Origin of the sequence: Bradyrhizobium sp. HKCCYLS3070, from assembly GCF_051167575.1 — a bacterium.
Lineage (GTDB): Bacteria > Pseudomonadota > Alphaproteobacteria > Rhizobiales > Xanthobacteraceae > Bradyrhizobium.
In genome coordinates, this window is the sequence record NZ_JBNPTI010000008.1 from 54,155 (window position 1) to 168,205 (window position 114,051).

The 114,051-nt window shown below is 65.0% G+C and carries 97 protein-coding genes and 1 tRNA gene (2 of these 98 only partly in view); 49 read left to right on the forward strand and 49 right to left on the reverse strand.

From position 1 onward, the window contains the following. Window positions 1–462, forward strand: partial view of a bifunctional nicotinamidase/pyrazinamidase gene (gene pncA / locus ACQR03_RS23185; protein ID WP_315752148.1) — the 3' portion only. 174 nt of this gene lie to the left of the window's left edge; the window shows 462 of its 636 coding nt (coding positions 175–636); its start codon lies off the left edge, out of view; its stop codon occupies window positions 460–462. 10 nt (window positions 463–472) lie between these two features. On the opposite strand, the gene ACQR03_RS23190 is transcribed toward pncA, so the two are convergent. The 9 genes from ACQR03_RS23190 to ACQR03_RS23230 form a co-directional block, all read right to left on the reverse strand. Continuing rightward, window positions 473–2,026 carry a hydantoinase/oxoprolinase family protein gene (locus ACQR03_RS23190; protein WP_316202488.1) on the reverse strand — a complete coding sequence of 518 codons (1,554 nt, stop codon included), beginning with the start codon at window positions 2,024–2,026 and terminating at the stop codon, window positions 473–475. A gap of 2 nt (window positions 2,027–2,028) precedes the next feature. Then, entirely contained in the window at window positions 2,029–3,132 is a 1,104-nt protein-coding gene (locus tag ACQR03_RS23195) for a DUF917 domain-containing protein (protein WP_315715492.1), read from the reverse strand. A 78-nt stretch (window positions 3,133–3,210) separates the two neighbouring features. Then, the gene (locus ACQR03_RS23200; protein ID WP_434841918.1) at window positions 3,211–4,299 is read right to left on the reverse strand and encodes an ABC transporter ATP-binding protein; all 1,089 of its coding nucleotides are present in this window, start codon (window positions 4,297–4,299) and stop codon (window positions 3,211–3,213) included. Beyond that, window positions 4,296–5,360, reverse strand: coding sequence for an extracellular solute-binding protein (locus ACQR03_RS23205; RefSeq protein WP_434841919.1), 1,065 nt, complete (start codon window positions 5,358–5,360; stop codon window positions 4,296–4,298). The genes ACQR03_RS23200 and ACQR03_RS23205 overlap by 4 nt, the downstream gene beginning before the upstream one ends. A 14-nt stretch (window positions 5,361–5,374) precedes the next feature. Beyond that, window positions 5,375–6,253, reverse strand: a complete 879-nt coding sequence (locus ACQR03_RS23210; protein WP_315752086.1) for an ABC transporter permease — start codon at window positions 6,251–6,253, stop codon at window positions 5,375–5,377. An 8-nt stretch (window positions 6,254–6,261) separates the two neighbouring features. Continuing rightward, a complete protein-coding gene (locus ACQR03_RS23215; protein WP_315715497.1) occupies window positions 6,262–7,137 on the reverse strand; it encodes an ABC transporter permease in 876 nt (291 codons plus the stop codon). Next, window positions 7,137–7,919 carry an IclR family transcriptional regulator gene (locus ACQR03_RS23220; protein WP_434841920.1) on the reverse strand — a complete coding sequence of 261 codons (783 nt, stop codon included), beginning with the start codon at window positions 7,917–7,919 and terminating at the stop codon, window positions 7,137–7,139. Before ACQR03_RS23220 ends, ACQR03_RS23215 begins: the two co-directional genes overlap by 1 nt. A 153-nt stretch (window positions 7,920–8,072) precedes the next feature. Continuing rightward, complete coding sequence (locus ACQR03_RS23225) at window positions 8,073–11,618, reverse strand: molybdopterin cofactor-binding domain-containing protein (protein ID WP_434841921.1); 3,546 nt, start codon at window positions 11,616–11,618, stop codon at window positions 8,073–8,075. Continuing rightward, the gene (locus ACQR03_RS23230; protein WP_316193384.1) at window positions 11,618–12,100 is read right to left on the reverse strand and encodes a (2Fe-2S)-binding protein; all 483 of its coding nucleotides are present in this window, start codon (window positions 12,098–12,100) and stop codon (window positions 11,618–11,620) included. Before ACQR03_RS23230 ends, ACQR03_RS23225 begins: the two co-directional genes overlap by 1 nt. Window positions 12,101–12,385: 285 nt before the next feature. Here ACQR03_RS23230 and ACQR03_RS23235 point away from each other — a divergent pair, with 285 nt between their 5' ends. The 8 genes from ACQR03_RS23235 to ACQR03_RS23270 all read left to right on the forward strand — a co-directional run bounded on the left by ACQR03_RS23235 (window position 12,386) and on the right by ACQR03_RS23270 (window position 20,661). Continuing rightward, the gene (locus ACQR03_RS23235; protein ID WP_316164238.1) at window positions 12,386–13,837 is read left to right on the forward strand and encodes a 6-hydroxynicotinate reductase; all 1,452 of its coding nucleotides are present in this window, start codon (window positions 12,386–12,388) and stop codon (window positions 13,835–13,837) included. Continuing rightward, window positions 13,834–14,721, forward strand: coding sequence for a UPF0280 family protein (locus tag ACQR03_RS23240; protein ID WP_434841922.1), 888 nt, complete (start codon window positions 13,834–13,836; stop codon window positions 14,719–14,721). Before ACQR03_RS23235 ends, ACQR03_RS23240 begins: the two co-directional genes overlap by 4 nt. Window positions 14,722–14,760: 39 nt before the next feature. Next, complete coding sequence (locus ACQR03_RS23245; protein WP_315715503.1) at window positions 14,761–15,345, forward strand: amino acid synthesis family protein; 585 nt, start codon at window positions 14,761–14,763, stop codon at window positions 15,343–15,345. A gap of 26 nt (window positions 15,346–15,371) precedes the next feature. Further along, window positions 15,372–16,574, forward strand: a complete 1,203-nt coding sequence (locus ACQR03_RS23250; protein ID WP_434841923.1) for an ABC transporter substrate-binding protein — start codon at window positions 15,372–15,374, stop codon at window positions 16,572–16,574. A gap of 182 nt (window positions 16,575–16,756) precedes the next feature. Beyond that, window positions 16,757–18,643, forward strand: a complete 1,887-nt coding sequence (locus ACQR03_RS23255; protein ID WP_434841924.1) for an ABC transporter permease — start codon at window positions 16,757–16,759, stop codon at window positions 18,641–18,643. Continuing rightward, complete coding sequence (locus ACQR03_RS23260; protein WP_315813534.1) at window positions 18,640–19,431, forward strand: ABC transporter ATP-binding protein; 792 nt, start codon at window positions 18,640–18,642, stop codon at window positions 19,429–19,431. The genes ACQR03_RS23255 and ACQR03_RS23260 overlap by 4 nt, the downstream gene beginning before the upstream one ends. Further along, window positions 19,428–20,132: an ABC transporter ATP-binding protein gene (locus tag ACQR03_RS23265; protein WP_315715507.1), complete on the forward strand. Its 705-nt coding sequence runs from the start codon at window positions 19,428–19,430 to the stop codon at window positions 20,130–20,132. The genes ACQR03_RS23260 and ACQR03_RS23265 overlap by 4 nt, the downstream gene beginning before the upstream one ends. Before the next feature lie 13 nt (window positions 20,133–20,145). After that, a complete protein-coding gene (locus ACQR03_RS23270) occupies window positions 20,146–20,661 on the forward strand; it encodes a MarR family winged helix-turn-helix transcriptional regulator (protein ID WP_316164241.1) in 516 nt (171 codons plus the stop codon). Between the two features lie 147 nt (window positions 20,662–20,808). On the opposite strand, the gene ACQR03_RS23275 is transcribed toward ACQR03_RS23270, so the two are convergent. Then, window positions 20,809–22,005: an amidohydrolase family protein gene (locus ACQR03_RS23275; RefSeq protein ID WP_434841968.1), complete on the reverse strand. Its 1,197-nt coding sequence runs from the start codon at window positions 22,003–22,005 to the stop codon at window positions 20,809–20,811. A gap of 331 nt (window positions 22,006–22,336) precedes the next feature. Here ACQR03_RS23275 and ACQR03_RS23280 point away from each other — a divergent pair, with 331 nt between their 5' ends. The 3 genes from ACQR03_RS23280 to ACQR03_RS23290 all read left to right on the forward strand — a co-directional run bounded on the left by ACQR03_RS23280 (window position 22,337) and on the right by ACQR03_RS23290 (window position 24,969). Then, window positions 22,337–23,218 (forward strand): aldose 1-epimerase family protein, encoded by an 882-nt coding sequence (locus ACQR03_RS23280; RefSeq protein WP_316174758.1) that lies wholly within the window; start codon window positions 22,337–22,339, stop codon window positions 23,216–23,218. Between the two features lie 317 nt (window positions 23,219–23,535). Beyond that, window positions 23,536–23,955, forward strand: coding sequence for a hypothetical protein (locus ACQR03_RS23285; protein WP_316193379.1), 420 nt, complete (start codon window positions 23,536–23,538; stop codon window positions 23,953–23,955). Window positions 23,956–24,147: 192 nt separating this feature from the next. Then, complete coding sequence (locus ACQR03_RS23290) at window positions 24,148–24,969, forward strand: aldo/keto reductase (protein ID WP_434841925.1); 822 nt, start codon at window positions 24,148–24,150, stop codon at window positions 24,967–24,969. A gap of 91 nt (window positions 24,970–25,060) precedes the next feature. Here ACQR03_RS23290 and ACQR03_RS23295 read toward each other — a convergent pair whose 3' ends face one another. After that, entirely contained in the window at window positions 25,061–25,288 is a 228-nt protein-coding gene (locus ACQR03_RS23295; RefSeq protein WP_315715512.1) for a hypothetical protein, read from the reverse strand. Window positions 25,289–25,432: 144 nt separating this feature from the next. Beyond that, the gene (locus ACQR03_RS23300) at window positions 25,433–25,879 is read right to left on the reverse strand and encodes a hypothetical protein (protein ID WP_315752075.1); all 447 of its coding nucleotides are present in this window, start codon (window positions 25,877–25,879) and stop codon (window positions 25,433–25,435) included. Between the two features lie 174 nt (window positions 25,880–26,053). On the opposite strand from ACQR03_RS23300, the gene ACQR03_RS23305 reads away from it, so the two are divergent. After that, on the forward strand, window positions 26,054–27,334 hold the full coding sequence (locus ACQR03_RS23305) for an amidohydrolase/deacetylase family metallohydrolase (RefSeq protein ID WP_315752074.1): 1,281 nt from the start codon (window positions 26,054–26,056) through the stop codon (window positions 27,332–27,334). Window positions 27,335–27,343: 9 nt separating this feature from the next. On the opposite strand, the gene ACQR03_RS23310 is transcribed toward ACQR03_RS23305, so the two are convergent. Beyond that, window positions 27,344–28,582 (reverse strand): PLP-dependent aminotransferase family protein, encoded by a 1,239-nt coding sequence (locus ACQR03_RS23310; protein WP_316193377.1) that lies wholly within the window; start codon window positions 28,580–28,582, stop codon window positions 27,344–27,346. 175 nt (window positions 28,583–28,757) lie between these two features. Here ACQR03_RS23310 and ribB point away from each other — a divergent pair, with 175 nt between their 5' ends. The 3 genes from ribB to ACQR03_RS23325 all read left to right on the forward strand — a co-directional run bounded on the left by ribB (window position 28,758) and on the right by ACQR03_RS23325 (window position 32,242). Then, complete coding sequence (gene ribB / locus ACQR03_RS23315; protein WP_315715516.1) at window positions 28,758–29,834, forward strand: 3,4-dihydroxy-2-butanone-4-phosphate synthase; 1,077 nt, start codon at window positions 28,758–28,760, stop codon at window positions 29,832–29,834. A gap of 64 nt (window positions 29,835–29,898) precedes the next feature. Further along, entirely contained in the window at window positions 29,899–31,113 is a 1,215-nt protein-coding gene (locus tag ACQR03_RS23320) for an acyl-CoA dehydrogenase (protein WP_315715517.1), read from the forward strand. Between the two features lie 211 nt (window positions 31,114–31,324). Next, window positions 31,325–32,242 carry an MBL fold metallo-hydrolase gene (locus tag ACQR03_RS23325; protein WP_316171894.1) on the forward strand — a complete coding sequence of 306 codons (918 nt, stop codon included), beginning with the start codon at window positions 31,325–31,327 and terminating at the stop codon, window positions 32,240–32,242. Between the two features lie 80 nt (window positions 32,243–32,322). Here the strand turns inward: ACQR03_RS23325 and ACQR03_RS23330 are convergent, their stop codons facing one another. The 4 genes from ACQR03_RS23330 to ACQR03_RS23345 all read right to left on the reverse strand — a co-directional run bounded on the left by ACQR03_RS23330 (window position 32,323) and on the right by ACQR03_RS23345 (window position 37,660). Then, entirely contained in the window at window positions 32,323–33,183 is an 861-nt protein-coding gene (locus tag ACQR03_RS23330) for a DUF1499 domain-containing protein (RefSeq protein WP_315715519.1), read from the reverse strand. A 133-nt stretch (window positions 33,184–33,316) separates the two neighbouring features. After that, a complete protein-coding gene (locus ACQR03_RS23335; protein WP_316171895.1) occupies window positions 33,317–34,534 on the reverse strand; it encodes an MFS transporter in 1,218 nt (405 codons plus the stop codon). 127 nt (window positions 34,535–34,661) lie between these two features. Then, a complete protein-coding gene (locus ACQR03_RS23340) occupies window positions 34,662–35,867 on the reverse strand; it encodes an ABC transporter substrate-binding protein (protein ID WP_315715521.1) in 1,206 nt (401 codons plus the stop codon). Window positions 35,868–36,031: 164 nt separating this feature from the next. Next, window positions 36,032–37,660 (reverse strand): fatty-acid--CoA ligase, encoded by a 1,629-nt coding sequence (locus tag ACQR03_RS23345; protein WP_315752068.1) that lies wholly within the window; start codon window positions 37,658–37,660, stop codon window positions 36,032–36,034. Window positions 37,661–37,810: 150 nt separating this feature from the next. Here ACQR03_RS23345 and ACQR03_RS23350 point away from each other — a divergent pair, with 150 nt between their 5' ends. After that, on the forward strand, window positions 37,811–39,079 hold the full coding sequence (locus ACQR03_RS23350; RefSeq protein ID WP_434841926.1) for an extensin family protein: 1,269 nt from the start codon (window positions 37,811–37,813) through the stop codon (window positions 39,077–39,079). 96 nt (window positions 39,080–39,175) lie between these two features. On the opposite strand, the gene ACQR03_RS23355 is transcribed toward ACQR03_RS23350, so the two are convergent. Beyond that, entirely contained in the window at window positions 39,176–39,856 is a 681-nt protein-coding gene (locus ACQR03_RS23355) for a L,D-transpeptidase (protein ID WP_011925214.1), read from the reverse strand. 343 nt (window positions 39,857–40,199) lie between these two features. Here ACQR03_RS23355 and ACQR03_RS23360 point away from each other — a divergent pair, with 343 nt between their 5' ends. After that, window positions 40,200–41,177: a magnesium transporter CorA family protein gene (locus ACQR03_RS23360; protein WP_316226605.1), complete on the forward strand. Its 978-nt coding sequence runs from the start codon at window positions 40,200–40,202 to the stop codon at window positions 41,175–41,177. A gap of 391 nt (window positions 41,178–41,568) precedes the next feature. Continuing rightward, complete coding sequence (locus ACQR03_RS23365) at window positions 41,569–41,787, forward strand: hypothetical protein (RefSeq protein ID WP_409998659.1); 219 nt, start codon at window positions 41,569–41,571, stop codon at window positions 41,785–41,787. A gap of 256 nt (window positions 41,788–42,043) precedes the next feature. Here the strand turns inward: ACQR03_RS23365 and ACQR03_RS23370 are convergent, their stop codons facing one another. Beyond that, the gene (locus tag ACQR03_RS23370) at window positions 42,044–42,796 is read right to left on the reverse strand and encodes an SDR family NAD(P)-dependent oxidoreductase (protein ID WP_315715526.1); all 753 of its coding nucleotides are present in this window, start codon (window positions 42,794–42,796) and stop codon (window positions 42,044–42,046) included. Window positions 42,797–42,935: 139 nt separating this feature from the next. After that, the gene (gene pdxH, locus ACQR03_RS23375; protein WP_315715527.1) at window positions 42,936–43,586 is read right to left on the reverse strand and encodes a pyridoxamine 5'-phosphate oxidase; all 651 of its coding nucleotides are present in this window, start codon (window positions 43,584–43,586) and stop codon (window positions 42,936–42,938) included. A 125-nt stretch (window positions 43,587–43,711) separates the two neighbouring features. On the opposite strand from pdxH, the gene ACQR03_RS23380 reads away from it, so the two are divergent. Continuing rightward, entirely contained in the window at window positions 43,712–44,116 is a 405-nt protein-coding gene (locus ACQR03_RS23380) for an RT0821/Lpp0805 family surface protein (protein WP_315715528.1), read from the forward strand. Between the two features lie 112 nt (window positions 44,117–44,228). Beyond that, a complete protein-coding gene (locus ACQR03_RS23385; protein WP_434841927.1) occupies window positions 44,229–45,191 on the forward strand; it encodes a DnaJ C-terminal domain-containing protein in 963 nt (320 codons plus the stop codon). A gap of 369 nt (window positions 45,192–45,560) precedes the next feature. On the opposite strand, the gene ACQR03_RS23390 is transcribed toward ACQR03_RS23385, so the two are convergent. Together ACQR03_RS23390 and ACQR03_RS23395 are read right to left on the reverse strand one after the other, a co-directional pair. Beyond that, window positions 45,561–46,334, reverse strand: a complete 774-nt coding sequence (locus ACQR03_RS23390) for an anti-sigma factor family protein (protein ID WP_315752063.1) — start codon at window positions 46,332–46,334, stop codon at window positions 45,561–45,563. 91 nt (window positions 46,335–46,425) lie between these two features. Further along, a complete protein-coding gene (locus ACQR03_RS23395; RefSeq protein WP_315752062.1) occupies window positions 46,426–46,914 on the reverse strand; it encodes a sigma-70 family RNA polymerase sigma factor in 489 nt (162 codons plus the stop codon). 206 nt (window positions 46,915–47,120) lie between these two features. Here ACQR03_RS23395 and fabI point away from each other — a divergent pair, with 206 nt between their 5' ends. The 4 genes from fabI to ACQR03_RS23415 all read left to right on the forward strand — a co-directional run bounded on the left by fabI (window position 47,121) and on the right by ACQR03_RS23415 (window position 51,012). Beyond that, on the forward strand, window positions 47,121–47,954 hold the full coding sequence (gene fabI, locus ACQR03_RS23400; RefSeq protein ID WP_315752061.1) for an enoyl-ACP reductase FabI: 834 nt from the start codon (window positions 47,121–47,123) through the stop codon (window positions 47,952–47,954). 12 nt (window positions 47,955–47,966) lie between these two features. Then, the gene (locus tag ACQR03_RS23405; RefSeq protein WP_315715533.1) at window positions 47,967–48,566 is read left to right on the forward strand and encodes a histidine phosphatase family protein; all 600 of its coding nucleotides are present in this window, start codon (window positions 47,967–47,969) and stop codon (window positions 48,564–48,566) included. Between the two features lie 111 nt (window positions 48,567–48,677). Then, window positions 48,678–49,763 (forward strand): chorismate synthase, encoded by a 1,086-nt coding sequence (gene aroC / locus ACQR03_RS23410; protein WP_315715534.1) that lies wholly within the window; start codon window positions 48,678–48,680, stop codon window positions 49,761–49,763. Window positions 49,764–49,821: 58 nt separating this feature from the next. Beyond that, window positions 49,822–51,012 (forward strand): adenylate/guanylate cyclase domain-containing protein, encoded by a 1,191-nt coding sequence (locus ACQR03_RS23415; protein ID WP_315828083.1) that lies wholly within the window; start codon window positions 49,822–49,824, stop codon window positions 51,010–51,012. 9 nt (window positions 51,013–51,021) lie between these two features. Here ACQR03_RS23415 and clpS read toward each other — a convergent pair whose 3' ends face one another. After that, the gene (clpS, locus tag ACQR03_RS23420; RefSeq protein ID WP_315715536.1) at window positions 51,022–51,327 is read right to left on the reverse strand and encodes an ATP-dependent Clp protease adapter ClpS; all 306 of its coding nucleotides are present in this window, start codon (window positions 51,325–51,327) and stop codon (window positions 51,022–51,024) included. A 226-nt stretch (window positions 51,328–51,553) separates the two neighbouring features. Between clpS and ACQR03_RS23425 the strand changes: the two genes are divergently transcribed. Beyond that, the gene (locus ACQR03_RS23425) at window positions 51,554–52,408 is read left to right on the forward strand and encodes a DUF1194 domain-containing protein (protein WP_434841928.1); all 855 of its coding nucleotides are present in this window, start codon (window positions 51,554–51,556) and stop codon (window positions 52,406–52,408) included. 64 nt (window positions 52,409–52,472) lie between these two features. On the opposite strand, the gene ACQR03_RS23430 is transcribed toward ACQR03_RS23425, so the two are convergent. Continuing rightward, window positions 52,473–53,315 carry a nucleotidyltransferase domain-containing protein gene (locus ACQR03_RS23430; protein ID WP_434841929.1) on the reverse strand — a complete coding sequence of 281 codons (843 nt, stop codon included), beginning with the start codon at window positions 53,313–53,315 and terminating at the stop codon, window positions 52,473–52,475. Window positions 53,316–53,514: 199 nt separating this feature from the next. Here ACQR03_RS23430 and ACQR03_RS23435 point away from each other — a divergent pair, with 199 nt between their 5' ends. Next, on the forward strand, window positions 53,515–54,087 hold the full coding sequence (locus tag ACQR03_RS23435; protein ID WP_316174744.1) for a septal ring lytic transglycosylase RlpA family protein: 573 nt from the start codon (window positions 53,515–53,517) through the stop codon (window positions 54,085–54,087). Between the two features lie 199 nt (window positions 54,088–54,286). Here ACQR03_RS23435 and ACQR03_RS23440 read toward each other — a convergent pair whose 3' ends face one another. The 7 genes from ACQR03_RS23440 to ACQR03_RS23470 all read right to left on the reverse strand — a co-directional run bounded on the left by ACQR03_RS23440 (window position 54,287) and on the right by ACQR03_RS23470 (window position 62,984). Then, the gene (locus ACQR03_RS23440) at window positions 54,287–55,522 is read right to left on the reverse strand and encodes a class I SAM-dependent RNA methyltransferase (protein WP_434841930.1); all 1,236 of its coding nucleotides are present in this window, start codon (window positions 55,520–55,522) and stop codon (window positions 54,287–54,289) included. Next, window positions 55,515–56,252: a TlyA family RNA methyltransferase gene (locus ACQR03_RS23445; RefSeq protein ID WP_434841931.1), complete on the reverse strand. Its 738-nt coding sequence runs from the start codon at window positions 56,250–56,252 to the stop codon at window positions 55,515–55,517. Before ACQR03_RS23445 ends, ACQR03_RS23440 begins: the two co-directional genes overlap by 8 nt. Window positions 56,253–56,435: 183 nt before the next feature. Beyond that, a complete protein-coding gene (locus tag ACQR03_RS23450; protein ID WP_315715542.1) occupies window positions 56,436–56,996 on the reverse strand; it encodes a nucleoside 2-deoxyribosyltransferase in 561 nt (186 codons plus the stop codon). 29 nt (window positions 56,997–57,025) lie between these two features. Further along, entirely contained in the window at window positions 57,026–58,951 is a 1,926-nt protein-coding gene (dxs, locus tag ACQR03_RS23455; protein WP_315715543.1) for a 1-deoxy-D-xylulose-5-phosphate synthase, read from the reverse strand. 963 nt (window positions 58,952–59,914) lie between these two features. Then, window positions 59,915–60,166 (reverse strand): exodeoxyribonuclease VII small subunit, encoded by a 252-nt coding sequence (locus ACQR03_RS23460; protein WP_315715544.1) that lies wholly within the window; start codon window positions 60,164–60,166, stop codon window positions 59,915–59,917. Window positions 60,167–60,266: 100 nt separating this feature from the next. Continuing rightward, on the reverse strand, window positions 60,267–61,196 hold the full coding sequence (locus ACQR03_RS23465; protein ID WP_315715545.1) for a histone deacetylase family protein: 930 nt from the start codon (window positions 61,194–61,196) through the stop codon (window positions 60,267–60,269). Between the two features lie 111 nt (window positions 61,197–61,307). Beyond that, window positions 61,308–62,984 carry a bifunctional metallophosphatase/5'-nucleotidase gene (locus ACQR03_RS23470; protein ID WP_434841932.1) on the reverse strand — a complete coding sequence of 559 codons (1,677 nt, stop codon included), beginning with the start codon at window positions 62,982–62,984 and terminating at the stop codon, window positions 61,308–61,310. Between the two features lie 107 nt (window positions 62,985–63,091). On the opposite strand from ACQR03_RS23470, the gene bla reads away from it, so the two are divergent. Beyond that, on the forward strand, window positions 63,092–63,979 hold the full coding sequence (gene bla / locus ACQR03_RS23475; protein WP_316164259.1) for a subclass B3 metallo-beta-lactamase: 888 nt from the start codon (window positions 63,092–63,094) through the stop codon (window positions 63,977–63,979). A gap of 12 nt (window positions 63,980–63,991) precedes the next feature. On the opposite strand, the gene solA is transcribed toward bla, so the two are convergent. Beyond that, window positions 63,992–65,185, reverse strand: coding sequence for an N-methyl-L-tryptophan oxidase (solA, locus tag ACQR03_RS23480; protein WP_434841933.1), 1,194 nt, complete (start codon window positions 65,183–65,185; stop codon window positions 63,992–63,994). A 21-nt stretch (window positions 65,186–65,206) separates the two neighbouring features. Then, on the reverse strand, window positions 65,207–65,971 hold the full coding sequence (locus ACQR03_RS23485; protein ID WP_316164261.1) for a crotonase/enoyl-CoA hydratase family protein: 765 nt from the start codon (window positions 65,969–65,971) through the stop codon (window positions 65,207–65,209). Window positions 65,972–66,226: 255 nt separating this feature from the next. Here ACQR03_RS23485 and ACQR03_RS23490 point away from each other — a divergent pair, with 255 nt between their 5' ends. Beyond that, window positions 66,227–67,036 carry a hypothetical protein gene (locus ACQR03_RS23490; RefSeq protein WP_316164262.1) on the forward strand — a complete coding sequence of 270 codons (810 nt, stop codon included), beginning with the start codon at window positions 66,227–66,229 and terminating at the stop codon, window positions 67,034–67,036. A 33-nt stretch (window positions 67,037–67,069) separates the two neighbouring features. On the opposite strand, the gene ACQR03_RS23495 is transcribed toward ACQR03_RS23490, so the two are convergent. After that, window positions 67,070–67,441, reverse strand: coding sequence for a hypothetical protein (locus ACQR03_RS23495; protein ID WP_316164263.1), 372 nt, complete (start codon window positions 67,439–67,441; stop codon window positions 67,070–67,072). Next, window positions 67,441–67,950, reverse strand: a complete 510-nt coding sequence (locus ACQR03_RS23500) for a hypothetical protein (RefSeq protein ID WP_316164264.1) — start codon at window positions 67,948–67,950, stop codon at window positions 67,441–67,443. Before ACQR03_RS23500 ends, ACQR03_RS23495 begins: the two co-directional genes overlap by 1 nt. Before the next feature lie 293 nt (window positions 67,951–68,243). On the opposite strand from ACQR03_RS23500, the gene ACQR03_RS23505 reads away from it, so the two are divergent. Then, window positions 68,244–69,512: a DUF892 family protein gene (locus ACQR03_RS23505; protein ID WP_315715553.1), complete on the forward strand. Its 1,269-nt coding sequence runs from the start codon at window positions 68,244–68,246 to the stop codon at window positions 69,510–69,512. 337 nt (window positions 69,513–69,849) lie between these two features. Here the strand turns inward: ACQR03_RS23505 and ACQR03_RS23510 are convergent, their stop codons facing one another. Further along, entirely contained in the window at window positions 69,850–70,107 is a 258-nt protein-coding gene (locus tag ACQR03_RS23510; protein ID WP_315715554.1) for a hypothetical protein, read from the reverse strand. Window positions 70,108–70,379: 272 nt separating this feature from the next. Further along, window positions 70,380–70,748 carry a hypothetical protein gene (locus ACQR03_RS23515; RefSeq protein ID WP_315715555.1) on the reverse strand — a complete coding sequence of 123 codons (369 nt, stop codon included), beginning with the start codon at window positions 70,746–70,748 and terminating at the stop codon, window positions 70,380–70,382. A gap of 270 nt (window positions 70,749–71,018) precedes the next feature. On the opposite strand from ACQR03_RS23515, the gene ACQR03_RS23520 reads away from it, so the two are divergent. Beyond that, a complete protein-coding gene (locus ACQR03_RS23520; protein ID WP_315715556.1) occupies window positions 71,019–71,711 on the forward strand; it encodes a phytanoyl-CoA dioxygenase family protein in 693 nt (230 codons plus the stop codon). Window positions 71,712–71,826: 115 nt separating this feature from the next. On the opposite strand, the gene ACQR03_RS23525 is transcribed toward ACQR03_RS23520, so the two are convergent. Together ACQR03_RS23525 and ACQR03_RS23530 are read right to left on the reverse strand one after the other, a co-directional pair. Further along, entirely contained in the window at window positions 71,827–72,120 is a 294-nt protein-coding gene (locus ACQR03_RS23525; protein WP_315715557.1) for an HdeA/HdeB family chaperone, read from the reverse strand. Window positions 72,121–73,163: 1,043 nt separating this feature from the next. After that, window positions 73,164–74,942: an acyl-CoA dehydrogenase gene (locus ACQR03_RS23530; protein WP_315828096.1), complete on the reverse strand. Its 1,779-nt coding sequence runs from the start codon at window positions 74,940–74,942 to the stop codon at window positions 73,164–73,166. A 289-nt stretch (window positions 74,943–75,231) separates the two neighbouring features. On the opposite strand from ACQR03_RS23530, the gene ACQR03_RS23535 reads away from it, so the two are divergent. Together ACQR03_RS23535 and ACQR03_RS23540 are read left to right on the forward strand one after the other, a co-directional pair. Beyond that, window positions 75,232–75,306, forward strand: a tRNA-Gln gene (locus ACQR03_RS23535). A gap of 936 nt (window positions 75,307–76,242) precedes the next feature. Further along, window positions 76,243–76,710, forward strand: a complete 468-nt coding sequence (locus ACQR03_RS23540; RefSeq protein ID WP_316195879.1) for a GNAT family N-acetyltransferase — start codon at window positions 76,243–76,245, stop codon at window positions 76,708–76,710. Window positions 76,711–76,901: 191 nt separating this feature from the next. On the opposite strand, the gene ACQR03_RS23545 is transcribed toward ACQR03_RS23540, so the two are convergent. Genes ACQR03_RS23545 through ACQR03_RS23560 form a run of 4 tightly spaced genes read right to left on the reverse strand, consistent with a single transcriptional unit; the run spans window position 76,902 to window position 81,298 of the window. Next, entirely contained in the window at window positions 76,902–78,089 is a 1,188-nt protein-coding gene (locus ACQR03_RS23545) for an amidohydrolase (protein ID WP_434841934.1), read from the reverse strand. Window positions 78,090–78,135: 46 nt separating this feature from the next. Further along, window positions 78,136–79,587, reverse strand: coding sequence for an amidase (locus ACQR03_RS23550; protein ID WP_315752042.1), 1,452 nt, complete (start codon window positions 79,585–79,587; stop codon window positions 78,136–78,138). Next, entirely contained in the window at window positions 79,584–80,492 is a 909-nt protein-coding gene (locus ACQR03_RS23555) for a DMT family transporter (RefSeq protein WP_315752041.1), read from the reverse strand. Before ACQR03_RS23555 ends, ACQR03_RS23550 begins: the two co-directional genes overlap by 4 nt. Beyond that, the gene (locus ACQR03_RS23560; RefSeq protein ID WP_315752040.1) at window positions 80,489–81,298 is read right to left on the reverse strand and encodes a HalD/BesD family halogenase; all 810 of its coding nucleotides are present in this window, start codon (window positions 81,296–81,298) and stop codon (window positions 80,489–80,491) included. The genes ACQR03_RS23555 and ACQR03_RS23560 overlap by 4 nt, the downstream gene beginning before the upstream one ends. Window positions 81,299–81,815: 517 nt before the next feature. Here ACQR03_RS23560 and hemA point away from each other — a divergent pair. Genes hemA through ACQR03_RS23585 form a run of 5 tightly spaced genes read left to right on the forward strand, consistent with a single transcriptional unit; the run spans window position 81,816 to window position 89,607 of the window. Next, entirely contained in the window at window positions 81,816–83,123 is a 1,308-nt protein-coding gene (hemA, locus tag ACQR03_RS23565) for a 5-aminolevulinate synthase (RefSeq protein ID WP_434841969.1), read from the forward strand. A gap of 57 nt (window positions 83,124–83,180) precedes the next feature. Then, window positions 83,181–84,719 carry a B12-binding domain-containing radical SAM protein gene (locus ACQR03_RS23570; RefSeq protein WP_315752039.1) on the forward strand — a complete coding sequence of 513 codons (1,539 nt, stop codon included), beginning with the start codon at window positions 83,181–83,183 and terminating at the stop codon, window positions 84,717–84,719. Next, window positions 84,716–86,221, forward strand: coding sequence for a hypothetical protein (locus ACQR03_RS23575; protein ID WP_315752038.1), 1,506 nt, complete (start codon window positions 84,716–84,718; stop codon window positions 86,219–86,221). The genes ACQR03_RS23570 and ACQR03_RS23575 overlap by 4 nt, the downstream gene beginning before the upstream one ends. Then, entirely contained in the window at window positions 86,221–88,629 is a 2,409-nt protein-coding gene (locus tag ACQR03_RS23580; protein WP_315752037.1) for a penicillin acylase family protein, read from the forward strand. Before ACQR03_RS23575 ends, ACQR03_RS23580 begins: the two co-directional genes overlap by 1 nt. 18 nt (window positions 88,630–88,647) lie before the next feature. Then, window positions 88,648–89,607, forward strand: a complete 960-nt coding sequence (locus tag ACQR03_RS23585) for a DMT family transporter (protein ID WP_315752036.1) — start codon at window positions 88,648–88,650, stop codon at window positions 89,605–89,607. 546 nt (window positions 89,608–90,153) lie between these two features. Here the strand turns inward: ACQR03_RS23585 and ACQR03_RS23590 are convergent. Together ACQR03_RS23590 and ACQR03_RS23595 are read right to left on the reverse strand one after the other, a co-directional pair. After that, the gene (locus tag ACQR03_RS23590; protein ID WP_434841935.1) at window positions 90,154–90,924 is read right to left on the reverse strand and encodes an acyl-homoserine-lactone synthase; all 771 of its coding nucleotides are present in this window, start codon (window positions 90,922–90,924) and stop codon (window positions 90,154–90,156) included. Between the two features lie 78 nt (window positions 90,925–91,002). Continuing rightward, window positions 91,003–91,737, reverse strand: a complete 735-nt coding sequence (locus ACQR03_RS23595) for a LuxR family transcriptional regulator (protein WP_315715569.1) — start codon at window positions 91,735–91,737, stop codon at window positions 91,003–91,005. A 1,188-nt stretch (window positions 91,738–92,925) separates the two neighbouring features. On the opposite strand from ACQR03_RS23595, the gene ACQR03_RS23600 reads away from it, so the two are divergent. After that, a complete protein-coding gene (locus ACQR03_RS23600; RefSeq protein WP_315715570.1) occupies window positions 92,926–93,909 on the forward strand; it encodes a SphA family protein in 984 nt (327 codons plus the stop codon). 89 nt (window positions 93,910–93,998) lie between these two features. Here the strand turns inward: ACQR03_RS23600 and ACQR03_RS23605 are convergent, their stop codons facing one another. Then, the gene (locus ACQR03_RS23605) at window positions 93,999–94,907 is read right to left on the reverse strand and encodes a LysR family transcriptional regulator (protein WP_315715571.1); all 909 of its coding nucleotides are present in this window, start codon (window positions 94,905–94,907) and stop codon (window positions 93,999–94,001) included. A 145-nt stretch (window positions 94,908–95,052) separates the two neighbouring features. On the opposite strand from ACQR03_RS23605, the gene ACQR03_RS23610 reads away from it, so the two are divergent. Genes ACQR03_RS23610 through ACQR03_RS23645 form a run of 8 tightly spaced genes read left to right on the forward strand, consistent with a single transcriptional unit; the run spans window position 95,053 to window position 102,425 of the window. Beyond that, window positions 95,053–96,210 (forward strand): alpha/beta hydrolase family protein, encoded by a 1,158-nt coding sequence (locus ACQR03_RS23610; protein WP_315715572.1) that lies wholly within the window; start codon window positions 95,053–95,055, stop codon window positions 96,208–96,210. Window positions 96,211–96,233: 23 nt separating this feature from the next. Further along, the gene (locus ACQR03_RS23615) at window positions 96,234–97,187 is read left to right on the forward strand and encodes a VOC family protein (RefSeq protein WP_315715573.1); all 954 of its coding nucleotides are present in this window, start codon (window positions 96,234–96,236) and stop codon (window positions 97,185–97,187) included. Then, a complete protein-coding gene (locus ACQR03_RS23620; protein WP_315715574.1) occupies window positions 97,171–97,530 on the forward strand; it encodes a Rieske (2Fe-2S) protein in 360 nt (119 codons plus the stop codon). The genes ACQR03_RS23615 and ACQR03_RS23620 overlap by 17 nt, the downstream gene beginning before the upstream one ends. A gap of 37 nt (window positions 97,531–97,567) precedes the next feature. Further along, complete coding sequence (locus ACQR03_RS23625) at window positions 97,568–98,698, forward strand: FAD-dependent oxidoreductase (protein WP_434841936.1); 1,131 nt, start codon at window positions 97,568–97,570, stop codon at window positions 98,696–98,698. A 49-nt stretch (window positions 98,699–98,747) separates the two neighbouring features. After that, complete coding sequence (locus ACQR03_RS23630; protein ID WP_315715801.1) at window positions 98,748–99,905, forward strand: MFS transporter; 1,158 nt, start codon at window positions 98,748–98,750, stop codon at window positions 99,903–99,905. 16 nt (window positions 99,906–99,921) lie between these two features. Continuing rightward, window positions 99,922–100,497: a cupin domain-containing protein gene (locus tag ACQR03_RS23635; RefSeq protein WP_315715576.1), complete on the forward strand. Its 576-nt coding sequence runs from the start codon at window positions 99,922–99,924 to the stop codon at window positions 100,495–100,497. Then, on the forward strand, window positions 100,497–101,498 hold the full coding sequence (locus tag ACQR03_RS23640) for a fumarylacetoacetate hydrolase family protein (protein ID WP_315715577.1): 1,002 nt from the start codon (window positions 100,497–100,499) through the stop codon (window positions 101,496–101,498). Before ACQR03_RS23635 ends, ACQR03_RS23640 begins: the two co-directional genes overlap by 1 nt. Window positions 101,499–101,501: 3 nt before the next feature. Further along, window positions 101,502–102,425 carry an NAD-dependent epimerase/dehydratase family protein gene (locus ACQR03_RS23645; RefSeq protein WP_434841937.1) on the forward strand — a complete coding sequence of 308 codons (924 nt, stop codon included), beginning with the start codon at window positions 101,502–101,504 and terminating at the stop codon, window positions 102,423–102,425. Between the two features lie 512 nt (window positions 102,426–102,937). Here ACQR03_RS23645 and ACQR03_RS23650 read toward each other — a convergent pair. The 3 genes from ACQR03_RS23650 to ACQR03_RS23660 form a co-directional block, all read right to left on the reverse strand. Continuing rightward, window positions 102,938–103,501, reverse strand: a complete 564-nt coding sequence (locus ACQR03_RS23650) for a DUF4399 domain-containing protein (RefSeq protein ID WP_316193436.1) — start codon at window positions 103,499–103,501, stop codon at window positions 102,938–102,940. Window positions 103,502–103,885: 384 nt separating this feature from the next. Beyond that, window positions 103,886–105,400 carry a formylglycine-generating enzyme family protein gene (locus ACQR03_RS23655; protein WP_434841938.1) on the reverse strand — a complete coding sequence of 505 codons (1,515 nt, stop codon included), beginning with the start codon at window positions 105,398–105,400 and terminating at the stop codon, window positions 103,886–103,888. 34 nt (window positions 105,401–105,434) lie between these two features. After that, window positions 105,435–110,471 (reverse strand): helicase, encoded by a 5,037-nt coding sequence (locus ACQR03_RS23660; protein WP_434841939.1) that lies wholly within the window; start codon window positions 110,469–110,471, stop codon window positions 105,435–105,437. A gap of 916 nt (window positions 110,472–111,387) precedes the next feature. Here ACQR03_RS23660 and ACQR03_RS23665 point away from each other — a divergent pair. Further along, window positions 111,388–113,226, forward strand: coding sequence for a hypothetical protein (locus ACQR03_RS23665; RefSeq protein ID WP_434841940.1), 1,839 nt, complete (start codon window positions 111,388–111,390; stop codon window positions 113,224–113,226). A gap of 137 nt (window positions 113,227–113,363) precedes the next feature. Further along, window positions 113,364–114,051: the 5' portion of a type II secretion system secretin GspD gene (gene gspD, locus ACQR03_RS23670; protein WP_434841941.1), read on the forward strand. Its footprint extends 1,670 nt past the window's final position; the window shows 688 of its 2,358 coding nt (coding positions 1–688); its start codon is at window positions 113,364–113,366; its stop codon lies off the right edge, out of view.

Below are 114,051 nucleotides of genomic sequence, written 5' to 3' on the forward strand. Positions count from 1 at the left end.
CCGGCGGGACACAGCTCGTTCGCCTCGAGCCACCCCGGCAAGGCGCCGTTCGAGAGCGTCACGATGCCCTACGGGCCGCAGACCTTGTGGCCGGACCACTGCATCCAGGGCACGCCGGGCGCCGCCTTCCATGCCGAGCTTGCGACCGACAAGGCGCAGCTCATCATCCGCAAGGGCTTTCGTGCCGCGATCGATTCCTACTCGGCGTTCTTCGAGAACGACAAGACCACGCCCACGGGCCTCGCCGGCTACCTGCGCGAGCGCGGCCTGAAGCGGGTTTTCCTGGTCGGTCTCGCCACCGATTTCTGCGTGCACTATTCGGCGGTCGATGCGCGGCGGCTCGGCTTCGCGGCCATCGTCATCGACAACGCCTGCCGCGGCATCGACCTCGGCGGCTCGATGGCGGCGGCCAAGGCGCAGGGCGCGGAGGCCGGGGTCGAGCGGATCGCCGAGCTGGCGTAGCGACGATGGACTACGCCGCCGCGCCGATGGTCGGCTCGGCGATGGCGCCGGCGACGCGGACGCGGACGCGCAGCGCGTTGCCGGGGAGGTAGGCGATCGGCATGTCCTCGACATCGACCGTCTTGAGCGTGTCGCGGTCGGCGCCGGCCTGCACCGCGCGCTCCTCGGCGATGGCCCGCGCCGCCGCGATGGCCTCGTCGCGGGTCAGGTCGCGGAAGACCTGGTCGGCCTCGCCGGAGACCTGGGCGATGGCGGCGCCGACCGCGTTGGCGCAGTCGCCATGGTCGACGCGCACGATGGTGGAGATGCCGGCAAGGCGCTCCGGCACCAGGAAGGCGCCGCCGCCCACCGCGAGCAGCGGCACGTCGCCGGCCTCGGTCTTCATGCGGTCGATGTCGCCCTCGAGCTTGCGGTGGGCGTCGGCGAGCGCGGCGTCGATCAGGCTTTTCGGCAGATGCGCGACGCGCGATCTGTCGCCGATGTCGATCAGCCCCGCCGCGACCGCGATGTCGGTCGCGGTCAGGCGGTTGCCGCCAAACACCAGCGCGTCGGATGTCAGCCGGTATCCGACGCTGAGCGGGCCGACGCGGACCGGATCCTGCTCGACATGGCTGCCGCCGCCGAGCCCGATCGAGAGCAAATCGGGCATGCGGAACAGGGTGCGGACGCCGCCGACCTCGACGACGGTGTTGGCCTCGCGCGGAAAGCCGTGGCGCAACTGGCCGATGTCGCTGGTGGTGCCGCCGACGTCGACGACCATGGCGTCGTCGAGGCCGGAGAGATACGCGGCGCCGCGCATCGAGTTGGTGGCGCCGGAGGCGAAGCTCATGACCGGGAAGGCGGTCGCGATCTCCGCCTGCATCACGGTGCCGTCGTTCTGCGTCAGGAACAGCGGCGCATCGATGCCGGACTCCGCGATCGCCTTGCGGAAGGCGGCGACCGTCGTGACCGCGAGGTCGTGGAGCGCGGCATTGAGCAGGGCGGCGTTCTCGCGCTCCAGCAGTCCGATGCGGCCGAGGTCGTGCGAGAGCGTGACGGCCACATCAGGGCAGATCTCGGCGAGGATTTCCCGCGCCGCGATCTCACAGCTCGGGTCGAGCGGCGAGAACGACGAGGCGACCGCGACCGCGCGCAGGCCCTTGGCCTTGATCGCGCGCGCGGCGGCTTTCAGGCCGCCGATGTCGAGCGGCATGAATGGGCGGCCATCATAATCGTGGCCGCCTTCGAGCATGAAGGTCTCGCCGCTGACCAGCGCGGCGAGATCGCCCGGCCAGTCGCAGAACGGCGGCAGCGAGGCGGAGGCGGGCATCCCGATGCGGATGGCGCCGATCTTCTGCAGGTGCCGCCGCTGCACCACCGCATTGATGAAATGCGTGGTGCCGATCACCACCGCGTCGACCGGCACGGCCGCCGCGGGATTTTCTCGCAGCGCCTTCAGCGCCGCGAGGATGCCGGAGGTGACGTCGGCGGTGGTCGCAGCCTTGACGGAGTGGACGACATGGTCGTCGGCAATCAGGACGGCGTCGGTGTTGGTGCCACCGACGTCAATGCCAATCCGCTTCATTCTCAGGGAGCTCCAGGGGTCGCAAACAGCGACCGGAAATCGAGGTCATAACCGAAGGCGCGGGGGCCGACGAATTCGAGCCCGCGCGGGCTGGTCAATACGGCGGGCGCGGGCAGCGCGATCACGGTGACGCGCTGGCCGTAGCGCGCCGTCTCGGTGCCGATGCCGTGGCCATTGACGCTGTCGAGCACGCAGATCAGGTCCGGCGACATCGCGATGGCTTCGCCATCGCGCCAAGCCACGATCCATTCGTTCTGGAACGACAGCTTGAGCCGGGTGCCGCGATCGTCGTCGCTGCCCTCCACGACGGCGCTGCCGCGCAGAAAGCCCTCGGTGGTGCGGCGCTCGACGTCGACGATCTTGCCGCTGAACAGCCGCTGGCCGCCCTCACAATCGAGGATCGCCGCGATCGGATCCTGGTGGCTCCGGTTGGCTGCCTCGACCGCACGGCCGATCGCAATCGCCTTGGTGGTGGTGAAATGGATGCCCCAGTCCTTGACCTCGCGGCCCGTGCGCGGCGCCTTGCTGGTCGAGGCGATCGAGCCCATCTCGACGCAGATCTTGCGGCTGGCGCGCTCCATCCACTTCCAGCTCGGCACCTTGGTCACGACGGCCTCGATGCCGCGCGGATCGTAGAGCGTGCAGGGATAGGGCTTGAGGTCGCCGATCGCGACCGACGTCATCTGCGCCTCGGGAAAGGCGCGGCCCATGCAGTCGGCGTCGACCACGGGGATGTTCAGATGCGCCGCCGCCATCAGCGCCTGCATGCCGTTGCCGCCGCCGATCTCGACCGACATCACGGCGCGAAATGTGATGCCGTTGATCTCCTCCTGCATGCGCACCGCACGCGCGATGCTGCGGCTGTCGGCCAGCCGTTCCTGCCCGACCAAGGGGGCGCCCATGTTGGAGACCACCGCGACCCAGTCGTCGTCGGCGAGGTCCAGCGGCGATATCATTTGCACGCGATGCCCCTCCGCATAGAGCCGGCGCAGGTTGAGCAGGCCGAGATAGGGGCTGCCGCCGCCGCCGGTGCCGAGGATCCAGGCGCCGACCGCGAGCGCCTCGATGTCGTCGAGGCTGATCGTCTTCATGCCGGCTGCGCTCACGGCACAAGCTCTTCGACGTCGCTCTGTGACTGCGGCGCACGGTACTGCTGCGGGAATAGGAATATAACGCTCACAATATCAATCCTCGAGAATGACGAGATCGGCCGGACGCCAGTCGAGCGTGACCGTTTGACCCGGCGCATGGAGAGGACCAGCTCCGGAATTCGGCTGTTGCGCCAGCACGTGCTGTCCGCTCTCCAGGGCGATGCGGTACAGCACCGCGCCGCCGAGGAAATTGGTGCTCCCGACGGTGCCGCGCGCGGACATGCCTGTCCGCTTGGCATCGGCCACCTCGGCTGGCGATACCGAGATCTTCTCCGGCCGCAGCGCGACCGACAGAACCTCGGCCTCGGCTGCTGCAACTGTGTCCGCCAGGGACAGTACCAGACCGTTGCCGACGGCTATCCCGACGCCATTGTCCAAGGTCACGCGCTGACCACGAAAAATGTTGGTGTCGCCGATGAAATCGGCGACGAAACGCGTCCGCGGCCGATCGTAGATCTCGAGCGGGGTGCCGATCTGCTCGACGCGGCCGGCGTTCATGACCGCGATGCGGTCCGACATGGCCAGCGCCTCCTCCTGGTCGTGGGTGACGAACACGAGGGTGAGGCCAAGCGTCTTTTGCAGCCGCTTGAGTTCGAACTGCATCTGCTGGCGCAATTTCTTGTCGAGTGCGCCGAGCGGCTCATCGCAGAGCAGCACGCGCGGCGAGATGACGATGGCGCGGGCGAGCGCGACGCGCTGCTGCTGGCCGCCGGACAGCTGCGCCGGCCTGCGGTTCTCCAGGCCTCCGAGTTCAACCATCGCCAGCGCTGCCTTTACCTTCGCGGCAATCGTCGCCTTGTCGATCTTGCGCATGCGCAGGCCGAACGCGACGTTCTCGGCTACGGTCCGGTGCGGAAACAGGGCGTAGTTCTGGAACACCATCGCCATGTCGCGCTTGTGCGCCGGCACATGGGTGATGTCGGCGCCGTCGAGGCGGATCTCGCCGGCGCTTGGGCTGTCGAAGCCGGCGATCATACGCAGGGTGGTGGTCTTGCCGCAGCCGGACGGGCCGAGCAGCGAAAAGAACTCGCCAGGCCTGATGTCCACGGCAACCGCGTCGACTGCGCGTACGCCGCCGTCATAGATCTTGCTGACCGCGGCGATCTCGATGGCAGCGCTCATGCGCGGAAGATCCGGTTGATCCGGCTGTCGATCTCGTCCTTCCGTGCGTTGTACCACTTCCAGTCGACCTGGATCAGCTTGCCGACCTTCTCCGGCGTCGTCAGCAGCTTGGCGTCATACTTGGAGTCGAGCTTGACCTTCTTGTTGGCCGGCGAATACCAGACGGTCTCAGCGAGGCGCTTTTGAACCTCGGGGCGCAGCATGTAGTTGATATAGGCGTTGGCGAGCTCCTTCACCTTGCTGCCGGGCGTGATGCTCAGCACTTGCTCGAGCGACAGCACGCCCTCGTTCGGCGTGACGAAGTCGACCGGCTGGTTCTGACCGTCGTAACGATAGATGCCGGAATCATGCAGGATGCCGAGGCCGACCTCACCGGACAGGATCAGCTTCTCCATCGCGCCGGTGAAGTCGACCAGCTTGATCGGCTTCAGCTTCTCCAGCGCTGCATAGGCGGCGTCGAGGTCGGTCTGGCCCTTGCCATACAGCGCGCCGCACATCATCACGAACGCCTGTCCCAGGCTGTTGGCAGGGATCACATAGCCGCCGCGCGCGCCGTTGAATTTCGCATCCCAGTAGTCTTTCCACGACGTGACGCTCCCATAGCCCTTGTCGGTGCGCATGCCGAGCCCGATGGCGCTGGTGAAGATGCAGACGCCGACGATCTTGTCGCTGACGGCGTAAGGGTAGACGTCGGCAATGTTCGGAACCAGCTTGGGGTCGACCTTGGGCTCGACGAGACCCATCTCCACGGCCGCCCACTGCTCGTTGGAGTTGGTGTGCAGCACGTCGTAGATGGGAGCCGAGCGCGAACTCGCCTGCAGCTTCGGCAGGAATGGCAGCGCGGTGTCGGTCTTGAGCTTGCACTTGAACTCGCTTTCGAAGGCCGGGCCGATCTCGGCCTTCATCACGTCACCCCATTTGCCGCCCCAGCCGGTGACGTTGAGAACGGGCTCGTCCGCACGCGCGACATAGGGAGCAGCGACAACGCCGGCGCCGAGCGACGCAGCCGCAGTCAGCAGGCGGCGGCGGCTCAGGGGAAAACGACGCGATGAGGCGGTCATGTCCGGGATCTCCCTTAGAGTTTGACGTAGGAGCGAAGACCTACGGTGCGGTCGAGCGCGATGACGACGATGAAGGCGAGCAGGATCGAGACCACCGAGGCCGCGCCGATGGTGCCGTCGAGATCGAACTTCAGATAGTTGAACAGCGTGATCGGCAAGGTCTCGCTGCCCGGCGCGACCAGGAACAGCGACACCGGAAACTGGTCGAACGAGACGATGAAAGCAAAGATCGCGCCTGCCAGAACGCCGGGCTTCACCAGCGGCAGCGTGATCTCGAAGAAGGTCCGGGTGGGGCTGGCGCCGAGATTCTGCGCGGCTTCCTCCAGCCTGACATCGAAATTGTGCAGCACGGCGAGCGTGGTCCGCACCACGTAGGGAATCGTCACCAGCGTGTGGCCAGCCACCAGCCCCCACACCGGGCGTCCGACGTCGAGCAGGACGTAGGACTGGAACAGCGCAAGACCGGTCAGGATCGCCGGCAGCATGAGCGGCGACAGCATGGTCGCCACGATCAGCCGGGAGCCGGGCAGGTTGCCGCGGGCGATCGCCAGCGCGGCCGAGGCGCCGAGCACGGTGGCCGCGACCGTGGTCATGGCCGCGACTTCGATGCTGAACAGCAGCGCGTGCATGAAGTCGCCCGAGGCGAAGAATTTCTCGAACCAGCGAAAGGAGATGCCGACCGGTGGAAACTGGATGAAAGGCGTCGGGTTGAGCGCGAACACGATCACGATCGCAATCGGCGCCAGCAGGAAGACGAGGATGGCGGTGTTGGCGGCGAGATAGAGCCTGCGGCCCCACCGGAGCGGCCGCGTCTTGCTGCGAAGGGCAGGTGTGGGCGCCAGACCGATTGGCGCGGCGAGCGGCGGCCGCGATCCCGGAGCAAGGCTCGTCATCTGCGCCCTCATTGCAGCTCGCGCTGGCCCGAAACGAGGCCGAGCACGTGATTATAAGCGATGACGAGCGAGAGCGAAATGATGAGCAGCACCATGCCGAGCGCAGCCGCGAAGCCGACGTTGAAGTTGGCGGAGATCTGCTGGTAGATCAGGATCGGCAAGGTCATGACCTGGAAGCCGCCGAGCAGGATCGGGGTGACATAGGCGCTGATCGCGAGCGCGAAGACGAGCAGCGAGCCGGCGAGGATGCCGGGCAGGCTGAGCGGCAGGGTGACCTCGAGAAATGCGCGCCATGGGCTGGCGCCGAGATTCTCCGCCGCCTGCTCCAGCCGCTCGTCGATGCGGCCGATCACGCCGGTGAGCGTCAGCACCATGAAAGGCACATAGATATGGACCAGGCCGATGATGATGCCGGTCTCATTGTACATCAGCTGCAATGGCCTGGTGACCAGCCCGAGCGAGGCCAGGATCTGGTTGATGACACCCTTGTCGGACAGCAGCGTCATCCAGGCGAAGGTACGCACCACGATGCCGGTCAGCATCGGCGCCAGCACGGCCATCAGCAGCAGCGCATGGCCGGTGCGGCTCTTGATCCGCGCCATCCAATGCGCGAGCGGGTAGCCGATCACGAGCGCGGCCAGGGTCGTCCAGAGGCCGATCCGGATCGTGGTCCAGATCACCTCGAGATAGTAGCCGTCATCGCCCATGCGGGCATAGTGCCTGGCTGTGAGGGCGACGTTCGGCATGACCACGGGGTTGCCGGTCAGGACGCTCATCACCGCCATCAATCCGATCGGCAGGAAGAAGAACAGCGCAAACAGCAGCGCGCTCGGCAGGATCAACAGCGCCAGGCTGTTGACGCGCGGCGCGCTGCTGCTCGTCATCAGGAGGCCAGTCCGGCCAATTGCTCGATGGTCTGGCCGAGTGGATCGCCGGTCATGCGCCGTAGCTTTCCGGCCATGCTGCCGAGCTCGCGGCGGACATTGGCACGCTCGATCTCGGTGGTGGCCTGGACCGAGTAGGAGACGGCGATGCCGATCAGCTCACCGCTCTCGCCGCTCGTCAGCGCAAAGCCCTGCGAGCCGACGCCCTCGATGGCCTCGTCGGCGGCGTCCGAGATGCCGGTCCGGCGGATCTCGTTCAGCCGCGCCATCAGCTCGGTGAAGTTCTGCGGCGAGTTGGCCGGGACCTTCGGGTAGTCGAGCGGCACGCGCGCCCGGATCTCCTGGTCTGTCAGACGCGCCAGCATGGCGCGGCCGTTCGAGGTGATGATGGCCGGCGTGCGCTGGCCCGGCGGGTTGACGACGCGCAGCGGGTTGGAGCCGGGCACGATGCGCAGCACCACCTGCTGATAGCCGTCGAGCACGGCGATGTAGCCGGTGTGGCCGGTGCGCGCGCAGACATCGCGCAGCTCGCGCTCGGCGGTGGCGATCAGGTCGTCATGGGCCCGGTGCAGCCGCCCGAGCTCGAAGGTGAGCAGGCCCGGCCGGTAGCGGCGGCTGTGCGGATCCTGCTCGAGCAGGCCGCAATCGCGAAGCGAGCGGAGCAGGCGGGAGGTCGAGCTTTTCGGCTTGCCGGTCAGGACCTGGACGTCGGCAAAGGAGAGGTCGGGCCGCGCGGTCGAGAAGCAGCGCAGGATGTCGATGGCGTTGGTCAGAGCGCTCATGATGATACCGTTTGTTCCATTTTTTGGAACGTAGTCCCAAATTCTAGAAGCGGCAGACCGTCTGCCGCAAGGCGAAATTACTGGCACCGAGGTGCCCGAATGCGCGTCAGGGTGGTGGTCGGGGCGCCGGGCGCAGACGGAGCATGCTCAGCCTCACTGCGCCACGGTGGACCTGATGCGACCGACGGCGGCGTCTACGCCCGTCCAGACCGGCTTGTCCGGAGCAAACTGCTGACGGAGATAGGCGACGAGTTCGGCGATCTGGACGTCACTGAGATGGTCCTTGAACGCCGGCATGTAGCCGAGATCGGACGAGACCGGCTTCATGATCCCGTTTAGGATCACGTGGATCAGATTGTCCGGTGTGGCGCTGTGCAGGTTGCTGTTCAGCGCCAGCGAGGGCCGACTGCCGAACAGCGGCAGGCCGCCCACCTCGTGGCAGACCGCGCAGGCGCCGAGATAGAGCCGTGCCGCCGGAGACGCCGTCGAGGTCGCCTTGGTGCGCGCCTCCAACTCCGCGGCCATCGCCTCCAGCTTCGCTGCCTCGGGCGAGGGCGTCTGGAACGAGGCGAGATAGATCGCCATGGCCCGAACGTCCGTGTCGGGCAGCGTCGTGAGATCCTTCACGATCGGCGCCATCGGACCGGCCGCCACGCCATGGAAGCGCGACTGACCGGAGCGGAGATAGGTGTAGAATTCGTCCTCGGTCCACGGGATCGGGGCAGTCGAGAGCGCGGTCAGCGCAGGGGCTTCCCAGCCATCGGCGAAGCCGCCAGCCAGATGTGCGTTGCGCTGCTCGGCGCCGAGCGCATTGCGCGGCGAATGACAGGCGCTGCAATGGCCGAGGCTTTCGACGAGATAGAAGCCGCGATTCCACTGCTCCGATTGTGTCGGATCGGGCCGGAACGGCTGCGTGTCGTGAAACAGAGCGTTCCATCCGGCGACCAGCGGCCGCAGGTTGAACGGGAAGCGCAGCGCGTTGTCAGGCGCCTGCTGTCGCACTGGCGCCTGTGCCATCAGGTAGGCGTAGAGCGCCTGCAGGTCGGCATCATCGGTTCGCGCGAAATGCGTGTAGGGAAACGCCGGATAGAGCTGCCGGCCGTCGCGATGCACGCCCTCGCGCATCGCGCGCTCGAAGGCGGGATAGGACCAGGCGCCGATGCCAGTCTCGACGTCGGGCGTGATGTTGGTGCTGAACAGCGTGCCGAACGGCGTCTCCAGTGCGCGGCCGCCGGCATTGATCAGGCCGCCATCCGCGGTATGGCAGACAGCGCAATTGCCGAGCGCCGCGAGCGCCTCGCCGCGCGCGATCGTCGCTGCGGAATAGACCGAGGGATCGGGGCGCGTGATCGGCGCGATGGCGCGCCAGGGCAACACGGCGGTGGCGACGCCGATCGCCGCGGCGCAGGCCGCGACGGCAGTGGCGATCACGCCGCCCCGCTTGGCAAAGGGCTTGGGCCACGTGGTCGCCGGTCTTTCGGGGGCGGGCAGCGACTGCGGCGCCGGCGTCTCCGCCCGTTCGCCGCGCAGGCCTTTCAGAATGCGCTCCGGCGTGAATGGCGGCTCGCGGAAGCGGACGCCGGTGGCGTCGTAGATCGCATTGGCGATCGCGGCGGCGCTGGGCACGGACGCGGACTCGCCGACGCCGAGCGGCGGCTGATCCGGCCGCGGCAGCATCAGCACGTCGATCTCAGGCACGTCGGGGAAGGTGATGATCGGATAGGCGCCCCATTCCCGTGCCGCGACCTTGCCGCGCGTGAAGGGAATCTCCTCCATCAGCGCACGGCTGGTGGATTGGATGACGTTGCCTTCGATCTGGTGGCGTACCCCGTCCGGATTGATCATCAGGCCGGAGTCCTGGCCTGCAATGACCCGCGTGACGCTGACATCGCCGGTGGTCGTATTCACGGCGACATCGGCGATCCACGCCGACCATGCCGCGCCGTAGCCGGGAAACTTGCTGTGGACGTAGAGCGCGTAGGCGAAGCCGCGGCCATGGACGACGCCGTTCTCGGGCGTCTTCTCTTTCCGCACGGGGCGCGGCGTCCAGCCGGCGCGCTCGGCCACGGCGTTCACGAGATCACGTGCGCGCTCGTCCTTCAGATAGCGCAGCCGGTATTCGATCGGGTCGATGCCGGCCTCGGCGGCGAGCTCGTCGATGTAGGACTCGTGCGCGAAGGTGTTGGGCAGCGCCGAGACACCGCGGATCCAGGACGCACGCACGATCGGCGGCATGTCATGCGCCGTGACGCGCATGTGCTCATAGTCGTAAGGCGGGATCGCGGTGCGGTCGCCCATCTCGAACACCGCAGGCTCCGGCCCGATGCGCCCGGTCAGCAGCAGCGCCAGCGTCGGCGCGCCGTTCGAGGGATAGCGCGTGGCGAACTCATAGGCCGCGACCGAGCCGTCGGCATTGAGGCCGCCATTGACGTCCATCAGCTGCGCGGTGCCCTTGGGCTCCCACAGATGCTCTTGCTCGCGCGACAATTGCACCCGCACCGGGCGGCCGACCGCACGCGACAGCAGCAGCGCATCGGCCGTGACGTCGTCGGCGCAGTTGCGGCCGTAGCAGCCGGCGGCCTCGAGGCGGATCAGCTCGATCTGGTGCTCGGGACGGTCGATCAGCTTGGCGAGATCGCCGCGCAGGATATGAGGATTCTGCGTGCCGGAATAAATGCGGATCTGCCCGTCGCGATAGTCGGCCACCGCGCAGGACGGTCCGATCGAGCCGTGCATCTGGTAGGGCCAGAGATAGGTCCTCCGCATCGGCTTGGCGGCGCCGGCGATGGCGGCATCGACATCGCCCTTGTCGAGCAGCCGTCGCGGAGCGGACGGATTGGCGCGCAGCGCGTTCTCGACATCATCGAGGTCGCGCAGGGTCGGCACCGGCTTCCATTTCACCTCGAGGCGCTCGGCGGCACGGATCGCATTCTCCTCGCGCTCGGCGACGACGCCGATGAAGTCGCCGATGACGACGACGTCGACCAGGCCAGGGACATCGCGCACTGACTCCCTGTCGACGCCAAGAAGGCTGGTTCCGATGAAGGGGCCGGCATCGACGCCGGCATAGGGCGGACGCACGACGCGGCCGTGCAGCATGCCGGGGACGCGAACGTCATGCACGTAAGTGAGCTCACCGGTCGCCTTCGCCGGCAGGTCGACGCGCGGCACCGAGCGGCCGACGACCTGATAGTCGTTCACCGACTTGACGAGGATATCGTCGGCGAGCTCGAGGCGGATCGTCTCATCGCCGATCAGCTCGCCATAGCTGAGGACGCGGTTGTTGGGCCCGCGGACCAGTCCGTCCTCGACCGTCAAGTCCTGAACGTCGAGGTCGAGCTGCGTCGCCGCCCGCGCCAAGAGGAAGGCGCGCGCCTGCGCCGCCGCCTTGCGCAGGGGCACGGCGGTGATCTGGATTGTCTCGCTGGCGATGGTCGCGCCCTGGTTCGGCACGACCGCGGTGTCCCCGAGCACGACCACGACCCGAGCGAAGGAGACGTCGAGCTCTTCTGCGACGATCTGTCCCAGCGCGGTGCGGATGCCGGTGCCGAGATCGACATGGCCGTTGAAGGCGGAGACCTCGCCTGCCGCCGTGATCCGGATGAAGGTTTCGAACTGGCCATCTTTGCCGGCTATGGGACGTTCGACAACCAGCCGGCCGCGAGGCATGTCGGCGTCCTTGGTGAGGCGATCGTTCATCAGTCCAGCGCCTCGAGCGTGTGGCCGGCCGCGCGCATCGCCGCGCGGAGGATTTCGACATGCGCGCCGCAGCGGCAGAGATTGTAGCGCAGCGCTTGCTTGATCTCGTCGGGTGACGGATCGGGCTTGATCGCCAGCAGCGCCTTGGTCGTCATGATCATGCCGTTGAGGCAGTAGCCGCATTGCGCGGCCTGCTCGGCGATGAAGGCCTGCTGCACCGGATCGGGCGCCTCGCGCGAGCCCAGTCCTTCCAGCGTGGTGACGTCGCGGCCGATGCAGCCTTCCACCGGAATGATGCAGGAACGGGCGGCGCGGCCATCGATCAGCACGGTGCAGGCGCCGCATTCCCCCAGGCCGCAGCCGTATTTCGGACCGTTCAGAGCGAGGTCGTTGCGCAGCACATGGAGCAGGGGCGTGTCCGGCGCGGCCGCGACGTCATGCGTCCGTCCGTTCACGGTCAGCCGAATCGTTGCTGGCGTCATGCCCTTCTGTCGTCCGCTATGCTATCGTTAACGAGGATGCGATGGTGATCGCTCCGAGCGTATCGTTTGTGTACTAACATGCAAGTGGCACGTATTGCGCTGCAGCGTATGCACGATTTGTCGTCATTGTGCAGGGCAAACTGATCGTTTATCCGGCAATCGTGCTTTTCGTTCGCGGTGGCGCTTGACAGTCGGCGGAGGGGCGCGACATCATTCGTATACGAACGAATTGCCGCGGCGCGTGGATGGCTGCCGCCAACTCCGCTTCAAGATGGGCTTCTCTGCATGGTGACTGAGACGGCGAGCGACGGTGCAGGGGACAAGATCCGCTGCGATGCCTGCCCGGTGATGTGCTACATCAAGCCGGGCGCGGCAGGCGCCTGCGACCGCTATGCCAATCAGGACGGTGTGCTGGTGCGCGTCGATCCGCATATCCTGCTGGAGCGCACGGTGTCGCATGGCGGCAAGCTGGTGCCGTTCCAGGCGAGCGGCGACTGGGACGGCAAGATCGTGCATCAGCCGGAGCTGTTCGTCACCGCGATCGGCGCCGGCACCACTTATCCCGACTACAAGCCGGCGCCGTTCATCGTGTCATCGGTCGTCGATGGCGTCGACATGGTCACGGTCGTGACCGAGGGCATCTTCAGCTATTGCGGCGTCAAGGTGAAGATCGACACCGACCGCTATCTCGGCCCGGAAGCGGCGACGGTGCGCGTCGACGGCGAAGCGGTCGGTCACGTCACGACCAGCGAATACGGCTCGCAGATGTTGTCGCTCGGCGGCGTGCATCATCTCACGGGCGGCTCCAAGAAGGAGGGGCGTGTCACCTGTGACGCGCTGATGGACCTCAGCAACCGCAAGGCCGTGGAACTCGTGGTTGACGGCGGCTCCAGCGTGATCGTGCAGGCGGGGCAGCCCCCGATCGTCAACGGCGTCAAGGAAGAGCGCATGCGCGTCGGCTGCGGCTCGGCCACGATCGGCATGTTCGCCAAGCAATGGCAGGGCAAGGTCGACGAGGTCGTCGTGGTCGATGATCACATCACCGGCGTGCTGTCAGAGCACCAGGCCGGCAAGCTGCTCGACATTCCCGCGACAGGCATCAAGATGAAGGGGCGACGCTCGACGCCGGGCCGCTACTTCCAGGTGGCGCAGCCCGGAACCGGCTGGGGCGGCACCGACATCTCCGATCCGCTGTCGATCCTCGGGCCATTCGATCCCAAGACGGCGAAGCCGGGAACGACGCTGCTGATGGTGTCCACGACGGGCGAGCATGCCGGATACTACGTGCTCGACGAGACGCTCAGGCCGGTGCCGCGCGAGATGCCGCCGGAGCTGCAGTTCTCGGTCGAGCGCATCCAGGAGAACTGCGAGCCGGCGCTGTGCACCGTGCTGTTCATGGCCGGTGCCGGCGGCTCGCTGCGCGCCGGCGTCACCGACAATCCGGTGCGGCTGACGCGGTCGGTCAAGGATACGCTGACGCGGGTGACGAGCGGCGGTGCGCCGGTCTATGTCTGGCCGGGCGGCGGCATCACCTATATGGTCGACGTGACCCAGATGCCGGCCGGCGCCTTCGGCTATGTGCCGACGCCGGCGATCGTCGCGCCGATCGAGTTCACGCTGAGGCTATCGGATTATGCGGCGCTCGGCGGGCACATGGATTACGTCCAGCCGCTCGCTTCGCTCAAGGATGTCAGCAAGGACATTCGCCAACTGCCGTGGCCGAGGCCGGGTGCATGACCCGGCAGCCACAGATCGCCTTGTTGCCCGACCGGCGGCTGCATCTGCAGGACGGCCCGATCGATCTGATCATCGGCGCCGACGCAGTCGATGGTGATATCCGCGCGGCCTATCGTGCGGCGGCAGAGCGTTTCACGGGTCTATTGGACGAGCTGTGTGTGGAACTGTCCGATCTGCGCAGGGGCGCCGATCACGATCGATGCCCATTGAAAGGTGTCGTCGCGCGGCGGATGCATGCGGCCGTGTCGCCGTTCGCGCGCGAAATGTTCATCACGCCGATGGCCGCGGTTGCCGGGAGCGTGGCCGAGGAGATCCTCGGCGCCATGCGCGGCGCGGCGAATCTGACGCGCGCTTATGTCAACAATGGCGGTGACATCGCACTCCATCTGCGGGATGCCGCCACCTTCAGCGTCGGGCTGATGGACCGTCCCGACGGCGCAGGTGTGATGCGCAGGATGACGCTTCGTGCTGCCGATGCGATCGGCGGCGTCGCCACGTCGGGCCGCCACGGCCGCAGTTTCTCGCTGGGCATTGCCGACGCGGTGACGGTACTCGCGCGCAGCGCGGCGCAGGCGGATGCGGCGGCGACGGTGATCGGCAACGCGGTCGATCTTCCGGGTCATCCGGCCGTGCTTCGCCGACCCGCCTGCGAGTTGCAACCGGAGACCGATCTCGGTGATCGCCTCGTCACATGCGAGGTCGGAGAGCTCCGTGATGTCGAGGTTGCCGAAGCGCTGGCCGCGGGCGAGCATCGTGGGCAGTCGCTGCTGTCGGCCGGTCTGATCGAAGGCGCCGTTCTGCAGCTTCGCGGCAACATTCGCGTTGTCGGTCCGCGCGCGATCGAGATCGTTCGTCGGCCGCAGTTGCGAGCGGCGGCGGCGTGAGGTTTGATGCATGATGTGCAGGAACACGAAGGATCATCGATGAGCGCCGTCATCAGAAAGATCGTGACCGTGGTCGAGGAAGTCCATCAGGAGATGGGCCGGTCCGTCTCGCCGCCGACGCGGCGGGCTGCGGCAGTGGCGGTGATCGAGAATCCGTTTGCCGGCCGCTATGTCGAGGACCTGTCGCCTCTGATTGCGATCGGCGAGGAGCTGGGCGAGATGCTGGCCAAGCGCGCCGTGGCCGCGCTCGGCATCGAAGGGCCGGCCGCGCACAGCTACGGCAAGGCGGCCGCCGTCGGCAGCGACGGCGAGCTGGAGCATGCGGCCGCGATCCTGCATCCGAAAATGGGCGCGCCGGTGCGCAAGGTACTCGGCAAGGGCGCGGCGCTGATCCCGTCGTCGAAGAAGCGCGGCGGCGTCGGCTGCACGCTCGACATTCCGCTCGGCCATAAAGATGCGGCCTTCGTGCGCAGTCATTTCGACGGCATGGAGGTGCAGATCAACGACGCGCCACGCGCCAATGAGATCATGGTCGCGCTCGCGGTCACCGACAGCGGCCGTCCGCTGCCGCGCGTCGGCGGGCTCACGGTCGCCGAGATCAAGGGCGAGGACGGTCTACGGTAATTCGACACAACATGGAGGCTGAAGGGATGCGACGGAGAACGATGCTTGCGGCAGGCCTGGGCCTTGCCGTCGTGGGACTGACGGGCGCGGCGCGCGCCGAGGACGTCATCAAGATCGGCGAGATCAACAGCTATTCGCTGCTGCCGGCCTTCACCGAGCCCTATCGCAAGGGCTGGCAGCTCGCGGTCGAGGAGATCAATGCGGCCGGCGGCATCAACGGCAAGAAGCTCGTCGTCGTCTCCAAGGACGACAGCGGCAAGCCGGCCGATGCGCAGACCGCGGCCAACGAGCTGGTGTCGAGCGAGAACGTCGCGATGCTCGCCGGTACGTTCCTGTCGAACATCGGCCTCGCCGTCAGCGACTTCGCCAACCAGAAGAAGGTGTTCTTCCTGGCGGCCGAGCCGCTGACCGACGCCATCACCTGGGCGAAGGGCAACAAATACACCTTCCGCCTGCGTCCGTCGAACTACATGCAGGCGGCGATGCTGGTCGAGGAGGCCGCCAAGCTTCCCGCCAAGCGCTGGGCCACCATTGCGCCGAACTATGAATATGGCCAGTCGGCCGTCGCCGTGTTCAAGAAGCTCTTGTCGGAGAAACGGCCCGACATCCAGTGGGTGGACGAGCAGTGGCCGCCGCAGGGCAAGATCGACGCCGGTCCGGTGGTGCAGGCCGTCGCCGCCGCCAATCCGGAGGCGATCCTCAACGTCACCTTCGGCGCCGATCTCGTGAAGCTGGTCCGCGAGGGCAACACCCGCGGCCTGTTCAAGGACCGCAAGGTCGTCAGCTTCCTGACCGGCGAGCCGGAATATCTCGATCCGCTCAAGGAGGAGACGCCCGAGGGCTGGATCGTCACCGGCTATCCCTGGTATTCGATCAAGACGCCCGAGCACGACGCGTTCCTGAAGGCGTATCAGGCCAAATATAACGACTATCCGCGGCTTGGTTCGATCGTCGGCTACCAGACCATCAAGTCGGCAGCCGCCATCCTCGCCAAGGCCGGCTCGACCGATACCGACAAGCTGATCGCCGCGGCCGAGGGACTGTCGGTGCCGTCGCCCTTCGGTGAAATCACGTTCCGCAAGATCGATCACCAGTCGACGCTCGGCGCTTACGTCGGCAAGACTGCGCTGAAGGACGGCAAGGGCATCATGGTCGACGCCGTCTATCGCAAGGGCTCGGACTACCTGCCTGGTGACGCGGAGGTCGGCAAGCTCCGGCCGAAGGACTGATCCACACGATCCTGCTTCTCCCTCTCCCGCAGGGGGAGAGCGGGCGGGGTGAGGGAATACGACGCCTGATCTGCAGGTTCGGGCCGAGATCCCTCACCCCACGCTTGCTCGCCAGCTCTCTGAGGGAGCGCCGAGCGCAAACGCGGCTCATCGATTCGACGATCTCCTCACGCGGACCGCCCATGGCCTTCTATTTCGTCCAGTTCCTGACCGGCCTTGCCAGTGCAGCCTCGCTGTTCCTGGTGGCGTCGGGACTGTCGATCATCTTCGGCGTCACCCGCATCGTGAATTTCGCCCATGGCGCGTTCTACATGCTCGGCGCCTATGTGGCCTTTTCGCTCACTGAGAGGCTGTCCGGTCCGCTCGGCTTCTGGGGCGGCATCGTCGTGGCAGCGCTCGCGGTCGCGGCCGTCGGCGTGCTCGTCGAGATCGTGCTGCTGCGCCGGATCTATCACGCGCCGGAGCTGTTCCAGCTGCTCGCGACCTTCGGCTTGACGCTGATGGTCGAGGATCTCGTTGTGCTGATATGGGGGCCGGACGACCTGGTCGGCCGCCGCGCGCCAGGATTGAAAGGTGCGGTCGATTTCTTCGGCCAGAACATTCCGAGCTACGACCTGTTCCTGATCGCGCTCGGTCCGATCGTGCTCGGGGTGCTGTGGTTGCTGTTCCAGCGCACCCGCTGGGGCATCCTGGTGCGCGCGGCGACGCAGGACCGTGACATGGTGGCGGCGCTCGGCGTCAATCAGAAGTGGCTGTTCACCTCGGTGTTCGCGGTCGGCGTCTTCCTCGCCGCGCTCGGCGGCGCGCTGCAGATCCCACGTGACGCGGTCCATCACGCGATGGATCTGCGCATCATCGTCGAGGTGTTCGTGGTCGTCGTGATCGGCGGCCTCGGCAGCATCCTCGGCGCCTTCGTGGCCGCGGTGCTGGTGTCGGAGCTCAACGCTTTCGGCATTTTGATCTTCCCCACGATCTCGCTGATCCTGGTGTTCCTGGTGATGGCGGTCGTGCTGGTCGTCCGGCCCTGGGGCCTGTTCGGTAAGAAGGAAGCGCCCGCGCGCCGCACGCCGGGCCTCACCGTTATTCCGTGGCGTCCGCTGAGCTCGGTCGAGCGGCTGGCGTCCCTCGTCGCTCTGGCGCTGGCAGCGATGCTGCCCTTCATCGCCGGCAACTACGCGCTGACCGTGGGCGCCGAGATCGCGATCTTCGTGATCTTCGCGGCGTCGCTGCATTTCCTGATGGCGGTCGGCGGGCTCGCCTCGTTTGGTCACGCCGCCTATTTCGGCCTCGGCGCCTATGGCGTCGCCTTCCTCGCCAAGATGGCGGGACTGCCGATGATCGTCTGCCTTTTGCTGGGCCCGCTGCTCGGCGCGCTCGGCGCAGCCGTGTTTGGTGCTTTCGCGGTCCAGCTCTCCGGCGTCTACTTCGCGATGCTGACGCTGGCGTTCGCCCAGATCGTTTGGTCGATCGCGTTCCAATGGGTGGCCGTGACCGGCGGCGACAATGGCATTCTCGGTCTCTGGCCGGAAAAGTGGGCGGCCTCGCCGTCGCACTTCTATTGGCTCGCACTGGGCGTGTCGGCGCTCGTGGTCAGCGTGCTCCGGCTGATTACTTTCTCACCCTTTGGCTACGCGCTGCGCGGCATGCGCGACTCGCCGCTGCGCAGCGAGTCGATCGGCATCAACGGCAAGCGTATCCAGTGGACCGCTTTCATCATCGCCGGTACCACGGCCGGCATCGGCGGCGCGCTGTTCGCGTATCTGAAAGGCAGCGTCTTTCCCGACAATATGGGCATCTCGCTGTCGGTCGATGCGCTGGTGATGGTGCTGCTCGGCGGCGTCGAGACGGTGCCTGGCGCGATCTTCGGCGCCATCGTCTACAAGGCGCTCAACATCTGGCTGGTCAGCCAGACCGACTGGTCGAAGCTCGTGCTCGGCATCTTCATCGTGCTGATCGTGGTGGTGTTCCCGAAAGGCATCGTGGGCGTGGTCGAAACCGTCATGCATCGGCGCCGCGCAGCGGCCCCCAAGGGGGCTTCGCTGTCGGCCAAGATGGAGGGCGCACAATGAGTCTCGGCGTGTCGCTGCTCTCCGTCGAAGGCCTGTCGAAATCCTATGGCGGCATTCACGCCGTCCGCAACGTGTCGTTCACGCTGCAGGCCGGCGAGATCCTCGCGCTGATCGGTCCGAACGGCGCCGGCAAGAGCACCTGCTTCGACATGCTCAACGGCCAGAACGTGCCGGACAGCGGCCGCATCACCGTGATGGGGCAGGAGACCACGGGGCGAAAGCCGCGCGAGGTCTGGCGGCTCGGAGTCGGCCGCACCTTCCAGATTACCGCGACCTATCCGACCATGACGGTGCGTGAGAACATCCAGGTCGCGCTGGTCTCGCATCATCGCCGCCTGTTCGATTTCTGGAGCCCGATGCTTGGCATCGAGCGCGACGAAGCCGATCGCCTGCTCGATCTCGTCGGCATGGCCGGCTATGCCGAGCGTCCCTGCGGCGAGCTCGCGTATGGCGACCTCAAGCGGCTGGAGCTTGCGATCGCGCTCGCCAACCAGCCGAAGCTGCTGCTCATGGACGAGCCGACCGCCGGAATGGCGCCGCGCGAGCGTGTCGAGCTGATGCGGCTGACGGCTGGAATCGCGCGTGAGCAGTCGATCGGCGTCCTCTTTACGGAGCACGACATGGACGTGGTATTCGAGCATGCGGACCGCATTCTCGTGCTCAATCGCGGCAGCCTCATTGCCGAGGGATCGCCAGCCGAGGTGCGCGCCAACCGGGAGGTGCAGGCGATCTATCTCGGCGAAGGGCTGCTGTATGATGCCGATCATCGCGAGGGAGCTCCGGCATGAAGCTGTCCGTCGCCAGTCTCAACAGCCACTATGGTCCGGCGCATATCCTGTTCGACATCGGCCTTGAGGTCGGCGAGGGCGAGGTGGTGGCGCTGCTCGGGCGCAACGGCGCCGGCAAATCGACGACGTTCCGCTCGATTGTCGGCCTGGTCGAGCTGCGCGAGGGCCAGATCATGTTCGAGGGCAAGGACATCTCGTCCGCGCCGACCCATGAGATCGTCCGCGCCGGCCTCGGCTATGTTCCGGAAGAGCGCCGCATCTTCACCGAGCTGACGGTGGAGGAAAACCTCGAGGTCGGTCGGCAGAAGCCGCGGCCCAATGCGCCGCAATGGACGCGCGAGAAACTCTATCAGTTGTTCCCCAATCTCGGCGAGATGAAGAACCGCCCGGGCGGGCGCATGAGCGGCGGCGAGCAGCAGATGCTCACCATTGCCCGTACCCTGATGGGCAATCCGTCGCTGGTGCTGCTCGACGAGCCCTCGGAGGGTTTGTCGCCGAAGATCGTCGAGCAGATGGTCGATGCGATCCTGACCATGAAGAAGGAAGGCGTCTCGCTGGTCGTCTCCGAGCAGAACCTGCATTTCGCCAAGCTGATCTCGGACCGCGCCTATATCATCGAGCGCGGCCGCATCTGCTTCTCCGGCACCATGGCCGAGCTCGACGCGCGGCCCGACATCCGCGACGCGCATCTGTCGATCTGAGGCGAGGGAAGATATGGCCAAGAGCGCCACGCTGAAGCGATCGGCAAGGACCGCAACGAAGACCGCGCCGAAGCCGCAGGCAAAGGCCGCCGCGAAGGCCACGGCCAAAGCGGCGAAATCAAATTACGTGCTCGACGATCAGATCGGCTTCATCCTGCGTCAGGTCTGGCAGCGCCACACGATGATCTTCGCGCGCGACATCGGCAGCAACCTGACGCCAACGCAATGGGCGGCACTGTCGAAGCTGGTCGAGACCGGGCCGTGCTCGCAGAACCAGCTCGGACGGTTCACGGCGATGGATGTCGCGACGATCAAAGGTGTGATCGACCGGCTGACCGCGCGCGGTCTCACCGAAACCAGCCCGGACCCGCAGGATGGTCGCCGGCTGCTCGTCAGCCTGACCCGCGCCGGCCAGCAGCTCGCGGAGAAGACCGCACCGCTCGCGCTCGCCATCTCCAAGGAAACACTGGCGCCGCTGGATGCGAAGGAACGCGAGACGCTGCTGGGGTTGTTGAACAGGCTGCGGTAGCCCTTCCTCCACGTCATTCCGGGGCGTCGCGAAGCGACGAACCCGGAATCCCGAGCTGAGGGAAAGAACAGCGCAGGCCAATCTCGGGATTCCGGGTTCGCCCTTTGGGCGCCCCGGAATGACTGTGTATGCCGCTCTACGACGATATTACTTCGCCACGACCTCCGGGATCTTCGTGGCCGGCGGCGTGTTGCGGCTGCGCTGGGTGCGGACGATGCCGTCGATGATGGTCATGCCGATACCCGGGAGATCGCCGAGCTGGACGCTGTCGAGCAAGGTCGTGGCCGGCGAGTGCTGCGCCTTGTCCATGATGACGAAGTCGGCGGAGCGGCCGATCTCAATCAGGCCGCAGTCGAGCTCGCGCATCCGCGCTGTGTTGCCGGTAGCGAAGCAGAACGCGATCTCGGCGGGGACGTCGCCGAGCGACGACAGCAGCGACACCATGCGCAGGATCCCGAGCGGCTGCACGCCGGAGCCGGCCGGCGCGTCGGTGCCGAGGATGACGCGGTGGAGATCGTTCATCTCGCGCGCGGTGCGCAAGGTGAACAGCGCCGAGCGCTCGTTGCCGTTGTGCACCAGCTCGAGCCCCGCCTTGCAGCCCTCGCAGATGCAGCGGATCTGATCGTCGGGCAGGGCGGTGTGGCCGCCATTGATGTGCCCGATGACGTCGGTGCCGGCCTCCAGCACGACGTCCTTGTCGATCAGGCCGGAGCCGGGGATCGACGGACCGCCGGTGTGAATGGTGCTCTGGATGCCGTATTTGCGCGCCCAGCCGACCATCTTGCGCGCGGTCGGGCCGTCCTTGACGCCGCCGAGGCCGACTTCGCCGAGCAGCTTGACGCCGGCCGCCGCGAGCTCCTTGAAATCGTCCTCGACCATCTCGCATTCGATCACCGGCGCGCCGGCATGCACCTTCACGCCGCCGGGGCGGAGCGTCCAGAATGCGCGCTGCGCGAAGATCGCCATCGCCTTCAGGCCGACGACGTCGCGCGGGCGACCGGGCATGTGCACCTCGCCGGCGGAGATCATCGTGGTGACGCCACCATGCAGATAGGAGTCGATCCAGTTGGTCTGGTTCTGCCGCGGCGTCCAGTCGCCGGCGACCGGATGAACATGGCTGTCGATCAGGCCTGGCGCCACGGTCGTGCCATGGGCGTCGACGATCGTGGTCGCGCCTTCGGTGTCGACGTCCTTGAAGCGGCCGATGCCCGTGATCTTGCCGTTCTCGGCGACGATCGTGTCGGCGTCCAGGATGGGCCGTTCCAGTGCGCCGGACAGCATCAGGCCGATGTTGCGGATGACCAGCTTGCTGGGACCGGTTGCTTGCGGCGCGTCATGGGCCATCGGGATGTCCTTCTTTCCTGGCAAGGTATTTGCGGCAGTTTGCGCCTGCACGCGGCGCAGCATCAAGCCGGTTTCGGTCATTCGTACACGAATGATCGGGTCCGGCAAGCTGCGGCCTGCACGAAGATTTGGCGCGGGTTGCCTACCCTTCAGACACTGCGCGGGCCCTATGAGCGCGGCGACATTCTCGGCTTCGGTCGCGAGTTCGACGTTCCCGTCCCCTGTGCTTGTGGCGGTGGTCTACGCGCTGGTGACGAACCGCACCCCTGGACGTTGCCGCCGCAATCCGGCATCACCTCGTGCGATTTTCTTGCGACGTGGGTGACGGCAGATGAGCGACGACCTCCACATGATCGGAGCGGGCGGCATCACCGCCTCGGTCAAGGCTGATGGCGCCGAGCTGTGCTCGTTGAAGACGGCCGGGGGCCTGGAGTTGCTGTGGCAGGCCGGAGCCGTCTGGCCGCGCCATGCGCCATGGTTGTTTCCGATCGTCGGCCGACTCAAGAATGACCAGCTCCACCACCGCGGCCAAACCTATCCGATGACGCAGCACGGCTTCGCCCGCGACCTCCCATTCACCTGGCTGGAGCGCGGGGCCGAGTCGTGCGTGTTGCAGCTGACCGACGACGAGACGACGCGGGCGCGCTATCCGTTCGCCTTCCGTCTCACGGTGAGCTACCGGATCACCGCTGATGCGCTGGACGTGGCGGTCGAGATCGCCAACCCCGGCGCGGAGGTTCTGCCAGCCTCGTTCGGATGCCATCCCGCCTTCAACTGGCCGCTGCTCCCCGGCCAGCCGAAGGAGAGCTATCGGCTGATCTTTGCAGAGCCGGAGCCGGCGCCGATCCGCCGTCTGACAGGAGGTTTGCTGCGCGAGCGGCCGGAGCCCTCACCGATCGAGGGGCGCGTTCTCCCGTTGAGCGAACGTCTGTTCGACGACGATGCCGTGATCCTCGATCAGCCGGCCAGCCGTTCGGTTCGCCTCGTCGGAACCACAGGACCGGCGCTTGAGTTAACTTGGGATCATTTTCGTCAGCTTGGAATCTGGTCGAAGCCCGGCGGCGTGCCGTTCCTGTGCATCGAGCCGTGGCGCGGTTTCGCCAGTCCGCTCGATTTCGACGGCGAGTTTGCGGCCAAGCCCGGCGTCATGCACATCGCCCCGGACTCTGCAGAGACGCTGCGATGCCGCATCCGGGTCGACGGATTGGTATGACTAATGCTCGCAGCGCCCATTTGCGTGCACAGCGGTAACTGTGACTCGTAGTTTTGGGCCTGGAAATGACGGCGCCGTGACCTACATCAGAGACGAGCGCGGAACTTTGGCTATGATGCGTCGAACGACCGGCGGTTGGTGGGCGCTTTCTCCGAACTGATAACGGTCGATCATCGAACATGACGTGCGGCGTGATGTCAGGCGCTCTTAGCTGGCTCTTGCAGCCGGGCAGCGCTGCGAGTTCGCCATCAGCCGGCGTGCAGAGATCTCGCGGCGGGGGCGCGTAAGTGACGTTACGCGGGGAACGGGAGGATGGGATGGTGTTGAGAGCTGTTATCGGCACGATTACATGCGCCGTGTTGCTCACGGCGGGCGATGCTGTGGCGGGGGCCTATCAGCCGGGTGACTTCCTCAAGCTTGATCTGTCGAAGGCCGTGTTGTCGCCGGAGCCGCTCGGCCCCGAGGCGCATTTCGAACCTGTGCCTATCGAAGCCAAATCAGATCGACCTGCGGTCGCCGTCCGTTCCGCGATCGACCCGGACGAGCGCTCCGCCATCCCGCGCGCCATCGCCAGCCGGCGCGCTCATGGCACCAGGACGGCCGAGCGGCCCCGCGGCGCCGCCCGCGCCAAGCTCGTCCATCGGCGCGGCAATCCGCTCGACGCGCAGGCGATGGATACGCGCATTCAGACCTGGCCGTGCCGGCCTGGCAGCGGCGGCATCTGTAACTGGCGCTGATCGGCGGGGCTACCCCGCGCGCCTGTTGCGTTCAGGAACCTCGCTCCCGACATCTTGATTGAGGCGGATGCCGGCTCGCTTGAACTCGCAAGCGGAGCAAAGGCAAGTTGAGCGCTTCCCGCCAAGGTCTTGATGTTCGAGGCTGCCGCCGGCGTTTGCTGGCGAATGGCTCGCGCGATTCCAGGAGATTTCATGAACGCCATCGACACCCAGGGTATCCGTCTGCCCAAGCTCGGGCTCGGCACCTTTCGCATGCAGGGCACTGTCTGCCGCGAGGCCGTCGAGAGCGCGCTTGCGCTCGGCTACCGCCACATCGACACCGCCGAGATGTATGCCAACGAGGACGCGATCGGTGCTGCACTTGCGGCAACAAATCTGCCGCGCGCCGAATTGCACGTCACCACCAAGGTCTGGCCGGAGAACCTCGCGCCGGACGCGATCCGTCGCGCATTCGACACGAGTCTGAGGAAGCTCAGACTGGATTTCGTCGATCTCTATCTCATCCACTGGCCGGCCAAGGGGATGAACCTGCCGGCCGCGCTGGAGACGCTGTTGAAGCTGAAGGAGGAGGGGCGTACGCGCGCGATCGGCGTCGCCAACTTCACTGTCGCGCTGCTGAAACAGGCGGTGGAGGACGTCGAGGCACCTGTTGCCTGCAATCAGGTCGAGTACCATGTGATGCTCGATCAGTCGAAGCTGATGGCCTACATGGCGAGCCGGTCGATTCCCCTGGTGGCCTATTGCCCGCTGGCGCAGGGACGCGCCGCCGCCGACGAGACGCTGGGGGCCATTGGCAGGAAGCATGGCTCGAGCGCCGCCCAGGTCGCACTGAAATGGCTGTTGGACCAGGATGGGGTAGCGGCGATCCCCAAGGCCGCGCGTCCGGAAAGTCAGCGTGCGAACTGGAATGCGATGAAGCTTCAACTCGATGATGAGGATCGTGCCACCATCGCGTCCCTCCCGAAGGACAAGCGCTTCGTCAATCCGGCCTTTGCGCCGGAATGGGACCGCTGACCACCACGCGGAGCCCTGCGAGAACGGACGTCAGAACGAACGCCACAGAAAATGGCCCCTCTCGGGGCCATTGCTGTGTCGAAGTTGCAGATCAGTCGCGCCGGATGATCACGGTGCGATCGTGATGGCGGTGGAACGGCCGGACATAGCGGTGAGGCCGGTACTCACGATGCATGCGGTATTCGGCGTGGGACCGATCCCAGCCGTGGTGGTAGTGATGGCCGCCACGCTTGATGACCACCGTCTCGGCGTTGGCGATCGACGGTGCCGCGAGCGCGACGACCGCAAGGGAAGCGAGCGCGAGAGCGATTTTCTTCATGTTGTCCTCCAGAATGAAAGTGCGGGATCAACTTGAAGTGTGAAAGAACGTTCCGCAGGAACTTCCACGAAGTTGCTGAATACACGTTCAGATTTGGTCTTCACGCTCGCGGGCGGACCGTGCCGTCCCCTCGAGCCTGCCGCGTCAGTCGCACTTCCTGAGCGCTGGCGTCGGCTTGCCGTTGGCGACGAAGCGGCCGTCACGAATGGTGTAGCTGTCGTCCTCGCCGCGATTGAACGCGGAGCGGATATTGCCGTCGGCGGTCCGGGTGATCCCGTTCTCTCGCGTCTGGCGCGCTTTGGGCAGCACGATCGAGAGCACCAGCGTCTGGTCCGCCTCGACGCGTGCGCTCGCCACCTGGTTGACGTCGGACGGATCGTGGTCACGACGATAGATCAGGTGACCATCGTCAGTGACTTCGTAGGAGATGATGGCGCCGCGGCCCTTGACCGCGGGTGCGCTGCAGTCGGCGGCCCAGGTTCCGATCAGGCCCCAGGTCCGAGCAACCTCGACGGTGTCGTCGGCCCGGGCGGCAGACGCTGATGATGCGCAGAGGACGATTGCGATGAGAGGGCGGGAGATCGAAATCATGCGGTCTCGGGGGGTGACTGCCGTGACATCTTAATGCACTGCGTCAACGGCGCAATGACAGAGCCGCGCCGAGATCGTTGGCACAAAGTCTCATTCTTTCCGGGCCGGCCTTGCTGGCGAGGGGGACAAGGCGCATGCTCCCCGCAACTACAAACAAGCGTGGGGAGGCTGACCATGTCTGCGCTGTCGCGCCGCAAATTCCTGCTGTCGTCCGGAGCGGCCGCCATGGCCGCGCTATCGGGTCCTGCCGGCGCCGCGGTGGGGCCGGCCGACAAGTTCGATCTGGTGATCAAGGGCGGCGACGTGATCGATCCAAGCCAGTCGCTCCGAGGCAAGCGCGACATCGGGATCCGCTGGGGCGTCGTCGAAGCGGTCGAGCCCGAGATACCGGCCGAGCGGGCGCTGCGGTCGATCGACGCCAACGGCCGGTTGGTGACGCCGGGCCTCATCGACCTCCACAGCCATGTCTATCCCTATGGCTCGGCGATCGGGATCCCGCCCGACGAACTGGTGCAATTCCAGGGCACGACGACGGTCGTCTCGGCCGGCGACGCCGGCGTCAACAATCTTGCGGCGTTGCGCCGCTTCATCGCCGCCCAGTCGCGGGCACGCATCTACGCCTTCGTCCACATCGCCAACAACGGCCTGTCGGCGTTTCCGGTGGCCGAGCTCTACAACATCGACAATGCGCAGGTAGACGCCTGCGCCATGGCGCTGGCGGAGAACCCGGACTTCCTGCTCGGGGTCAAGGTGCGGATGTCGGAGAACGTGATCTTCAAGCATGGGCTCGAGCCGCTGAAGCGCGGCATCAAGGCCTGCGAGCTGTGCGGCTGGCCGGCGCGGATGATGGTGCATATCGGTGGGGTCGAGACCGGCGAGTTGATGTCGCAGATCCTGGACCTGCTGCGCCCCGGCGACATCCTGACCCACGCCTATTCCGGCGCGCCGAATATGGGCGGCGCCTTCACCAACATCGTCCAGGACGGCAAGCTGCTGCCCGCGGCGCTCGCCGCCAAGCAGCGCGGCGTGCTGTTCGATGTCGGCCATGGCGGCGGCAGCTTCGATTTCACCGTGGCCGAGGTCGCGATCCCCGGCGGCTGCGGCCCGGACACCATCTCCTCCGACATCCATGTCTTCTCCGGCAACAGCCCGGGCATGCCGTTCCTGCCCAACGTGATGGCGAAATTCATCGCTATGGGATTTTCGTTGGAGCAGGTGGTGAGCATGGCGACCTCCGCGCCGGCCAAGATCATCAACCGTGCGCCGAAGATCGGCACTTTGCAGGTCGGCGCGCCCGCCGACGTCGCAATCATGGACCTGGTCGAGGGGCCCGTCAGCTTCGTCGATACCCGCGGCAACAAGCGCGACGGCAAGCTGCAGCTCAAGCCGGTGCAGACGGTCATCAATGGCGTGCCGTTCGGGCGGCCCTATCAGTCGCCCTTTTCGGTGCGGTGAGCAGCGCAATCACTCGATCGCGCGCGTCCGCTCCACGTTGGACGAGCGGAGCGGCACCCCGAACTCCTCCCGGCAGACGTCGGCGAGCACTGCGATGCCCTCGCGGATCTCCTGATGCGAGGGGCTGGCGAAGCACAGCCGCAGGCGGCTCCGCGCATGCGCGGCGTCGGTGGACCATTCCGATCCCGGATTGATCGAGACGCCGCGTTTGAGCGCTGCCTGTGACAGCTTCATCGCGTCAACCTGGTCCGGCAGCTTGACCCAGAGGAAGATCCCGCCCTTGGGCGGCGCGAACTCGGCGGCGGTGCCGAACTCCGCGTTGAGCGCCTCGACCAGGGTGTCCAGCTTGGCGCGCAGGCCCCGCACCAATTGCGGCACGTGGGTCGCGAAATGCGGTCTGCAATATTCCGCAAGCACCATCTGCTCCAGCGCGCCCGAGCCGGCATCGGTCTTGAGGGACAGCAGCACCGACATGATCTCCCAGGGGGCGACCAGGAAGCCGACCCGCAGCGCGGGCGCGACCGATTTCGAGAACGAGCCGAGGTGGATCACGCCGCCATGATCGGACATGCCGTGGATCGCGCGGGGCCGTTTGCCCTCCCAGATCAGGTCGGCATAGCAGTCGTCCTCGAACACCGGCACGCCGTAGGCGCGCGACAGCCACAGCAGCTCGGCACGGCGGCTTTCCGGCATGATGGTGCCGGTCGGATTCTGCACCGTCGGAATGGTATAGATGTATTTCGGCCGGATGCCGCGGTCCTTGAGATCGGCCAGCATCGTCGCCAGCGCGTCCGTTCGCATGCCGTCCTGGTCGAGCGGGATGCCGATGACCTTGACGCCCAGTCGTGCCAGCCGCGTCAGCGTGCCCTGGTAATTGTCCTGCTCGACCAGCACGGTGTCGCCGCGCGTGAGCAGCGCCTGATTGACGAGGTCGAGGCCCTGCAGCGAGCCGGACAGGATCATGATGTCGTCGGCGCGCGCCGACATGCCCGCGTCCCGCGTCAGCTTGGCGGCAAGAAAGTCCCGCAGCGGCCGGTAGCCTTGAGGCCCGTGCGCGAGGCCGTAGGTGGCGAGCGCGCGTCCCTCGCGGGCGAGCACGGCGTCGGCGGCCGCGCGCAAGCCCTCCACGGGCACGGCATCGGCGTCGTTGTTGCCGCCGACGAAGCTGTATTTTGCGAGTCCCGTCCAGCGCGCGGCGGGTGCGGGCAGGCCGGGGCTGAGGAGGGGTGCAAAATCGAATGCGGCCATGAGGCGCGGCTCCCTTGTTCTCGATTTGAGGCGACTTTAAACAGATACCAGGGCGCTTGTCCTGGCAGGGCCGGTCCTTTTCCCGGGGAAGGCGACCTTCGAGCGGCGGTTCCGCCGCTCTGGCGCGCGCCTGCGATCCCGGCTAAAGCAGCCCGGAAAAGCAGCGAGACTTGCAATGGCCGACTCGATCCAGGAAGTTCTGTACGCCTTCGCCAAGGGCGAGATGGTCGTCGTGACCGATGACGACGACCGCGAGGGCGAGGGCGATCTCATCGTCGCCGCCTCGCTCTGCACGCCCGACAAGATGGCGTTCATCATTCGCCATACCTCCGGCATCGTCTGCGCGCCGATCACCGCCGACGACGCGCGGCGGCTGCGGCTCGACCCGATGGTCGCGCACAATGATTCCAACCACACCACGGCCTTCACCGTTTCGATCGACTACAAGCCGGACGGTGGCACCGGAATCTCGGCCGAAGAGCGCGCCTCCTGCTGTCGTGCGCTCGCCAACCCGAATGCCGGTGCCGCTGATTTCGCGCGCCCCGGCCATATCTTCCCGTTGATCGCGCGTGACGGCGGCGTGCTGCTGCGCTCCGGCCACACCGAGGCGGCGGTCGATCTCTGCAAGCTCGCCGGGCTCCCGCCGGTCGGCGTCATCTCCGAGTTGATGAACGACGACGGCACGGTCATGAAAGGCGAGCAGGTCGTTCGTTTCGCCGCGGCCCACAATCTCAAGCATGTCACCATCGCCGATCTGATCTCGTACCGGCAGGCGCGCGAGAAGCTGATCGAACGGGTGTCGACCTTCACGACCGACAGCCCGATCGGGCCGCTGCAGGGCTTCGCCTACCGCTCGCCGTTCGATCCGATCACCCACGCCGCGTTCGTCTATAACGGCATCGGCGACGGCAAGAACGTGCTGACGCGGCTGCACAAGCCCAACATCGTGAAGGATCTGATCGCAGGTCCGCAGCGTATCCAGGCGGTGCTGCAGCACTTCAAGCGGGCCGGTCGCGGCGTGCTGATCTATCTGCGCGACGGCGCGGCCGGCGTTCCCGTCGAGCCGGTCGAAGAGCCGCATACCGCGGAGGCCGATCGCCACCGGCAGTGGCGCGAGGTCGGCGTCGGTGCGCAGATCCTGCGTGATCTCGGCGTGACCTCGATCCGGAACCTGACGTCGTCGGTGCATGACTACAAGGGCCTGTCGGGTTTCGGCATCGAGATCGTCGCCAACGAGCGGCTTGAAGGCTGAACTTCCAGGATTTAACCTCTCAACTGCTGCGACCCGTGCGCAGCGAGACGCGAAAGGACCATTCATGAGCGCGCGCCCTCAGGCAAAGGACAAGCCGGCCCAGTCGAGCTTCCAGTGGGACGATCCCTTCCTGCTGGACGATCAGCTGACCGAGGACGAGCGCATGGTGCGTGACACCGCGCGCGCCTACGCCCAGGACAAGCTGCTGCCGCGCGTGACCAAGGCCTATCTCGAGGAGAAGACCGACCGCGAGATCTTCAACGAGATGGGCGAGCTCGGCCTGATCGGCATCACCCTGCCGGAGGAATATGGCTGCGCCAATGCGAGCTACGTCGCCTATGGCCTCGTGGCACGCGAGATCGAGCGCGTCGATTCCGGCTACCGCTCGATGAACTCGGTGCAGTCCTCGCTGGTGATGTATCCGATCTATGCCTATGGCGACGAGAGCCAGCGCAAGAAGTATCTGCCGAAGCTCGCCAGCGGCGAGTGGGTCGGCTGCTTCGGCCTGACCGAGCCGGATGCCGGCTCCGATCCGGCCGGCATGAAGACCCGCGCCGAGAAGGTGGCCGACGGCTATCGCCTGACCGGCAGCAAGATGTGGATCTCGAACGCGCCGATCGCCGACGTGTTCGTGGTGTGGGCCAAGTCGGCCGCGCATGACAACCAGATCCGTGGCTTCATCCTGGAGAAGGGCATGAAGGGCCTGTCGGCGCCGAAGATCGGCGGCAAGCTCTCCTTGCGCGCCTCGATCACCGGCGAGGTCGTGATGGACGGCGTGGTGGTGCCGGAGAGCGCGCTGCTGCCCAACGTGTCCGGCCTCAAGGGGCCGTTCGGCTGCCTCAACCGCGCCCGCTACGGCATCTCCTGGGGCGTGCTCGGTGCCGCCGAGGATTGCATGCATCGCGCTCGCCAGTACACGCTCGACCGCAAGCAGTTCGGCAAGCCGCTGGCTGCCACGCAGCTGGTCCAGAAGAAGCTCGCCGACATGGAGACCGAGATCGCGCTCGGCCTGCAGGCCTCGCTTCGCGTCGGCCGCCTGATGGACGAGGGCAAGATGGCCCCGGAGATGATCTCGATCGTCAAGCGCAACAATTGCGGCAAGGCGCTCGACATCGCCCGCGTCGCGCGCGACATGCACGGCGGCAACGGCATCTCGATCGAGTATCAGGTGATGCGCCATGCCGCCAACCTCGAGACGGTCAATACCTACGAGGGCACGCACGACGTCCACGCGCTGATCCTCGGCCGCGCCATCACCGGCATTCAGGCGTTTTTCTAACTGCTGTGCGCGACGCCCATTCGCTGCATAGGGCGCTATACGCGGTCGCCGTTGCGCCCTCGCTGTCATCGTCCGCGAAAGCGGACGATCCAGCAATCACCGGCCCATCGAGGCTCATCGCCGTCTCGGAGTACTGGATCCCCTGCTTTCGCGGGGGATGACGGCAGCGAGTGAGGCAGGCGATCTGCCCCATGCACAGGGAAGGCACGCCATGGCCGAGAATGACGACGTCCCGTTCAACCGCAACTTCCCGCTTCGGGCGGGCGTCGTCGAGCAGGTCCGCCCGGGCATTCGCCGCGTCCTCTGCAACAATCCGAGTCCGTTCACCTTCACCGGCACGGTCAGCTACATCGTGGGGACCGGCAACGTCGCGATCATCGATCCGGGTCCGGACAACGAGGCCCATGCGCAGGCGCTGCTCGATGCCATCAGAGGCGAGACCGTCACGCACATCCTGGTGACGCACACGCATCGCGATCACTCGCCGAACACCGGCCGGCTGAAGGCCGCGACCGGCGCCACCGTCTATGCCGAGGGCCCGCATCGCGCCTCGCGGCCGCGCTACGAGAGTGAGAAGCACAGTCCGGAATCCGGCGTCGACCGCGACTTTGCGCCGGATGTCACCGTTGCTGACGGCGATGTGATCGAAGGGCGGGGCTGGCGGGTCGAGGCCGTGGCGACGCCGGGCCATACGGCCAACCATCTCGCCTTCGCCTGGGCCGAGCGCAGCACCACCTTCGTCGGCGATCACGTCATGGGCTGGGCGACGTCGATCGTGGCGCCGCCCGACGGTTCGATGGTCGACTACATGGCTTCGCTGGAGCGGCTCGCCGCGCGGCCCGAGGAGCTGTATTTCTCAGGTCACGGTCCGGAAATTCCGGAGGGACCGCGCTACACGCGCTTCCTGATGCGCCACCGCCAGGCCCGAGAGGCCTCGATCCTGCATCGCCTCGCCAAGGGCGAGGCCGACATCCCGACCATGGTGCGCGCGATCTATATCGGCATCGATCCACGGCTCACCACCGCGGCCGGCTATTCCGTGCTGGCCCATCTGGAAGACCTCGTCGCCCGCGGCGTGGTCGCGACGGAAGGTGATCCGGTGATCGGCGGGACGTATCGGCTGGTGTAGCGAATAGCGAGTAGGGGAAGAGTGCGAGCCGGGAAGACTTCGTTCCCTATTCGCTACTCCCTATTCGCCATTCGCCCCGCTCACTTCTTCACCGTCTTCGCATTGCCCTTCGCCGCCACCGGCGGCGGCGTGACCTTCTTCACCGGCTTCTGCGCCTCGGCCTCGCCGGCGTTGGACAGGTCCTCGATCAGCTTGGTCACGCGCGCGGCATTGCTGCCGATATCTGACTCGAAATAGCGCGAGGCGGAGCGGACGTCGACGCGGGAATCCTCACCGTCGGGCTGGATGCGGATCGAGATGTCCTCGCGGAAGCCCATGATCGGCGTGCGCGCGACCGCCTCGATGCGGCCGACGCGGCGCGGCGGCTGGGGCGCGCGTTCGTCGACCACGAACCATTTGCGCCGGTTGACCAGCTTCAGGGCGATCGCGTAGGCGCGATCGGGCGGCAGTTCGATCTGCACCGGCTCGATGTCCGGATAGAATTTCTGCTGCTGCTCGGCTGAATACAGCCCGGCATAGACGGCCGTGTTGGTGCCGTCGCCGTTGCGGAGCGGCGCCAAAGCCTCGAAGCGCGGCGGATCGATCGGGTCGGTGGTGATGTCATAGATCTTCGGCAGCTTGCGGTACTGGAGCGCGAGGTAGGCCGGATAGGCCAGCACCACCGCATCGATCATGAAGGCGAGCAGGATCCGGCTCATGCCGCGGCTGCCGTTGCGCCAGATCGCGACGAAGGCGGCAAGCCCGAGCAGGATCGACAGCACGGCGAGCCCCAGCGCGCCGAAGAACGTCGCCAGCGCCGGCTTCATCTCCAGAAAATCGAAGCGCAGGATCAGGATCGAGACCAGCACGGCGACGACCGAGAACACCGCCAGATTGCGGGTCCAGGTCGCGAGGCTGGAGATCGGCTCCGACAGATAGGGGGCGTGAAACCTGCGTGCCATCGTGTCAGGAACTGCCGGGGTTGGGCCGCTGCCTGCGTTGCCGGGCGGCCGGATCACCCCGTGTGAGACCACGCGGATGGCGCAAATTCAAGAGGCGTTTGGCCCGGAGAGGGCGGTTGATGCGGAGACCGCGTCAGGCGGCTCGGTCCGGGCGGCTGCGCAACGCCGTCAGCATCAACAGGACGGTTGCGATCGAGAAGGCTGCGCCGGTCGTGAACGTCGCCTGCGACCCATAGGCGTGCCACAGCGATCCCGCCAGCAGGCTCGCGACCAGCAGCGCAGCGCCGGTCACAAGGTTGAACAGGCCGAACGCGGTGCCGCGCAGATCCGGCGGGGCGGTATCGGCGACCATTGCCGACAGCAGCCCCTGCGACAGCCCGAGGTAGAGGCCCCACAGCGCGACGCCGATCGCGGTGCCGATCAGGCCGGGCACGAAGGCCAGCGTCAGGTCGGCGGCTGTCAGCACCACGAGGCCGCAGGTCAGCACGTTGTTGCGGCCGATGCGGTCGGAGAGGATGCCGGCGGGCATGGCGACGCCGGCATAGATCAGGTTCATCAGCACGTAGACCAACGGGATCAGGGCGAGAGCGAGGCCGTCGGCCTGCGCCTTCAGCACCAGGAACGCCTCGCTGAAGCGGGCCAACGCGAACACCGCGCCGGTGGCGACCACGATCCAATAGGCCGATGGCAGCCGGCGCAGCTCGCGCGCATGGACCGGCCAGTCCCGGCGCGCCGCAGGCGCGGTCTGCGCCGGCTCGCGCAGGCCGAACAGGATCAGCAGCACGGCAAGCGTGGCCGGCAGCGCCGACCACCAGAACACCGCCCGGAAGTCGTCGGCGTAGAGCGCCATCAGCGCCACGGCGAGGAGGGGACCGGCAAAGGCGCCGATCGTGTCGAGCGCCTGGCGCAGGCCGTAGCTCGCGCCGCGGATGCCTTCCGGCGTGACGTCGGCGATCAGCGCATCGCGCGGCGCCTCGCGGATGCCCTTGCCGATGCGGTCGACGAAGCGCGCCGCGAGGATCTGCCATGATGTGCTGGCGAGCGGAAACACCGGCTTGGTCAATGCCGCCAGCCCATAGCCGATTGCGACCAGCAGCTTGCGCTTGCCAATGCGGTCGGACAGTGCGCCGGAGAACACCTTGGTGATTGCGGCGGTCGCCTCGGACACGCCTTCGATCAGGCCGATGGTCACCGTGGAGGCGCCGACCACGGTCGCGAGGAAGACCGGCAGCAGCGCATGGATCAGCTCCGAGGAGATATCCATCAGGAGCGATACCAGCCCGAGCGTCAGCACCGTCGACGGTATGTCGCGCCATGTCGTAGACGCTGGGAGGCGCGCTCTTGAACTCATGCCCACCTTCTAGATGCGGCCCGGCATGCCCGCCTTGCGCCACGTCAACGCCACGGCGGCACGCAACGCCACGGCCCCGCCAAAGGGGAGGGGCCGTGGCTGCCTTGGTCAGGCTTGCGTCAGATGCTCAATGCGAATGCACCAGCGGGCAGGCGGACTCCGAAAGCTTGCCGAATGCCTCCTCGCCGGACATCGTCTGGATCAGCTTGTAGTAGTCCCAGGGGTACTTCGACTCCTCCGGCTTCTTGACCTGCATGATGTACATCTCATGCTCCATCAGGCCGTCGGCGCGGATCTTGCCGTTGGACGTGAACATGTCGTCGATCTTCATATTGCGCAGCTGGTCCATGACCTTGTCGGACTCGGTGGTGCCGGCCGCCTTCACGGCGTTGAGATAGGTGATCGTCGCCGAGTAGTAGGCGGCCTGGTTCATGGTCGGCTCGCGCTTGGTCTTTTCGTAGTAGCGCTTGGCGAAAGCACGGGTCTTGTCGTTGAGGTCCCAATACCAGCCGGTGGTGAGATAGAGACCCTGCGCGGTCTTCAGGCCGAGACTGTGGATGTCGCTGATGAAGGCGAGCAGTGCCGCCGGCTTCATCGTCTTGGCGATGCCGAATTCATCCGCGGCCTTGATCGAGTTCGTGAAGTCGTTGCCGGCATTGGCGAGGCCCAGAACCTGCGCGCCCGAGCCCTGCGCCTGCAGCAGATAGCTGGAGAAATCCGACGTGGAGAGCGGCACGCGGACCGCTCCGACCACCTTGCCGCCATTGGCCTCGACCACCTTGGACGCGGCTTCCTGCAACTGGGTGCCGAAGGCGTAGTCGGCGGTCAGGAAGAACCAGCTCTTGCCGCCCTGGCTGACCATGGTCTTGGCGGTGCCGTTGGCGAGCGAGGTCGTATCGTAGGCGTAGTGGACGGTGTAGGGCGTGCAGTCCTTGCCGGTCAGCGAGGCGCCGGCGGCACCGATCGCGATGAACGGTATTTTCTTCTCCTTGGCGGCGTTGGCCATCGCGAGGCTGACCCCCGTGTTGGAGCCGCCGAGGATCATGGTGACCCCGTCGCGATCGGCCCACTCGCGCAACTTCTGGGCGCCGACGTCCGGCTTGTTCTGATGATCGCTCTCCATGAACTCGATCTTGTTGCCGAGCACGCTGCCGCCGAAATCCTCGATCGCCATCTTTGCAGCCTCGACCCCGCCCGGCCCGATCACGTCGGCATAGAGCCCGGACATGTCGTCGATGTCGCCGATCACGACCTTGTTGCCAGCGGCGTGAGCGGCCGTGGCGGCCAGTGATGCTCCCAGCAGCCAGGGCAGCAGGCGGGTTGATCTTAGCATGGTGGCGTTCCCTCGTTTTTTATGGTGCCGGACCTTAGGAACGCTCCCATGGGCTTCCTATTCGCCTTTGGTCGAGGCGAGGGCGATGGAACTTTTTGCGCGGAACGCAAACGGCCCCCGCGGGGCGCAGGGGCCGTGAGTCTCGCGCGGAGCGGGAGTGGTTGCTAGGCAGCGGCGTTGGGGAAGCGATAGCTCTTGAACTGGTCGCGCAGCGCAGTCTTCAGGATCTTGCCCGTTGCCGTGTGCGGGATGCCGTCGACGAAGGCGACGTCATCGGGCATCCACCATTTGGCGATCTTGCCTTCCATGTATTTCAGGATGTCCTCGCGCGTCGTGGTCTGGCCGGGCTTCAACTGCACGATCAGCAGCGGGCGCTCGTCCCATTTCGGATGATAGACGCCGATGACGGCAGCCTCGGCGACGGCGGGATGGCCGACGGCGAGATTCTCGAGGTCGATCGAGGAGATCCATTCGCCGCCGGACTTGATGACGTCCTTGGAGCGGTCGGTGATGCGCATGTAGCCATGCTCATCGACGGTGGCGACGTCGCCGGTGTCGAAGAAGCCTTCATCGTCGAGGATGTTGCTGTCGACCTTGTAGTAGGCCTTCGACACCGCGGGACCGGACACCTTGAGCCGGCCGAAGGTCTTGCCGTCCCACGGCAACTCGGTGCCGGCATCGTCGGTGATCTTCATCTCGACCCCGAACGGCGGGAAGCCCTGGGTCTGCAGCACATCGAGCTTGGCGTCGCCGTCGGCGGCGAGGAACGGCGGCTTCAGGGTGGCGAGCGTGCCGATCGGGCTCATCTCGGTCATGCCCCAGGCATGGCGCACGCCGATGCCCATGTCGAGGAAGGCCTGGATCATCGAGCGCGGCATCGCCGAGCCGCCGCACACGACCATCTTCAGATGCGGCAGTTTGAGGTTATGCGCCTGCATGTGCTGCAGCAGCATCAGCCACACCGTCGGCACGCCGGCGGTGTAGGTCACCTTCTCGGTGTCGAGCAGCTCGTAGACGGACGCGCCGTCGAGCTTGGGGCCGGGCATCACCAGCTTGGTGCCCATCGAGGGAGCGGAGAAGGCAATGCCCCAGCTGTTGGCATGGAACAGCGGAACCACCGGAAGCATTGTGTCTGCTGCGGACGTACCGAGTGAATCCCGGCTATTGGCCATCAACGCATGCAGCACGTTGGACCGATGCGAATACAACACACCTTTCGGATCACCGGTGGTCCCGGACGTGTAGCACATCGCGGCTGCGGTGTTCTCGTCGAAGGTCCCCCAGGCGAAATCGCCGTCGGCCTCGCCGATCCACGATTCGTAGGCGACGGCATTCTTGAGCGTCGTCTGCGGCATGTGCGCGGCGTCGGTCAGCACGATGTAGCGCTCGACGCTCGGCAGCTTGTCGGCGAGCTTCTCGAGGATCGGCACGAACGTCAGATCGGTGATGACGATGCGGTCCTGGGCATGGTTGATGATCCAGCCGATCTGCTCGGGAAACAGGCGCGGATTGACCGTGTGACAGATCGCGCCGATTCCCATGATGCCGTACCAGACCTCGAGATGACGGCCGGTATTCCAGGCGATGGTGGCGACGCGGTCGCCCAGCTTGATGCCGTCGCGCGTCAGCTTCTGCGAGACCTTGAGAGCGCGGTCGTGGATTTGCCGATAGGTGGTGCGAACGATGGGGCCTTCGACCGAGCGGGTCACGACCTCCTGGGAGCCGTGGATTGTCGCCGCATGCTCGATGATCCGGTGACAAAGCAGGGGCCAGTCTTGCATCAAACCAAGCATCAGGTCGTTCCTCCGGTATTCGCTTGCAGCGAGGGTCTTTTGGTCTCTTTGGTCAATTTTAGCGCGCGCCGCACCCGACGCAAATGGGCTTGTGATGGCCACGACGTCGCGCCGGGCGTGATGGTTAGCGCTGTGGCCGTGGCGATCGCATTGAGCTGGCTCATGGCGGTGCCGGCGGCGGCCGCGAAATCGGCGCACCGCAGCCCGCCCGCGGCCTCTGAGCCCGCAGCGAAGCCGGCCGACGACGTTGCCAAGGTGCCGCTTCCGCAGCCGCGGCCAGCCGACGCGCCGGCGCGGCAGGCGGCCAACGGTGAGGATGCCGCTCCGCGCGACGCGGCCAGCGGCGGTCCGAAGGCGGATGTCCAAGCCCCGCCGCCGCCTTCGGCCTGCCGGCTGGCCCTGACCGAAGAGGTCGCGATCGCGCCATCGATTCCGCCGATCAAGGGGCCTGGCGGCTGCGGCGGCGAGGACCTGGTGCGGCTGGAGGCGGTGGTGCTGCCTGACAAGCGCAGGGTGGCGCTGACGCCCGCGGCGACCATGCGTTGTCCGATGGCGACCGCGGTCGTCAACTGGGTGCGCAACAACGTGGCGCCGCTGGCCGAGCGGCTCGGCAGCGCGGTCACCGCGCTCGACAATTTCGATTCATATCAGTGTCGCGGCCGCAACAATGTCAGCGGCGCGCAGCTATCGGAGCACGGCCGTGCCAATGCGCTGGATGTCCAAGGGTTCAAGCTGGCCGACGGCCGCCTGGTCGATCTCACCGACCGCACCCAGCCGCGCGATTTGCGCGAGGCGGTGCTGCACGCGGTCTGCACTCATTTCTCCACGGTGCTCGGCCCCGATTCCGACTGGTACCACGAGGACCACATCCATCTCGACCTGATGGAGCGGCGGAACAATTACCGGATCTGCCAATGGGACGTGCTGGATCCGCTGCCGAAGGTCGCGCCCCTGATGCCCGCCGCCAGACCCGAAGACGCGCCGCCACGCGAGACCGCGCAGGCCGGCACCGAAAACGCCCGGAAGAGCCCGAGCACCAAAGCCGAGCACAACGACGGCGGTCGCGCCGGCGCCGACGAGAGGAAGGCCGACCCCTCGGCCGCAGCGGAGAATCCTTCTGCTGACGACAGCTCCCGACGGGCCGACGCGGAAGCAGGGCCTCCGGCCACAAAGCCCGCTGCAACGGCCCGCAGCCGGCGGACCGCGTCCCAGTCGGCGCCTGAACAGCAAGAGCCCGGAAGCTCCGCGGCAGAGGCGCGCGCGCCGACCGCAGCTTCCGACACGGTGCGGAATGCAGCCGGGCGGGACCAGCGCGCACAGAACAGTCCCCGCGTGGGTCGGGCTTCGCCGTCGAAGCCGGCTTCTCGGACGCGCCATCACAGCCGTCGTGGCTGGGATCCTTTCCGCGGATTGTTCTAGCCCCCAAAACAAAAGGCGCCGGGTGACCGGCGCCCTTGGAAAGGCTGCTAAACGCGTTTCTCGGCTTTTTGATATCGTGCCGGCTTCAGCCGAGGCTCACTGCATCGCAGCGTAGGTGCCCCCGCCCTGCAGCGCCATCTGCGGCTTGTAGGGCGAATCACCCTTCTTCGGATCGAGTACCACGACGATGGTGCCGACCTTCACCCGGTTATAGAGGTCGATCGCGTCCTCGTTCGTCAGGCGGATGCAGCCCGAGGAGATCGAGGCGCCGATATATTCCGGCTGGTTGGTGCCGTGGATGCGGAACAGCGTGTCCTTGCCGTTGGCATAGAGGTACATCGCGCGCGAGCCCATCGGATTGTCGGGGCCCGGGGCGACGAAGGTCGGAACGCCCAGACGCTCGATCTCGCCCTTGGTCGGATGCCAAGCCGGCCACTCGGTCATGGCGCCGACCTTGGCAATGCCCGACCAGGCCATGGCCTCTTCGCCGACGGTGATGCCGTAGCGGATCGCCTTGCCGCCATCCAGCACGTAATAGAGGTAGTGGCTGTCGGAATCGACGACGATCGAGCCCGGAGCTTCCTTGCGGTGATAGTCGACGATCGCGCGCCGATAGGGCTCGGCCACCGGCGTGTTGGTGTAGCGGATCTTCGCGAGAAGTTCCTTGTCCTTCGGCTTGAAGGCCTGGGTGTTGGTCGCCTCGTACGTCGTGGCCTGCATGCAGCCCGACAGCATCAGGCCGGCGGCCAGGAGTCCGAGTTTCACCTTCAGCGACATGTCACCAATTCCAATCGACAGCTGACGTTGCAATGACACGGCCGCGCCACTGCAGCGCGATTCCACATGTCCCATTATCGTCAAAATCGTTCTCAATTCCAGCCGATACACGCACAGGTCACGCTGCAGCGCCGCGATTGTTGCTTTTTTGCCGCAAAGTTGCGGGCAGTCGTCCACAGCTGTGCTTCGAATGGCACGGTCAGCTCCCCCGCGGCGCCGCGCGAGAGGCCGCGGAGCATTGGCGCGAAAAGCCGATGGACCGGACTCGCAAGCTGCGTCACAAGGCGGCAGCATCCCACCGCTAAGTCCCCGAAATTCAGGTTTCGCGATTCGGAGTTTGTCCATGTTCTCGGTGTTCGTCCCGTCCGAAACCGCGCTGAAGAAGGCGGCGATCACCGATCCCGCGGCTCTGCCGGACAATGCGGTCTGGGTCGACCTGGTGAACCCGAGCAGTGCCGAGGATCGGGCCGTCGAAAAGCTGGCCGGGATTGCGGTGCCGACGCGCGAGGACATGCAGGAGATCGAGATCTCCAGCCGCCTCTATATCGAGAACGGCGCCCGCTACATGACGGCTACGCTGATGTGCCACTCGGACTCCGATATGCCCAGGACCACCGCCGTCACCTTCATCCTGGCGGGCCACCGTCTGGTGACGGTCCGCTACGACCAGCCGCGACCGTTCGCCGTGGTGGAGGCAAAGCTCGCTCGCAACTGTGCGCCCGGGATCACCGGCGAGATGGTGCTGATGGAGTTGCTCGATGCGGTAATCGACCGCTGCGCCGACATTCTCGAGAAGGTCGGGGCCGATATCGACCAGGTCAGCCACGAGATCTTCGAGCCGAACAATGAGCGTCACGGGCACGCCAAGCAGTATTCGCAGATCCTGATCGCGATCGGGCGCAAGGGCGACCTGACCTCGAAGGTGCGTGAGAGCCTGGTGTCGATCGGTCGTCTCGTCACGTTTCTCTCTGCGGTCGTCGAAGGCGTGAAGTGGTCGAAGGATATGCGCGAGCAGCTCAAGACCATGCAGCGCGACGTCGCCTCGCTGACCGACCACGCGTCCTATCTCGCGGGCAAGATCACCTTCGTGCTGGATGCGATGCTCGGTGTCGTCAACCTCGAGCAGAACAACATCATCAAGTTGTTCTCGGTGATGGCGGTGGTGCTGATGCCGCCGACCCTCATCGCGTCGATCTACGGCATGAACTTCAAGATGATGCCGGAGCTCGAATGGGTGCACGGCTATCCGATGGCGCTGGTGCTGATGCTGATCTGTGCGATCGTGCCGTACTACATCTTCAAATTGAAGAAGTGGCTGTAGTGCCGCTGGCCTGAAAATCCAGGCTCTGGCGACAAATCTGGGCGAGGCCTGCGACATTGTGCCGTCATTCCAGGTGATGCCTCATTCGCGCCCCGTTGTTAGCAGCGGGGCAGAGTCCGTCGCTATGCACCTCAGGTGACACAAGCGGTGAGATGCAACACATAATAGGAAATACTTGTTAGGCCGGCTGCAATGCCGCTGCAAAGCCGCCCCAATTCCTCAGGTAAAATTTGACGGGAACGCTGAACGTTTGATCGAAACTTCTCTGCGATAAATCTGCACCAGCATGACAAACAACGAGCGCCTCGGCGCGTGGCATGCAAGGCAGAGCTCGAGGGCGCGTTCATCGCGCCTTATCCAAGAGGCGGCGGCAATGGTTGAGAAACGCATAATGGCATCGAACAACGTGATCGATCTTGCCAGCTATCAGCGCAGCCGCGCCGACATCGTCGTGGCCCATGCGCTGTCGCCGCGCACCTGCCGCTACTGCGGCGCCGATCTCGAGGAGGACGAGCGCGACGATGATTGCTCCAGCGCCCTCAACGTCGAGTCCGACCGCCTGCGCTGGCGCGCCGCGCAGATTCTGCGCGGTTTGGTGTGCGAAGGCTGAACGACCGTTCTCGACCGGACGGTATTCAGGCAATGCCGCCCGCGCAGCCAGCGACTGGAAATTCAGTACGCCGATCCCATCCCATGAACAGCGTTCCCTCCGGGAGCGCTGTCTTGTTTGTGGTGGTCGGTAGGTCCGTATCGATCTTCGGAGATGGCGTTAATCACGCCTTCGCGCGGTCATCGGGAACTTGCCGAACGTGGCAAGCCGCCATGAACCAAATCGAACACGGGCAACCGTCTCCGCGCCGAATGGCTCAGACGTGCTGGCCGCCGTTGATGTGGATCTCGGCGCCGTTCACGTAGGAGCTGGTCTCCGAGCACAGCACGTAGATGATCTTGGCGACTTCGTCGGGCGTGCCGAGGCGCTGCATCGGGATCTGCTCCTGCACGATCTTCTCGGTGCCCGGCGACAGGATCGAGGTGTCGATCTCGCCCGGCGCGATCGAGTTGACGCGGACGCCGACCCGGCCGAAATCCGACGCCATCTCGCGGGTCAGGGCGGCCAGCGCCGCCTTGGAGGTCGCGTAGGCCGCGCCGGCGAAGGGATGCACGCGCGAGCCGGCGATCGAGGTGACGTTGACGACGGAGCCCTTGGCCGCCTTCAGCTCCTTGATCAGGCCGCGCGCCATCATGATCGGCGCGAAGAAGTTGACGCGGAAGACGTGATTCCAGGTGTCGAGGTCGGTGTCGACGGTGCCGAGCCGGGCACCGCCCGCGCCCTTCGGCGAGATCGCGGCGTTGTTGACCAGCGCGTGCAGCTCGCCGCCGTCGATCCGCTGTTTGATCTCGGCGATCGCGCGCACGGTGTCCTGGGGATCGGACAGGTCGACCTGGACGTGGTCCTCGGGGCCGGCGCCCCACGGGCATTCTTCGGGAAAGGGGTGCCGCGAGCAGGTGAGGACGCGCCAGCCGGCTGATGAGAAGCGGATCACGGTGGCATGACCGATGCCGCGGCTGGCACCGGTCAGCAGCATCGTGCGCCGTGGCTGATTGGAAGAGGTCGGCATGAACTGCGTCTTTCACGATCCCGGACGGGATCAACTTACCACAATGGTTGTGCGTTCGGCGCCTGATTCACGCGCGCGATGGCGATTCGTTGGCGTATCGGACGCCTGGAGGCCGGGCGCAAGCCCGCGCGGCGATCCTCTACGGATACATCCGCACCTTGGTCCACGGCCGGCCCGAAGCCTCGCGCCGGAATTCGATGCGGTCGTGCAGGCGGAATGGCCGGTCGTGCCAGAACTCCATGCTGACGGGAGTGATGCGCCAGCCGCTCCATCCTGGCGGGCGCGGCACCTCGCCGATGATGTATTGCGCCGCGACCTTGGCGATCGCCTGCTCGAACGCGAAGCGGCTCTCCAACGGCTGCGACTGCTTGCTGGCCCAGGCGCCGAGCTGCGCCTGCTTCGGCCGGGTCGCGAAATAGGCGTCGGCCTCTTCGTCGGTCACCGGCGCCACGAGGCCGCGGATGCGGACCTGGCGGCGCAGCGATTTCCAGTGAAACAGCAGCGCGGCCTTCGGATTGGCGGCGAGCTCGCGGCCCTTCTGGCTGGCCTTGTGGCTGTAGAAGACGAAGCCGTCCTCGTCATAGCCCTTCATCAGCACCATGCGCACGTCAGGCAGCCCGCTGTCGTCGACCGTTGCCAGCGCCATCGCATTCGGATCGTTGGGCTCGCTCTTGCCGGCTTCGGCAAACCACGCCGCAAACAGCGCAAACGGCTCGCCGGCCTGGGTAAAATCGGCCGATGTACCGGATGTTAAGGTTGTCTGGTGTTTGATGCTCGTGGGGTCGGTCATGTGTATGGGGAGTCCGAGTTTTGCGTTCACCCGCGGCCAGGCGCGTGCAAGTCCATTCTGGTCCGGCCCTATATAGGGCATCGGTCCGGCTTGGCCTATCCGCGATCGGTCATGCCGGCACGGCTTTGACACTCATTCTAATCGGCCTGTCCGGCGGCGGCTGCAGCCTGTCGCGCCCTGAAACGGCCTTTGCCAAGATGGACGATGCGGAGATCACCGGCGCGGTCAGCTCGCCGCCCGAGCGCGAGCCGACCGAAGCCGATCTCGCTTTTGCCCGCAACGCCGCGTCGGACGTGCTGACCAAGGGGAGCAAGGATTCCAGCCAGCCGTGGCAGAATCCCCAGACCGGCGCCCGCGGCTCGGTGACGCCGATCGCCAAGTCCTACACGGCCGACAACGGCCGCACGTGCCGCGATTTCCTGGCGAGCTACGTCAACGGCAAGACGGAACGCTGGCTGCAGGGCTCGGCGTGCCGTATCGAGCGTGGGCGCTGGGACATCCAGACGCTCAAACCCTGGCAGCAAAGCTAGCCGGGGTCGTCTGGAACCCGTTGCAAAAATACAACGGACTCCCCAGATGAAATGCGAAGCGGGCGGGGAGCCCATAGGTTAGTATCTGACTTTCTGTAAGGAGACGTGACGGATGCGCGACCCCTATGAGGTCTTGGGGGTGCCGCGAAGCGCCAGCGCTGCGGCCATCAAGAGCGCCTATCGCAAGCTCGCCAAGAAGCATCATCCCGACAGCAACAAGGATGACCCGAAGGCATCGGCGCGGTTTGCCGAGATCAATTCGGCCAACGAGATCCTGGGCGACGAGGAGAAGCGCAAGCAGTTCGATCGCGGGGAGATCGACGCTGACGGCAAGCCGCGCTTCCAGGGCTTTCCGGGTGGCGGCGCCGGCCGCGGCGGGCCGGGGGGCGGCTTCGAGAGCTATACCTTCCGCAGCGGCGGCGGGCCGGGCGGCGGCTTCGGCGGTGGCGGATTCGAGGACATTCTGAACAGCATGTTCGGCGGCGCCGGCGCGCGCGCTGGGCGCGGCGGCGGCGGCTCGTTCGAGTTCGATACCGGCGGTGTCGGCCTCGACCTCGATCTGAAGGTTGCGATGTCGGTCTCGCTCGAGGAGTCCGTCAAGGGCGGCGAGAAGCGGGTGCGGCTGCCGTCGGGCAAGGAGCTCAACGTCAAGGTCCCCGCCGGTGTTACCGCCGGCCAGCAGATTAGGCTGAAGGGGCAGGGCGAGAGCGCGCCCGGACACCGGCCGGGTGATCTCCTGATCACGATCCAGATCGCGCCGCATCCGTTCTTCAAGGTCGAGGGCAGCGACCTCAGGCTCGATCTGCCGATCACGCTTTACGAGGCGGTCCTGGGCGCCAAGGTGAGGGCGCCGACGCTCGGCAGCGCGGTCGAGCTGTCGATCCCGAAGAACACCTCCAGCGGCCGGACCTTCCGGCTCAAGGGCAAGGGCCTGCCCAAGAGCGACGGCTCGGCCGGCGATCTGTTCGTCACCACCCGGATCGTGCTGCCCGACGGCAACGACGCCGAGCTCGAGGCCCTGATGACCAAGTGGCGCGACCGTCATCCCTACAATCCGCGCAGCAACCTCTCCTGAGGTTGCGCGTTGCGGACCACTCGGCTGAAAGCTGAAGGACGAGCTGGAAAGCTGAGAAAAAAGTGCGGCCTCGAAAGGGGGACCAGCGCGGTACAAAACCCCAATCGAGGCCGCTTCCGTGTCGATCGGCGGATCGAACACTCCTCATTTTTTCGTGAACATTTGGCGCTATATTGAGACGTGCCGGTGACCTGATTCCAGATTTCCGGTGACCGAATTGCGGCGCCGACCCTGGCGTGTCTCCCGCCTGAGCCATGCGGGGATCAGGATCCTCTCGGGCAGCGCTCGCGGCCATCCTGCAAACGCTTCTGATCACGGCCGTAATCGCGCCGAGGCCGGCACCTCGCGAAATCGGGCAATGGTCCGCCGCTAGCCGCCCGCCCGTTCGGTCTGGTCATAAACAAGGCGCGCGACCTGAGTGAGACGCGTCCGGTCACTGCCGCCGCTGACGACGTAGCTGACGCCGCGCTCCGCCCACGAGAGTGCAGCGGTGTTGCCCTGCGCCGTATAGCGCATCTCGGCCGCCTCAATCCCGACCTTGGTCGCATACACCGTGAAGCGCTCGCCGGAGGTGCTCTCGTACATCAGGAAGGACGCCGGGCCGGTCGGCCCGGGCAGCAGCCGGCCGCCGACGAGCTTCAGTCCGGTGGCTTCCAGCTCCGGCGCCTGCACGGTGCGACCGCAGCGCCGCGTCAGCCATTGCTGCAGATGGGCCTTCTCGTCGCCAGGAACCTCCACCGGATGGCGCACCTCCACGACATAGAGCCGGTGCGCATCGAGCGCCTCGCCGGCAAGGGCCTGCAGCGGCGACGGCGAGGACGCGGCGCCACGCGCGACCCAGCCGACCGCGCCGCCGACCGCGAAGGCCGCCACGCTTGCCGCCATGGCCGCGACGACCCAGCGCCGCGGCCGGCGCTCCAGGCCGTCGAGGTCGAGCCGCGGCGGCACCGGCTCGTTGACGATCGAATCGTAGCGGGCATGGAGCGCCTCAGCCATGCTGCGCCAGGATTGCACCCGCTCGGCGTCCGCCGGATGCGCGGCCAGCCAGCGCTCGACGTCGCTGCGGCGCTCGGCCGGCAGCTCGTTGTCGACATAGGCGTGCAGCTCGTCTTCGGTGACGGGAATGGTCGGCTCGGTCATCATCGGGATCTCGTTGCAATCGGGCGGCTGCGGCGATGCGCGGTCGCTGCAGGCTTGGGCAGCCGAACATGGCAGGGCGGCTTTTGTGCAGTGGTCATTTCACCCTCCGCAGCGCCGGCCGCTCGCCCTCGAGCACGGCACGGACATGGGCGCGGGCGCGGGCGAGGCGGGACATCACGGTGCCGATTGGGACACCCTGGATGTCGGCGACCTCGCGGTAGCTCAGGCCTTCGAGCACGACGAGGAGAAGCGCCGCGCGCTGCTCCTCCACCAGGGTCGCCAGCGCGTGCTCGATGTCCCGGCCCTCGGCCTCGGTGCCGCTGGCGTCGGCATTGTCGTCCTGGAGCGGCATGAAGTGCGGCCGCCGCGCCAAGGAGCGCCGGCGGTTCTTGTTCAGATTGGTCAGGATCGTGTACAGCCAGCTCCTGATGTCGCCGCCCAGGAACAGCCGCTCCGAGCGCAGCGCCCGCACCAGCGTGTCCTGGACCAGTTCGTCGGCCGCGTCCATGTCGCGCGCCAGCGCCCGGGCATAACGGCGCAGTGCCGGAATCATGGTCTCGACGCTCTGGCGGAACGCGTTCATGGAATGCCCTGCGGCTGTTCGCTGCGATGACAAGGGCGCAGGCCGCAGCCGGCGTCTTGCAAAGATCATAACCCCGCGATGATCAGCGTATTCCGGACCGCAAGCCCTGCGGGGGAGTTTGCCACAGAGCGGGCGGAATGGGGCTGTACCGGGCCAGACCGGTGGTGTACGTCCAGTCCTTAATAATCAGTTCGATGGGAAGCCGCATGGCGCAGATTTCAGGTTTGATGCAGGGCAAGCGCGGGGTCGTCCTTGGCGTGGCCAACAACCGCTCGATCGCCTGGGGCATCGCCAAGGCCGCGCGCGCGGCCGGCGCGGAGATCGCGTTGACCTACCAGGGCGACGCGCTGAAGAAGCGGGTCGAGCCGCTGGCGGCCGAGCTCGGCGGGCTCGTGCTCGGCCATTGCGATGTCACCGATCCCACGACCATCGACGCGGTGTTCGACGTGCTCAAGGAGAAGTGGGGCCAGATCGATTTCGTGGTCCACGCCATCGCCTTCTCCGACAAGGACCAGCTCGACGGCCGCTACATCGAAACCACGCAGGACAATTTCTCCAAGAGCATGCTGATCAGCTGCTACTCGCTGACGGCGATCGCGCAGCGCGCCGAGAAGCTGATGACCGACGGCGGCTCGATCATCACCTTGACCTATTACGGCGCCGAGAAGTGGATGCCGCACTACAACGTGATGGGCGTCGCCAAGGCCGCGCTGGAAGCCAGCGTGCGCTATCTCGCCGCCGATCTCGGCGAGAAGAACATCCGCGTCAATGCGATCTCGGCAGGACCTATCAAGACGCTGGCCGCCTCGGGCATCGGCGACTTCCGCTACATCCTGAAGTGGAACGAATACAACGCGCCGCTGCGCCGGACCGTGACCATCGACGAGGTCGGCGACAGCGCGCTGTATCTCTTGTCCGACCTGTCGCGCGGCGTCACCGGCGAGGTGCATCACGTCGATTCCGGCTATCATGTCGTCGGCATGAAGCGGCCCGAGGCGCCCGACATCTCGCTGAACAATTCCGTCGGCGCCAAGGAATAACGTCAACGCGCAATGCCACGGCCCACGATCTACTACATCCGCCACGGCGAGACGGAATGGAATGCGCTCGGCCGGCTGCAAGGCACGCAGGACATTCCGCTGAACGCGCTCGGGCGGGTGCAGGCGGTGCAGGCCGGCAACATCCTGGCCGAGCTCGCTGCGCGCAACGGCCATGATGCGGCGCGCCTGCCCTACGTCGCTAGCCCCCTCAGCCGCGCCCGCGCGACCATGGAGTTGGTGCGTGAGACCCTGAGCCTGCCAGCCGAGGGCTATGCGCTCGATGCCCGGCTGCGCGAGATCGGCTACGGCAAATGGGAAGGGGCGACGCTGCCGGAAATGCAGGCGGCCGATCCCGCCTTCTATGCCAGGCGGCTGACCGACAAATGGTCGCTGGCGCCCGAGGGCGGCGAGACCTATGCCGACGTCGAGCGCCGCGTGCGCGACTGGTACGATGGGCTGTCTGGCGATATCGTGGCGGTCGCCCATGGCGGCACGGCGCGGGCGCTGATGGTCGCCTTGGGCTTCGAGACGCCGCACGGCGCCGTCGACCTGCCGATCCAGCAGGGCGCGGTCTATGTGTTCGGCGAGAACGGGTTCGAGAAGTACAGTTAGTTTGTCTCCGTCGTTCCGGTGCGCCTTGCAGAGGCGCCCCGGAATCTCGAGAGTCCGGTCTGGTCCTTGACCATCCCGGAATGATGGTTTTTCCGGTTGGGTGATCAGCTCATGTCCTTCAACACCTTCGGCCACATGTTCCGCGTCACCACCTTCGGCGAGAGCCATGGCGTGGCCATCGGCTGCGTGGTCGACGGCTGTCCGCCGCGGATCCCGCTCGCCGCCGACGAGATCCAGCGCGATCTCGACCGCCGCCGTCCCGGCCAGTCGCGCTTCACCACCCAGCGCCAGGAGCCGGACCAGGTGAAGATCCTGTCAGGCGTGATGGCTGATCCCGACACGGGCGTGCAGGTCACCACGGGCACGCCGATCGCGCTCCTGATCGAGAACACCGACCAGCGCTCCAAGGACTATTCCGAGATCAAGGACAAGTTTCGTCCCGGTCACGCCGACTTCACCTACGAGGCCAAATACGGCCTGCGCGACTATCGCGGCGGCGGTCGTTCCTCGGCGCGCGAGACCGCGACGCGCGTCGCCGCCGGCGCGATCGCGCGCAAGGTCCTGCCCGACGTGAAGGTGCGCGGTGCGCTGGTGCAGATGGGTCCGCACAAGATCGATCGCGGCAACTGGGACTGGGACGAGGTCGCGCGCAATCCCTTCTTCTGCCCCGACAAGGACAAGGCGGCGTTCTTCGAGGACTATCTCGACGGCATCAGGAAGTCCGGCTCGTCGATCGGCGCCGTGCTCGAGATCGTCGCCGAGGGCGTGCCGGCGGGACTTGGCGCGCCGCTCTACGGCAAGCTCGATGCCGATCTCGCCGCGGCGATGATGAGCATCAACGCCGTGAAGGGCGTCGAGATCGGCGCCGGCTTCGGCGCGGCCGAGCTGACCGGCGAGGAGAACGCCGACGAGATGCGCTCGGCCAATGACGGCACGCGCTTCCTCTCTAACAATGCCGGCGGCATTCTCGGCGGCATCGCCACGGGACAGCCGATCGTGCTGCGCTTCGCGGTCAAGCCGACCTCGTCGATCCTCACCCCGCGCCAGACCGTCGACCGCTCAGGCCAGGAGACCGAGATCCTGACCAAGGGCCGTCACGACCCCTGCGTCGGCATCCGCGCGGTTCCCGTCGGCGAGGCGATGATGGCCTGTGTGTTGGCCGATCACCTGCTGCGCCATCGCGGCCAGGTGGGGTAGCCGCACGCTGCCGCCGCGGCTGTTTGCTGTTGCCACGCTGCTCGCCTAGTGTCGTCCCATGGACGCTTCCAAGCTGCGGGACATCAAGGACTGGCTGGTCGACGGCGCGCGCTCTGCGGCGACGCCGAGCCAGATGATGTCCGAATGCTGCGATCGTCTGGTCGGGCTCGGCGTGCCGCTGTGGCGCGTGGGCGTGTTCGTCCGCACCCTTCATCCTGATATCGCCGGCCGCAGCTTCATCTGGCGCCAGGGGGCGGAGGTCGAGATGGGCTCGGTCGATTTCGGCTTCGAGAGCACGCCGGCCTACAGGGACAGCCCGCTTGCGCGCGTGTTCGAGCAGGGGACCGAGTTCAGGGCCGATCCTCGCGATCGGGAAGCCGAGCTCTTTCCGATCCTGATGGATCTGCGGGCCGAAGGCGTGACCGACTATTTCACTCTACCTTTGACCTTCATCGACCGTGCGGTCCACGCGTCGAGTTGGACCACCAAATCTCCAACAGGCTTCACCGACGCGCATCTGAATGCGATTCGCTCGCTGATGCCGGCTTTGGCGCGCTACACCGAGATCGTCACGCTTCGACGTACGGCCTCGATGCTGCTCGACACCTATGTCGGCAATAGCGCCGGCGAGCGTATTCTGGGCGGCCAGATCCGCCGCGGCCACACCGATACGCTGGATGCGGCGATCTGGCTGTCGGATCTGCGCGGCTTCACGCCCTTGTCCGATCGCCTGCCGGCTGAGGACGTGGTGGCGATCCTCAACCACTATTTCGACTGCCAGGTCGATCCGATCCGCGAGCAGGGCGGCGAGGTGCTGAAGTTCATGGGCGACGGCCTGCTCGCGGTGTTTCCGTTTCGCGAGCAGGGCGGCGATCCGACCGAGGTCTGCGCCCGCGTCCTTGCGGCGGCGCGCGCCTCGCGGGCCCGCGTCGATGCGCTCGAATACGCGGCCGGCGGCACCGGGGAACGCTTCCGCTTCGGCGTCGCGCTGCATGTCGGACGGCTGCTCTATGGCAATATCGGCGGCGGCAACCGGCTCGACTTCACCTGCATCGGCCCGGCCGTCAATCTCGCCGCTCGGCTCGAGAAGATCGCCGCGCGACTGAAGCGGACGGTGGTCGCGTCCGAGGCGTTTGCCGGCGCCTGTCCCGGGCCGCTGACCGATCTCTGGACCGATCTCGGCGAATTTCCGATCGCAGGCCTCGCGACCGCACAACGTGCGTACGGGCTGCGCGAGGAAGGGAATTAGTTCGCCGGCTCAGGTCTCCGGCTCGGTGGTGAACAGCAGCGGGTATCCCTTGGCGCGGCCGGCATCGGTCGCGCGCGTCGCCTTGGTCTCGGCGACGTCCTTGGTGAACACGGCCACCACGCAGACGCCGAGCTTATGCGCCGTGATCATGACCTTGTAGGCCTGGTCCTCGGTCATGCTGAATTCCGCCTTCAGGATCATCACCACGAAATCGCGCGGCGTGAAGTCGTCGTTGACGAGGATCACCTTGTAGAGCCGCGGACGCTCGGTCTTGGTGCGTACCTTCGTCTTGGGCTTGGTGACGGCATCGTTCATTCTAAGGGCGCGCCTGTGTTCCGGATGCGGCAGTCACGCCACGATACAGGCTTCGGCCGCTCCGGGAAACCACGGGCTGCATGCCTTGCGCGATGGGCGCACGCGGCTGCCTGACATCCGGGCAAACCCCAGGGGACTAACCGGAATGTGAATGGATGTGTGCGTTCCCGCTTTGCGCTCTGCGGATTGCATGTCACCATCATCAGACGCGATTGGAGGGCAGCTCATGCGCTGGTGGATCTCGATCGGGGTGGCGTGTCTGGCAGGCGCCTTGGCCGGCGGCGACGTCGCCAGCGTCGTGGCCGCGCCGAGGGCCCAGCCGGCGCAGCAGCTGAGCGAGAAGGAAGCGTCCGTCGACGTCGAGCTGATCCTCGCCGTCGACGTGTCCTACTCGATGGATCTGGACGAGCTGGCGATCCAGCGCGAAGGCTATGCCCAGGCGCTCAGCTCGCGCGAGTTCCTGCAGGCGCTGAAGAGCGGCGTGCACGGCAGGATCGCCGTGACCTATTTCGAATGGGCGGCCTCGAGCGACCAGAAGATCATCATTCCATGGCGCCTGATCGACGGACCGGAAAGTGCCGACGCCGTCGCCGCCGAGATCATGAAGACGCCGATCCGCCGGGCGTCGCGCACCTCGATCTCCGGCGCGATCTACTTCGCCATGCCGCTGTTCGATGAGAATCCCTATCGCGGGCTGCGCCGCGTCATCGACATCTCCGGCGACGGGCCCAACAACAACGGCCCCTCCCCGGTGACGATCGCGCGCGACGAGGCCGTCAACAAGGGCATCACCATCAACGGCCTGCCGATCATGGTCAAGGAGCCGTCCTACTCGACCATGGATATCGAGAACCTCGATCTCTACTACAAGGATTGCGTCACCGGCGGTCACGGCTCGTTCGTCGTCACCATCAAGAGCCGCGACGAGTTCAAGGAAGCCATCCGCACCAAGCTGCTGATGGAGGTTGCCGGACGCTCACCTCCGCCGCGGATCGTGCCGGTCGCCGACGATGCCGACAAGGAGCCGCGCGTGTCCTGCACGATCGGCGAGAAGATCTGGCAGGACCGCTGGGGGCGGTGACCAGCAGGCCCAGGCTGGCGAGCAGACGCGCGCGCGGGGAGACTTGATTGGTAAGGCGCCGATCTCAGCCGGCCGTCGCAGCATGGACCAACGCCTGTTTCAATTCGGCCTCGACCTCCCGCAGGCTGCGGAGCGCCGCACCGAATTCGCTATTGCCGATCGATTGCCAGATGAGCTCCACGCGCGCCGCGAGACCGACGAGTGCCAGTCCAAACGTCGCGGCCTCCTTGAGCGCGCCCTTCTCGTTGATCAGGTAGCGCCCGTTGACCGCAAACAGCACCTGCGCAAGGCAGGCGAGGGCGCGATAGGCGCAGCCCGCGACGTGGGTATGATCGCCACGCCCGACAGCCAACTCGGCATTATCGATGCTGAATGCGATCTCCCACTGGAAGCGCGCAATAATCGCGTCGCGCAGGCGGCGCGGATAGGGCGTGCAGCGCGACTTCAGCCCTGCCAGCAGTTGCGCGGGATCGTGCAGCGGGCGGCAGAGCGCGACCTCGCCCATCCAGATCGCCGAGACGAAGCCATGCGGATGGCCTGGCTGGTAGTGCATCTCGATCCGCCCTTTCCGGCAGTCGTCGATCACGCCGCCGACCGCATCGATCTCGCGATAGAGCAGGTCGACCTTGTGCCCGTCGATTCTGAGCCAGCCGCCGCCGACGATCCACTGTCCCCAGCCGCCGACCGCCGTCAGTTCGAGCGTTTGCGGGTCGTCGACGAGCCGCCGCACTGCTTCGCGCAGCACGTCGGTGTCGAGGTCGTGCCTGGATGCGATGTAGAGCCCGACGTCGTAGTCCGAGCCCGAATGCGCGGTGCCGCGCGCACGTGATCCACCGAGCGCGATGGCGCGCAGTCCCGGGACATCGGCAAGTTCGCCGACGATGCGGGTCAGCAGCGGGTCAGGCATTCACGTGTTCTCCCAGGATGACAGTATGAAGTTCTTGCGTGGAAAAACTCCACAGGGCCGCTGTTCAGGCTGATCTGTTGCCATTAAGCCACAATCTCCCAAAAACCAGGGGTTGCATCTCTCGCAAATTTCCCTTTGCCACCGTGCCGCCGCGATTGGGCCGCGACCATGAGCGGGTTGAGGCGGAGGCGCACAGAACATGCGTATCATCGACCGGACAGCACGTCCCGCGCAGCGCGTCAGGCGCTCGTCAGTCATCCAAGGTCCGCGTGGAGGGCTCGCTCGCCAACTTCTCAGGGCAGCTCTGGTGTGTGCGGCGGCGGCTTCGCTCGCAGCCTGCGCGCAATCATCGGCGGTCCGGCAGGCGCGCTGGGCGGCGCCGACGAAGCAGGCCGGCGCCGAATTTCGGCCGCAGGTGCAGCGCGCGGAGACGGCACCGGAGTCAGTGGTGCGCGTCCGGCGGGCCGAGCTCAGCCCGCCGCCGGCGCACTCCGGAGCGTCCGGTCTCGCCAGCTACTATTCGGAAGGCCAGAAGACCGCGAGCGGCGAGCGCTTCAATCCCTCCGAGCTGACGGCCGCGCATCGCAGCCTGCCGTTCGGCACCCGCCTGCAGGTCACCAACGTCAAGACCGGCCGCTCCGTGGTGGTGCGCGTCAACGATCGGGGACCGTTCGTGCAGGGGCGGGTGGTCGACGTGTCCTACTCAGCCGCGCAGGCGCTCGGCATGGTCAACTCCGGCGTCGCGCCGGTGAAGGTCAGCGTGGTGAGGTAGCGCATCGGATAGGCGACATCGCTGGCCGATCGCCTACGAGTTCGTGCTCATAGTCAGCGGCGTTCTCAGTCGACCTCTCCCCGCAAGCGGGGCGAAGGGGCGCACCGAGCGTGATGCGCGAGCTCCGTGCGTCATTGCAGGGGCAACGCTTGGCGCTTCCCGAAAAAGCCGATATCGCTCGTAAATCCGCTGACGGTGCTCACCGCACCAGCCTCGCCACCAGCTCGACATGCGGCGTATGTCGGAACTGGTCGACCGGCACCACGGTCTCGAGCTTGTAGCCGCCGTCGATCAGCATGCGCATATCCCGCGCGAACGTCGTGACGTTGCAGGACACCGCGACGATCACCGGCACCTTGCTGGCCGCGAGTTGCCTGGCCTGCGCCTGAGCGCCCTGGCGCGGCGGATCGAACACGACGGCATCGATGTCGCGCAATTCCGGCGGCATCAGCGGGCGGCGGAACAGGTCGCGCGCCTCGGCCTTGATCGGCTTGAGGCCGGGCGTGCCAGACGCCTTTTGCAGCGCCGCGATCGCGCCGGCATCATTGTCCATGGCGGTGACGCGCGCCCGCGTGGCGAGCCGCAGCGCGAACGGGCCGACGCCGCAGAACAGGTCGGCGACGTGCTTGGCCTTGCCGATCCGCGCCAGCACGAGCTGCGCCAGCGTCTCCTCGCCTTGCACCGTGGCCTGCAGGAACGAGCCGGGCGGCAGCGTCACCTGTGCCGTCCCCATCGTGACCACGGGCGCATTGCGCATCAGCACCAGTTCGCCATGGCGGGTCAGCCGCGCCAGCCGGTGCTGTTCGGCGAGGCGGGACAGGGCCGCGATGCGCGGCGGCGGCAGCGGGCCGGAGCCGCGGATGTCGATGTCGAGGCCGTTGCTGGTCGCGGTCGCCTGGATGTCGAGCGGCTTGCCGGTCGGCTTCAGCGCCTCAGCCAGGGCCCATGCGGCTTCCAGCGCACCGTCCAGAGCAGGATCGAGGATCGGGCAGCGGTCGATCGGCACGATGTCGTGGCTGTTGGCGGCCGAGAATCCGACCCTGAGGACGTCGTGCGTGCCCATCCGTGCGTGGAAGGTGGCGCGGCGCCGGCCGGTGCCGTGGGCATCGATCAGATCGGCCACGTCGCAGTCGACCTTGGCGGCCCGTAGCGTCTCGACGACGATGTTGCGCTTCCACTGCTGATAGGGCCCGGGCATCCAGTGCTGGATGGCGCAGCCGCCGCACACGCCGAAATGCGCACAGAACGGCGCGATCCGCTCCGAGCTCGCCGCCTCCACCGCGAGCAGCTTGCGGCGATCGGGATGCCCGGGCACGACGGCCGCCTCGACGGTCTCGCCGGCCAGCGTGTAGGGCACGTACAGCGCCTCGCCCGATGACAGCGACACGCCATCGCCGCGATGGCCGACATGGTCGATGACGAGACGCTCAACCATGGCGGCGCGCTCCCAGGAAGAATTCGGCGTTGCCGTCGCCGCCCTTGATCGATGATGGGAAGATCTCGATGTCACTGCAGCCGAGCGAGGCGGCGAAGGTGGCGATGTCGTCGCAGACGGCGGCGTGCACCGCTGCATCCTTGATGATGCCGCCCTTGCCGTGCTTTCCCTGCGCCTCGAATTGCGGCTTGATCAGCGCCAGCAGGCTCATCGGCGAGGCGGCGAGCGACAATGCGACCGGCAGCACCGCCTTGAGCGAGATGAAGCTGCAGTCGATCACGACGACGTCGGGGCGCTGCGGCAGGCGCTTGCCGTCGTAGCTGCGGATGTCGGTCTGCTCCATCGAGATGATCTTCGGGTGATTGCGCAATGATGGGTGCAATTGGTCGCGGCCGACATCGACCGCGAACACGAGCGCCGCGCCATTCGCAAGCAGGACCTCGGTGAAGCCGCCGGTGGAGGCACCGACATCGAGGCAGACATGGTCTTCGACCTCGATGCCATAATGCTCCAGCGCCGCCGCCAGCTTGACGCCGCCACGCGACACCCAGGGATGCGCCGGCTCGGCCTGCAGGACGGCGTCGGCGGGAATGCTCTCCGAGGCTTTGCCCACCTGCTTGTCGTTGGCGAACACGAGCCCCGCCTCGATCGCCGCCTGCGCCCGCGCGCGGCTCTCGAACAGGCCGCGTTCGACGAGGAGGATGTCAGCACGTTTGCGGGCAGGGGTCATGGGCCGGATCGCGAGATAGGTGAGATGAGGGCGACGCAATGAATTTTGAACTCCGTCATTGCGAGGAGCGAAGCGACGAAGCAATCCAGACCTCCTTTGTAGCCCTGGATTGCTTCGCTTCGCTCGCAATGACGGGTGTTGCAAGCTGTTCGCGCGTATTCGCGGCTTCGGAGGGGCCCGGGATCAAACCGTCCTCGTCGCCAGCCGCTCCGCCGCCAATCTCACGCAGGTCTCGAACGCTGCCAGATGATGCCAGACGTCCGCAGGGCGTTCGCGTGGAGCGACGAGCGGAGCGCCGCGTAGCTCGAGCGCGTGGATCATCATGAGATTGTCGGGCAGGCCGAAATCCTCGACAGTCAGGCCTTCGCCATCGACCAGGCGACCGTCCTGCTCCGTCACCGCCGTGAAGCGCCGGGCACGATCGGCGTAGACGGCCGGGTCGTTGCAGTAGCCGAGACACAGCTTGCCGGAGCCGGCCATGTAGCCGAACTCATAGACCGTGCCGGCATCGGCGCCGGGCCCGCGGAACGGTGTGAGATTGGCGATGATGGCATCGGCGTCGTCCATCATCGCCTCGTTGCCATGGAAGATCTGGCGCGAGGCGTCGGAGGAGGCGAGGTCGATGCTGTTGTCGAGGGGGTAGAGGCCGATCAGGCCGTGGCGGTCGCAGATCGCGACCTTCCGCCGGCCGATTTCAATGGCATCCGGCAGGAACACGTCGGGACCTGCCAGATAGATCTTCATGGCTCACCACTGCGGGACGCAAGCTCGCCTCAGGCGAGCTTGACCGACTCGGTCGTGTAATCCTTGCCGAGCGCCTCGAACACCTTGCGGACGATGCCTTTGGCGTCGAGCCCGGCGCGCGCGTACATCGCTGCCGGCGTGTCGTGGTCCTGGAACTCGTCGGGCAGCACCATCGAACGCATCTTCAGGCCGCCGTCCAGCATGCCCTGGTCGGACAGATACTGCATCACGTGCGAGCCGAAGCCGCCGATCGAGCCTTCCTCGATCGTGATCAGGATGTCGTGCTCGCGGGCGAGCTTCATCACCAGCTCCTCGTCGAGCGGCTTCATGAAGCGCGCATCGGCGATCGAGGCGGACAGGCCATGGGCGGCGAGCTCGTCGGCGGCCTTCTCGCACTCGGCAAGCCGGGTGCCGAACGAGAGCAGGGCGACCTGCTTGCCCTGGCGGATCATGCGGCCCTTGCCGATCGGCAGCGGAACGCCAACCTCGGGCATTTCCACGCCGCGGCCTTCGCCGCGCGGATAGCGCACCGAGCTCGGCCGGTCGTTGATCGCGACCTGGGTCGCCACCATGTGCACCAGCTCGGCCTCGTCGGAGGCCGCCATGATCACCATGTTCGGCAGGCAGCCGAGATAGGCGTTGTCGAAGGAGCCGGCATGGGTCGCGCCGTCGGCGCCGACCAGGCCGGCGCGGTCGATGGCGAAGCGCACCGGCAGGCTCTGGATGCAGACGTCGTGGACGATCTGGTCGTAGCCGCGCTGCAGGAAGGTCGAGTAGATCGCGCAGAACGGCTTGAAGCCCTCGGCTGCGAGGCCGGCGGCGAAGGTCACGGCGTGCTGCTCGGCGATGCCGACGTCGAAGGTGCGCTTCGGGAACGCCTTGGCGAAGATGTCGATGCCGGTGCCCGAGGGCATCGCGGCAGTGATGCCGACGATCTTGTCGTCCTTCTCGGCTTCCTTGACCAGGCTCTGGCCGAACACGTTCTGATAGGCCGGCGCGTTCGGCTTGGCCTTGGCCTGGGTGCCGGTGGCGATGTCGAACTTGGCCACCGCGTGATATTTGTCGGCCGCGGCTTCCGCGGGCGAGTAGCCCTTGCCCTTCTGGGTCACGACGTGGACCAGGATCGGGCCGGTCTCCATGTCGCGGACGTTCTTCAGGACGGGAAGCAGATGGTCGAGGTTGTGGCCGTCGATCGGGCCGACGTAGTAGAAGCCGAGCTCCTCGAACAGCGTGCCGCCGTCCATCATGAAGCCGCGGGAATATTCCTCGACGCGGCTGGCGCGGTTGGCGATCACCTTGGGCAGATGCTGGCCGAGCTGCTTGGCGGCATCTCGCAGCGTCCGGTAGGTCTTGCCCGAGTACAGGCGCGACAGATAGGCCGACATGGCGCCGACCGGCGGCGCGATCGACATGTCGTTGTCGTTGAGGATCACGATCAGGCGGGAGTTCATCGCGCCGGCATTGTTCATGGCCTCATAGGCCATGCCGGCGGACATCGCACCGTCGCCGATCACGGCGATCACGTTGTTCTTGCCGCCCGACAGGTCGCGCGCAACGGCCATGCCGAGGCCGGCGGAAATCGAGGTCGACGAGTGCGCAGCGCCAAACGGATCGTAGTCGCTCTCGGCGCGCTTGGTGAACCCGGAGAGGCCGCCGCCGGTGCGCAAGGTGCGGATGCGGTCGCGGCGTCCGGTCAGGATCTTGTGCGGGTAGGCCTGGTGGCCGACGTCCCAGATCAGGCGGTCGCGCGGGGTGTCGAACACGTAATGGATGGCCGTGGTCAGCTCGACCACGCCGAGACCAGCGCCGAAATGGCCGCCGGTCACCGAGACCGCGTCGATGGTCTCCTGGCGCAATTCGTCGGCGACCTGCCGGACCTGCTCGACCTTCAGCCGGCGCAGATCTTCCGGGGTCTTGATGGTGTCGAGAAGCGGCGTCTTACTAAATGTGGTCACGGTGACATTCCAATTTTGCAGGTCGGGTTCAAGGGCCGACATCTGAGAGGTTCATCGTAACGGGCGGCGAAACCTGAGGTCTTGAAGGTCACATCCGCGCGGATCGAAGCCGCAGTCCGAAGACTAGCCGGGTTTGGGATCGATCTATGTGATGTAAGTCACTCTTGGTGGCCTTGCCGTCCTCGTTAGTCGCCCAAGATCGCCAAGTCGTTCAGCCAAGTCAGTTTTGCTAGCTCTTGCAAGCGCTTAGATTCCTCTCTCCGGAGAGGATGGACACTTCCAAAAACCCGCAGTTGCGAGAAGCTTTACACCAAAGTGCGTCTTAAAGCCAACCCGGCGGGAGTTGGCAAGCCCGCAAACGGTACCTTTGCGCCACGTCTCAACCGCGGCGGCGTGCCGGAGGTTCCATTGCTCTGCTCAAATCGACGGCAACCGTCGCTCCGGAATAGACCGGGGACGCGAGCTCGGTCCAGGCTTTTTCCCGCGCCGCAGAATCGGCCGATGCGGCGATTGCGCGCGCCGCGGTACGGTGAGCCATGCGTCCGCGTCAGGGGATCGGTCCGCAGACGATCATGAAGAAGTCGCAGGCGTGCGGCCTTTCGTGGATCGTCACGAAGCGGACGCGGAAGACCTGCGAGCCAAGCACATTGTCATGATCGGGCCGGACGATCGCAGACGCGGAACGGCACGATCGTGGGATCGGGGGGCGCCACGGCGAACTGCCCGGATCCAATCGTGTCGCATGGTAAACGAAGGACGTCGCGCTGACTCTCGAGCGGTGAACGCGGTGGCGGAGACTTCGCCGGGGGACACTTGGCGGCCAAGCCCATTGACGATGCAGTTGCACCGATGCGCGGCTGAATTGCACGAATGGGAGGCGCTTTGCCCGCGTGTCGCGTCAGGCCACAACCAGCGAAATAAATCCGGACTGTCGCTCGGAGACGGCCGGTTGGCCGCAAGCTGCTATTGCACGTCGAGCGGCACGGTTCCCACCGCATGGCCGCTGGCGTCGGTCGTGATCTTCTCGACCCGGGCCTCCGCCTGGCGCAGCAGCTCCTCGCAGCGCCGCTTCAGCGCCTCGCCGCGCTCATAGATCGCCACCGACTCCTCGAGCGGCACCTTGCCGTCCTCGAGGCGCTTCACGATCGATTCCAGCTCCTCGATCGCGCGCTCGAACGACAGCTTCTTGACGTCGGTTACGGTGTTGTCCGCCATGCGGGTTCCCTGCAGCTCACTCAACTCCGGGGCCGTGCTTTTACACCCCGCTCGCGGCCCTGTCAGGCCCTGCCGGGGTGGATCGGCTGGAACCTGGGGATTACGCCCCGGTCAGCGCCGCAACGTGGGCCGCGACGGATTCCTTAAGCCCCTGAAGGTCATAGCCGCCCTCCAGGACAGAGACGACGCGGCCGCCGGCGGTCTTGTCGGCGAGCTCCATCAGCTTGCGGGTGACCCAGCCGAAATCCTCCGCCCGCAGGTTGAGCGACGCCAGCGGGTCGCGATAGTGGGCGTCGAAGCCGGCCGAGATGATCACGAGCTCGGGGCTGAACTTGGTGAGCTGCGGCAGGATCAGGTTCTCGAAGGCGGAGCGGAACTCGAGGCTGCCGTCCTCGGAGGCCAGCGGTGCGTTGACGATGGTGTCGTGCTCGCCGCGCTCGCCGCGGGCGCCCGTGCCCGGGAACAGCGGCATCTGATGGGTCGAGCAGTACATCACGCTCTTGTCGGCCCAGAAGATGTCCTGGGTGCCGTTGCCATGGTGGACGTCGAAGTCGACGATGGCGGCACGCTCGATGCCGAAAGTGCGCTGGGCGTAGCGGGCGGCGATCGCGACATTGTCGAAGAAGCAGAAGCCCATCGGCTTGGCGATCTCGGCATGATGTCCGGGCGGGCGCACCGCCACGAAGGCGTTGCGGTGGCGGCCGGACATCACCGACTCCGTCGCCGCGACGGCGCCGCCGACGCCGCGCATCACGGCCTCCCAGGTGCCCGGCGACATCGAGGTATCGCCGTCGAGATAGATGATGCCCGAGGTCGGGGCCATATGGCGCAGCTCGGTGACGTAGTGCTCGTTGTGGCAGAGCAGGGCCAGCTCGATGTCGGCCTCCGGGGCCTCGTCGCGATCGAGCAGGGCGAAGCGCTCCTCGGTCAGCGCCTCCTCGACGGCGCGCAGGCGGTCGGCGCGCTCGGGGTGGCCGGACGGCGTGGCGTGATCGAGGCAGGCTTCATGAGAGAGATACAGCGTCGACATCAGGGCTCTGCCACTCGCGCGTTGCGGGAGGGCCCAATCTATGCGCTGAACGCAGCCTCGGAAAGAGCCCCGCGGGCGATATGACCGGCTTTCCGCCCGGCGCGGCAGGCGTCACGAAGCCTTGTTGACGATACGGCCGCGCGGCGGCAGGGCCAGCGGGCTGTTGGCCTTGAGATAGGCGAACAGCGCCTCGTCGTCATAGGGTCCCGTGATCGGATCGCGGCCGCTCTTGAACGCGGTGAAGCCGTCGCCGCCGAGCGCGAGGTAGTTGTTGATGGTGACCCGGTAGGACGCGGCGGGATCGATGGCCTTGCCCTCGAGCATCATGCTGGCGGCATCGATCCGCGCGCCCGCGGACAGTTTCGCATCGAAGGCATAGGAAAAACCGCTGGAGACCTGCAGGATGCGCGGCCGCGCCGGGTCGAGCCATTGCTGCTCCAGCGCGGCCTTGATCTCGGCACCGGTCAGGGTGACCGTCATCAGCTGGTTGCGAAACGGCTGGCTCGCGAACACGTCGGCATAGGTCACCGCGCCGTCGTCGCGGCGAACGAGATCCGTCCGGATGCCGCCGGGATTGGTCATCGCGATGACCGCGCTCCCTTTGTCCGCCGCGGCTGTCGCTGCGAGCTGGGCATCGGCGATGACGTCGCCGAGCACGCTCTCGCCGGAGGCGTTCGGCAGCCGCGACAGCGTCGCGGTGAGCACGCCGGCGGGGCGATTGGCGTAGGGCGCCGCGAGCTTCTCATAGGCGTCGATCAGCGCGGTCTGCGCCGGATCCTTCGGCAGGCTGGTGTCGACGACGATGTTCGTCGCGGTGGCGCTGATCACGTCGCGCGTGGTGCGGTCGAGCTTGACGTCGATCGCCGTCACCAGCGTGCCGAACTTGTCGCCCGAGGTGACGAGCCGCTTGTCGATGGTGCAGACATAGGCCTGATGGGTGTGGCCCGAGATGACGATGTCGACCGCGCTGTCGAGCTCCTTGACGATGTCGACGATCGGCCCCGACAGCCCGGGACATTCGTTCATGCCACCGGACGGCCAGCCGCCCTCGTGGATCAGCACGACGATCGCCTGCACGCCCTTGGCCTTCAATTCCGGGATCAGCGCGTTGACGCTCTCGGCCTCGTTGCGGAAGTCGAGGCCGGCCGCGCTCGCCGGCGAGATGATGCCCGGGGTCCCTTTCAGCGTCAGCCCGATGAAGGCGACCGGGACGTCCTCGAAGGTGCGGATCTCATAGGGCGGAAACACCGTCTTGTCGGTGCCGGCGAGGAACGTCGACGCCGCGAGATAGTGGAATTTGGCACCGGTGAACGGCTGCGGCCCGCGGCAGCCGTCGGTCGGATGACAGCCGCCGTTCTGCATCCGCAGCAGCTCGGTCTTGCCCTCGTCAAACTCGTGATTGCCGACCGCCGACAGGGCGAGCCCCATCTGCGACATCGATTCGATGGTCGGCTCGTCGTGGAACATCGCCGACAGGAACGGGCTCGCACCGATCAGGTCGCCGGCTGCGACGAAGATCGTGTTGGGCTGGCCGTCGGCGAGCAGCTTGACGAGGCTCGCCATGTGCTCGGCGCCGCCGGCTGGAACAACGGTGGTCTTGGTTGGATCGGCGGGATCGGCGACGCGGATGCCGGAAGAGGGCGGCTCCAGATTGCCGTGGAAGTCGTTGATGGCGAGGATGCGCAACGCTATCGGCTCGTCCTCGGCCGATGCTGGCGGGCCGACGATGCTTGCAACGGCGGCGCCGGTCAGCAGGCAGGCAAGGGCGAAGCGGGAGAGACGGCTCATGGCAGGGTCACGTGTGATGCAGGGGCCGCGGGACGAAGCGCGATTGCCCCGCCGCGGTCGCAATGACATAAAACGATTTCATAACACCAATACATCGGGAGGCCGGAATGAAAAGAATGATGCTGCTCGCGGCGACATTGTCGCTGGCCGCCGGCTCCGCTGCAGCGCAATCGCTGCCGGACCTGATGAAGCAGATGGTCGCGGCGTGGAATAAGCCGACCGAGCCGTTCAAGGTGATCGACAACGTCTACTACGTCGGCACCAACGGGCTCGCTTCCTACCTGATCACCACGCCGCAGGGCCATATCCTGATCGATACCGTGATGCCGGAATCGACCGCGCAGATCGAGGCCAGCATCGGCAAGCTCGGCTTCAAGGTCGCCGACATCAAATACATCCTCAACACCCACGCCCATATCGACCACACCGGGGGGCTGGCGCAGATCAAGCAGGAAACCGGGGCGCAGATGGTGGCGGGCGCCAAGGACGTGCCGCTGCTGGAAGGCGGCTTCTATCCGGGCCGCGAGGAGGAGCGCTATCTCGGCTTCCCGCCGGTCAAGGTCGACCGCGCCGTGCGCGAGGGCGACACCGTCACGCTCGGCGGCGTCACGTTGACGGCGCATGAGACGCCGGGCCATTCGCCGGGCTGCACCAGCTGGACGACCGACGTGAAGGATGGCGACGCCACCCGCAGCCTGATCTTCTTCTGTAGCGCCACCGTGGCGCTGAACCGGCTGGTCGGCCGTCCCACCTATCCGGGCATCGTCGACGACTACAAGAAGACCTTCGCCTGGGCCAAGACCGCGCATCCCGACATCCTGCTGGCGCCGCATCCGGAGATGTACGACATGGCCGGAAAGCGAGCGAAGATTGCCGACGGCGCGCCCAACCCGTTCGTCAAGCCGGGTGAGTTCAACGCCTATCTCGACAAGCTCGAGACGCAGTTCGACGACGGGCTGGCCAAGCAGACGGCGGCGCTGCAGTCCGGCAAGTAGTTGCGCCGTCCGCTATGCTGGATCGGCGACGGCCAGCCGGTCCAGCGTGAAGCCGGAGAGGTCGACGCGCGGCGTCTCGCCCCGGGCCATCGCCGCGAGCGCCTCGCCCACGGCCGGCGAATGCTTGAAGCCGTGGCCCGAGCAGGCCGAGGCGTAGATCACCTCGGCGTCACCTGGATCGTGGTCGATGACGAAGCGGCCGCCCGCCGCGTTGGTATAGAGGCAGACCTCGCTGCGTAGGCAGCGCGGGCCGAGATCCGGCACGAAGGGGCGGACATAGGTCTCGTAAACCTCGGCGATCTCGTCCGCCGTCACCGCCCGCGACACGTGGTCGGGATCGGTCTCGCCGGTCAGCACCTCGTTGGCGATCTTCACGCCGTTGTCCGGCGAGCCGAGCCAGGGGAAGCCGTAGATATCGGACGCCGCCCGCCCGCGTCCGCTGACGTCCCATATGAAGACCGGCGTGTCCGGCCCGAAGCGCTCGGGATGGGACAGGACCTCGAACCAGTACAGCACCTGCCGCGTGACATTCACACGCCGGCGCAGAGGCGCGATCAGCTCGGTGATCCACGGCCCGGTGGTGACGATCAATCTGTTGGCCGACGCCGTCGTGCCGTCGTCCATGGTCACGATGTGGGCGCCGGCGGCACGGCGAAACGCCGTCACGCGCCGGCCGGTCATGAGCTCCGCGCCATGCCGCGTGGCGACCGCGAGCTCTGCCCGGACGCAGTCCTCGACCATGAGATAGCCGCCCTCGCGATCGAGGAAGGCGCGATCGCCCGCCGCGATGGCGAAGGCCGGATAGTCGGCGCGCAGCCGCTCCGGCAAGATCGTCTCGCCGTCGACGCCGTGCAGCCTCGCGGCGGTTTCGATGTTGCTGAAGAACTGCGCGCTGCTGACGCCGTGGACCTCGCCGCCGTCCTGGCTCGGGATGAACAGGCAGCCGCATTGTTCGAACAGATGCGCGCCGGTCTCGCGCTCCAGCTCACGCCACAGCAGGTGCGAGCGCTGCGCCAGCGGCGTGTAGTCGACGCCTTCGCCGATCGCCGCGCGGGTGATGCGGGTCTCGCCATGGGTCGAGCCGAAGCGGTGCGGCGGCTGGAAGCGGTCGATGCCGAGCACGCGCGTCCCGGCCTTGGCGAGATGCAGCACGGCGGCGCTGCCGACCGCGCCGCAGCCGATCACGATGACATCAAACTGCGCCATGCGCGCCCGCCGCGGCCCCGCTCATTTCTTCTTCTTGCGCGACAGGAACGCCTTGAACGCGCCGACCGCCTCCTCGGAGGTCATGCGCTCGGCGAACAGATAGGCCTCCTGGTCGATCCGGCGCGTGAGCTCGTCAGGCGCGGTGCGGATCAGCCTGCGCCCGATCGCCACCGCCTCGGCCGGCAGCCGGCAAATGTCGCGCGCCACCTTGTGCGCCTCGACCTCGGTATGGCCCGGCGCTACCACCGTGTTGACAAAGCCCGCGATCTGCGCGTCGGCCGCGGTCATGGTGCGCCCCATGACCAGCATCGCGAACGCCCGCTGATAGCCCATGGTCCGCGGCATCAGCAGGCTCGAGGCGCCCTCCGGCACCAGGCCGAGATGGATGAAGGGCGTCGAGAACGTCGCCGTGGTCGAGGCCAGCACGTAGTCGCAGTGGAACAGCATCGTCGTGCCGATGCCGATCGCGACGCCGTCGACCGCGGCGATGATCGGCTTGACGTTATGCGCCAGCGAATACAGGAACTTGGTCGCCGCCGAGGTGCGCGCGGCGTCATTGCCGGCCGCCCCCGCATGCAGGAAGTCCTCGAGATCGTTGCCGGCCGTGAACACGCCGGAGCCGCCGGTGATGATGATGCATCGCACCAGCGGATTGTTCTGCGCGGTGTCGATGGCATCGCTCATGCCGAGATACATGGCCTGGGTGATCGCGTTCTTCTTCTCCGGGCGCCTGAGCTTGATCGTCCGCGTCTCGCCCTCGTCGGTCACGATCAGATGGTCGGTCATGGGCCCCTCATGCGCGTGCGCCGGCGGCTGCGATGCTACCGGTCGTTTCGAGTCGTTGTTCTCGCCTCAGCCTACATCATCTGCTGAGCGCGCCAAGGGCTGAGCATGCGACGAAAACGCGGGAAGGTTGCATCCCGTCGCGCGGGCAAGGCGTCATGCATTCATGGTTGATGACCGGTTTGCGGTCGCATCGGAGCAGGATGAGGTCGGGAGCCAGGCTGTGATCGTCACAGCTTGAACCCCAGGGTTGATTACATGACGAAGTTCTTTTCGGTGCTGATGGCGTTGCTGCTGTGCGCCGTGTTCACGGAGCGTGCGGGCGCGGCCCCCAATGATCGCGCGCTGTTGTCGCTGTTGTGCGCGCCGGGCGCGATCGCGGGCGCCAAGTGCAAGCGTGCGAAATCCTATCCCGAGGCCGACGAGCGTGGCTGCGATGTCACGCTGAAGCCGCAACGCCATCTCGGTCGCTTCCTCGTATCCGGCAATCCGCTGCTGGTCGTCACCTATGAAAGCGAATGCGAGTCGCGCGCGAACGATTTCGGCGGTTCGGTGCTGTTCGAGCAGACCGGCGCGACCTTCGTGTTTCGTGGCTTCCAGCCCGGTATGCGGGTGGACCAATGTGTGATGGCCGGCAAGAGCGACGGAGTGGATACGCTGGTCTGCCTGGTCGGCCACATGGGGCAGGGCGTTCTCGAAAGCGCCGTGGCCCGGATCGGCTTCACCGGGGGCGGCCGCGAGCCCATCACGATGTCCAACGACTTTCTGCTGAAGGCCGAGGATACGACGGAGGCTGACATGGCCAATGTCGTGACCTGCGCGGAGCCGATCAAATATTTCGACCTGTCGAAGCTGGCGCCCGGTCCGCGCCCGGGCACCGTGGTCGCCGACGTGACCTATGCCGACCGCGAGACGATCGGCACCGCGTGCGGCAAGGGCTTTCCGAAGCCGAAGGATGCGCAGGACATGCGCAAGCTCGCGCCCGGCGAAGCCTATGTTCCGGAGGACAATGCCAAGCGCGGCAGCGTCATCGTCGACGTTGCGGGCCGCACGGCGAAACTGCGCTGACCCGGCTTGCGGTCGCGCGCGGCATCCCGCGCCTCACCGCGCCCCGTCCAGGCGCGGCAGCGTGCCGGGTGCGCGCGGTGTGGCAGGTTGCGCCTGCTGCCGCACGGCTTCGCGCCGCAAGGCCTGCTCGAGCACCGCCAGCCGCGTCGCCATCCGCGTCAACTCGTCATGCATCGAGGTCTGAACGCCTTGCACGGCGTGCTGCACCTCGCGCAGCGCGTCGCGCTGCGTCTCCGCTTTCAGCACCCTGAACTCGGCCTCGATCGAGGTCAGGCGGCTGTTCACGGCGCGGATCGCCTCGGCGATCTCCTTCTGGCCGTCCTGCAGCGCGCGCACGTGATCGACCAGCCGCAGATGGTCGGTCAGTTCCTCGACCGTCCTGCCGATATTGCTGCGGCCCCACATTACTTCACCGACCTGAGCAGCGTCCTGATCGTTGCCAGATGATCCTCGGGCGAGCCGAGCCGGGCCGAGATTACGCTCATGAATTCCTTGCGCAGCTCCGACAGCTCCTCCTCCGGTGTGATCCGCTCGACGGGGTCTTCGGTGGGCAGCCGCCGGGGCTCGACCTCGACGGGGCGCGGCGCAATGTCACGCGGCGTGACGCCGAAATAGGGGGGCCGCTCATAGACCGGGATGTGCGGCGCCTGGCGAGACGCAGTGACGCGCGCCAGAGATGGGAACTTCGGCGGCGACGTCATCGCCGGCCGCTCGATCTGGTCGATCAGCGCCGCGAGCGCGACGTCCATGTTGCTGTCGTCGGGCTCCTCGGCGAAGTGATAGGAGTAGGGTCGCGGTGCGGCCGTCATCGTGAGCGACGAGGACGCGAGCGAGGATGCGTGCGCGCGAAGCCGTCCGATGACGCGGCGAAGTCGCTCGCCGAGACCGGGTTTCTCCCTGGCTGGTGTCCGCATCAACATCTCACTCTCCAGCACCACAGCTTAGGCGAGCAGGGAAAAGCTTAGCAAGGGCCGCGGCCCAACTGCCAACAGGATGTCGTCGCAAAGTCACCGCATTTTAAGCCGGCCGCATGGATCGCAACGGGGGGCCGTAGCGGGTTCGCGCGGATTGCTCAGTGTGGCTCAGCGTGCATATGGCGCCAATCTAGCTCCCACTGACGGGCAGGTTCCGGCACGGAGGTAAGGAACAACCATGTACCCGCGCCGTTCGGACAATGCGTCCCCCGCCCAAACGTCCGAGGCCTTCCATGTATCACCACGTCAAGAAGCTGATGTTCACCGTCCGTGTCGACGAGCCGGATCCGCGCTTCGGCAACATGCTGCTCGAGCAGTTCGGCGGAGCCAACGGCGAACTCGCCGCGGCCATGCAGTACTCGATCCAGGGCCTGAATTGCGAGGATCCCGACCGCAAGGATCTGTTGATGGATATCGGCACCGAGGAGCTGAGCCATCTCGAGGTGGTCGGCACGCTCGCCCGCATGCACCTGAAGCCCGCCAAGTTCGACCGCGAGGCCGCCGAGGCCGATCCGCTCATTGCGATCGCCGGCGGCGGTGGCGTCAACCTGTTCAACTCGCAGGGAAATCCGTGGACCGCCGATTATCTCAAGATCACCGGCGAGCTCGACGTCGACCTGCGCAGCAACATCGCCGCGGAAGCGCGCGCCAAGATCGTCTATGAGCGGCTGATCAATTTCACCGACGATGCCGGAACCAAGGACGCGCTGCAATTCCTGATGACGCGCGAGATCACCCACATGAAGGCGTTCGCGCTGGCGCTGGAGAGCATGGGCAAGCCCGCCTTCAGCATCGGCCGCCTCGCGCCGACACCGGGCCTGGTCGATCAGTTCTTCAACGATTCCACCGGCGCCGGGGATCATGGCGAGATCGACACCCGCGGCCCTTGGAACGAGGGCGGCGACTGGGTGTTCACGGAATCGCCGGCGATCCAGGCCGGCGAGCCCGGAGCAGCCTCTGCGATTGTCACCGAAAGCTCGCCGCCGGCCGACGAATCCGGCCTCAGCGATCTCCTCATGGACGAGCTGCGCGACATCCTGCATGCTGAGAAGCAGCTCACAAAGGCGCTTCCGAAGATGGCGGAGGCCGCGCGCTTCGACCAGTTGAGCGAATTGTTCGAGCAGCATCTGGCCGAGACGGAAGCGCAGATCGAGCGCATCAACGAGTGCTTCGAGCTTCTTGGGAAGACGCCGCGCGCAAAACCCTGCAAGGGCATGATGGGCCTCATCGAGGAAGGCCAGGAGATCATGACCCAGAGCGAGGACAAGGAGGATGCCGCCGCCGACCTCGCACTGATCGGCGCCGCGCAGCGGGTCGAGCATTACGAGATCTCCGGCTACACCACCGCGCGCAACCTCGCCCAGCAGCTCCGCCACAGCGCCGTCGTTGCGCTGCTGTCGAAGTCGCTGGCCGAGGAGGAGAACGCCGACCAGCTCCTCAACCAGGTCGCGCGCTCGCTGATGTCGGTGGCGAAGATGCCGGCCGCGATCGAGCAGGCGTGAGGAGGGCGTAGTCGTAGACGGATGAGCGCAGCGTCATCCGCCGCCTTCCAAATCAAGACGGCGGGTTACGCCTGCGGCTAACCTGCCCTAAGAGTCTCAACTCTCTCCCAGTCGTCATTCCGGGGCATTCGCGCGCAAACGGCGCAGCCGTTTGAAGCAGCGTGAATGAGCCCGGAATCCATAACCACAGGCCTCAGTTTGAGGCGAGCACGCGCCACATGCCGCTCGCACCTCACCACCATCGTGAGTATGGATTCCGGGCTCGCCCTGCGGGCGCCCCGGAATGACGGTGGAGGGAGCGATGACAACAACGAGCAAGCCAACATGGGCTGCCGTCTCACTCCGTATAGCTGTGCGACCGCTCCGCCCGGCGGAAGTGAACCGGCGATAGGCAGCGCCGGGCCCGGCTGATCTGGGCGTCGGTGGCGCCCCGGCTGCGCGCATACATCTCGGCCACCTCGGCGGTATATTTCTCGACGTAGTAGCGAACCTCGGAGCACGACATCCGCGTCTCCGGACCTGCTTCGTTGGCCGCCTGCAACTCGGACCCCATCGCCAGCACCAGCACTCCCGCGCCGATCACGCTTCGCAACATCGTCGTCTCCCCATTGTCGTAGCCGCCTGCCAGCAGGCGTGACTCGGCGCGCCGGGGCAAATTAACAATGGGCCGCGCATGACATCGCGCGCGGACTGTTGCTTCACGGCGTCACCGCGACGCGTGCGTCGCAGCGCGTTTTGCTGTTGTAATGCTCGTCCAGTTCCTCATTCGGAACCGGCGCGTTCGGATGCGACGCTCGCGATCGGCGCCACGCCATCGCTCGGCGCGACCCACAGCTCGTAGGACGGCGCGGGGATTCCGAACGAGCCTCAGGCCGTCACGCCTTGGCTCGACGCAGCCGTGCTGCTGGCTGCGCCATTGGTCGCGCCCTGCGCATTGTAGGTCTGCGCGTTGTTGCCGCTTCCGTTCGAGGCAGCGGCAGTCTTGGTCACCTCGGTCGAGCCGTCGGAATAGGTGATCGTCGTTGTGGTGATCCCGTCGAGGGTGATCGAGACCTCGCTGACCACGGTCTTACCCGACGATGAGCCGCCGCTGCCGGAAGAACTTTCAGACGTGGCGCTGGCGGAGCTGGTGGCCGAGGACGACGACGTCTGAGACGTGGACGAGGTGGATTGCGTGGCGGTGCTTGCCTGGGACGCGGTGGCCGCGACGGGCGTTGTGACAGAGCTGATCGACATGGGACTCTCGCGTGAAGAAGGAAGCCGGGCCGCGCGGTGGGCGTTCGGCCCGCTTCTTCAACGCAACTGCCGCCCGAAACTGGCGGCGCCAGTTGCGTCTGATTATGTCCGGACGCCGCCGTCCTGATGCCGGACCAAGACCGAAGCTTGACGCCGGTGGCCCCATCGCGCTCGCATCTCATGTCCATCGTGGGCATGGATTGCGAACTCGGCGGCGGGAAAGAAGAGCGATTGCCAAGCTCCCGCGGCGCACTCTAGTCTCCTGCGCGCATGACCTTCGCGCTCTCTTCCCAGCAGAAATCGCAGTTCACCGACGCCGGCGCGCTGCACGTCACGACGGCACTCGATGCGTCCGCTTTGCACGCTCTCGCCGCCGCGCTGTCCCGCCACGCACCGGCGCAGGCCGGCACCCGGCTGCACGGTGTTGCCGCGCTGACGCCGTTGCTCGCCAATGACGGTCCGGTCGGCCGCGCCGCCGCCGCCGTTCTCGGCGATGCCGCGCGCCCGGTGCGCGCCGTCTATTTCGACAAGACGCCGCAGATGAATTGGGCGGTCCCGTGGCATCAGGACCGGACCATCGTAGTGCGCGAGCGCATCGAGCTCTCGGGTTTCGGTCCCTGGACCACCAAGGGCGGCCTGCAGCACGTCGCGCCGCCTTACGAGGTGCTGGCGCGGATGGTCACCTTGCGTGTCCACCTCGACGCCGTGCCCGACGGCAACGCCCCGCTCCTGATTGCGCCAGGCTCACACTGCCTCGGCCGCATCCCGGAAGCCGATGTGCCGATCGTCGTCGCGCGGTGCGGCACCGTCGCGTGCCACGCCGAGCCGGGCGACATCTGGCTGTATGCAACACCGATCCTGCACGCCTCGGAACTATCCGTGCAGCCCGGCCATCGCCGCGTGCTGCAAGTCGATTTTGCCGCGGATGAGCTGCCGGGCGGACTGGAATGGCTCGGCATTTGAGACAACGGAGGAGGGCGGATGAGCGGAGCGTCATCCGCCCTTGGCGGCGCGGTGGAAAGGCGGGTCACACTAACACCAACCCGCCCTACGCGACACGGATGGTGCGCGTCGCCGGTTACTTGCCGAGGATCTTCTCGGCCGCCGTCACGATGCTGACCGTCGGATGCTCGGCGCAGTACGCGCCGAACTTCTTGGCGTTCGCGATGAACTCCTCGGTGTCGAACAGCGCTTCGTCCTGATCGCCCTTGTACCAGCCGTCCAGCCAGATCAGCACCATCTTGATGGTGTCGTCGCCGCTTTCGACGAACTGCTTGCAGCTCATGGTCGACAGATCGAGGACGACCGCCGACGCCGGCGCAGATGACAGCAGGAGGGCGACGGCAAATAGTGGGGCAACGAGCGATTTCATATGGTTCTCCGAATGGGCATGATCAAAAACGATGAACTATGCAGAGGCTCACCAATCCCTTCGCGAAGCGGCGCGAATTCCGTGATCACGATCGCGACGGGAGCGGTGGCCGGAACTGTCCGTACCGCGCGGAGAAAGTCAAGCATGAGCGGGAGAGCCGCAGGGTGCATCGAGCCTTTCCGGCTCCGAGGTCTGAATTGGGAGCCTCGGCGGGCGCGCGCGCCTGTCGGGCAAATCACGTTGACCCGAAATGATCGTGTCAAGGTTTGCTGAAAAACATAAATCGCTTTGTCGTTTCCCAAAATCAGCATTATGGTACGCCCATCCCGTTGCACGGTAGGGGACGCTTCGCGGTCGTCACGGACGTTGGCAGCGGGATGCGGTGGACGCGGGCGGGCGCAGTGCTGTTGGCACGGACGAACGGCTGCTCGCGGACGGTGAAGGCGTGTGGTTCTGATACTCCGACGCTAGTATCAAGCGTAATGCGCGAGAGCGCATTGCGCGACATGGTGGCCAGAAAGCCCGGTGCACCAGGAAGAGCGCGCTATAGACCGTTAAAACCATCGCGCGGGGAAGGCCGGGTCTGTCCGGCTGTACCTGTGGTGACTGCCGCCTGCTTTTTTTCTGCAGGCGGGCCACGGGCCTCAGCCGAGGTCCGGCCTTCCTCGCGCCCTCCACTCGGTGAGGGCGGGAATTTAGCTCATAGCTCGGGCGCGGAGCGCGTCGCGAGAGCGCGGATGCTCATGCCGAGCTACGCTCCGAGCTGATCGTGACATGCTGTTTGAGATTGTGGATCACACGATGCTACATGGCCGGTGCTCACCCTCCCCTGGAGGGGGAGGGTCGATCGCGCGCGAAGCGGGCGAGCGGGGTGGGGTGATGTCTCCACCGGCACGGGTGCGTGTGGAGACATCACCCCACCCCGCCTCACGTTTCGCTGCGCTCCTCGTGAGGCGACCCTCTCCCTCCAGGGGAGGGTGGGAGCCCGGTGATCAGCCATGATGTAAGGACGTCAAAGCTGCGCTGTCACGACCGAGTCGAACTCACGCCACCAGCACGGCCTCGGCGCCGAGCACCGCATCGGCGCCGTCGGTGACGGTCTTTTCCAGGGACGGCGCCTGCACGGCAAACGTCTCGGCGAAGAACCGTGCCAGCGCCACGTGACGGGCGCCGACGGTCTCGCTCTCGCTGCGCGCGGCGAGCGCCTCGTTGGCCAGCATGCAGCCGCCGAGCGCCGAACCGAACAGGCGCAAGTACGGCGTGGCGCCGGCAAGCGCGTCGTTCGGGGCTGTCGCCAGCTTCTCCAACAGCCAGCGGCTGGAGCGGTCGAGCGCGCCGAGCGCGTCGCGCAGCTTGGCGCCTGTCGTGCCGAACGCCGGATCGTTGGAGGCCTCGACGCGGCGGACGATGTCGGTGAGCTCGTCGAGCAGCTTGAACACCGAGGCGCCGCCGTTCGCACCCAGTTTGCGGGTGACGAGGTCGATCGCCTGGATGCCGTTGGTGCCCTCGTAGATCGCGGTGATGCGCGCGTCGCGATAGTGCTGCGCGGCGCCGGTCTCCTCGATGAAGCCCATGCCGCCATGGATCTGCACGCCGAGATAGGCGACCTCGTTGCCGATGTCGGTGGAGAACGCCTTGGCGATCGGCGTCAGCAGCGCGCCGCGCGCGGCCGCCTCGGCGCGCACGGCGGGATCCTTGGCGCGCACGGCGACGTCGAGCGCCACGGCGGTCGCGTAGCAGATCGAGCGCGACGCGGCGGTCAGGACGCGCATCTGCATCAGCATGCGCTTGACGTCGGGATGGGCGATGATCGCGTCCGAGCCGGTGCCTTTGCTGCCGACGGCGCGGCCTTGGCGGCGGTCCTGCGCGTAGGCGAGCGCCTGCTGATAGGCGCGATCGGCGACGCCGACGCCTTCGAGGCCGACTCCGAGCCGCGCCTGGTTCATCATCGTGAACATGCAGCGCATGCCGGCGTTTTCTTCGCCGATGAGATAGCCGATGGCGCCGCCATTGTCGCCCATCGTCATGGTGCAGGTCGGCGAGGCGTGCATGCCGAGCTTGTGCTCGACGCCGGTGGCGTAGATGTCGTTGCGGGCGCCGAGCGAGCCGTCGGCATTGACGAGGAATTTCGGGATCAGGAACAGAGAGATGCCCTTGGTGCCGGCCGGCGCGTCCGGCAGCCGCGCGAGCACGAAATGCACGATGTTGTCGGTCATGTCGTGGTCGCCATAGGTGATGAAGATCTTGGCTCCGGTGATGCGGTAGCTGCCGTCCGCGGCCCGCTCGGCGCGGGTACGCAAGGCGCCGACGTCGGAGCCGGCCTGCGGCTCGGTCAGTTGCATCGTGCCGGTCCATTCGCCGGAGATCAGCTTGCCGAGATAGATGTCCTTCAGCTCCTTGCTGCCATGGGCGTCGAGCGCCTCGATGGCCGACAAGGTCAGCAGCGGGCACAGGCCGAAGGCGACGTTGGCCGCGCTCCAGATCTCGGTGCAGGCGGCGTTGATGGCGAGCGGCAGGCCCTGGCCGCCATGCGCCTCGGGGCCGGACACCGCGTTCCAGCCGGCCTCGGTCCAGCGCTTGTAGGCATCCGGCCAGCCCGGCGCGGTGGTGACCTTCTTGTCGGCGAGCTTGACGCCGTTCCTGTCGCCGATCTGGTTGAGCGGGGCGAGCACGTCGGTGGCGAACTTGCCGGCTTCCTCGAGCACGGCGGCGGTGATGTCGGGGTCGAAATCGCCGTAATGGCCGGCCTCGACCGCCGCCTTCAGCCCGGCGCCATGGTTGAGGGCGAGCAGCATGTCGTTGAGCGGGGCGCGATAGGTCATGGCGTGTCCTCGGGGGTCGAAATTGGCCGGTTTGGCCGCCGTCATCCCATGAAACCGGCCGGGTCTCAACTTTTTCGCAAGCCGTTGCGGCGGGCGGCCGCGGCGGACCCGGCGGGACAGGGTAAAGGCTTGTTCAGATTGACGAATCGGCGAGCGCGGCGGATCACCCGGAGCCCGCGCAAATTTCCTGCGGCGCAGCGGTTGAAATGGGCCGGCGCGCTCTGTAGACCACGGGCGCCGATCCGGAATCGCATGGCGCCCGCGCGCCATGCCGATCCGCCGGGCCTGATGGGGCGTAGCCAAGCGGTAAGGCAGCGGATTTTGATTCCGCCATTCGGAGGTTCGATCCCTCCCGCCCCAGCCAGATTTCCGGAGCCCAGTCGGTATCTTACATTTTTACGATCTTGTTGTTCTGAAACTCGCCAGACGCCGCATTCCGAAACTCTGTTTGCGTTGTGTTCGCCAAAACGTGAGCTCGTCGTTTGCGTGTTGCCGCAAGGACGCGCGGAGCCGTGCGCTTGGCGTAGCCGGCGTTACTCCGGGCCAAGGATTCGGGATATCCCTGGCGAATTCGGCCGGGTACAGCCGATGAACCACGCGCCATGCCTTGCGGCACAGGCCAACGAATTTCTCGCCGCGCCGAAAGAGTGTGCTCTCGCCCGCGTCATCCTGATGAACGTTTCGTAGAGCTTATCAGCGGCACGCGGGGTGATACTCTTGATCGGCAAGCACCCGATGCGCTCGCCTCCTTTGTTGCGCACGTCGCAGATGGCTTGCATGCTGTGCTCGTAGCCGGGTCGCGAGCGCTTCGAGACCTTTTCGAGACATGCCTTTGTCTGCGCATATTCGCGGAAAAGCCAATCAACCGAGCCGACGCGCGCTACAGAAGCCTTTGGATCGGGGATGCCCTTTCGATTTTGGCATCGGCATCACTCCACGTCTCGTCGTCAGAATCACTGTCATCCGAAGGCAGCCGATCATTGGCACAATCAAGCTCTCCGACGTTCCATGCTCTTCGGCGAGCGCCAATGAGTGCGGGCTTCGGCATACTTCCTGCCTGCACCATCTGATCGAAGACGTTGAGGGAAGCGCAGATGCAAGCGGCTATGGCCTCACGGGTGATGAGCCGGGGCTTGAGCGATGACGAGAGAGACGTCCGCCTTGGCTCGGCGAGATCTTGGTAACAGAGCCTAGATTCTTCGTGCCCGTTCTATCTTTTTCGGCGTAGTTCGCTATCCTTGTTACGACATGAAAGATATCATCGTCATACGTCGATGTAGGTGCAATGGAGTTGCTGGAGATGAACAAGCAGGGTGGAGGCGTCGAGATCGCGAAGGGAAATCCCTTTCACGCAGATGTCGTCCGTATGCTCAGAGACGCAGACGAATATTATGCGTCGCTTTACCCGCAAGAAAGCAACCACTTGATCGATGTGAATGAGTTGGCGAAGGACGATACTCTTTTCTTCGTCGCTCAGATCAACGACAGGGTGATTGGCTGCACGGCCCTCGTCTTGTCACCTGACTATGGTGAGTTGAAACGCATGTATGTAGATCCTGCCTATAGGGGGCTGGGGGTCGCGCAAGATCTGCTGGATACGATCCTGCAGGCCTCGCGAGGGGCAGGGCTATCTTGTATTCGTTTGGAAACCGGATACCTGCAGCATTCCGCGATAGCATTGTATCGAAAGAACGGCTTCTTCGAAATTCCGCCGTTCGGCGGTTACGGCATCGACCCGCTGAGCATATTCATGCAGCGCGACCTTTAGCAACCTGCTGAATGTCCCACAGGCATCTGCCTGCACTTTGGTGCCGATGTTGGACTCTGTCATTGTCTTGGTCGTTGCGCGGTATTCGCTCTTCTGCGCGGCGGCCGCAGGTGGCCTATTGAGGTCAAGCTCGAACAGGATTTGAATCGGAGAGAAGGGCATTAGAACCCTGTCTTTCCATTTGAGGAGCATCAAGTGGACGCCAGTTCCCTAAGGGCTATGCGCTTCAACAGCAACGCGGCACGCTCGATATTGCGATCGTCGAAATCATATGAGGGGCTGTGCAGGCTGGCAGCGCTGTCCGTCCCCTGACCAATCAAGCAATACGCCCCCGGGACCTTTTGTAGAAAGAACGAAAAGTCCTCTCCGGCCATGCTCGGACGAACGTTGCTCAGGATGTCGTCTTGATCAAGCAAGATGTCTGCAACGCCGGTCACGAGAGCAGCGCGGTCCGCATGATTGATCGTGGCTGGATAGAGCTTTTTGTAGGTCACCAATCCCGTCAAATCATGGGCATCGCAGACGTGGTCCACGATATCTCGGATCTTCTTCTCAATAGTCGATTGAACGTCCGTACAATATGTACGAACCGTGCCGACACAGTCGACCCGATCGGGAATCATGCTGCCCTTGAGAGGGCTTCCGCCGTGAATGCCTCCGATAGATATGACGGCAGCCTCCCCGGGATCCACATAGCGCGATACGACGTTTTGCAGCATCGAGATGATGTTTGCGGTGGCAACGATCGGATCCCTCGTCTGGTGGGGAATTCCGCCATGGCCACCCGCTCCAAGGACGGAGATTTCGATCCGGTCCGCCGCGGCCATCACCGCCCCGCTATTGATGGCGATCTTTCCGATTGGAAGCCACGGCGCATTATGAATTGCATAGATCGAGCTGAGCGGGAATCTCTCAAGCAATCCATCTTCGATCATCGCTTTTGCACCCGCTCCCCCCTCCTCAGCGGGCTGGAAGATGCAACATACGGTTCCGGAAAACTCACGGTTCGCTGAAAGCTCTCGTGCGGTAGCGAGCAGAATGGCCATGTGGCCGTCGTGACCACACGCATGCATGCAGCCGCTGTTCTGCGACTGCCAAGCAAGACCCGTCTGCTCCGTCAATTCCAGGCCGTCCAGCTCTGCCCTCAACCCCACATACTTTCTGGGGCCAGTCCCTTTAATGCCGCGAATGATGCCGACCACGCCGGTTCCGCCGATCCCGGTCTGTATCTCGTCGGCACCGAGCGCTTGCAGACACTCCACAACCATCGCCGACGTCTTGAGCTCCTTGTACCCTAACTCCGGAATCGAATGCAGCGCCCTGCGGATGCGTATCGCTTGATCGAGAGTGCCTGGCTGCAGTGCGTCACGCAATGACATATCATCTCCTTCGTCTCGAAGCGGGCGTCCTCGTCGCTGCGACCCGCTACGCCAGCTTCTGGATGTTCTCGGACAAGGCCATTGCCTCCGACCTTCCACGAACAGGAGCGAGTTGGTGAAACGACAGCATGTCCTCCAGGGCGGCCGCACAGGAAATGACGTCGTGGTCGCCATTTGTCGGCCCGATCACCTGCAGTCCTACTGGAAGACCCGACCGCGTCACACCGCAAGGCAGCGACAACGCAGGAAGACCGGCCACGGCCGCAACGTAGGTCAACGCTGTCCAGTCGAAATAGCCATCGAATACATGGCCTGCACATTCAACTACGGTCGGCTGATCGATCGGATGAGCCGGCACGATTGTCGACGGACATATCAAGAGATCATATGTTTCGAAGAAATCAGCCACATGCTGCACGATGCGAACCCGCGCCTGTTCGGCTTCAAGCATCTGGTCGATCGTCAGCTTCAGCCCCTCGGTCACGTTCTCCCTGATATCGGTTGATCTCACCAGCGTACCCTGCTTCCTCAGGACGCTACCAAGGCTGCACGCCAATACGTAAGCACGCATCACTCGAAAACATCGCTGGACACCATCTAGATTCGGAGACGCCTGATCCACGACGACGCCATTGGCCTGAAGTCGCGCCGCGGCATTTTGCACGATGCAAGCGACTTCGGGGTCCACAGGGCCGATGTTCAGATCAGCAGAGAAGGCGACTCGCTTCGGCAACTTCTGGACTTCAGCCGCGCTGGCAAACGACCGCAATGGACGTGGTTTGGAAAGCAGATCCCTATGGGTCTCGCCCGACATGGCGTCAAGGAACATTGCAAGATCGACGACGTTTCGCGCCATGGGGCCTTGGACGGCTAGCGTCTGATCAACGGATGCGCGGTTAGCCATCGCGACCCGCCCCGGCGACGGCCTCATCCCAACAACGCCACAAAAGCTCGCGGGAATGCGCAAGGATCCCCCCATGTCAGAGCCATGAGCAAGCCACGTCATATTCAACGCCAGAGCAGCAGCCGAACCGGAAGATGATCCCCCCGGCGAATATTTGACGTTCCACGGGTTCAAACACGGGTCAAAGACCGGATTCAGAGAATTGAATCCAACGCCGAGTTCAGGGACGTTGGACTTTCCAAATACAAGTCCCCCTTCGTCTTCGATGTGCTGGACGACCGCATCAGTGAAGGCTGGAACATGATCGCTATATATGAGAGATCCGGCCGTCGATCGAACCCCGGACACTTTCTGAAGGTCCTTGATGACCAGCGGCAGGCCAGACAGTTGGCCGCGCTCGTCGCGAGGCTTCTGCATCAATTTTGATGCACGATCATGCGCCCTATCGAAGCAGAGCGTCGGCAGGGCGTTGACGGTCGAGTTGACCTCGCCGACGCGCTGTTCCACCGCATCAAGGCAATCATGCGGAGTCACGTCACCGCGTCTAAGCAGGGACACGACGTCAACAGCCGAATAGTCGAGCAAGGCGTTCATCGCTGGTGTGCCCCTTCGAAGATGAGTAAAGCGGTGCCCGCCACTGCTGTGATTGCGCCCAGGAGCGAACTTGCATTCGGTCTCTCACCCCGCGTAAGCCAGAGCAGAAGCAGGAGCACCAGCGGCGTCGAGGACGCGTATGTCATCGATATTGCGATTTTTCCGCTCGTGATCGCCAGCATAAGAAGCGTCAGGCCGCCGCACATTCCAACGAGCGCACTCACAACGATCTTGGCGTAAACGGTAGCTGAGCTGGCGTCTGTCCTGATGTCGTCGCTGCGGGTGCGGCCCATGATGACAAACAATAGGGACGCTGCGCAGAACCGTATTGTCGTCGCCATGATGGGCGACGTTCCCGCCGTTACGACGGGAGTCGAGATCAGCGTGCCGATCGCCTGGCATCCGGCTGCAAGAACCGCCAATGCGACGCCCGTGTTCTGACGTTCGGCGTTGAGATGTCCATTCAGGGGAGCGCCGGCGCCTCCTCTGAAGGCAATGACAATCAACGCCCCAGTCAGTACAAGAAGAATACCAACTCCCGCCTCTATCGTGGTCCTCTTGTGATAGATGGCAGCCTCCAGCACGGCGCCGATAACGACGTTGGACGAGAATATGATGCTGGTCTTCTTCGGCCCTATTTTGCTGATGGCGGCAATGAGAGACAGGTCGCCGACCACAATTCCAATGAGGCTCGATGCCGCGAGCGTCAGCGCGTCCGCGACACTCACGCGAAGCGGAACATCGGCGATGAACAGCACCGGTAGCATGAAAAAAGACGCGAAGATCATTCGCGTCTTCGTGAACTCGAAAACACCTGTGGTGCGACTGACGTCAGCGGCAATGAGGCTACTGATCGCCAGGCACGCAGCGGTTCCAAGCCCGGCAACTTCGACGCCGACCGTCATTCGACGTTAGCCGTCTCGACTGTTGCGTCATCAGACCTGGTATCGTCTGGATAGATGTCTTCCATCGAGTTGTGCGTTATGGAATCCGACACCATGTCTTCCGGCGACGCAAACGTCAGGACCACAACGGTTCTCTTGGTAGATCCCGTCAGGGGCGCCACACGATGCAGTGTCGTATTCGCCTTCATAAAATAGCAATGTCCGCTGTTGACGTAGAGAGACCGAACGACGTTGTCTTGCAGGACCCGCCGGAGGTATGGCTCAGTCGAGCCCTTCTGCCATTCGACGTTCGAGAGGTACTCGACGCGTCCCCCGAGGAGCGGATCTGGAGCCTCAATGACAAAAATGAGGGCATAGGCATAATCGTCCCAATGCCATCCATGGGTGTCGCCAGGCTCGCACTGGCTGTTGATGATATACTCCTCGGGTCGGTAAGGAACCCGTTCAATGTTCTCACCGGCGAGCTTCCGGAGGAAGGAGAGAACCGCGTCGCTATTGAAGATGGCCGGAATAATCCCGTCATGTTGACAAATAGCGTCACGCCCGACGCTGCTGTAGGCTCTTGGTGTGTTGCCGCTTTCCTTGATGGTCAGCTTTCGCCGCTTCGACTCCCGGTCGAGCAGGATATTGGCTTCGCTGGTGAGCGCTTCGACCATATCCTTCGGAAGAAGCTGATCGATGACAGCGACGTGATTGCTCCTGAACGTTTGTGACAGCTGATCGATGGCGGCTTGCGACAGGCCGCCAATGTGACTAACTAGGCGCAGCTCGGTGTCTGTGGGCGTGCAGTTTGCTGACAGATTCATTGCAACCTCAAGTTCGGTGCTGAAAGAGCCAGGGCGGATCCCCCCGCCCGAGGACGTGCGGCTATGCATCGCGCGCGTCGCGACTGCCTCCGTCGTTCTGTACGGTGCCTGTGGGCCATGGAAGTATCGATACCGTATTTTTCGGATATGGCCGCCCGCGGTGGTCGTCGGTAGCTATGGACGACAGGGCATTGGGCTCGCTCTGCTTCGCGTTGAAGGCGACAAATCACAAAGGATGGCGTCGGTGAGCGAGAGCCAAGCAGGATGCGGCGCGATATTGCGAATGTTCGACGCGGCTCCCTGACGTTCAGTATCGTGTCACAAAGTTAAGGAGTGCGTCTTCGACGGATATCCTCCCTACGTCACGCCGCCTGTTCGGCGTTCATCGTCGGTGCCGTTCGCCGCGGCGCTGCTTGCCTGCTAATCACCGTGTCATCCACCGCCGCTCGGAGCTCTATCTCAAGCCACCTCGACTTCACCGACGATGTGTTCGCTCAATAGAGTGGAATCAGCGATGATGAATTATGAAGGCATATTTGTCCGGGCGATCGACGCTCTTCGTGAGGAAAGGCGATATCGGACATTTGCCACTCTGGTGCGCAATCCCGAGACTGCGCCGACTGCGCTCTGGCGACCGCCGGGCGAGACACGAGCACCACAGCCCGTCACCGTCTGGTGCTCCAATGACTATCTCTGCATGGGCCTGCATCCGGATGTGATCGAAGCGTCCACGGAAGCGTCCCGGAGCTTTGGCACGGGCGCGGGAGGAACAAGGAACATCTCCGGCACGCACCAAAAAATCGTAGAGTTGGAGCAGGAGCTGGCCAGTCTGCATGGAAAGGAGGCGGCGCTCGTCTTCACGTCAGGCTGGGTATCGAACTTCGCAGCAATCTCCACCATCGGGACTCTGTTGCCGGACTGCGTGATATTTTCAGACGCGGACAACCATAACTCGATCATTGAGGGTATCAGCCGCTCGAGATGCGAGAAGAAGATCTGGCGTCATAACGACGTGAGGCATCTTGAGCAGCTGCTTGCCGCGGAGCCCCGCAATCGCGCAAAACTCATCGTATTTGAAAGTCTCTATTCGATGAGCGGCAGTATTGCGCCCATCGGCGGGATCGCTGCTCTCGCTGAACGGTACGGTGCCATGACCTACATCGACGAAGTTCATGCCGTGGGGCTGTATGGACCTCAAGGTGGGGGCATTTGCGATCGAGACGGCCTCGCAGATCGGATCGACGTCATTCAAGGTACGCTCGCCAAAGGGTTCGGATCGCTTGGCGGCTATGTCGCCGCAAATGCATCGATCGTCGATTCAATCCGAAGCTATGCGCCGTCGTTCATCTTCACGTCGACGATACCGCCACACGTCGCCGCGAGCGCAACGGCGGCGGTACGGCATCTGCGCCGGTCCAAGGCCGAACGCGACCAACAGCAAGCGGTGACGCGCAGGGTCCGGCGTGCGCTTCAGGCCGCGCGCCTGCCGGTCATGGCCAATGAATCGCATATCATCCCGGTCGTGGTAGGCGACGCGCAGAAATGTACCGCCGCGAGCCAGATGCTGTTGGAACGACACAGGATATATGTTCAGCCTATAAATTATCCGACTGTGAGCAAGGGCACGGAGCGGCTTCGTCTGACTCCGACACCGGCCCATCGAGACATGCACATCGACCTGCTGGTCGCCGCTCTCTCTGATGTCTGGGCGTCTCTCGAGCTTCCGTACGATGAACGGGCCGCGCGATCTCCGATCGTTGGCATGACGGACGACGCGGTCAATCCGAAAGACATGACGAATCAGCGGTCGGTTCCGGCGGAGTAAAGGCGGACGCACCGCGCGTCGTGACGATGCGGCATCAGGCATGGCGAGGGCGGATACATGACGCATTCCAAGTACAAGATCCTGTTCGTAACGCAGCACTATCATCCAATTCATCTGGCAGACGACCGGATCTATATTGTTGAACCCATCCAGTACGAAGTGCTGGCGTCCATGCTGGACAAGGATGAGGTGGACATTTCTCTGCTGGATCAGCGCCTTGATCGCCGCCCGTTGGCCCTGCTCGAGACGATAAGGCGCCTGCGTCCAAACTTCGTCGGATTCACGTCTTGGACGATGCATGTCGACCTCGTGCGGATGCAGGCGGCGCTGGTCAAGCAGATCGACCCTTCGATCATCGTTGCGGTAGGGGGGCACCATGCTAGCCTAAGTCCGTCCGACTTTGCGGACCCCAACATTGACTACGTCATGATGGGAGAGGCTTATCTCTCTTTCCGGGATCTGATCCTGCGCTGCCGGGAAAGCGAGCGTAACGTAGCTGATCTGGCAGGCGTTGCCTGGCAGGACAACGGCAAATTCTTCTCGAACGGCAAGGCGGTCGTTCCGAAGTCCTTCGATCTCGACAGCCTCCCCCTCCCGGACCGAAGCATCCTCGGCAAGTATAAGGGCAGATACTATCACCTCTGGTGGAAGCCGGTTGCTGCCCTGAGGACGTCCATGGGATGTCCCGCAAGATGCTCGTTCTGCAACTTGTGGCGGCCGAACCTCGGAAAGTATCTAACGTGGAGTCCGGAATACATCGTCGAGTACCTCAAGACGATCGAGGAGCCGTATGTCATATTTACAGACGACCACTTCTTCGGGGACGGGCGCCGGGCGCACGCCATTGGTGAAGCGATCCTTCGGGCGGGCATCAAGAAGGAGTACTTGTTCTACAGTCGGGCGGACGCGATTGTCAGAGACCCGAGCTTGGTCGCGCTGTGGTCGCGGGTTGGGCTCAAGCGCCTTCGGATGGGTCTGGAGAGCTATTCCGACTCCGAGCTCGGTGCCATGGAAAAGGGCAGCTCCGTGGCGCACAACGACAGGGCCATCGAGATTCTCAAGAAGCATGAAGTCTTGATCGAAGGCCTGTTTATCGTCGGTGTCGACTACAAAAGAGAACAGTTCGAAAACTTGACGAGCTACATCCGCAGCCGAAAAGTCGATATCCCGAACATCACTGTAGCGACGCCGATGCCGGGGACGACAGACTACGCCAAGAACGAAGACGCGCTCATTTACAAGAACCCGACGTACTACGATTTTCAGCACGCCGTGCTCCCCACAAGGCTCGATATCAAGGAGTTCTGCCATCTCTATGGGAAGATGCTGCTCAAGGTCCAGAGACCTCCACTCGAGCAGATCCGGCGCATAGGTCTGTTCAAATTCATTTGTAACGTTCCGTCATTCTGGATCTACTTTCTTCGCGTCTACACGTCTTACAAGCACTACGGCTACGTAGAGCGAAGCGGGGGCGAACTTCCAACACTTCCATGGGTTGATATGCGGCGCGGAAGCTGCGGCGGTGACGCGGTAGCGGACAAGAAATATGGCTCCGTCGACATCGACAAGGTGTTTCCGACAGGGGTTCCGTCATGACGGACGAGGCCGACGTCACGAATGATATCAAGCTGCGCTTCGGACGCCCCGACGATTTTGCCGCGCTTAGGTCTCTGCGGGGCGAGGTGTTCTGTGATGAGCTTGGGATTCAGGAGCGATCCTATCACGACGTCATTTTCGATTGGTATTCGAAGAATGTCGTTTTGCTTGCGGGCAACCGTTTGATAGGTGCTGTTCGTCTTGCCTACATCCGAGATTGGCAGGAGTACTATGTCAGCTACCTATGCCTCGCGGCGCAATACCGCCGGAAAGCGCATCTGCGGCTGTTGTTCGGAGCCATTATTCTGCTCATGAAGCGAAATGGGATCAGGTCAATCAGGGCGGATTCGTCCGACGCAAATCTGATGATGTATCAGGCGATGGGGTGCGTTCCCATCGGAGGAAAGTTCAAGAAGCCAGGATTTGTCTGCGACTGGACACCGATGCGCTACGACATTGGTGTCAATGCAGCGGCGGAGGAGAGTCTTTCAGAACGCGCGGCGGCTCATTTTGAACCGTGGACCGAGAGCGATCTGACATGGGTGTTCGACACCGTGTTTCATCGGTGTGACACCGCGTCGGCATTCGGGGTGACTTTCGAGACCCTTCTCGAAAAGGATCTGATCCCTGGGCATCTGCCGTATCTGGCTCGTCCCGACCGGGTGATCGACCTGCCGCGCGATGAGGCGTTTACGCGTCATCTGAGGACAGTCGAGGTGCGGTCAGATGACGATGAATTCTTTTCGGCAACTTCAACAGCATCTCCCACTCGCCCTGCCTGCCCGGATCGCACGACCATCACCGCGGGCAGTCGGTTCGCGCATCTGAATGCTCGGTTTTCGTCCAAGACCCTGGTGGCGGTTCTTGTCGACTCGGAGGCGTTGGTCTTGGCGCGATTATACGCTGTCCTGACCTGCAAGCGTCTGGTCGAGTTGAACGATTGGGGGGAACTGCCCTCTCTCTGCCCACCGTCCGTATCGAGCGTGACTGCCATTATCGGACCGGCTGATCGGGCACTGTCGAAGGCGGTTTTATCGGCAGCGCAACGCCGATGCGCTATCGGGCTCCTGACCGCCGCGGACCTGCCGGCTCTCTCGTCGACGTTGCTCGGCTCGTATCTGAACTTCATTGGACCAACACAAGTGGCGATCGCGGTCCATCCGGTGGGTCTTGTGTCGTACGAGGCGCCGACAGGCGCGTGCGGTCGTGGGCTCGGCCCAGGTTTGTGGAGCCTCGCCGGTGGACCAGAAATGACCGTCGTCGCGATTGGCCCGTATCATTTGCTCATCGTGCCCGCCAGGATATGCCGAGCTGCCGTAGCGGCCATTTCAGAATTTCTCAAGGTTGGCTATGCGATCGGACAATCAGTCCGATTGGTCCGCGAGGAGTGCCTGGGCGATGAGCCGATCCTGCTGATGGGAGATCCGAGCCTTCGCCTCGATATCGCCCCGTCAGAGAAGAACGCGGAGGCGACGCGGCGCTTGGCGGCCGTCTCGGACTGATGTTCGTGCTGAACAACTCATTTTCGATGCCTGCTTTCACGGCCGCGGTGGTGACAGGGACGCTATGCGTTGTTGGGCCGTGTTTTCTTTTCGGGCTGGCGCTGGTTGCGACGATCTTCGTGCGCGCGATGCCAAGGCGATCGGGTGAACGCAGGCTTGCCGGGTTGAAGAACGAGGTCAGGATCTATCACGACAAGCATGGCGTTCCCCATATCTTCTCGGAGAATTTTCAGGATGCCGCGCGGTGCCTGGGTTACCTGCACGCAAGCGAGCGCCTGTTTCAGATGGAAATTCACCGACGTGCTGGACAGGGGCGACTTTCCGAAATCTTCGGGGCGGATTTCGTCGACACAGACAAAATCATTCGTGTTCTAGGTCTCTACCAACTGGCCAAGACCAGCTTTGCCGCGCTTGCGCCGGAAACTCAATCCACGCTTTCGGCCTATGCGGACGGCGTCAATGCATTCTTGTCGACCCACCGAAGCAAACTGCCGTTTGAGATGGTCTGGTTGAGAATCCGGCCGGAGCCATGGTCTCCCATTGATTCAGTCGTGTGGGGCAAGCTCATGGCTTGGCAAATGAGCCGGAACTATCTCGCCGAGCTGAATCGAGCCGAGTTGACCAGCAGAATCGGAACGGTCGATGCCGGCCCGTTTTATCCGGATCCCATGCGGGGCAAGACCGGACCATTGGTATCGGGTGGGTCTGGTGGCTCGCGCGGACAATCCGACTTTTCAGACAAGATGGGAGCGTTGCTCGGATTGGCCAATGGCGCTTCAAATGCTTGGGTCGTCGCCGGCGAGCGTACCACGAGCGGCCATCCGCTCCTCGCGAACGATCCGCATCTTGACGTGTCGTCGCCGGTGCTCTGGTTTTTATGCCGGATCGTCACCCCCGGAGGATGGGTGAAGGGAGCCGGAGTACCAGGCGTACCGATGATCCTGCTTGGACAGAACGAGAGCATCGCCTGGGGAACCACGGCGGCGATGTCCGACGTTCAGGATCTGTTCGTGGAAACTCTGGATCCGTCGGATCCGACCAAATATCTTGCGCAGGCTGGCTCTCACGCATTTGACAGGCATGAAGAGACGATTCGAGTCCGAGGTCGGCCCGACGTCAAATTCGCCATCCGCAAGTCGCGGCATGGCCCGGTGCTATCCGATGCTGTCCCGCGTCTTGCCGCGCTGGCGGGCAGCGATGGCGTCATCGCGCTATCCTTCAGCGGGCTCGGAGATTGTGACCGCACTGCCGAGGCGTTTCTGAAGCTCAATCGGGCGCGGAATTGGGAGGAATTCAAGGATAGTCTGCGGCTGTACGAAACGCCTGCGCAGAACATGTTCTACGCCGACGTCGCCGGCAATATCGGAGTCATGAGTCTCGGGCGGGTCCCAGTGCGCAAGTCGGAATATGGCCTGCATCCCGCGGCGGGATCAACAGGTGATGCAGACTGGTCAGGCTACGTTCCGTTCGACCAGATGCCGCACTCGTTCAATCCGGCCTGTGGCTATATCCATAATGCGAATGGTCGACCGGCCTGGTGTGGGCACGATGTCTTTATGGGATGCGATTGGGAAGAGCCGTATCGGACACAAAGAGTCCAGCAGTTTTTCGACAACATCAGATTGCACTCGCTGGAAACATCTGCCGAAATGCAGGCCGACATTCTATCTCTCGCCGCTCAGGATCTTCTGCCGATTTTGCTTCGAGCAACCCCGTCCAGTCCACTGGGACGGCAAGCCCTCGCGCTGCTCTCGAAGTGGGACGGCACGATGCACAAGGACTGGGCAGAACCGCTCATTTTCAACGGGTGGATGCAGGCGCTCCGACGAATGCTGATCGATGACAAGGCGAAGGTGAAGCTTGAGTATGTCGGGCCATGTGCGGCTTCGCTCCTCAGGAAGCTTATCCTGGAGCATCCCAAATGGTGCGCTTCGGGCGAAGAGACGGATCTGGAATGTCGTGCATGTCTGACGCGGGCTCTCGAAGAAGCTATGGCGATGCTCTCGAGGCGCCGCGGGTCTGACCTGACGAAATGGCGGTGGGGAGACGAGCACATCTCGACGCTTTCGCACGTCTTCTACTCGCGGATACCGATCTTCAGGTCATTGAGCGAGCTTGGCGTCGGAAGTGGCGGGGACCTGTATACGCTCAACAGCGGAGGTGCTCTGCAGCCGCACCATGATCGCCCGTTCGAGCGGAAACACGTTCCGACATTTAGAGCCCTATATGATCTCGGCGATCCGGATCGGTCCCGCTTCATGACCGCGACCGGCCAATCTGGCCATATCTTCTCGCGCTTTTACGGAAACCTGACGCCGCTTTGGAACGAAGGCGAGTCGATCACGCTGGCTGGCGATGAGTTGGCCTTGCAGCGTGAAGGCGCGACTCTCATGAGATTTATTCCGTAGGGCTGACAGGGCAGTCACATGGCGGTCGAGGAAGCATCTTTGGTCAAATCGGGTGATACGGAAGCCGATTCCTCGGGCGCGCCGTTGCCGCCGGTTGACTCAGGGTCCAGTCGATCAAGTCCCTATGTTTCGGGGCTGATCGCAGTCATGTTTTGGGGAACGACTCCGGCCGCGACGGTACTGGTCGCCCATGACATGCCCTCATCGTTGATCGGGCCGTCCAGACTTCTCCTGGCCGCGGTCTTCCTCCTACCAATGGTTCTCCTGCTTCGGCCGCCGCTTCCGACCGATAGGGGAGGTTGGATTGCCGTCGCGATCAACGGTATGATCGGGTTCGGTGGTTCGTTCTTTCTGCAGGGTCTGGGCTTCTCGCGAACGTCGACTTCGCACGCGGCTCTCATCTTGGCTTGCGCTCCGGTGTTTACATCCATCATCCAGCATGTGCTGTCCCGGACATTTCCCCGCACTCTTTGGCTGATCGGAAGTGCGATGGCATTGTGTGGTGAGACGTTTCTGATCGGCGCTCGTTCGAACGGCGATGTCTTCGGCAGTGGAACAATGGTGGGCGACGTCATCGTTCTCATCGGCACCATTACGGTCAGCATTGGATATGTGGCAGGCGCTCGCGCATCTGCGCGAATTGGCCTGTTCGGAGCGACGGCATGGTCGATCATCTTCGGTGCTGCTCTTGTGACGCCGCTGTTGCCCTCTGTCTTGGAGGCGATCTCCGGGGTGACGGTCGTAGGAGGAGGGGCCCTGTTCTTTCTTGCGGTCTTTTGCACCTTGATCGGATTCGCCGCATGGTTCTGGGCTTTGGACAAGGGAGGCGTCTCGGCGATTGCGCCTCTGCAGTTCGGACAGCCGATCGTATCACTCTTGATAGCCGTGATCTTTCTGGGAGAGCAGCTTTCGATGAGCATTTTCGCTGCAGTTGGATTGGTTCTCACGGGGGTATACTTCTGTCGAAAGTCGGCGTGAGAGGTCGTATCCCGCGAGGTGGGTCGCCGGTTAGCAATGCGGCTCTTGATGTGCGTTCCGCAATAGCGGCTGGGCGAATTGCTGTGCTGGATGAATGCGGTTGCAGGTTGTTGTTGTCAGCGAGCCGAACCGCAAGGTCGAAGAACAGCGTTTCGTTCAAGAACTCGTCGCGGATCTCTGCATCCGGTTCATCATGACGCTGCGGGTGAGCTCGGTACTTTGTCCGAGACGATCGCGCCCGGCTTGCCGTCCGGTGCGACAATCGCAGTCAGCCCGCGCGCTTCCTGCCGCCCGAGAGCGAAGTATCGGCAAACGCACCCAGTCATTCCGCGGTGACGATCGTCGATCGCACAGCTCTCAGCGAACGCTGGCTCGGCACGGTCCTGGCTCGGCACGCTCTTGGCGCGGCGGACCGCAAACTGCTGATCGGCACTCGAACTGCCGAGCTCTCGTCCTTGGACGGGGCTTGCCGCCTGCAGGTGCTTGCGGGCGGCTCGCTGTAGCCAACAGCCAGGAGGCAACTTGGGCCCGGAATGACAGGTCTGGTTAGGTCACCGGCATCGCCGCGCTGTAGGTGCGGTTGGCGCCGTCCACCTGCAAGGAGCATAGATCTAACGGCTCGGGTACAATCTCGCGTTGCGCTTGAAGTACCCCGGTCCTGCGCAGCGCTCCTGCGCAGATGTGACGTCTTGCTTTGGAAGCGGCGAGGTCTCGGAGGGATGGTTGGTCTAAGATGTCAGTGTCGATTCCCAAGCATTTGCGCGATGTAGATACCGTACGGTCAGAGACTCTCGCCTCCAACGCAAGGGTCGGTCGCCCATCAAAGACCACGGGATCGGCGAGTGGTTGCGCATTCCATCCAAGCCGGTTCAGCCGCCGTACCCAACCCGGCTTGGATTGCGCGATAAGACCCGTGATGCCGAGGTACTGACATATCTCTGCTATGGCGACCATCAGTCGACGCGAGGCTAGAACGTCACCGTCTCCGATCTCGGACCTGGCGCAAAGACGGGTCCATTCGAAGATGTCCGGCGCCTTCGGATATGATCGCCCCCGCACCAGCTCCGGATACACGTGCGACAGGAGATGCGGCCTGGTCGTCGGAAGAAGCCGCGAGTACGCCATCACCCGTCCGTCGTGGATATCAACTACATGCAGCGCATCATCACCATCAAACTGGTCCCGATCGCGCCGGTCCGGCTTGACAAGGCTTGACCACGCAAGCGCTTCCACGAAGATCCTATATCTAAGATCGTAGATTTCATCCATAAGGCTGGGGGTCGCCAGTTTTGAATCCTCGTAGAACGCAAATATCATCATGGTCTCCTCGGGTAGGGAGACCAACCGATCATTTTGCAGAAGTATTGGCGATGCCGTTCTAGTACAGTATTTACTTCATACCGGCTTTAGCGAACCATTCAATATCGCGATGCGGACGGCCTCTGTTCGGCTGCCGGCGCGAAGCTTCGACATCGCGTTGCGAAGATATTGATCGACGGTTCGCTTGGAAAGACGAGCCTCAAAGGCGATTTCCTTGGATTTCAGGCCGTGCATCGCCCAATGTAGGCATTCCAGTTCGCGCGGCGCGAGCACGCACGCTCGCTCCTCTTTCGCCGTTGCAGGTCTTTTCGCGTGTATCATTTGGTCGACACGCTGATGACTGAGTAACGCCATGAAATGAAGATTGTGCCGATCGCTTCGCTGCAGCGGCTTGGCGCCCGTCGCAAACGATACGCAGGTTGTGCGCATTTGCGGACCGTGGATCGGGACCGTGAAGCCGTCAATCAGTCCTGCGTCCCTTGCTTCGTCCATGAGCTTTCGTTGTTTTGCGGTGAGCGGCTGAACCGCACACTCCTCGCTCCAGACGTACGGCGTCGCTCTTTCCCGAAGCAGTTGGGCAATCGGGTCTATATGGACATAATTTCTCTCATTATAATATCTGATCCAGGCATCATTCCAGCCACGTAGCTGGATATGAGGCTCGAGGATTTCCATTCGGCTCGGCAGGTCAGCGATAAAGACGCCGGTCACTCCGAAGCGCTCAGTGGAGGCTAGAAGCAGCTCGAGTAGGCTGTCGATGCTAGTAGCATCAGCGATAGCTTCGCCATAGGCCTGAGGGATCTCAAACATTGCCTTCTGTCTCGAACGCAAAGTAGTCAGGATACTGCCTATAGCTGACGGATATCTCTCATCCGGACAGTCACCTTAGAAGTTCGCGAGTCGCCACACATTCAACCAGCGCACCTCCTCCGGACGTTCCGTTCAGAAATTCCTCGTCTCGCCCGCGCGGTCGTGCACAAAAAAAATGGAGAGTCGCTTCTTCGACATGCCCTACAACCTCTGCGGATGATTAGCAGTGACGGTATAGGAATGCAACCGTTCTGGTTTCCTTGGAATGGTTTTTTGCAGATTGAATGGCAATCTGGTCGGAGCGGTGCGTCGAATGTCTGCCGTACGGCTCTGGTAATCGGCCGCAGACATCAAGAAAGCTGTGGCGAAACCCATTCACCGATTCCTCTGCTGGGCGGCTCTCGCTGCCATCAGACGCGACCGAACGATAATGAACGGCCAGAAGCCGGCGGCCCCGACGTCCTGGGTAGGAGACGAGAGTGTCAGCGAATACACGTATTGATTGACGATGAGAAGACTGACCCAGCCAGCACTTGAAAAGCGGTCTGCAAGCGCTGCGTTTTTTCGCCATCAACGCGAACAGCCGGCCTGCTGAACCGATCGCGCCGCGCGTCCGGATACGACGCGTTCATTGAGAAGGCAAACAACCAATTGATATTGCGGCAGTTCGTCTCGACGATTTGCCAAAATGGCTTTGATATCGTTGCATCATCAAACTGATTTTGAATCCGCCATGCGGCCTCTCATCCAGCAGCGTGGCCCGACGTCATGAAATCGTCATTGGTGGAATGACCATGGAAGTTACTGGCAAGTCATACGCCTCTTAATCAGCGGGTCCTAGGTTCGTGCCCTATGCGTCTGCCGCCAACAATCTATGGTTGTGTTTGATCCAAGGCCTGAACTGCAGGCCTCGTACGGGCAATCTTCAACACGGTGGGTGAGATCGATTATGTCGTCGGTGACGTGCCCGTGGTTGCTCACTCTGCTCGAACCAAGGAGCGCGACATCAATCGACGCCCGTGAGGCCGGCACATCGAGACTGTGAATAGTTCGGATCAAAACGATCAATTTTACGAATGATCTGGGATCGCTCATCAATGACGCGATCGGTCGGGCGCGGGCGCGTCGCCATGAGGTCGGTCGGGGGCAAGCTCGTTTCGTAGAAAACGCGCCACCAAGGGGGGATTCATGACAAGAGGACTGCAGCGGTCCGCTTCCGCAGCGTTGATGTTGGCCGGGATGATCCAGGGTGCGTGGGCCGCCGAGAACGCGGCCACCAACTATCCGGCGGGCTCGCCCGGCGTGTTCATTGCGTCGTTTCCGCCGATCCCGGGCCTGTTTGCGATCAGCCAGACCAGCTACACCAGCGCCAACGGCCTGTATGACGGGCAGGGCAAAAAGCTGCCGATCGACTTCAAGCTCTCCGCCGTGTCGGAGACGATGCGGTTTCTCGCCAGTTATCCCGGCGACTTTTTCGGCGCCCATGTCTATTCGCAGCTCGTGGTGCCCTTCGTCCATCTCGAAAGCACCAATCCCGGCGGATCGTTCCAGGCCAACGGCCTTGCCAATCTGACCTTCTCGCCGATCATTCTGAGCTGGGCGCTGTCGCCCGTGCAGACCTTCACGGTCGGCCTGGACATCATGCCCAACACCGGCACCTATTCGGCGCGGCAGCCCCTCAACGTCGGCACGAACTACACCACCATCTCGCCCGTCCTCGCCTATCGCTATGCCGATCCGAAGGGCTTCGAATTCGCCGTCTCGCCACGTCTGCTGCTCAACGGCACCAATACCGATTCGGTCAACGCCTTCACGCAGCTGACCCAGCAGTACCGCAGCGGTGATGCGCTGGTGGTCGACTTCAACGCGGGCTATAATATCGGCGCCTGGAAGCTCGGCGTCGTCGGTGGCTATACGCATCAGTATCAGGACGACAAGATCAACGGCGTCAAGGCATTCAATTTCGCCGGGGTGCAGGACGGCAACCGGTTGCGCTCGATCAATGCAGGCCCGTCGCTGACCTATAATGCGGGCCCCTTCCAGATCAACGTAAACTACCAGCATACATTCTACGTCGAGAACGGCAGCCGCGGCGATACGGTCTGGGCCAATCTGGCATTCCCGATCTGGGTGCCCGCGCCGCCGCCCGGAGCCGGACCGATCAAGCGCTGACTCGCGCAAGCTGGATTGATCGCTCCTCAACGAAGGCGGCCGGCGTCTCGCGCCGGCCGTTCGCCATCGCCAGTGCCGGTCGACGGTGGTCAGGGCAGCTCGGCGACGACCTCGCGGATCAGAGTGCGCAGCCACAGCAGGCCGGCATCGTTGGAGCGGTAGCGATGCCATTGCACGCGCTGCCGCAGCGCCGGCAGCGCGATCGGCAGCTCGATGATGCGGATGGGAAGGCTGCGCTGGGCGGCGATGGCGAGCCGCCGGTGCACGGTGGCAAGGCGGTTCGTCCCGGCAACGAGATGCGGAATGGCGGTGAACGCGTAGACCGAAACGTCCTCGCTGCGGCTCGTGTTGCGCTGCTCCAGATAATAGGTTTCGAGCGATTGTGCCGCGATCGCCGGCCGCATCACGACGTGGGACGACTTGGCGAAATCCTGCCGTGACAGCTTGCCCTTGCCATACTTTCCCTTGCTCCACGCGATGACGCAGAAGTCGTCCTCGAAGATCACCTCGGACGGGTGCAGCTTGGAGCTGAATTCCTCCGGGATGATCAGCAGGTCGACGTCGCCGCGCTCGAGCGCGCGCTCTGGCCGCTGCACCTGCTGCAGGAAGTCGAAGCGGATACCGGGCGCAAGGGCCTCGCTGCGCGCCAGCAGCCGCGGGATCAGCGTCACCAGCGTGTAGTCCGACGCCAGGATCTTGAAGCAGCGGTCGGACTGCGCGGGATCGAACTCGGCAGACGAGGCGATGGCCCAGTCGACCCGCACCAGAAGGTCCCTGATCGAGTCCTTCAGCGTCTCCGCTCGCGGCGTCAGCTCCATTTTGCGGCCGATCTTCACCAGCAGTTCGTCATCGAAATAGGTTCGCAGACGCAGCAAGGCATTGCTCATCGCGGACTGCGTCATGTTCATGCGCGCGGCGGCGCCGCTGACGCTGCGCAGGTGCAGCAGATGGTCGAGCGCGACCAGGAGATTGAGGTCGAACTTGTTGTTGAAGCGCATGGGCGGCCTCGCTCGAGGTATTCAAGAGATCAATGCGATCAATCTTGTTAATCAATTTTTCGAAATGGTCAAACGGGGCTATGCCAGACCTCGGGAAGAACGTCGAGGAAGACGCGTGGCCGGGCCGCGCGTCGCGAGTGCATTCATGTTCAAGTATTTTCCGACCAACTATGTCTGGAATCTCTCGGTCGATCTCGCGATCGAGATGGGCGCGCGGATCGGCGAGATCGAAGAGATGTGCGCGCCGCTGCAGGAGGCGGCCCGGCAGCCCGATGCCAACGGTACCCAGGCCTTCCGCGAGACCTGGGCGCGGATGGCAGACAAGCTCTGTGCGCTCGCGTCCGAGGACGAGGCGAAAGGGCGGCTGCTGTCGGCCGGCGAGAAATATGGCCGCGCAGCGAGCTATCTGATCACCTGCGAGCGTCTGCAGGCGCACGAGGCGCCGGGGCGGCTGGCGCTGTACCGCAGATGTCTCGACGTGTTCGCCAAGGGCATTGCACTGGCGCGGGAGAACTGCGAGCGCGTCGAGATTCCCTATGAAGGCTCCCACATTGCCGGTCTCATGGTCCGCGCGGAAGGGCGCGACGGGCCGGCGCCGCTGCTGGTGCAGGTCAACGGCCTGGATTCGACCAAGGAGATGAAATACCGCGTCGGCTTGCCCGCCTGGCTCGCCCGACGGGGCGTGTCGTCGCTCGTGATCGACCAGCCCGGATCGGGCGAGGCGCTCCGGCTGCAGGGTCTCACCGCGCGCCATGACAGCGAGCACTGGGCGTCCCGGGTCGTCGACTGGCTGGAGACCCGCAGCGACGTCGACCCGAAGCGGATCGGTCTCGAGGGCGTCTCGCTCGGTGGCTACTACTGTCCGCGCGCGGTGGCTTTCGAGCCGCGCTTTGCCTGCGGCGTCGCCTGGGGTGCCAATCACGATTGGCGCGACGTGCAGAAGAGGCGCCTGCAGAAGGAAGGTGATTTCCCGGTCCCGCATTACTGGGCGCATGTGCGCTGGGTGTGGGGTGCGAGAGATCAGGACGACTTCATGCGGATTGCCGAGCAGGTTCACCTCGACGGCATTCTCGACCGCATCAAGGTGCCGTTCCTGGTGACGCATGGCGAAAAGGACTCGCAGATTCCGCTGCATTGGGCCGAGCGGACCTATGAGCAACTGGTGAATTCGCCCAAGCGCGAGCTGAAGGTCTTCACCGCGCGTGAAGGCGGCGCCCAGCATGCGAGCTTCGACAACAGCATCAATGCCGGCCACTACATCGCGGACTGGGTCGCAGAGACATTGAACGGACACATCGCCTGAAGCAGCAGGTGGAGAGGAAAGTTATGAAAATTGTCGGTCTGGAGAGCCTGATATTCGGTGTCGACGACGTGAGAGGCGCGGCGCGCTTCCTGGTCGATTACGGGCTGACGCCCGTCGACGTCTCCGATCGCGGCGGCCGCTTCGAGGCGATCGACGGCACCGCCGTGGTGATCGCACGGCAGGATGATCCGGCTCTGCCGCCGGCGCCCGTGCCGGGCTGCCGTCTGCGCAAGACGGTGATGGGCGTCGCCGACGAGGCGACGCTGGGGGCGATCACCGCCGAGCTGCGGCGCGACCGCGAGGTCCGGCGGCTGCCCGATGGCTCGATCGAGTCGACCGACGATTCCGACTTCGTGATTGGCTTTCAACTGACGGCACGGCGGCCGTTCCTGCTGGCCAGCGAGATCTCGAATGCGCCGGGCGGCGTGGTGTTCCGGCCGATCAACAGCCTCGGCGTGCCGCCGCCGGGCAGCGTGATCCGTCCGCGCTCGCTGTCGCATGTGGTCTATTTCGTGCCCGACGTGGTGAAGGCCGAGGCGTTCTACGTCAACCGGCTCGGCTTCCGCTGCACCGATCGCTTCACCGGCACCGGGCCGTTCCTGCAGCCGGGCGGCTCGCTCGACCATCACACCCATTTCCTGATCGGCGCGCCGCCGCACATGCACGGCGTGGAGCACTTCACGTTCCATTTCGGTGGTCCTTCGGAAATGATCACCAACGGCTATCGCTTCGTCGAGAAGGGCTATCAGGCGTTCTGGGGCCCCGGCCGTCACATCCTGGGCTCGAACTGGTTCTGGTACTTCAATAGCCCGTTCGGCTGCCACATCGAGATGGATGCCGACATGGACCAGCACGATGCGAGCTGGCAGCCGCGCGAGGCGACGGCATCCGCCGACAATTCGCAGACCTTCCTGATGAAGATGCGCAAGAAATGGTACCCCGGCCCCGGAATCCCCGAGAATGGCGACTACGCGTGAGGCCGAGGCGCGATGGATCCGGCTGTGCCGCGCCGATGAGATCGGCGAGGCGCAGTCGCGCGGCTTCGATCCCGATGATGAGGGGCAGGACAGCCTGTTCGTCGTGCGCCGGCACGGACAGCTGCATGGCTGGCGCAACGCCTGTCCGCATATCGGCGGTGCGCCGATGGCCTGGCGCAGGGATGCGTATCTCAACGCCGACGGCACGCGTATCGTCTGTCACGCGCACGGCGCCGAGTTCATGCCCGACACCGGGCTGTGCGTGCAGGGGCCGTGCCGCGGCGAGCGGTTGAGCCGTCTCGAGCTCGTCGTCATCGACGGCGAGTTGTTCGTAAAGTCATAACATGCCCGCAAGGGCGGACTGCAGAGGGGGAAGCACCATGGCAGTGGTGAGCAGGGTGCTGACGATCGGAGGCGGCTTTTCCGGTATGGCCGCGTCGATCCAGATGCGCAAGGCGGGCATCAACATCGATCTCGTCGAGGTCGATCCGAACTGGCGGCCGGAGGGCGCCGGCATCACGGTCAGCGGACCGACCTTGCGCGCGCTCGAGACGATCGGCGTGTTCGCGGAATTCGCGCGGCGCGGCTACACGGCTGACGGTGTCGACCTGTTCGCGCCATCGGGGCATCGGATCGGCGAGATCCCGACACCGAAGGCCGTAGGATCGGATGTGCCCGGCGGCGGCGGAATCATGCGGCCCGAACTCGGGCGCATCCTCGCCGATGCGACGCGCGCCGCTGGCGTTCACGTGCGTGTCGGCTGCACCTACACGCGGATCACGCAGCACGACGGCGATGTCGAGGTCGCCTTCACCGATGGCACGACGGGCCGTTATGATCTCGTGGTGGCTGCCGATGGCGTGCATTCGAAGACGCGGGCGCTGCTGTTTCCCGAGGTCAAGTCGCCGCAATACATCGGCCAGGTGGTCTGGCGCGCCGTGCTGCCGCGGCCGGCCGACATCGTGCGTCCGCGGATGTGGCTGGGTGGTGCGGTCAAGGCGGGCGTCAACCCGGTGTCGCCGAGCCACATGTATATGTTCGTGACGGAGGCGCGGCCGGAAAAGCTCCAGGCCGAGCGCGCGTCCTGGCCGCAACTGGTCGCGGACCTGCTGGCGCCGTTCAGCGATCCCGTGCTGGTGGCACTGCGGGCGCATTTGTTCGCTCCCGACGCCGCCATCGACTATCGGCCGCTCGCCAACTTGCTGGTGCCGGCGCCGTGGAATCGCGGCCGCGTCATCCTGATCGGCGACACCGTGGCCGCGACCACGCCTCACCTCGCCTCCGGCGCGGGCATCGGCATCGAGAGCGGCATCGTGCTGGCCGAGGAGCTGGGTCGCGCGACGACCCTGCAGGAGGCATTCGACCGCTTCCATGCGCGCCGCTGGGAGCGCTGCCGCATGGTGATCGAGAACTCCGCGCAGCTCTGCCGCATCGAAATGGAGAACGGCGACAAGGCGGAGCACGCCAGGATCATGCGCGAGTCGATCGTCGGGCTGACGCAGCCGATCTGAGCCAACAACATCAACGAACAACATCATCAACGGGGAGGAAGCCATGACGGTGACGACGGAGACGTGGCGCGGACGCATCGCGCTGATGGTCGCGCATTGCGCCGGGATGGTCGATCTCGTCGCGCTGCCGGTCTGGGTGGGCGCGCTGATCGAGCGCTACAGGTTCAGCCCGCAGCAGGCGGGACTGCTGGCCACGCTGTTCCTGCTGGGCGCCGTGCTCAGCAGCCTGTTCTTCGCACCTCGCTTCAACCGGATGAACGCCCGCCTGGCGGCGGCTGCGGGATATGCCGTGGCCGCACTGGTGTTCCTGGCCGCGAGCCGAACGTCGGAGTTTGCGCTGCTCGCGATGCTGCACGCGCTGGGCGGCGCAACAGCGGCCTGCGGGCTGAGCTTCACTCACGGCACCATCGCACGCAGCGCCAACCCGCACCGCCTGTTCGCCATCGTCGGAATGGCGCTCGGTGTGTTTGCCATTCTGTTTCTCGGCATGACGCCCAATCTCGTGGCGAGCTTCGGCGGCCAGGCCTTGTTCGTCGTGTTTGCCGGCGTGATGGCGGTCGCGGCGCTGGCGGCGGCGCTGTCATTTCCGAAGGGCGTGGTGCGCAGTGACGAGGATCTGATCGCGGAGGTCAGCCATCTGCCGCGCGCCGTCTGGTTCGGCATTGCCGGCATCAGCTGCATGGCGCTGACCCAGGCGATGCTGTTCAGCTTCATCGAGCGGATCGGCGCTGACCGCGGCTTCGAAGCTGACGCGGTGACGGGCGTGCTGATCGCGCTCGGCTTCGTCAACCTGCTGCCGGCGCCGCTCGCCGCCATAATGGAGCGGCGGCTACCGGCGAGACACGTGCTGCTGGCGGGCCCGGTCTGCCAGGCGCTGATCGCCGTGACGATCACCTTCGGCTCCGGCTTCGTCGCCTATGCGGTCCCGACCGCGATCTTTGCCGCGGTAATGATCTTCACCCACACCTTTGCGTTCGGGCTGCTGTCGCGTCTCGACCCGACCGCGCGGGCGTTGGCCGGCACGCCGGCGATGCTGATGATCGGCGCTGCGATCGGCCCCATTCTCGGCGGCACCTTGGTGCAGCTGTTCGGCTATCCTGCGCTCGGGCTCGGCGCCGTCATCATCTCATCCGTCGCCGTCGTGATGTTCTCGCGCGTGTTCGCTGCGCGCGGCGCGGCGTCCGCCGCCTCTCTCGAAATCGCCTGACCAGGAGGCCTCCAGCATGACCCTTCCGCAGATCCGCCGCGTCGTCACCGGCCATGACGCGCAGGGCGCCGCCGTGATCTCGTCCGACGGCGCCTTGCCAACCGTCACCGAGCTGGCGGCGATCCCCGGCACCTTCTTCCACGAGGTCTGGAGCACGCAGGCAACGCCGGCGCTGATCGACAACGGTCCCGATCCGACGATCGGGCCGCTGCGGCTGCCGCCGCCAACGCATGGCAGCCGCATCCGCTTCGTCGACATTCCGCCGGATACCGAGGACTTTCTCCGCAACGGCGCGGCGCGCATGAATGCCGCGTTCAGCCAGATCGGCGACCCCCACGCCTCGACCGTGACGACGGAATCGCCACATCCGCTGATGCACCGCACCGAGACGATCGACTATGGCATCGTCATCTCCGGTGAGATCACGCTGGTGCTCGACAAGGGCACCGCTGACCTCAAGGTCGGCGACGTGGTGATCCAGCGCGGCACCAACCACGCCTGGGCCAACCGCAGCGACAAGCCGTGCCGGATGCTGTTCATCCTGGTCGACGGCAAGTTCGGTCCCGAAGCCAACCCGACCAAGGCCAGCTGATGAGACTCGCGACCTATCGGAACGGCAGCCCCGACGGCGGCCTGGTCATCGTCTCCGGGGATCAGGCGCGCGCGTGCAATGCCAGCGCCATCGCACCGGATCTGCTGACGGCGCTGCGGAATTGGCAGCAGGTCGAGCCGGCGTTGCGCCAGCTCGCTGAAAGTCTCGAGGATGGATCGGCTGCCGATGTAACGGCGTTCGATCCCGCGCGATGCCTCGCACCGCTGCCGCGCGCGCCGCAATGGCTGGATGGCTCGGCCTTCCTGAATCACGGACGGCTGATGGATGTCGCCTTCAACAAGCCGCCGATCCCCGACTTCGACACCGTCCCGGTGATGTACCAGGGCGCCAGCGACGACTTCCTCGGGCCGCAGGACGATGTTCCCTTCGTGACAGAAGCTGATGGCATCGACTTCGAGGGCGAGTTCGGCGTCATCGTCGACGACGTGCCGATGGCTGCTTCTGCCGAAGAGGCTGCGCAACGAATCCGGCTGCTGGTGCAGATCAACGACTGGAGCCTGCGCGCGGTCGGCGCGCGCGAGGTTCGCACCGGCTTCGGCTTCCTGCAGGCGAAGCCCTCGACCAGCTTCGCGCCGTTTGCGGTGACGCCGGACGAGGTCGGCGATGCCTGGCGCGATGGCCGGCTCGACATGGCCCTGCATGTCCGGCGCAATGGCGAGCGGATCGGCGCAGCCTCGGGCCGCGAGATGGCGTTCTCGTTCCCGCAGCTGATCGCCCATGCGGCGCGGACGCGGCGGTTGACGGCCGGCACGATCATCGGTTCGGGCACGGTCTCGAACGCCGATCGCGCCGCCGGATCGAGCTGCCTTGCCGAGGTCCGGGCGATCGAGATGATCGAACACGGCGCGGCGCGGACCTCGTTCCTGCGCTTCGGTGAGGAGGTGACCATGCAGGCCTGCTTCGCCGATGGCCGGCCGGGTCCGTTCGGGCGTGTCGCGCAGCGCGTGGTTCGTGCGGCGGGCGCCGATCGGCCGGATTGAACCATGCGTATTCTTGTCACGGGGGCCGCGGGCTTCATCGGCCGTGCGCTGCTGCATCGGTTGCTGATCGACATGGACGGTGCTGAAATCACCGCACTCGATCTCGCCGAGGCGCCAGCGGGATTGTCCGGTGCGCGTCTGTCCTGGATCCGAGGCGGCCTCGACGATCCCGCCGTGCTGGAGCAACTCGGCGCCGCGCCGTTCCACCTCGTGTTCCACCTCGCCAGCATTCCCGGCGGCCGCGCCGAGGCCGCGCCCGCGCTCGGCCGCCGCGTCAATCTCGATGCGTCGCTGGATCTCTTCCAGCTGCTGGCGGAGAGCCGACATCGGCCGCGCGTGGTCTATGCCAGCAGCATCGCCGTCTACGGCGCGCTTGCGGAGGCGCGGGTCAGCGCACGCACGGAGGCGCGGCCGGCGATCACCTATGGCGCGCACAAGCGGATGGTGGAGATCGCGCTCGCCGATCACACGCGGCGCGGAGATCTGTCGGGTATCGCACTGCGGCTGCCCGGCATCGTGGCGCGGCCCAGGCCCGTGAGCGGCTTCGGATCGGCGTTCATGAGCGAGCTGCTGCATGCGCTGTCCGCGGGCGAGCGCTATGTCTGTCCGGTGTCGCCGGGCGCGACGGCCTGGTGGTTGTCCGCGAAGGCCGCCGTCGACAATCTCCTCCTCGCCGGGAAGCTCGATGTCTGCGGAACCCTGCAGCTTCCGGCGCTTCGTCTCTCGATCGCCGAGGTGGTGGACGGCCTGGCGCAGCTGCTCGGCGCGGAGCGCGCCGCGCGCGTGACGTTCGATCCCGATCAAGGCATAGAGGACGTCTTCGGCCGCTATCCCGAGTTGGATGCCACCGCCGAGCTGGCCCTCGGCTTCGCCCACGATGGATCGGTGGCGGAGATGATCGCGAATGCGGTGCGCGCGATCGCGTGACGGGGAATGAGCCCAACTCGCCGGACCAGCATCTGTCGGGCGAGGCCATGGGCGTCGCGGCCATGGCGTCCCAAAAGGAGTGCTGATTCTTTGATTTTGTTGGTTTTCCCTGCTTCCTTAGGGAGCGCCAGTTTCCAAGCTGAACTATTGATTTCTGGGAGTTTGAGTCGGACTACATGTTCGGCAGGATGGGCGTTGACGCCAAGGTCGGTGGTGCCGCAATCCCAGGCTGGACCGTTACGGCTCTGGTGTTCATTCCATTCGCGGCTGGTTATTTCCTGTCGTACCTGCTCCGGACGATCAATGGCGTGGTCTCCCCGCGCCTCGCCTCCGAGCTTGGACCGATGCTGATGATCGCTCTTGGCGCTCGCCGAGGCGAAGCAAGCCACGCGTCTGGAGGTCGTATCAATAGAGCCGAGCCGGACAAATGCAGCGCTGCGGTTGGAGGCTCCGGCACGTCGCGATGAACTGATGTGCCGGCCGAACCGGCTCCATCGGGGAGCGGCGGAGGCTCATTTCGCACCCGACAGGAAGCTCTTGATGAATTCGACGGCTCCCGCCGATTTTGCCGGATCGGGCGGCGGCGCTTCGGCGGCCGACGGTTGCGCCGCCAGACGCGCGGGGTGCGCGTGAAGATGCCGCGTCCGCCGGTGGGCGTAAGTGGCGCTCTGCCCGTGCCTCTGCGAAGCACTGCTCACGGTGATCGTGATCTTCTTCGATACCAGCGGTGGATCGAAGTTGAAGTGCATGCCGTCGCCCAGGACGAGCTGCAGGGTATGCTTGCCGGGGGGCAGCTCGATCCGGGCCTCGGTCTCGCCCGCGCCATAGTGCAGGTGCTTTCTGTCCTGCGGAATCGGCTCGCCCGGGCTGATCGGCTCATCGGCGTCGATCAGGAGGTGATGATGGCCGGTGTTGGCAAAGGCGTCACCGGCATGGGTCACGCCCATGTTGCGAAGTCCGAAGCGGCACCAGAACGCGCTCTTCACGGTGTCGCCGTCGGTTGGCGTGATGAAATACAGATAGGCGTCCTTCGGCGCCGTTTTCGCCTGCGCCCATGCGAAAGTCGGCAACAGCACCAGCGTGCAGGCCAACACGGTGGACCCGAGCGTCGCGACTGGGGCGAGACGACGTCGTCGCCAGGGCGTCAGATCCAATAGCGGCGCGCGACGCGCAGATTTCTCACTCCACATAAATCCCCAACTCATAAACAACGACGATCATCGATCGCAAATATCGAACGGTGTAGCCGGTCCATGAATGGGGCGTAGCGCGGCAAATTTGAGGTTTCGATCGGTCTCGTCCTACGATTCCCGATAAGAATTTGAATAAAGAGGCTCGGCAGACCAGGCGTCCTGCGGATCTGCGACGCTGGTGTTCGCTGTGGTGCGAGACATTTGCGGGCGCAGGCCCCGCATCGGCGTCGACGGCACGCTGGCCTGGCTCAGCATACCGCGGCCGCATCAGAGCGAAAGAGCGAGGCGAAAGCCATGGGTCGGATATCTGACGCGTCCATCATAGCGGTCGCGGCTCCCGCTGCGGGCATAGCTCGCATCCTTCTTCCATGAACCCGAGCGAATGACATGGACGAAGCTCTGCTCGTCGATCCATGCCGAGCCATCGGACGGCGCGCCCTGATAGCTCTTGTGCCAGCTGTCGGCCACCCATTGGTCGACGCTCCCGCCCATGTCGAACAGGCCAAACGGATTGGCCGCAAAGCTTCCGACCTTCATGAGCTGCGCGGGCGCGCCGGGCTCGTTGCATCCGTTGCAATTGGCCATGCCGGAGCGCATCCGGTCGCCCCACCAGAACGCCGTCGTTGCGCCGCCGCGCGCTGCATATTCCCATTCGGCCTCGGTCGGGAGCCGGAACGGCTTGCCGACGGCCCGCGAGAGCCAAGCCAGATAGCCCCTGACGTCGTCGTAGCCGACATTTGTCACGGGGTTGTCGTCCGGGCCGCTCATCACGTCGGCGCATGCCCCGTCAGCCACGCACGCCTTCCATTCGCCAATCGTGACGGGGTACTTGCCGAGCGCGAACGGCTTGATCGTGACGCGGTGGACCGGAAGCTCGGAGCTCTCGACGCCGCCCATCGCGAATGCCCCTCCTGGAATCATCACCATGTCAGGCAGGCGAATCGCCGCTGCCTCCGCCGGCCCTGGGGTCGCAGTCGACTCTGCTGCCGGCGCAGTCTCGGGAGCGGTCGCAGCGCTTGCCGATGCGAGCAGGGCGGGCGCCTCGAGCGGCGCGGTTTCAGCGGAACGCGAGAGCGTTGCAGTGTCCGAGGGCGCGTCCGGCATCGGCGCCGGGGCGGTCGCGGCTGACATGGCCTCTGCCGTGACGACGCGCACCGAACTCTCGACGCTTGCGCGGCTCGACGCGGCCACGGAGGCCTCGGCGGCTTGCGGCTGTGTTGGCGGGGGAGCGGCCGGCTCCCGCGCCAGCATGAACCAGCTGGCGGCGGCAGCGAGCAACAATGCGCCGAGGCCGGCCGCCGCAGTGCGGGTCCAGACCAGCGGCCTGCGCTCCGCCCTCGCCGCGGCCGCACGAAGCCTCGTGGCCAGCCTGTCGTAGCCGTGCGCCTGCCAGATCTCCGCGCGGCTGCGCGCCTCGTTCGGGGCGTATTGAGCGATCGAGACGCCGGGAATGCTGCAGACGACCCGTCCCGGCTGTCCGCCACCGGGAGCGGTGGCCTCGACCTCGGCCGCATCGCATCGTGCGGCGAGCGATTGCTTCAAGGGGCCGCACATCATCAACAGCAGTCCGCCGTCACCCTTGCTTCGGCGCTCCCGGATGTCGGGGCACGCGACCTGCTCGTCGAGGCGGTGGAAGCCGGGTGGGCGCAGCGCGTTCATCGCCACCCGCACGATCCGGCCGCACTGCTCGCAAGGCACAGGATAGGTCACGGCGGTCAGCGGTCGCTCGTCCCGATCGGTGGCCGGCGCCTGCGCTGGCGCGACGACGTCGATGCCGATCATCGGACACCTTTCGTGCGCCGGCCTTGCCGCCGGGTCATTGGCCCCAGGCGGCAAACGCATCCTTGAACGCGCGCTCACCGTCCGCTCCCTTCTCGATCGCCAGCACCGCCCGGCTGCCGCCATTGTAGACGATCGGGATGTCGATCCAGTCCTTGCCCTTGAGCAGCAACACGTTCCGCTTCATGTCGACATCCCCCGCCGACAGCGCGATCATGAAGAACTCCGGCGTCACCTTGGCGGTCATGGTGGTCAACGGGGTCCCGCGACCCGCTTCCTTGGGCTTCATGCTGACGCCCTTCAAGGTCTCCACCCCGGCGTGAGACGGGTCGTCCGGCCAGTTGAACTTGATCTCCATGATGTGGCTCGCCGGCATTTCGGCTTCCTTGTTTGGACGCAGCGACAACGTCGCCGTCATCCTCTTGTCGATCTCGACATCGCCTTTGATCGAGGCTGGCACCGCTCCTGCCGCAGGCTCGACATGCCAGGTGACTTTCCCGAGATAGCGCTTGCCGTGCGGATCCTGCGGATCCTCCTGGTATAGCACGGCGTGTGACACCATCGTCTCGGTCGCGCTCCCCGTGGTGATCGCATCGCCGCCAGCACCGCCCCTGGCGTCAGGCGTTATCCGATCCGCGATGACCTTGCGCGGCTCGGCGGCGGCCGGCGAGGCGGCATTCCAGGAGACCGGGAGTCGGTTCAAGACCGTCTGCCAGGACGTCGTGATCCGGCTCGCCGCCGGCTGCCAGTAGATCGATGCGCCAGCCACCGCGACTGCCAAGCCGGCGGCAGCGGCCATCATGTGCCGGCGGAGCGAGCGGTGTGGACGCCTCGCTCCATGATCAGGCCGCGGACGCCGACCCGGCGACAGCGCGCGATGATCGATATGCACGGCGTCGCGCTCCGACTCGGCTTGGCAGCGCGTCGTCGTCTCGGACAGTTCCGCCGGGCGGGCGAGCACGGCCACCCGCGCGATGGTGGCATCGTCGGCCGGCGACCTCGCAGCCTCCGCGAGCCGATCGGCCACGGGCGGCTCATTCTCCGCGATGTCGACCGGCGCTGCGGGCGCGACGGACGCCGGCGGCGCAGAGGCGGGCGTATCAGACGACGAGGCGGCACGCGTTTCATCGGTCGCGACCTCATGCTCGCGGCGCCGCGTTGGACGCGCCCCGATGCCGGCGCCGGCGCGGTTGCCCAGCCAATCCGGCACCGGACTCTCGATCGAGATGGCCGGCTCAGCGCGTTGCTCCGAGAGCCGCGCCAGCGACAGGCTTTCGGCCACCGTGGCGATCTCGTCTTCCAGCGAATAGGCGCGGCGCGTTACGGATCGCGCGGATGCCGGGTGATCCTCCGCCGCGCCAGTGAGCCGCGCGGCAGCCGGATGCGGGCTGGTCGCCGGCTGTGCCGATGGCTGCGGTGAGCCGACGGCTGCAAGCGCGACCGGATCGACCCGGCGAGCGTGCTCCCGAAGTCTGATCATCCGGTCGGGAAACAGCATCTTGACGAAATCGCAGAGCGCTGCGCCCGGCAGCAGGAACTGGCGCATGGCCGCCGGACCGCTGCGCAGGATGCTGCGTGCGATGGTTTCGATGTCGTGATCACCTTGCGCGACGCGCTCGCTGGTCTGCCGATCGTCCTCGATGACGACGACCTTGCGGGCCCGGAGCATCGCAGTGAGTTCGCGCAGATCGGATTGCGAGGCATCGTCGATGACGACGAGATCAAATGCGCCGAGCCGGGCCGGTAGCTGCTCGGCCACGCGCCATGCCGGCACGAGCTGGCATGGGATGCCTTCGTAGCAGCTCTCGAGTGCCTCGCGTGCAGCCTGACGCAACCGGCATGCGGTGGGGCCGGAACAGGTCGCTGCCATCTTTCTCAGTGTGGTCATGAACACGGTGAGCGCCTGCCTCATGGCGCTGCCGGTGTTCTGTGCCAGGCCGAGATGCATCCGTGCCACGACGACCTGGCCGAACAGCTCGCGCAACTGCATCTCCAGCGCCGCGCGCTGATCGGACAGGTCCTGCAAACGCTGATGCTGACCGATGCCTTCGGTCTGCCGCATCAGCACCGCCCAATTCCAGGCCATCATCCAATCTGCAACGAGCACCGGATCCCCGGTCTGCGGATGTGCCGGCTCGGTCCTGATCCGCCGGGCGAAGGCGTCCGCTCCGGCCTCGGTGATCGCTCGGCAGACCTCGTCGAGCAGTTCGATATCCTGGCGCCGGTCGTGCAGCGACTGCAGCCGGGTGCGAAGGGTGCTCCAGCGCGCCTCGATGTCGCGCGGGTCGACACCGTCGCGGCCGATCTGCGAGAGCACGTCGGCATGAGCCTGCGTTGCGAGCTTGCCGCTGCCGCCAAACAGCTCGTTCAGCCGGGTGAGCTCCAGCCGCTGCTTGCCGATGCGGAGAGCCATGCTCCTCACTGCGGCCGCGAGCGCGGACAGTCTTCGGCCGTCACCGAGCAATCCGGCGATCGCGTCGTCCGGCATCGACAGCTTCGGTGCAGCGGTGAGAACATTGCGCTTCGCCAGCGCCGCCAGCACGATCGCGGCCTCGACGCTTTTGACGACGCGCTCGTGACCGTGGAACGTGTGAGAGGAGTCCGGCTCGGGCGCAGGCGCACCGATTTCGGCCGCCAGCGATCGCCATCTGGCGTCGAGCGAATGCAGGTGACGACGCCAGGTCAGATAGTCGCGAACATGGCCCCAGTCGGCCGCGCCTTTCGGCGCGAAGCCAGCCACCCTGATCGCCTCCACGGTCTGCTTCAACGCACGGCCGGACAGGGAGAATGTCGCGAACGGCCTTGCTCCGGCCGACAGCCGTTCGACAATCGTGAGCAGTTCCTGGCTGGCGAAGGCGTCCGCCGGCGTTTCCACCGGCCGAACCAGGAAGCCGGCACGTTGCGACAGCAGGGACGACGCATCGCGGGCAAAATCGACGAGGATGCCACCGTCAACCGACATTGCATCGGCCTTGCGGCCGACCGGCGACAGCGCTGCGAGCCAGGGCTCGTCGGCAATGACCCGGTGGGCCGCCGCGAGTGCGTCGAGGTCGCCGGCGAGCAAGTCCGCTCCGTTCGGCCCGAGCTCCGCGATGATCTGGCAGGCAAGCCGGCCGTCATGGCTTTCGCCGTCGATCCGTGCCGGCTGCAGGTCCTCGTGCAAACGTCTCACGGTCACGGCGTCCGGCAGGGCCGCGATTTCCGGGAGCGCGTCGTCGACATATGCGAGATCGGCACCCAGCCGAACACGCGCCTCACGGGCCTGCTCGACCGCCGCAACCAGAAGGTCGTTCTCACTCACGAATCGTGATGGCTGGTCGGTGAACCAGGCATAGGCGTCGCGGTCGGCGATCAGCGTCGTCAACGCGTCGAACGGCAGGTCGGGGACACCGGATGACCGCAGCATGCTGCGGCTGGCGATGTCTGCGAACCCGTCATCGAGACGCGATATCTCGACGCTGGTCGCGATGATGTCGCGCTCCAGCCGATTGACCTGTTCCGCCTGCGCGCGCGGGTTCGTGGTCTTGAGGATCGACAGCAGCCGGCTGACGACTGTCCCCGCATGCTTCAAGACGTCCTTGTCGGAGCCGGTCAGATCGACGGTCAGATCACGGACGGCGCGCGGCAGCTTCTCGGACAACAGTCCGAGTGCAGCCTCGTTGCGCGAGACGACGAGAACGCGCAGGCCCATTGCGAGGTGATGGCAAACCAGGTTGACGAGGGTGGACGTGCGCTCGGACCCGCGCGCGCCTTGCACGACAAGTCCGTCCGATCGCCGGAGCTGTCGTACGACCTCCATCTGGTCGGAGTTCGTCGGCAGCGGAAAGAACAGGTCGCCGTGATCCGCCGCGATCTGCGCATCCGGCCCGACGTCGATCGGGTCACCGATCACGCCGGATAGACGACGGCGCGTGCCGTCATGGGCTTCGTGGTCCGGCGCGCCAAGCAGGAGGCGAGACAGTGCGGCCAGGCAGCAAGCGTCGCCGGGCGCGTATTCGATCGCTCGCTTCAGCCGCTCGATGTCGCGCAACAGCAGCGCGTCCGAGCGCGGCCGCGCAAAGATCACCCAGCGATCGGAGACGACCAGTTGCTCGTCCTCCTCGGGAAGCAGCAACGCCGAGTCGGGCATGGTGGGACAGTAGATCCCATGCGGGTCGAGCTGTGAGCCGATGGCGCTGAGAACCGGCTCGAAGCTGGCGGGCTGGAATGGCGAAAGCTCGTTGCCGCGCTCGATCGTCTCGAGTAACTGCTCGGCCGTTTGCCCCGCCAATCCGGTCGCTGATGTCAGCGGTTCGAACGCCTTGAGGTTGACCGTCGCGCCGACCATGCGGGGCCGGATTCTGATTTCGGTGTCGGAGCCATCGAGGACCTCGATCTCGACCAGGCGTTCGAGCAGCGGAAGATCCAACTCGCGGCCTTGTTGCCGCCAGCGTGACACGCCAATGCCCCACACGATTTCGCAGCTGCCATCGTTGCCTCCGGCTCCCGCCACGCGAGCCATCTCGCGCAATCGCTGGTGAACCGCGATGGTCTTGCGGCGTAGCCGCTCGGCCGCGGCCCAATTGGTCCACGAGCCGGCGAGATAGCGGTCCAGACGCTCGACGATGTCCGGGCGTTGCTCAAGATGCAATCGCACGTTCCAGAGCCCGGCGGCCTCCTCCGAGCCGTTCGCCGGCGAGCAGTGCTCGGCGCGTGCGTGACCGGCCGCGATCAGCCGGTCTTTTTCCGCCGCGTGCACCGTGATCGTCACGCGTTGCCGAACCAGCGGGCGACGGTCCGGATCAGCGGACACGTCAATCCACATCGCCAGGTCGTACTCGACGGCGGGAGGATCGGTGGCGACCAGGCGTTCGATGGAGAGCCACACGGGGCCATCAGCGTCGAACGTGTTGTAGGTAATGCCGGGCAGCTTCTCCAGCTCGTGCTGATGAAACACGAAGCATTGTCCGCCCGCAAGCCGATGGTCAGACAGGCGCGCGACCGCACGTGCATCGCGCAGGATCATCTCGGTGAGATACCCAAGAACATTCTGCAACGGTCCGGCCGCCGGCTCCAACCGATGGACAGCGTTCATAGTGCCTCTCCGATGATAGCGGCGACCAAGCGAAGCAATCGGTTCACCTCAACTCCCGTCCTGACGTCCGTCCCGCTTTGCAGAAAATTCCGTCACGCGCGTCGAAGAAGATGGACGTATCTGACTGTTCACGATCCTGATGTGGTCAGACGACGTCTTCGTCGATGGCATTCGAGGGAATACTGAAGCCAACGTCAGATAGACCACACTAACTGGCGAATAATAACGTCACGCAATGCGGCGTAATGATGGGAGCGAGTCCGGGCGTGTCGTCGACCCTGAAAACTGCGCCAACTGATTTGTTATCATTTCGAGAACCACCGTTGTCGGTTCGCGTAACCGGTTTAGAATCTCTTTAAAGAAGCCGAGCGCCTTTCCGGTTTGACTGCCTTGATCGGAAGGGGCTGGTATTCGCGTGCGTAGATGCGACATCTCCACGAGAGAAGCGTGCGGCGTCTTGCCGCAATCTCAGTCGCGTCCGCTTGCGGCTTTTCGTTGGATTCCATTGCTTCGTCCGAGCTGCGCCATCGCGCGAACGCAATTTCTTTCGGAGTAGGGCCGTCGTTGGCGAAGTGTGACGTCGCTTATTACTTCGCGATGTAAAGGCATGAATGCAGCTCTACGCTGCGCCGCCCGACGCTCCGCACGCCGGACATGAACCCAGCAGCAATTATCAATGACTGAAAACACTTAGCCAGATCTCGGCAGGCGTCCAAGCGATTGGTAGGCCAGCCGCGCCTCTGCCGCGCAACGAGCGCCGCCCAAGTGCTGACACGCGAGCATCTCCGACGAGCCCAAGTATCGACATCGCGGGCTTCTAGCGCGAATGGCTCGCAGTCGCGCACGAATTCTGTGCTCACGGCGGCGCGGGCGAAGGGGATGCACGTCCGCGCATCATCATGGGGAGGTTTGACTGATGGTCTTGATTAGCTGCAGCGGAAGGCGCGCAGATTGCTCCGCGTCTTCACACGACGGCGCTTTGAGTATTGGCAAAGGCGGCGGCCCGCTTCGCGGCCGCGACCGACTCCTGCCATCTCTGCTTGCCGCCGTATCGACATTGGCGTTGAGCGCCGCAGCAGCCCAGGCGGCCGACGCCGGCTCGGCGCGGTCCACGGACGGGGCAGCCGTCAAAGCGCTGATGGCGAAGCTCGAGTCCATGGAGCAGCGCATCAACAGTCTTCAAGTCGAGCTCAAGGACGCCAAGGCAAAGAAGACGACCAGCGTCGGGCAGTCCGCATCACTCGCATCTCGCCGCCCGGCCGACCCGATGCCTCTGATCGGCGCCAAGGACGCGCGTGCCGGAGGTGCGAAAGCCTCCGACAACGCGCAGGCTGCGTCCAGCCAGCCGGTCGGCAACGCCATGGCGCTCGCCGACTCGAAGGACGTCAGGGACAGTGGGTCGAAGGGGGCTGATGCCGGACCATCGCCATCCCCGGCATCACGGCTGGCGGCAGCGTTCGCCGATTCGGATTCCAAGCCGCGATTCCTGCCGGCAGCAGATCTAAAAGCACCTGCGCCGCAGCCCAGCAGAGACCTGTTCGGCGCCGCGCCGTCGCCGGTCCCCGGCATGAAGATCGGCATGTACGGCGAGATCAAGCTCGGCTCGATGCAAAATCCCGCAGCGAACGGTCAGTGGCAGAACGGCTTCGACATGGCCCGCCTTGTCTTGCTGCCAACCTATCAGGTCAATGACTCCATCACCTTCAACGCGGAGCTGGAATGGGAGCATGGCGGCACCGCATTCGATAACGACGACAAGCTGCATGGTGCGGTCGAGGTCGAGCAGGCCTTCTTCGACATCAAGTTCAACGACCACTTCACCCTGCGTTCGCCGGGTATCGATCTCATCCCGATCTCCTTCACCAACCTGTATCACGAGCCGACGCTGTTCTACAGCGTGCAGCGGCCGGAGCTTGCCAACGGCCTGATCCCGACGACGTGGTACGCACCATCGGCAGGGTTTCACGGCAAAATCATCGACGGCTTGAACTATCAGTTCCAAGTCAGCCAGAGCGCGGAGGATTTCGGCGACGGATTCGATCATCGCGGCGACAATGGTCATATCAATCCGGGCGGCTATGAAGGCGGCATCAACGGCTCGGAAGCGCTCGCGCTCTCGCGAGCGCCGATCGGCGATTTCCGGCAGCTGAGCAACCAGCTCGCCTATACGCTGCGGCTGAGCTACACGCCGTCGTTCCTTCCCGGCTTTGCCGGAAGCTCGGCGATCTATTATTCGCCGAACGTCACGCCGCGGGGCGCCTATGCGACGCTGCCGGACGGCAGCGAGGTGCCGCTCGGCAAGAACGCGATGACGATCTTCAATACCGAGGCCCGCTATCGCGTTCCGAACACCGGGCTGGAGCTGCGGGCTGAATATGCCCACGTAAACTTCTCCAATCCGGAGAACCTCCGCGCCAACAATGATCTCGTCGACGACAACAACGTCGGCAAGAACATGTGGGGCTACTCCGGCGAGATCGCCTACCACTTCAGGGCGCCCAACGACTACGACATCGTGCCGTTCTATCGCTATACCCGACAGAACTTCCAGACGTCGGGCATGCTCGGCTCCGATCTCACCAACGGCCTGAACAACATCACGGGCAGCGGTGACATGACGTTCCACGACGTCGGCCTTGCCGTGTTTCCGAATCCCAGCCTGGTTTACAAGCTGAACTACACCAAGGTGATCGATCACAGCGCGGCGGGGGCGATGTCCGACCGGGTTCTCGCGGGCGTCGGCTGGCTCTGGTAGCCGACCGACGCGAGCAGGGGCCGCGGCCTGCCGGCAGCGGCGTCTCCTCGCAAGACACAGGTTGGAGCACCCGGGCGGAGCGCGACCGCTCTCCGCCCGGGTGTGCCTCGAAACCTAGAACGGACTCGGCAGATCGGGTGGGCGGGCGAGTGGTTGAAATTGCTGATTTGAGCGCAGCTTGGCTGCGATGCCGCACGCTCGCAACGTTGCTCACGATGTCGATCGCGTTGGCGGGCTGCAACCCGGCGACGCTCGGCAGCGATAGCCGCGGCGATGATGTGCTTGACAAGGTCGGCCGGATCGACCTTTCGCCGCGCTATCTCAGGCAGGCCATGCCGGAGCAGTCGCCGGCGGCGCGGCGCGCCCGTGCCGAGATCTATGGCGGCAACGACGATGCACGAGATGCCAGGGACGCGCGAGCGGAAGCGCCGGCCGCGGGCTCGCTTCCGATCCAGCAGGTGGCCGCGCATTCGCAGCCGGTTGGCAACGGGTTCGAGCTGAACTTCGAGAATACGCCGATCGCGACGGTGGCCAAGGTGGTGCTCGGCGACGTTCTCGGCGTCGGCTACACCATCGATCCAAGGATCCAGGGAACGGTCAGCCTGTCCTCGGTGCGCCCGGTCCCGAAATCGGACGTTGCCTACGTGCTCGAGAACGCGCTCCGGCTCTCGGGGACGGCGCTGGTTCGCGACAACTCCGGATACCGGCTGATTCCACTCGGCGACGCAGTGGGTGCCGGCAACGTCGATCCCGCCGGAGGCTCGGCAGAGCCCGGTTACGGCATCTCCGTGCTGCCGCTGCAATATGTCTCCGCCCCGACACTGC

Bases quoted from the DNA above. Each gene is read 5' to 3' on its own strand.
- ACQR03_RS23190 (WP_316202488.1), bottom strand. From the start codon at position 2,026: ATGAAGCGGATTGGCATTGACGTCGGTGGCACCAACACCGACGCCGTC.
- ACQR03_RS23200 (WP_434841918.1), bottom strand. From the start codon at position 4,299: ATGAGCGCTGCCATCGAGATCGCCGCGGTCAGCAAGATCTATGACGGC.
- ACQR03_RS23205 (WP_434841919.1), bottom strand. From the start codon at position 5,360: ATGACCGCCTCATCGCGTCGTTTTCCCCTGAGCCGCCGCCGCCTGCTG.
- ACQR03_RS23210 (WP_315752086.1), bottom strand. From the start codon at position 6,253: ATGACGAGCCTTGCTCCGGGATCGCGGCCGCCGCTCGCCGCGCCAATC.
- ACQR03_RS23215 (WP_315715497.1), bottom strand. From the start codon at position 7,137: ATGACGAGCAGCAGCGCGCCGCGCGTCAACAGCCTGGCGCTGTTGATC.
- ACQR03_RS23220 (WP_434841920.1), bottom strand. From the start codon at position 7,919: ATGAGCGCTCTGACCAACGCCATCGACATCCTGCGCTGCTTCTCGACC.
- ACQR03_RS23225 (WP_434841921.1), bottom strand. From the start codon at position 11,618: ATGAACGATCGCCTCACCAAGGACGCCGACATGCCTCGCGGCCGGCTG.
- ACQR03_RS23230 (WP_316193384.1), bottom strand. From the start codon at position 12,100: ATGACGCCAGCAACGATTCGGCTGACCGTGAACGGACGGACGCATGAC.
- ACQR03_RS23235 (WP_316164238.1), top strand. From the start codon at position 12,386: ATGGTGACTGAGACGGCGAGCGACGGTGCAGGGGACAAGATCCGCTGC.
- ACQR03_RS23240 (WP_434841922.1), top strand. From the start codon at position 13,834: ATGACCCGGCAGCCACAGATCGCCTTGTTGCCCGACCGGCGGCTGCAT.
- ACQR03_RS23245 (WP_315715503.1), top strand. From the start codon at position 14,761: ATGAGCGCCGTCATCAGAAAGATCGTGACCGTGGTCGAGGAAGTCCAT.
- ACQR03_RS23250 (WP_434841923.1), top strand. From the start codon at position 15,372: ATGCGACGGAGAACGATGCTTGCGGCAGGCCTGGGCCTTGCCGTCGTG.
- ACQR03_RS23255 (WP_434841924.1), top strand. From the start codon at position 16,757: ATGGCCTTCTATTTCGTCCAGTTCCTGACCGGCCTTGCCAGTGCAGCC.
- ACQR03_RS23260 (WP_315813534.1), top strand. From the start codon at position 18,640: ATGAGTCTCGGCGTGTCGCTGCTCTCCGTCGAAGGCCTGTCGAAATCC.
- ACQR03_RS23265 (WP_315715507.1), top strand. From the start codon at position 19,428: ATGAAGCTGTCCGTCGCCAGTCTCAACAGCCACTATGGTCCGGCGCAT.
- ACQR03_RS23270 (WP_316164241.1), top strand. From the start codon at position 20,146: ATGGCCAAGAGCGCCACGCTGAAGCGATCGGCAAGGACCGCAACGAAG.
- ACQR03_RS23275 (WP_434841968.1), bottom strand. From the start codon at position 22,005: ATGGCCCATGACGCGCCGCAAGCAACCGGTCCCAGCAAGCTGGTCATC.
- ACQR03_RS23280 (WP_316174758.1), top strand. From the start codon at position 22,337: ATGAGCGACGACCTCCACATGATCGGAGCGGGCGGCATCACCGCCTCG.
- ACQR03_RS23285 (WP_316193379.1), top strand. From the start codon at position 23,536: ATGGTGTTGAGAGCTGTTATCGGCACGATTACATGCGCCGTGTTGCTC.
- ACQR03_RS23290 (WP_434841925.1), top strand. From the start codon at position 24,148: ATGAACGCCATCGACACCCAGGGTATCCGTCTGCCCAAGCTCGGGCTC.
- ACQR03_RS23295 (WP_315715512.1), bottom strand. From the start codon at position 25,288: ATGAAGAAAATCGCTCTCGCGCTCGCTTCCCTTGCGGTCGTCGCGCTC.
- ACQR03_RS23300 (WP_315752075.1), bottom strand. From the start codon at position 25,879: ATGATTTCGATCTCCCGCCCTCTCATCGCAATCGTCCTCTGCGCATCA.
- ACQR03_RS23305 (WP_315752074.1), top strand. From the start codon at position 26,054: ATGTCTGCGCTGTCGCGCCGCAAATTCCTGCTGTCGTCCGGAGCGGCC.
- ACQR03_RS23310 (WP_316193377.1), bottom strand. From the start codon at position 28,582: ATGGCCGCATTCGATTTTGCACCCCTCCTCAGCCCCGGCCTGCCCGCA.
- ribB (WP_315715516.1), top strand. From the start codon at position 28,758: ATGGCCGACTCGATCCAGGAAGTTCTGTACGCCTTCGCCAAGGGCGAG.
- ACQR03_RS23320 (WP_315715517.1), top strand. From the start codon at position 29,899: ATGAGCGCGCGCCCTCAGGCAAAGGACAAGCCGGCCCAGTCGAGCTTC.
- ACQR03_RS23325 (WP_316171894.1), top strand. From the start codon at position 31,325: ATGGCCGAGAATGACGACGTCCCGTTCAACCGCAACTTCCCGCTTCGG.
- ACQR03_RS23330 (WP_315715519.1), bottom strand. From the start codon at position 33,183: ATGGCACGCAGGTTTCACGCCCCCTATCTGTCGGAGCCGATCTCCAGC.
- ACQR03_RS23335 (WP_316171895.1), bottom strand. From the start codon at position 34,534: ATGAGTTCAAGAGCGCGCCTCCCAGCGTCTACGACATGGCGCGACATA.
- ACQR03_RS23340 (WP_315715521.1), bottom strand. From the start codon at position 35,867: ATGCTAAGATCAACCCGCCTGCTGCCCTGGCTGCTGGGAGCATCACTG.
- ACQR03_RS23345 (WP_315752068.1), bottom strand. From the start codon at position 37,660: ATGCTTGGTTTGATGCAAGACTGGCCCCTGCTTTGTCACCGGATCATC.
- ACQR03_RS23355 (WP_011925214.1), bottom strand. From the start codon at position 39,856: ATGTCGCTGAAGGTGAAACTCGGACTCCTGGCCGCCGGCCTGATGCTG.
- ACQR03_RS23360 (WP_316226605.1), top strand. From the start codon at position 40,200: ATGTTCTCGGTGTTCGTCCCGTCCGAAACCGCGCTGAAGAAGGCGGCG.
- ACQR03_RS23365 (WP_409998659.1), top strand. From the start codon at position 41,569: ATGGCATCGAACAACGTGATCGATCTTGCCAGCTATCAGCGCAGCCGC.
- ACQR03_RS23370 (WP_315715526.1), bottom strand. From the start codon at position 42,796: ATGCCGACCTCTTCCAATCAGCCACGGCGCACGATGCTGCTGACCGGT.
- pdxH (WP_315715527.1), bottom strand. From the start codon at position 43,586: ATGACCGACCCCACGAGCATCAAACACCAGACAACCTTAACATCCGGT.
- ACQR03_RS23385 (WP_434841927.1), top strand. From the start codon at position 44,229: ATGCGCGACCCCTATGAGGTCTTGGGGGTGCCGCGAAGCGCCAGCGCT.
- ACQR03_RS23390 (WP_315752063.1), bottom strand. From the start codon at position 46,334: ATGATGACCGAGCCGACCATTCCCGTCACCGAAGACGAGCTGCACGCC.
- ACQR03_RS23395 (WP_315752062.1), bottom strand. From the start codon at position 46,914: ATGAACGCGTTCCGCCAGAGCGTCGAGACCATGATTCCGGCACTGCGC.
- fabI (WP_315752061.1), top strand. From the start codon at position 47,121: ATGGCGCAGATTTCAGGTTTGATGCAGGGCAAGCGCGGGGTCGTCCTT.
- ACQR03_RS23405 (WP_315715533.1), top strand. From the start codon at position 47,967: ATGCCACGGCCCACGATCTACTACATCCGCCACGGCGAGACGGAATGG.
- aroC (WP_315715534.1), top strand. From the start codon at position 48,678: ATGTCCTTCAACACCTTCGGCCACATGTTCCGCGTCACCACCTTCGGC.
- ACQR03_RS23415 (WP_315828083.1), top strand. From the start codon at position 49,822: ATGGACGCTTCCAAGCTGCGGGACATCAAGGACTGGCTGGTCGACGGC.
- clpS (WP_315715536.1), bottom strand. From the start codon at position 51,327: ATGAACGATGCCGTCACCAAGCCCAAGACGAAGGTACGCACCAAGACC.
- ACQR03_RS23425 (WP_434841928.1), top strand. From the start codon at position 51,554: ATGCGCTGGTGGATCTCGATCGGGGTGGCGTGTCTGGCAGGCGCCTTG.
- ACQR03_RS23430 (WP_434841929.1), bottom strand. From the start codon at position 53,315: ATGCCTGACCCGCTGCTGACCCGCATCGTCGGCGAACTTGCCGATGTC.
- ACQR03_RS23435 (WP_316174744.1), top strand. From the start codon at position 53,515: ATGCGTATCATCGACCGGACAGCACGTCCCGCGCAGCGCGTCAGGCGC.
- ACQR03_RS23440 (WP_434841930.1), bottom strand. From the start codon at position 55,522: ATGGTTGAGCGTCTCGTCATCGACCATGTCGGCCATCGCGGCGATGGC.
- ACQR03_RS23445 (WP_434841931.1), bottom strand. From the start codon at position 56,252: ATGACCCCTGCCCGCAAACGTGCTGACATCCTCCTCGTCGAACGCGGC.
- ACQR03_RS23450 (WP_315715542.1), bottom strand. From the start codon at position 56,996: ATGAAGATCTATCTGGCAGGTCCCGACGTGTTCCTGCCGGATGCCATT.
- ACQR03_RS23460 (WP_315715544.1), bottom strand. From the start codon at position 60,166: ATGGCGGACAACACCGTAACCGACGTCAAGAAGCTGTCGTTCGAGCGC.
- ACQR03_RS23465 (WP_315715545.1), bottom strand. From the start codon at position 61,196: ATGTCGACGCTGTATCTCTCTCATGAAGCCTGCCTCGATCACGCCACG.
- ACQR03_RS23470 (WP_434841932.1), bottom strand. From the start codon at position 62,984: ATGAGCCGTCTCTCCCGCTTCGCCCTTGCCTGCCTGCTGACCGGCGCC.
- bla (WP_316164259.1), top strand. From the start codon at position 63,092: ATGAAAAGAATGATGCTGCTCGCGGCGACATTGTCGCTGGCCGCCGGC.
- solA (WP_434841933.1), bottom strand. From the start codon at position 65,185: ATGGCGCAGTTTGATGTCATCGTGATCGGCTGCGGCGCGGTCGGCAGC.
- ACQR03_RS23485 (WP_316164261.1), bottom strand. From the start codon at position 65,971: ATGACCGACCATCTGATCGTGACCGACGAGGGCGAGACGCGGACGATC.
- ACQR03_RS23490 (WP_316164262.1), top strand. From the start codon at position 66,227: ATGACGAAGTTCTTTTCGGTGCTGATGGCGTTGCTGCTGTGCGCCGTG.
- ACQR03_RS23495 (WP_316164263.1), bottom strand. From the start codon at position 67,441: ATGTGGGGCCGCAGCAATATCGGCAGGACGGTCGAGGAACTGACCGAC.
- ACQR03_RS23500 (WP_316164264.1), bottom strand. From the start codon at position 67,950: ATGCGGACACCAGCCAGGGAGAAACCCGGTCTCGGCGAGCGACTTCGC.
- ACQR03_RS23505 (WP_315715553.1), top strand. From the start codon at position 68,244: ATGTATCACCACGTCAAGAAGCTGATGTTCACCGTCCGTGTCGACGAG.
- ACQR03_RS23510 (WP_315715554.1), bottom strand. From the start codon at position 70,107: ATGTTGCGAAGCGTGATCGGCGCGGGAGTGCTGGTGCTGGCGATGGGG.
- ACQR03_RS23515 (WP_315715555.1), bottom strand. From the start codon at position 70,748: ATGTCGATCAGCTCTGTCACAACGCCCGTCGCGGCCACCGCGTCCCAG.
- ACQR03_RS23520 (WP_315715556.1), top strand. From the start codon at position 71,019: ATGACCTTCGCGCTCTCTTCCCAGCAGAAATCGCAGTTCACCGACGCC.
- ACQR03_RS23525 (WP_315715557.1), bottom strand. From the start codon at position 72,120: ATGAAATCGCTCGTTGCCCCACTATTTGCCGTCGCCCTCCTGCTGTCA.
- ACQR03_RS23530 (WP_315828096.1), bottom strand. From the start codon at position 74,942: ATGACCTATCGCGCCCCGCTCAACGACATGCTGCTCGCCCTCAACCAT.
- ACQR03_RS23540 (WP_316195879.1), top strand. From the start codon at position 76,243: ATGAACAAGCAGGGTGGAGGCGTCGAGATCGCGAAGGGAAATCCCTTT.
- ACQR03_RS23545 (WP_434841934.1), bottom strand. From the start codon at position 78,089: ATGTCATTGCGTGACGCACTGCAGCCAGGCACTCTCGATCAAGCGATA.
- ACQR03_RS23550 (WP_315752042.1), bottom strand. From the start codon at position 79,587: ATGAACGCCTTGCTCGACTATTCGGCTGTTGACGTCGTGTCCCTGCTT.
- ACQR03_RS23555 (WP_315752041.1), bottom strand. From the start codon at position 80,492: ATGACGGTCGGCGTCGAAGTTGCCGGGCTTGGAACCGCTGCGTGCCTG.
- ACQR03_RS23560 (WP_315752040.1), bottom strand. From the start codon at position 81,298: ATGAATCTGTCAGCAAACTGCACGCCCACAGACACCGAGCTGCGCCTA.
- hemA (WP_434841969.1), top strand. From the start codon at position 81,816: ATGAATTATGAAGGCATATTTGTCCGGGCGATCGACGCTCTTCGTGAG.
- ACQR03_RS23570 (WP_315752039.1), top strand. From the start codon at position 83,181: ATGACGCATTCCAAGTACAAGATCCTGTTCGTAACGCAGCACTATCAT.
- ACQR03_RS23575 (WP_315752038.1), top strand. From the start codon at position 84,716: ATGACGGACGAGGCCGACGTCACGAATGATATCAAGCTGCGCTTCGGA.
- ACQR03_RS23580 (WP_315752037.1), top strand. From the start codon at position 86,221: ATGTTCGTGCTGAACAACTCATTTTCGATGCCTGCTTTCACGGCCGCG.
- ACQR03_RS23585 (WP_315752036.1), top strand. From the start codon at position 88,648: ATGGCGGTCGAGGAAGCATCTTTGGTCAAATCGGGTGATACGGAAGCC.
- ACQR03_RS23590 (WP_434841935.1), bottom strand. From the start codon at position 90,924: ATGATATTTGCGTTCTACGAGGATTCAAAACTGGCGACCCCCAGCCTT.
- ACQR03_RS23595 (WP_315715569.1), bottom strand. From the start codon at position 91,737: ATGTTTGAGATCCCTCAGGCCTATGGCGAAGCTATCGCTGATGCTACT.
- ACQR03_RS23600 (WP_315715570.1), top strand. From the start codon at position 92,926: ATGACAAGAGGACTGCAGCGGTCCGCTTCCGCAGCGTTGATGTTGGCC.
- ACQR03_RS23605 (WP_315715571.1), bottom strand. From the start codon at position 94,907: ATGCGCTTCAACAACAAGTTCGACCTCAATCTCCTGGTCGCGCTCGAC.
- ACQR03_RS23610 (WP_315715572.1), top strand. From the start codon at position 95,053: ATGTTCAAGTATTTTCCGACCAACTATGTCTGGAATCTCTCGGTCGAT.
- ACQR03_RS23615 (WP_315715573.1), top strand. From the start codon at position 96,234: ATGAAAATTGTCGGTCTGGAGAGCCTGATATTCGGTGTCGACGACGTG.
- ACQR03_RS23620 (WP_315715574.1), top strand. From the start codon at position 97,171: ATGGCGACTACGCGTGAGGCCGAGGCGCGATGGATCCGGCTGTGCCGC.
- ACQR03_RS23625 (WP_434841936.1), top strand. From the start codon at position 97,568: ATGGCAGTGGTGAGCAGGGTGCTGACGATCGGAGGCGGCTTTTCCGGT.
- ACQR03_RS23635 (WP_315715576.1), top strand. From the start codon at position 99,922: ATGACCCTTCCGCAGATCCGCCGCGTCGTCACCGGCCATGACGCGCAG.
- ACQR03_RS23640 (WP_315715577.1), top strand. From the start codon at position 100,497: ATGAGACTCGCGACCTATCGGAACGGCAGCCCCGACGGCGGCCTGGTC.
- ACQR03_RS23645 (WP_434841937.1), top strand. From the start codon at position 101,502: ATGCGTATTCTTGTCACGGGGGCCGCGGGCTTCATCGGCCGTGCGCTG.
- ACQR03_RS23655 (WP_434841938.1), bottom strand. From the start codon at position 105,400: ATGATCGGCATCGACGTCGTCGCGCCAGCGCAGGCGCCGGCCACCGAT.
- ACQR03_RS23660 (WP_434841939.1), bottom strand. From the start codon at position 110,471: ATGAACGCTGTCCATCGGTTGGAGCCGGCGGCCGGACCGTTGCAGAAT.
- ACQR03_RS23665 (WP_434841940.1), top strand. From the start codon at position 111,388: ATGGTCTTGATTAGCTGCAGCGGAAGGCGCGCAGATTGCTCCGCGTCT.